Below are 115,343 nucleotides of genomic sequence, written 5' to 3'. Positions count from 1 at the left end.
TGAAGAAGCGGCTTGAAACGTATGAGTATGAGTTTGTTCTACCACAGAATGACCTTCTATTTTTAAAGCTAACCATTTATTAATGCACGTTGATCGTCATTGAGAAGGGTGATCTAGGTCTTCTTTTTTGATTTTCAGTACATTAAGTGTAAGGTTCGTTTGCCTATTGGCAAACAAAGAACTCTTCCAATTTATCAAGCTGTTCTTGCGTATTATCAATACGGTTAAACAGACTGCGAAATTGTGTTTTATCCGCTAACGTCTGCAGGTACCAACCAACGTGCTTGCGAGCAATACGCACGCCTAAATAATCACCATAAAATTGGTGTAAGGCGTTCACATGGTTAATAACAAGCTGTCTCACCTCAGATAAAGAAGGAGGTGCTAACAATTCGTTTGTTTCTAAATAGTGGTTTATTTCGCGAAAAATCCACGGTCTTCCTTGGGCGGCTCGGCCAATCATTATGCCGTCTGCTTTAGTGTAATCTTTCACGAACTTTGCTGACTGCGCGTCTTTAATGTCCCCATTCGCAAAAATAGGGATGCTCAAATGATGCTTAATCTCTGCAATTGTGTCGTATTCAACTTGTCCTTGGAATTTACATTCCCGTGTTCGTCCATGAATCGCTAGTGCTTGAATGCCAATATCCTCTGCCATTTTCGCAATCGCAAGACCATTTTTCTGATCAAGGCTCCATCCAGTGCGGATTTTTAGAGTAACCGGAACAGAAACACTATTTACAACAGACTCCAGTATTTCTCGAACAAGTGCTTCATCTTTAAGTAATGCAGAGCCTGCTGCTTTATTGCATACTTTTTTAGCGGGACAACCCATGTTTATATCAATGATTTGTGCGCCTAGCTCAACATTCTGTTGAGCGGCTTCTGCCATCATTTGAGGGTCACCGCCAGCAATTTGAACAGATCTCGGCGAGACTTCCGCGTCGTGAATTAAACGATGACGGCTTTTTGTCGAGTTCCACAGGCGAACATCAGAAGTGACCATTTCTGATACTACTAAACCTGCACCTTGATCATGACAAAGGCGGCGAAAAGGCAAATCTGTTACACCAGCCATAGGGGCAAGAATAACAGGCTTGTCAACGCAATATGGGCCAATAGCAAATGCCATGATGTTCCTGAATACTGGATTGAATGTTAAAGATCGTCGACAGTGTCGAGCGGGCGTGAATAATACCTATGCAATCGTTGTTTTTGAAGTCTTGACAGGCTAAAAATTGACTATTTTTTGTTCTTTTTTTAACCTTTGCACTAAAACAGTGAAAAGAGACCTTTGCACGAAGTCACGAGCGAAGCCAAGACGAGGCAAAAAAAGACGAGAAAGTGGAGTTTATGGGTTATAAATGAGCCCATGTTGTTAAATCCGTAAATAAACGAGTCTATTTTTAACAAAGTATTGGCGAGCACAGTAGTCGTGCAAAATTCTCAAAAATTAGTAAGAGCGAGTGTCTGCCGGAAAGGCTCTCAGCTGATGAGTGACCGCACGAGCACCCGGATCTTGTATAGGAATGACCAAGTGGATCGGCGTATTTGGTGGCATATAGGTGATATCAAGAAAGTCTTTATGTAAGTAATCACTTGGTGAAAAGAGTCGCGCAGCTACCGGTAGGCCGTTTAGGTCAAAAAATTCTAAGGCGATTTTTGGCATCGGTTGAGAGAAGTCACTGGTGTTGGTGATGATCGCATTCACTAACAGTGTATTTGGTATAGACGGATGACTTTGTATACGCACATGTTGAATGGTAATGGCGCTTACATCTTCAAACCCTGGTAGAGCACAGCCTGAGTAAGAGCAAATCGTTTTGTAGATGGCTCTAAAGTTAGATGAGCGACTGCCTTCTTCAAAAAAATGCGAGGCAATTTGTGCGGTCAATAGCGCAATTCCTAATAGAGAGGCAAAGAACCATAGCCAAGGATGTCCTTTTTTCTTATTTGTGAACGATTCACTTTCGCCCATTAGTGGGGCCAGGCTTTCTTGAGCGGACAGTTGTTCAAGAATTGTGTGTTGATTCTTTATGTCTGATGGGCGAGTTTGTTCCGCTGCTGTTTGTGCTAAAGAATGCAAGGCAACCATGTAGTCTGGTTCAGGTGTTGCAGGGCTTTTGGTTGGAACTGGTTTAGGTGAAGGTTTTTTCGCTATAGGAGCTTGCTGTGGTGTTGCCTTAAGAGCGGCTTCCACTTCAGCAAGTTCTAGTTCCCATGGCGCAGGTTCATCCTGTCGGGGTGTTTCGGTAGTGGATCTTTTTGCTTGCTCTTGTTTTCGGGCAGACTCTTGATAAGCGTTGTTTATTTCTGCCGTGTCGATTTCTTTGTGTGTGCTGTTATTTTCTGAACTTGTTGTGATTTCGCTTGGTGGCTGCAGATCTTCGTCATCAAATAGTGTGTGCAACCAATCGGGGTTAACAATTTCTTCTGCTGGGGAAAGTCTAGTATCAATGGTCTCGCTTGGCTTTTGCGCTTGGTGAGTCAAATCCGCCTGTATTTGTTTTTTTTGCTCGACCGATTCTGAAGCTAGATCAGTGTTTTTTTGTTGCGGTTGTTCTTTGCTGTTAGCAGGAGTTGTTTTGTTGTTTGCTGCGTCGCTGGCATTGAAAATATGGAAGCACTGACCACATCTGACTTTGCCCTTGGCCATGCTTAATACTTCATCGCTTACTCGAAATGCGGTTGAACATTTTGGGCAGCGGGTTATTAGGCTAGTGGCCGTAGGCATAGGGTTTTATCTTCCTGTGTAAAACTGTACTGGTAAATCGGTTATTATGCGTGCTTAGTGCCTACAATACGAACCCATTCTTCCTTTTCGGTAATGGAATCGATTGTAAACCATTCTTGATATGCCTCAATCACTTCCTGCGCTTGGTTGGCAAGAATGCCAGAAAGGGCTAATTGACCTTCTTTTTTAACTAGTGCGGAAATCGTTGGCGCCAAATGGGCAAGTGGCCCAGCAAGAATGTTCGCAACCACGATATCGGCTTGTAGATCAGATTCGTATGGTGGCAGTTTTACTTCTAAACGGCTTGGGTCGATCTTGTTGCGTTCCGCATTGGCTTCTGTTGCTTGTACAGCTTGCGGATCGATATCGATACCGACCATGTTATTTGCGCCAAGCAGCAAACCAGCAATGCCAAGAATGCCTGAGCCGCAACCGTAATCTATAATTGTTTTATTTTTGCAATCAATGCTGTCTAACCATTGTAGGCATAATGCGGTAGTAGGGTGGGTGCCTGTGCCAAATGCCAAGCCTGGGTCTAGCATCAGCGTAACCGCATTTGGATCGGGTACTTCGCGCCAGCTTGGACAAACCCAAAGACGTTCGCCAAATTGGATTGGATGATAATTATCCATCCATTCTCTTTCCCAATCTTTATCTTCGACTATCTCTATTTTCATATCGATATCGGTTTCACCAAGGGATTCGGCTTTATGTTCAATTACTGGGCGAATGTGTTCAATATCTGCGTCTGCTTCAAATAGACCAGTCACCTTGGTGTTTTTCCACAGTGGTGTTGTGTTTAGGTCTGGTTCGTATACAGGATCGTCATGTACGTCTTCAAAAGTGACAACCATGGCGCCGCAGTCAAGAAGAGTATCTTCGAAAGCTGGGACGTGATCGGGTGTGGTATGGATACGAATTTGAAGCCAAGGCATAAAGTGAAGTCCAACAAATAAAACAAACAGGAATAGAATAGCGAAGCTTGGAGCGAGAGGCGAGAGGAAAATGATAGCCCCTAGTGATTTATGACGTCACTAGGGGCAAAACTGCAGTCTTTACAGGCCGAGTTTTTTCTCCAAATAATGGATATTAACGCCACCAGCAATGAAATTTGAATCATTTACTAGGTCTTTTTGAAGCTCTATGTTGGTTTTAATACCATCGATGAAAGTTTCATCTAGAGCGCCAGAAAGGCGTTTTAGTGCAGCTGTACGATCCGGAGCATGGCAAATGATTTTAGCAATCATTGAATCATACGTTGGTGGTACTGTGTAGCCACTGTACAAATGAGAATCGACGCGAACACCCATACCGCCTGGTGCATGGAAGTATTCCACTTTACCTGGGCAAGGCATGAAGGTTTTAGAATCTTCTGCGTTGATACGTGATTCAACAGCATGGCCATTTAGCTTGATGTCTTCTTGTTTGAAAGACAATGGCAAGCCGCTAGCAATGCGAAGTTGCTCTTTAACGATGTCTACACCTGTTACCATTTCAGTAACTGGATGTTCTACTTGTACACGAGTGTTCATCTCGATGAAGTAGAAGTTGCCGTCTTCGTATAGAAATTCGAAAGTACCTGCGCCGCGGTAGTTGATCTTGATACAAGCATCAACACAAGCTTTTAAACAAGCTTGGCGAGATTCTTCGTTTAACATCGGTGCTGGTGCTTCTTCCAACACTTTTTGATGGCGACGCTGCAAAGAGCAATCGCGGTCGTATAGGTGGACAGCATTGCCTTGACCGTCAGCCAATACTTGAACTTCAACGTGACGTGGATTTTGTAGGAATTTTTCCATATAAACCGTGCTGTCACCGAAGTAAGAACCTGCTTCAGATTGCGTGATACTGATAGATTTTAGTAGGCTGCCTTCGTTGTGAACAACGCGCATACCACGACCACCGCCGCCCGCAGCTGCTTTAACGATAACCGGAAAGCCGATTTCATTAGCAACACGGATACACTCTTCAGGATCAGAAGGTACTGGACCGTTTGAGCCTGGAACGGTTGGTACGCCTGCTTCTTTCATCGCCTTAATAGCAGAAACTTTGTCGCCCATCAGGCGAATTGTTTCGGCTTTAGGTCCGATGAAAGTGAAGCCAGAACGTTCAACTTGCTCTGCGAAATCTGCATTTTCAGCAAGGAAACCGTAGCCTGGGTGGATCGCTGAAGTATCTGTTAATTCTGCAGCACTAATGATAGCTGGAATGTTCAAATAACTTTGAGCGGATGGGTTTGGCCCTATGCAGATAGATTCGTCTGCAAGGCGCACATGTAATAAGTCACGGTCAATCTTAGAGTGAACCGCAACGGTTTTGATACCGAGTTCTTTACACGCACGTAAAATACGTAGCGCGATTTCGCCTCGGTTAGCAATCAATACCTTATCGAGCATGATGAAACCTTTGCGTTGGATTAAATGATAGTAATAAGAGGCTGGTCAAATTCAACTGGCTCGCCGTCTTCAACAAGGATAGCGCCAATTGTACCAGACTTATCTGCTTCAATTTGGTTCATCATTTTCATTGCTTCAACGATACAGATAGTATCGCCAACATTTACTTTTTGGCCTACTTCGATGAAAGGCTTAGCACCTGGCGCAGAAGATTTGTAGTAAGTACCGACCATTGGAGAGTTTACAGTGTGACCAGCGATAGCTGCAGGAGCTTCTGGCGCTGCAGTAGAAGCAGCAACTGGTGCAGCAGCAGGAGCTGCCATCATTGGAGCAGCCATCATAGGTGCTTGAACTGGAGCACCGCCACGGCTAATACGAACAGCTTCTTCGCCTTCTTTGATTTCAATCTCATAGACGTTAGATTCTTCTAAAAGTTCGATTAGCTTTTTGATTTTACGAATGTCCATAATTACTCTCTTCTGTCTGTGTTGGTGTTTCAGTGGTTATGTTATCCACTGACTATTATGAATTCTGTGTACTGCTTGCGTTATCCAACAAACAGGGCTTTTATAAAAAAACGAATTGTAAAAGCTTGTAACGCGAAATTATCGATAAAAAGCGGGATATTGTCCAGTTTTGCGTTAAAAAAACCGAAAAACGTTTCTTGTGGTTTGTTTTTGATCAAAAGTAAACCTGTGTGCATTTTGGTGAATATTATTGGCCGATAGCACGATTTAAACGATCAATTAAAGTAAATTTGCTTGGTTCTCCCATCAAAGTAAGTGTTTTACGTTCTTCGCCTTTATTGTTTAAAAAAACCAGTGATGGCGGGCCAAATAAGTTGAATTTCTGCATCAAAGCTTGGTTTTTTACTGAGTTTTTTGTGACATCTACTCTAATCAGTTGAACCTTATCAAGTAGTGGTAGCACGTCGGGTGAAGCAAACATGTCTTCTAATATTTTGCAGCTGATACACCAATCCGCATAAAGATCTAGCATAATAGGACGAGAGTCTTGATTTGCTATAATCACATCAAGTTCATCTAAATTCGTGATTGTGGCGTCAAATATTGCTTTCTCCTCTTGTGTTGTTGAGGGTGAGGATAATTTTTTCAAGGGCTGTAGGGGACTGCTGCTACCTATTGTGCCACCAATAAACTCAACGCTGCCGATAAGGAAAAAGGCCAAGGCAAAAAACCAGCGAATAGGGTGTGAGGCGATTCGATAAGCTCGGTGGATAAAGTAGCTGCTTATTGCTATAGAAAGAAGGCTCCAAAGATATAAATGGCTACTTATTGGTAGCCAACGAGTAATTAGCCAAATTGCCATAGCAAGCAAGCCAAAGCCCATCAATACCTTAATGTCGTGTAGCCACTCGCCGCTTTTAGGTAATACTTTCGGGCCAAAAAGACCGACCAGTAACAGTGGAACCCCCATACCAAGCGCCATAACAAAAAGCATCATCGCGCCATACCACGCATCGCCTTGACTACTTATATAAAGCAGAGCACCAGCAAGCGGTGCAGACACACAAGGGGAGACAATTAGCGTAGACAAAACCCCAGCGATAAAAATGCTGGTTGTGGATTTCCAAGCCGAGCCTGTTGATTTGGTCGACACTTGAAGGCGTTGTTGCCATGAACTTGGCAGTCTTATTTCATAGACGCCGAACATTGCTAGGGCAAGTAGTACAAAGACAATTGCGCTACCAATTAATAAAATAGGATTTTGTAATTGAGCTTGTAAATTGAGTTGGGTGCCAAAAATACCAACCAATCCACCAATAGCGGCATAGGTTAGCGCCATGGCTAACACATAAACAAAGCTGTAATAAAATGCGCCTAACTTTGAATGACGAGTGCCAACCACAATCGCACTGACAATAGGAACCATTGGGAGCACGCAAGGGGTTAACGACAAAAGTAAACCCAAGCCAAAGACGGCAATAAGTGTTGTCCAAATGTTATCATTGCTAAGTAACTGACTGACGGATTGTGCTTCAGAAGGAGCAAGATCTGCGTTGGAAGATTGGGAGCTTTCTGCTCTAGGTTGTGATTCGGCTAAACGCTTTTCTGGAGACGATAAAGGTTCGGGAACCGTAAATTGAATCGGCATTTTCTGTGGAGCATAACATAGGCCTTTATCAGCACAGCCTTGGTAAGAAAGTATCGCATTTACTTCAGTGCCAGCCGCAAGTTTGATGTCGTAATAAATAGGCAGTGTCAATTTATCTCGATAAACGGTTACTTCACCATAATAAGGATCTTGTTTTGTTTCCCCGGCAGGAAAGGGTGAGAAATGCAGTTTATCCGCCTGTTCCCCAGACAAGATGAATTGTTCTTGATATAAATAGTAACCATCATTGATTTGCCATGTGGCCATTAATTTTCCGTCTTTAGGGGCGGAAATAGATAGCTGAAATGCTTGATCGACGGGTAAAAATTCTGGTTCTGAAAGGCTTGATGTAGGGCCAAACGTAAAAGCATGAGAAATGTTTTGAAAGATCAGCAAAAAAAGTAGAACGAATAGGCGCATAAGTATCTTCAATCAAATTGAGCGTATTGTGTAAATCCATATTTCACCACGCTGGATAGAAGGTGTAGACTATCAATCCACCTTTAAGTTGCCAATCGCAAGGAGACAAATTGAGTAAAAACCTAGTTTCTTTTCTAATTGCTGTAGTTTTCCTGACAGGCTGTCAGGGAAATGTGAAGTCAACAGAGAAAGATCAGCCTATACAGGACGTAGAAGTCAAAAAAGCTTTGCCTGCTAAGGCTTCTGTTAATCAATCAGTCGATATCGAAAAGCCCGCGACAAAAGCGTCGCAACCTAAAGTAATCAAAACTCCAACGGCTTTTGAGCGATTAACACAGCGTTTGATCGAGCAAGGCGAAATGGCATTGTCTGAAGAGCGATTTTTAACGCCAGTAGACGACAACGCTAACTTGTATTTTCAAGCAGCACTAGGGCGAGATCCTGGTAACTTTCGTGCAACTCAAGGCATTACTGCCATTGTTGATGTGTATACGCAATGGGCATGGCAAGCGGCTAGAAACGGTGATTATAAGAAGGCTGCAAAATATTTAGATTCTGCACGCTCCGTTAATCCAGAAGATCCTGCCACCATAGAAATGACCTCACGTGTAAGTGATTTAAAAGCAAAACGACAGCAGGCGGCTAAAGTTTCAAAAACAAAGCCAGAGCCAGAGCCGAAAGTGCTAAAGAAAGGTCAGTTTTTATTGCCCGAAACACTTTTTAGTCTAAGTGAAGAAGAGATAATCGCAAAAATTCAGCCTATTATAGATGCAGTGGCAAAAGCAGATCGCCCCGTCGCTATTTACTGGCCAAATGACAAACAAGCACGTTTGATTTATCAAATCATTAATAGCCGTGTTCCCGAATTTCGTGTGCGTGCGATGACATACCATCGTGCTGATTACATGGTCGAATTACAACAAGATTAAGGTAGGTCAACAATGTCGTGGTTAGCGAATAAGTTCCAAGGTTTAAAGCCAAGTATTAATTTCTCAAGTGTCGGGAAAGTCGTCGCATCTGCTGTGCTCATTGCCGCTGTACTGTTGAGCTTTTTGGGCATGTATTGGAGCAGCGAACCTGATCAGTTTGATGTTGTGGCTAGTGCAAAAGAACAAGCCACGGAACGCGGTTACTTAAATAACAGTAAAAAACTGGCTGTTGGCTACACGACTGCCAGCACATTGCACACCATAATGGCGACATTGCTGGATAAACCAGGTGGCTTCATTAGCAATGACATACTTCCTCCAGGTGTGTTTATGGACAACATGCCAGCATGGGAGTTTGGTGTATTGGTTCAGTCTCGCGATTTGGCTAGAGCGTTTCGTAAAGAGTTTAGCCGCTCTCAGTCCCAGTCCACAGAAGACGTGAATTTGAAAATCGCTGAGCCGCAATTCAACTTCGATAACAAAAGCTGGGCCTTGCCGTCTAGTGAAAGCGAATATCGTCGTGGCAATAAAGAGCTAATGGAATACCTTGATCGTTTAGCGGGTCAATCAAATAATAAAGCGCAATTCTACGCCCGTGCAGACAATCTTGCAGATTGGTTGTCAGACGTCAGCACTCGTCTTGGTAGCTTGTCTCAGCGCCTATCAGCAAGCGTAATAGAAGACAAACCTCAGCTAGAATCAGACGAAAATACCCGTTACGTGCGTACGCCTTGGTTAAAAGTGGACGATGTTTTCTACGAAGCTCGTGGTACAAGCTGGGCACTGATTCATATACTACGCGCAGTAGAGGTGGATTTTATTTATACCTTACAAGATAAAAACGCGCTGGTTAGCCTGCGTCAAATCATTCGTGAACTCGAAGCGACCCAAGCCAATGTGTGGTCACCATTCATCTTAAATGGCAGTGGCTTTGGCGTATTGGCGAACCATTCCTTGGTTATGGCTTCTTATATAGCACGTGCAAATACCGCGATTATCGACCTACGTCGTTTGCTTGAACAGGGCTAGCGAGTTAATGTCGCCCAGTCATAGCAGGGAAATTCGTCTAGCAGTATTAGACGATGCCCCTGCGATATTAGACATCTTTCAGCATTGCGACCTTTTTGCCAGCACAGGTCATCGACAAGACAATATAGGCTTGATCGACGTCATGGACTGGCTAGAAAGCGTCACCGATAACCACCCTTTGTTAGTCCTAGAAGAGCAGGGCAATGTGATTGCTTGGTGCTCTGTTGAACCTTTTTATGGCTTGCCAGCTTTTGATACTGCTTGCGAAATCAGCATCTATGTCTCGCCAAACAGGCAAGGAAAAGGAATTGGCACACAGCTATTTCAATACCTAGAAGCGAATAGACCAGAGCTTGGTTTCACTCATCTCGTTGCCTACATCTATGCCAGCAACCTTGATAGCCAAGGCTTCTTCACACGTCAAGGGTTTGATCAATGGGGACTATTACCGAATATTGCTCAGAATGAACAGATTAAAGAAGACGTGTTTTTGTTGGGAAGAGAGTTTTAGCTTTTTATTCCCTCCCCTTATGTCTTCCAAGGGGAGGGTTAGGGTGGGGTTATTCTTTAGGTCTTCAAGTCTGTTTGTTACTTCTCAGCGCTTCCTAGTTTGCAAGCTTGGTTCCGCTCTGCTGAGCGGGTAACTTTTGTCTAGCGACACAAAAGTAACCAAAAGGTCGCTTTATCGGGCTATCGCCCAAACGTCTCATTTGCTTTGTTTCACGCTACCTTTAGCAAGACGATTTTTGTCGTAAGGCATGGATTGTTTTTGCTGGTGGAGGAAGGGGATTTTTAACTGACTCTGAAACTCCATAAAGTCGCGCAACTTCGTCGCGTCGAAGCCGCTTTTTTAATTTATCTGGTTCCATTCAACAGCTTTGTATTCCCAACCTTTATTCCGCTCTGCTGAGTGGGTAACTTTTGTCCAGATCCACAAAAGTAACCAAAAGGTCTCTTTATCGGGCTTTCGCCCAAACGTCTCATTTACTTTGTTTAACATTGCGTTTAGCAAGACGATTTTTATCGTAAGGCATAGATTGGTTTTTTCTGTTCGAGAGACTTTGTCTGTTAATGACTCTGAAACTCCATAAAGTCGCGCAACTTCGTCGCGTCGAACTGACTTCTAGAGCGGAAAAAGATTAAGACAAGTCATTCCCGCGAAGGCGGGAATCAAGCACTTATGGTCTAGGGTAGGGCATCATAAGTGCAGTGACTCTTTAGTCAAAAAAATGCCGATGAAAGCGAAGCTTTTATTGTGGGTCGTGGCTTTAGCCTGACAATTAACGGATTCTGAGCTAATAAAGAAAATGTATTTTATGTCTGTATATACAGTCTATTTTTTGAATGGTCACTTTCTTGCGCGTTTTGTACTGGTAGAAAGTAAGAAAGTCTCTTAATATCAATGAATAAGAATCTACTGTGCAGAGATAACGCGCTATGGATAATTGAAATAACAGGCACGCTCGTTTTGCCAGTTTTAGCTTTTGTTGAAACCTTTATAAAACTTTTATTTTTCAAATGCTTATATGGTTACTTGGAAGTTTTTTAAATAGTCTAAACGCGCATGCGCACTATTAAACTGTTAGTGCACAAGGAGAAATACGTGGCTTCCAAATTTTGGACTTTTTTAAATTCACAAATATTCCTTTTAGTTGTGGGTTTCCTACTTACCGGAATGGTCGGCCACTACTTAACTACCAAGTATCAAGATGCGTCTTGGGAGCGTGATCGAAAATATGAAGTATTCAAACAAGAGATTGAAGAGGCCAAGAAAACCCTAGAAGAGGTCAATCTCCATATCTCAGATCGAACATATAGTCTCCAGAAAGTACACTGGAAACTTGAAAGTAGAGATTTAGATGGTGCCGTAGTTGAATATGGAAAATATATTGACATCAAAGACAACTGGAACAAAAAAATACGAATATATCGTAACAAGTTAAAACGACTGGTTGATCACGACTTGGCATTCCTATTACTGGATTCTGAAAATTCGGTCAATGTACCAAAAAAAGAAAGTGTCCATGCATATTTTGCCGACGCTCATACTAAAACACGATCTTGGCTTAAGTGCTTAAAATCAAATTGTGATGATATTTCGAAAAAGGAGAAGATGGCGTACGACTCTCTAAAAGAGCTATTTCAAACAACGGATTATTTTATTGATGAGTCCTATTCTATATTTCTAAGAAAATATAAGCATCTGCACGAATCACCTTCAAATTCAGCACTAACAAACGGCTCAAGTGCGACCGCTAACGCGTCGCCTTAGCCGGGCGTTAAGTTTTCAAGGAGAGATCGTGAGTAGTACCTTAAGCCCCACTTTTCAATGGAGTGAGTTTTTTTGGGAAGCAGAAGTAAATTTACCCGAATGGGCTGGATTCCAAGAGCGGAATGGGCCTTATGGAGCCTTATCATCAAGCGAACCTTCAGATGGAACGATCAAAATAGTTTTTGCTCCAGAGGGTCGTGATGAAGGGCCAATAACCACAGAAGAGATGGAGCTAATAAATTGGTTTCTTTCTAACCAAAGTGATGTCATCGGATCTATAGTAGGCACCTTGTTTTTGAACTACTCGTCTATCAGAGACAACTTCATTGAAGAGTGTGGCGAGGAGATGGCTGAGTATTTTCCACCTGTAAATTTAGCTGATGATATAAAAAGCGTTGTTGGCGTTGTATCAGTCAATATTCATCAAGTGGCTAAAAATGGTATCCCGTTTATCGGAGTTGAAATGGGGTGCAATTGGGAAGAAGAACACGGGCTGGGTTTTCTGCTATATGGCAATAAAATCGTTGAAGTTGGCGGTGCCGATACGGCAATTCTTTTGTGGTTAGCACGGCAGCACGCAAATGAAACTTAACAAGGCCGTCATGTGGGACCTCCGTTCTGCAGCTCGTTTTTTGTGGTCGACTACCACAAAAATGAAGCTGCTCCACTGCGGCCCCATACGGCGGCGTTAAGCCTCTAGGCGCACACATGAAGTACGTTTTAGGAATCCTAATAATGATTTGGAGTATTTTTTCTTCCGCCAAAGACTATCCAGCGGTAGTTGTTGGTGAAGAAGAAGATTTCGTTGACTTAGCCTTTACAATTTCAAGCACAAAGAAACTGGAATCTAGTTCATATGAAATTGTCGTCAAAGGCAACTTGAAAGGCGATAAGGTTGGTTTTGCAATCGAGCTACTGCCTTCGTGGAAACCACAAGAGGTAGAAGGTATTGAAGATGCTTTCTATTGGGGAGAGGCATTCTTCAGGAACACCGGTTCAGATTCAGAAACTTTTATAAAGTCACTGGCTAGTTTATACGGTGCAACCTTAAGTAATGCAACTGTTCCAGATAGGGTGCATGCCCAAGTAGTCGGGCTTGCCTGCAATCCCGAACAGCTTGAAGTATCGCCGTGCAAGATGAAGTTCTTTTTCAATCCCGACGGAGAGGAAGATCTGTATTCTGAAGTTTTTATAAACATTGATCTTGCTGCGAAGAGGCTTGAGTTTAACGAAAAGGACAATGGTTATCGTGCACCATTATTACGTTCGTTGTTGCAATAAAGGCTTAACAAACGGCTGCACTGGACAAATTTCCGCTGTCACCTTTTTTGCGTGGCAAAAAAGCCGCCATCAAAAATTTGCTCGGTGAGCCGGGCGTTATATGAAAAAATGATCCTACTCCAAAGCTCCTGTATACATAGCTGATTGAAAATGACAGAAACATATACCTTAAACGTTCGTCACAGGCCAAATGTTAATGATGATATCGGTGAAAGGCATAACCGATATCTTCAAAACCAAATTGGTATTGGCCAGCCCTGGGAGTTGTCTCCGGGGCCTGAAAATCAGTTTAAAGAGAAAGACATCGGCCCTGGTAATATTTCATCAAATTTGATGATGGGAAGAAGAATGGGCAAAGGTGTAAGTGGTAGTTTAAGTTATTCGTGTCGTGTTGAAAGCTACCTAGATGACAATGCCTCGAAAGATGACAGTATTATTCTGAAATTTAAATTGAGGAGTGTTGACTATGAAAAGCTTGTTCTCACTGATTTTCCATATTTCATTGAGGCTTTTGAAGCATATACAGCGGAAATCGTTGTGCGGGACTTCACTAGGCACGAATTTGAAGAGCGGCAGCACTTCAGTAATACAATTGGAAATCTACGTGAGGTTGTTTTCAGAATCGCTCCAGTAAGCTTCTATGATCGTTTACTTTGTCAGAGAGCTTTCAAATTAACTCCAGAAGAAATCGTAGAAAAGCTCCAAGATAAGGTTGAGAAAGTATATTGTCATTGTGATGGGGTGGTAATAATTTTTTCATCGAAGCCTGTGAGCGCTGAGGTTTATCTCAGCGTTAACGAAAAAATTAAATCTTTGCTCATGAAAAAGACGCGTCCATTCTTAGGTATTTTAAAGTGGTAATCCCATCATCTAACCAAGCGATCATAGGGACATTGTCTACTCCGCTACGCTCTGTGGTGGCTACGCCACTTTATCCCAAAGCTCCACTGAATAAACAATACGCCATATGGCGGCGTTATATTACTTAATCATGTATAAATTTAATCTGACAGAAAATGGAATGGGTTCAATACAGATAGATGACTTTATGGAGTCTTTTGAGTCTGATCTTTCTTATTGGTCTAAAGAAATGTATGAAGCACATTGGCTTAAAGCTTCTGAAGAATTGAGTGCAGGTAATTCGGTATCATTTATTACTTCTATCACCGAACCAGACAGTTCAAACTTTATTCGCTCATGGTCATGCTATTCAATAGACGGTGAACTAATTTTTCAAGAGCGTTTGCTTTTTTTAGACGATTTAGAAACGCCATTTAATCTAAAAGAGCCTCATAAAAATATATATAGCTATGAATCGATAAACGAGGATGGTGATAAAATATCGGAATGGCGTACTCGTGTATAGCTAGAAATATAAGGAATTATATTTGGGCGACGAAGTCGCGCGACTTTATGGCGTTTCAGAGTCAGTGTTTGAAGGTATATATATCCCATCAAATAGATAACCTATGCCTTTCGATATAAGTCGTCTTGTTAAGCGTTAAGTAAGCCAATGTGAATGAGACGTTTGGGCGATAGCCCGATAAAGAGACCTTTTGATTACTTTTGTACTTTCCTGAATTAAACAGCGGACAAAAATTACCCGCTCAGCAGAGCGGAAAAAAGGTCGGGGATACAAAGCGTTTGAATGTAATCTAAATTCCGCGTTGCCCTAAAGGACGACCTACCTTAGAAAATGAAAGCTTCGCTTTCAGCGGCAATTTCTTTAAAACCAAGAGTCGCTGCTCTAATAATGCCCTACGTCCTTTGTTTTCCATCACTGCAATCCCTAAGAAGTCAGTTCGACGCGACGAAGTTGCGCGACTTTATGGAGTTTCAGAGTCATTAACGGAAAGACTTTCTCGAACAATAAGCTCAATTTATGCCTTACGATAAAAATCGTGTTGCTAGATATGAACTTAACCAAAATAAATGAGACGTTTGGGCGATAGCCCGACAAAAGATTTTTTGCTTTCCTTTAGACTGAAGTTTTGCATCGTTTGGCAAGAGTTACCCGCTCAGCTTTTCCCTGAATTAAAGTGCGGAATAAAAGGTCGGGAATACAAAGCGTTTGAATGGCGTCTAAATTCCGCGTCGGGCTAAAGCCGCGACCTACCTTAGAAAATGAAAGCTTCGCTTTCAACGGCACATTACGCTGCGCTCATGTCGCCCTACGTCTTTGTTTTCCATCACTGCAACCCTGAAGAAGTCAGTTCGACGCAACGAAGTTGCGCGACTTTATGGCGTTTCAGAGTCAGTTAAAAATATCCTTTCTAAAAACATCAACAACAATCTATGCCTTTCGAAAAAAATCGTTTTGCCAAACTGATAATAAACAAAGCGAATGAGACGTTTGGGCGATAGTCCGATAAAGCGATTTTTTGCTTTCCTTTAGACTGAAGTTTTGCATCGATTGGCAAAAGTTACACGCTCAGCAGAGCGGAAAAAAGCTTAGGAATTCAAAGCGTTTGAATGGAACCAAAGCTTGCAACCCCTCCCTAACCCTCCCCTTGGAAAACAAAAGGGGAGGGGAAAAAACTACATTGGCTCAAACACCGAGCCTAAGCTCGGAACAAACAACTTATTGTACATGCGGCTGGCGTAGTCGTCGGTCATGGAGGCCATGTAGTCGCAGATGATGCGAAGTCCGTTTTCTCCGCGTTCTTGGCTTTTTTGCCATTCCTTAGCGATTTCTCTTGGCAGTAGTCGGCTTGGGTCGGCGGAGTAGGCTTCGAACATTTCCAATAACATTTGCTGGCCTTTGTAGACGAGCATTTGCACTTCTGGGCGTTGGATGATGTGTTGCATTTCGAATTGTTTTAACAAGTTTAAGGCTTGTCGTTGGCCTTCTGGTAAGCCGACTTGGAAGCGTAATAGCGGATGTTCAAATTGTGTTTTTTCGATCACTCGACAAGAGGTAATGAACCAGCTAACTAGGCTGCCGATGGCTTCTTTGCGAAGGTGGCTTTGGCGGCTGAACAGTTGGGTGCGAATGTCGTTTAGGTTTTCGGCTAAAAAGGGAGAAGCCAAGGCGGCGAGTTTGGGTTCTAGGTGTTCTAGCCACATGTCTTTGGTGACCATACCGAGGACGATGGCGTCTTCTAGGTCGTGAACGCCGTAGGCTATATCGTCAGCGAGGTCCATGATGCTGGTGTCGAAGCTGGCGTGTTTGGCTTTGGCGTGGCCGTCTGGATCGGTTCGGTTTACTTCTTGTAATAAGCATTTGTCGGCTTGGCTAAAAGGCTCGATGATCCAATTTAGTAAGTCTTGCTCTTCTTGATAGACGCATTTTGGTGGCGCCCAGTTAGAGGCTTTGAATTGGCGGAAGTTAGCCGGCTTTTCAGGGTATTTGCCAACCACGCTAGCGTGTAAAACGGGGTATTTTAAAATTCCTAATAGCGTACGACGGGTGACGTCCATTCCATAGGTTGGTGAGTAAGAGCCGCGCTTGCCTAGGATTCTTAATGATTGTGCGTTGCCTTCAAAACCGCCATAAGTTTGCATCATGTAGTTAAGGGCAACTTCTCCGCCGTGGCCAAATGGCGGATGGCCGATGTCGTGACTCAGGCAAACGGTTTCAATTAAAGCATCGTCGGCGAGCCAAGGTTGAAAGTCGGCATCTGCAGGTGAGCTGAATTTAAGTTGGTGAACAATGCCGTTGCCAATTTGGGCGACTTCTAGAGAGTGTGTTAAGCGTGTACGGCTGTAGTCGTTTTGTCGAATGGCAAGGATTTGCGTTTTGGATTGTAAGCGACGAAACGCGGCGCTGTGGATGATTCTAGCTCGATCGCGTTGGTAAGGTGTGCGGTAATCGTTGTCGCGGGATTCTTGATGACCAGATTGTCTTTCGTGCCAAGGTAGCATTGTGTCTTGTGCGGTTGTCATGCTCTTAATCCACTTAGGTTAATAACTTTGAGTCTTTCACGAAAACACGATATAGGTCAATGTTCGTAAAATTAGCATTGGGCATAATGGAATTAACTATAAGGAATCTTTATGCTTAATACACAACATCTCATTACCTTTAAGGCGTTGGTTGAAACGGGTAGTTTTACCAAAACCGCCAAGCAGTTGGGATTAACTCAGCCTGCGGTTAGCCAACATATTCAAAAATTAGAACGAGAAATGGGCGAGCCTTTGTTGATTCGACACGGTCGAACGACGGACATGACACCAGCGGGAGAAGTTTTGCTGCAACACATAAAAGAGCTGGAAGCGTGTTATGAAGGCTTTATGGAATCATGGCATGGTTATCTTGAAAGAAAGTCGAATGGTATTGTTACTGCAATCAAAAGTGCCTGACATTATCAGGCACTTTTGATCTTTTAATAGAAAGAGGCGTTTATTGTTGAGCGGTTGGTATGATATTACCAATATGCAGGCCACATTCTTTGTGTTCAGATTCTTCCCACCACCAGCGACCTTCGCGTTCGTGCTGATTTGGTAGAATAGGGCGAGTACAAGGCTCGCAGCCTATGCTGGTAAAACCTTTCAAATGCAACTCATTGTAAGGTACATCAAACATCTTGATGTAGTTCCAAACGTCTTCAGAAGACCAATTTGCCAATGGATTGAATTTAAACAAATCTTTTTCATCTGTGCTAAATGCGCTGTCTTTTTCGGCAAAAGCTAAGACATTTCGTGTACCTGGGCTTTGGTCTTTGCGTTGTCCGGTTATCCATGCATCTACAGTGGCAAGCTTGCGTTTAAGTGGCTGTACTTTGCGGATTCCACAGCACTCTTTGTGACCGTCTTCAAAAAAACTAAACAAGCCTTTTTCGCGGGTGAAGTTTTCTAGAGCTTCACGGTCTGGGGAAAGAATGTCTATATTGATCTTGTAGTGTTTACGGACTTGTTCGATAAAACGATAGGTTTCTGCATGTAGACGACCAGTGTCCAGTGAAAATACCTGAATGTCTTTTTTGGCTTTGACAGCCATATCAATTAGAACAACATCTTCTGCACCGCTAAAAGAGATGGCAATGTTGTCGAATTCTTTCATCGCGTTGTGGATGATTTTTTGTGCTTCGTCTTCTTTGTTGTTGGCAATGAAAGACGCTAAATCAAATGCTGACATAGGATGATTTACCATGATCTAGGTTACGATAGCTGTACCATAACAATTTGCGGCGCCGAAAGAAAAGACGAAAGAACACTAACCTTATAATGCTTGACCTATATGGCGTGCTAGCGTTTGGTAAAGTCCATATAAAATGCCCGCAGTTACACCCCAAATACGAATGTCTTCGTAATCGATTTCAAAATAACCACGAGACGTTGTATCGAGCACTTTCTTTTTAAAGCGGTAATTTTGTGGTGTAAGCAAGTAACGTAATGGTACCCAATGGACGGATTTTACTTCTTCTTCACACAGGCTTAATTCACTTCTACGAGTCATTTCAGCGACGATGGGTTTGATGCAGTAACCCGAGATGGTGCAGTATTCGCCAAGTTCGCCCAATAGGTCGAAACAGTCCGGTGATAGGCCGACTTCTTCTAATGTTTCCCGCAAAGCTGTGTATTGGATGCTGGCATCATCTGGATCATGTTTGCCACCGGGAAAAGCAATTTGGCCTGGGTGGTTGCGCATGTGAAGGGCGCGTTGGGTGAGAAGTACATACAATTCGCCATTTTCTGGTTCTCGCCAAATAGGGATAAGCACGGCAGCAGATCGATAATTCAAATCATAACCGCTGGGGAACATTTCCTCGTCTGGGTTATGGATTTGTTGCGCGTAAGGTTCTCTGTCTAATGCAGCGCGAATATCATCCAAGCTCAGATCAATGGGAGGAGCATTTAAAAACTGCTCAATGTCAGACATGATACGGCCTATTTCAAAAAGTCTTGTTCTAGAGTATGGGTTAATTTGCCCACTTTGGTAAAGGTTTCTTGGTATTCTTCCTGACATTTTGAATCTGCGACCAGTCCACCGCCGGCCCAACAATGCAAGTTGCCATGGTCTGCAACCAATGTGCGGATAGTGATACTGGAATCCATTTGACCGTTGGCACTGAAGTAGGCAATCGAACCGCAATAGGCTGAGCGTTCATGAGGTTCTAGTTCATCGATAATTTCCATCGAGCGAATCTTAGGTGCGCCAGTAATGGAGCCGCCTGGAAAGCTTTGATGAAAAACACGAATCGCTTGATCCGCCTGATCAATTCGACCTTCTACAGTGGAAACCAAATGATGGACGTTGGCATAACTTTCTAAAGTAAAAAGTTTTGGCACCTTGATGCTGCCGGTTAAGCAGGTGCGGCCTAAGTCGTTGCGCAGCAAATCGACAATCATTAAGTTTTCAGCGCGATCTTTTTCTGATGCAAGTAACCAATCGGCGTTTGCCTTGTCTTCTTCTGGTGTTTTGCCGCGAGCTACCGTGCCTTTGATTGGTTTGGATTCGACTCGACCTTGATCACACAAGAGGAAGCGTTCAGGTGAATGACTTAGTAAACTTTGCTCTGGCGAAAATTCCATGTAAGCGGAAAACGGTGTCGGGCAAACATCTCTTAATGCGTGATACGCCGTGAATGTATCGCCTTGGTAACGAGTGGAAAAACGCTGTGCCAAATTGACCTGATAACAATCACCGGACTGAATGTAATCTTGAACCGCCGCAAATTTTTGCGCGTATGCTTCTTCTGTCATGTTCGAGGTAAAGGGCGCTTTTAAAGTAAAAGGCCGTGCTTCATTTAAATCATGTTTTACCAGCACATCATCACAGGCACTGGTAAAGCGATTGATTAGATCGGCAACGTCTTCGGAAAGACACCAAGGTGAAATAATCAATTGAGTGGTTTTTTTCTTGTGACAAGTCACCACTGCCCAGCCATAAAGCCCAATGCTTAAGGTGTCTAGTTGAATGTCGTGCTCTACCGTGTCTGGCAATTGCTCGACAAAGTGACCACTTTCGTAACCGTAATAACCTAGTAAGCCGCCAACGAATGGCAAATCTTTTGGGGCAGATTTCGCCCAAGGTTCTTGGCAAATAAGGCTCATTAATTCATTCAACAGGGTCATTGGGTTGTCAGTATTGCTTAGTTCATAAAGCGGTGTGCTGTACCAAGTGATAGGCTGGCTATTTTTAGTTGGATGAATACGGGCAAGTGGATTGGCTACTAAAATGTCGAAGTTGGTATCGGGGAAATGTTCGTGATTGCTGTCGAGTAGAGCAGGATAAGGTAAGTCTCGAACAGCAGAAAAGAAGGGCAGTAACGACGCCTGATAAGGGAGATTTACTTTTTTGATTTCTGACATTTATTTTAATACCTAGTAATATGAGAACTACGCTTATCAATACTTTGTTAAAAATAGAATTGATTTCGCTCGCAATATAGTGAACAAGGTCTCAATGTATTCGTTTTGCTGATCACAGCATTGTATTCTTTTAATAAGGGTCCTCACAGGTTAATTACAAGTGTCTGACATTTTTTTTCTTTCTTTACCCAATGCTCGTATTGCTTACCGCCTTTACGAAAACCCACAGGCAGAAAGTGATCGTGCTTGTCTGTTATTGCATGGCGCAGGTGTTGCCGGTGAAATTACGTATTCTCCTATGTTGCCGTATTTTACCCAGTGGCGTTGGATGCTGGTGCCCGATCTAAAAGGCATGGGCGATTCTTTTCATCATCATGGTGAAGAGGGCGCTGTGTCGATTGCTGAATTGACCGACGAAGTCGAAGCGTTATTAGCTCATGTTAAATGGAACGATTTTGATCTTGTTGCCTATTCTCTTGGTGGTTTGGTTGCGTTGAACTTAAATTATCAGCGTAGCTTGCAAGGCAAAAAGAAAGTCAAAATGGCTTTGTTGGAACCTGCGTCTTTGGATCGTGAAGATTTATCTACCTTGATGGATGTTCGTCAAAAGTATCGGCATGCGTCAAAATTGATTCGTGATACCGGCGATGTGGAATTGGGCGTAGCGAGTTTTATGGATGGCGTGTCACCGAATCGACGCAAACATCCGGTTGCGGAAGCCACCACACAATCTCGTCTTGCTCATAGACCGTTTGGTTTTGCTTATGCGCTTGATGCGGTAACAGATCATGTGGAAAGTATGGTGAGCAAGCCGCATATTCGTCAGGCGATGATTGATGCATCCGAACATGTATTCTTGTTCTCTGGTGAATTAAGTCATGAAGCCTTGCGCCAACACTATGATTTGTTGAGCGAACAGAACGCGGCGTGGCAACATAAAACCATGAGCGCGTGTGATCATTCATTGCCCTTTCAAAAACCTAGACAAATCGCCAATCATATTAATAATTGGTTTGCAGCGCACTAATATCAAATAAGCACTAAGATCAAATAAGCATTAAGATAAAACAAGCGTTACTAAAAAGGGCTGGAAGCCCGTTAAATTTATGATTTTCTAGAAAGAAAATGTAAAAGAAAAAACAGGAAAACAAGGAGGTTTTCAATGAGCCGTCAACACGGTTTTTCTCTGCTGGAACTACTCTGTGTTCTAGCCATCTTGAGCATTTTAGCTTATGCGGGTTCTGCGCAGTTTCTTAGCGTCAGTCAAAAAACCAAAGATAAAAACACCTTAAAAAATGAAATGAAGCGGCTAGCCGATGCGCTCACTCAAGCGCGTCAATTGGCAGTAATCAGCGGTCAAACGAGCTTCTTGTGCGGTGGCCAAAACTGCAACGGTGGTTGGTCTTCAGGGTTTACACTTTATCAAATCGAGCCTAATAGCGGTGCTGAAAAACACTATCGTCAGATCGTTTTTGATCCTTCCTTGGTGGTATCTTGGCGAGGATTTCCTACCCAGAAAAATCAAATCGAATTTCGATCTAACGGTTTGTCTGGTTATCAAAATGGCACCTTTGAATTCTGTTTGGGAGCATGGCAAGCGGACCTGATACTCAATCAAAGTGGTCGCTTTTATCTCACTGATCCAAAAGGCTCTTATTCTCAGGGAACGAATGGAGGGCAATGCGGATGAATAAATATCGCTTAATGCAGCGATTGTCTAAGCCAAGACAAAAGGGTTGGATCATGCTCGAAGTGATTCTGTGCTTGGCATTATTTGCCGTGGTGTTGCATCTTGTGCAGCGTCAGAGCGAAGTGCAATGGCAATCGGTTCAGCAAGCAGAAGTACAACGTAAACTTGATGAAAATCATCAAAAGCAAGCGGCTATGGTGCAGTTAGTTGGATCGCTTACTTGGCTTGATATGCCGAAAAATTTATCCAATGAAGCTTATCCAGACTGTCAAAAATGTACAGGCAATGAGCTTAAAAACTGGTTCTATGCATCACAGCATTTTCTGCCAGAATCGTCGGTATTGAGCCTGAGTGAAGAGGGTGAAAAATGAATCAACGACAGAATATCAAAGGCAGTTTGTTGATCGAATTGCTGGTAGCGTGTGGTTTGATCGCCTTGTTTTTACCCTTTTTAGTGATCGCTATTGCGCGTATGCAGGAGCGCCATCTTTTGGCGCAAACTTACCAAGACCAACAGACTATAAAAGCCGCGATTGATCAACATTTAAAGGCACAATGGGCGCGGCTATTGCCAGCTAGTTGTGCGATAGATGAGTCGTTATTTTTGATAATTGAATCTGGCATGTCACCGCCGATCCGTTTGGCGACACGGCGTATCGACAAAGCCTCAGATTGGGTAAAGGGTGTGGATTATGGTTTGTGTCGTAGCTCAGTCACGGTTCGAAAAAATCCCATGGAAACAACCATGTCTTGCCATTGGAAAGTGGGGGACAGAGCGACTTTTTCGTCTTGCGAATCCCACTACAACGGCCATATTTTTAGTGAGTCTTCGAGTAAAAGCCTGATTCAGCTAGACGATAATTCCGCTATTGGTCAGTCTGGTATTATTCAAAGCGAAGATGGTTTTTATTGGTATGTATCTGAAGGCAAAGACGGCTGGAACGCTTTATGGCGTACGCCAGAGGAAAGCGGTAATTCATTAGAGCTTTGGAATGGTCTTGAGCGCTTTGCTGTTTTCCCTTTGTTGGATGACAGCCAAGATGGTTTGGTAGATACACTGGACACCCAATATGGACGCTTTCCGTTAAAAAATCTACGCGGCTTATGGGTGGAATATCAGTATCGGTTGAGTGATTGCAAAGCCGATCGTGATGCAGAATTTCTACAGGAATACGCTTCTATGCGAGGCGAAAAATGGCATTATTATTCACCTTGTCAGGGCGTGGGTAATCAAATTATTGTGCTGTAATCTGCGTGTTTTTTGACTCTCATGGATGAGATGAAAATCTTAAGGAATAGAGAAAATGAATGGGTTATTGTTTCGTACACAACAAGGTTGGGTGTCTTTGCCAATTATTGCTTTACTACTGGCGATGTCTAGCTTGTCGATGCATTTTCAGGAAAGGCTCATGGCATCCTATAAATGGCGTGGGCAAGTGAATGAAGTGGAAGCGAATCAGCAAATTTGGACAGATTTTCAGCAAGCTTTAGTCGTGTCTCCAAGTTTCGCATCGGCAACAGCGAGCGCATGTGTTGGCTTTTGTGAGTTAAGCCAACGCTCAAAAGAAAATGGATGGCAAAAAGACGATCAATTTATCTATTATCGCTGGGAAAGTTACGAGTCTCTGCCAGATGAATCTGAAAATACGGATGTTTCCTACCGACTCTGCGCCACACAAAACCAGCAACAATATCGCTGCTGGTGGTGGCGAGAGAGTAGGTTGCTTGCAAACGGTTCAGTTAGTGTTTCTGGTTAAAAGCTTTCAAATGCTCTGCACTGCAAAATGGACGTGCTTCTTGGTCATGAATAGCATGTGAGCGTGGCGTGAAGGTTTTGCATTCTTCACAGCGAACCATACTTTCTTGTGACTCGTCCTTTTTAGAGGAATCCTGCTTTTTTGCTTCCGCCGGCGATTGACTGCGTTTAAAAGCGACAAATTGGCGGTATAACCACCAACCAATAAAGAAAATAGCAACAAAAACGATCAAACGTACGATCATATACTTTACCTAGCTTAGGTTATTCCAGACAATAACGGGCATATTCTAACAGAGTTCACGAGATAGCAACTGTATGACATTACGAATTGCAATGGCCCAGCTGGATATGCTGGTCGGCGACATTACAAAAAACACCCAATCTGTCATCGAAGCGGCAAATAAAGCCCGTGATGAAGAGCGTGCAGATGTAGTGGTTTTCCCAGAATTGACTTTAACGGGCTACCCACCAGAAGACTTACTGCTACGTTCTAGCTTGGATACACGTATTGAATCTGCCTTGGCGAAATTATTAGCCGAGATTCGTGATATCTATGTAGTGGTTGGTTATCCACGTCGTATTGATGGCGAACTATTTAATTGCGCTGGCGTGATTTACCAAGGTAAATTATTGGTAGAGTATGCCAAGCAGAAACTGCCTAACTTCCTAGTTTTTGATGACAAACGCTACTTTAGCGAAGGCCGCGAAGCGGGCCTTGTGGATATCAAAGGCGTAAAAGTTGGTTTAAGTATTTGTGAAGATATTTGGCATCCAGAGCCGATTGCCCAAGCTAAAGCGGCTGGTGCAGAACTGATTCTGAACCTAAATGCCTCGCCTTATCATATTGAAAAAATGGGCGAGCGCGAAGAGCTACTTCATCAGCGTGCGACAGAAGTGACCTTACCTATTGTCTATGTGAACTACATGGGCGCGCAGGACGAATTAGTCTACGAAGGCGGCTCTTTTGTGGTCAACGCTAAAGGCGAGAAAATCATGCAAGCGCCTTGGTTTGAAGCTGGTCTGTACAGCATTGACATGATTGTCGATGAAAGCCAGCCTAATAAGGTTGAGCCAGTCGCTGGTGTTATTGCTCCAGCGCTAGGAGTGGAGGCTAGCGTCTATCAAGCCATGGTGCTTGGTTTACGTGACTACATCACCAAGAACCGTTTCAAAGGTATTGTGCTGGGCTTGAGTGGCGGTATTGACTCAGCCTTGTCTCTGGCTGTCGCAGTAGATGCCATCGGCGCAGACCGCGTTCAAGCCATCATGATGCCTTATACTTACACCTCTTCCATCAGCTTGCACGATGCTGAAGAAGAGGCAAAACTGCTTGGTGTGAAATACAGTGTCTTACCCATTGAATCTATGGTGTCAGCTTTTACCGATGTGCTAGCGCCAGAGTTTGAAGGCTACGCCAAAGACACCACAGAAGAAAACCTACAAGCCCGTACTCGTGGCGTCACCCTAATGGCGATTTCTAACAAGAAAGGCTACATGGTATTAACCACAGGCAACAAAAGCGAAATGGCTGTTGGTTATGCCACTCTATATGGCGACATGGTCGGCGGTTATTCCGTCCTAAAAGACGTCTTCAAAACCTTGGTCTTCAAGCTTTGCCGCTACCGCAATACCTTAGGCTACGTCATCCCTGAGCGAGTCATCACTCGACCACCTTCAGCGGAATTGGCGCCAGATCAAAAAGACGAAGACTCTTTGCCAAGCTACGATATCCTCGATGAAATCTTACGCATGTACATCGAAGAAGACCAAAGTGCCGAAGCTATTCTCGCGACCAAGAAATTCGACCGAGAAACCGTGTATCGTGTGCTTCGCCTTGTCGACGTGAACGAATACAAACGTCGCCAATCTCCGACTGGTGTTCGTATTACCGCTCGTGGTTTTGGACGAGATCGTCGTTACCCGATTACCAATGGTTGGCACATCGGCGAGTAGCGCTTTTAAAAAAGCGTTCAAAACTTGTCCTTTTCTCGCTCTGCTGAGCGGGGCTTAGTTCCTTCCCCTTTTGCCTTCCAAGGGGAAGGTTAGGATGGGGTTGTTTCTTTGGGCTTAAAGTGTGTTTGTTACTTCTCAATAGCTTTGTATTCCCAACCTTTATTCCGCTCTTTAATTCAGGAAAAAGCTGAGCGGGTAACTTTTGCCAAACGACGCAAAAGTAACCAAAAGGTCTCTTAGTCGGGCTATCGCCCAAACGTCTCATTTGCTTTGTTTGATGTTGCGTTTAGCAAGACGATTTAAACCGTAAGGCATAGATTGTTTTTTCGGTTCGAGAGATTCTTTCTGTTAATGACCCTGAAACTCCATAAAGTCGCGCAACTTCGTCGCGTCGAACTGACTTAATAGTGAATTCAATAATAGGCACCAAAGAATGTAGGTCTGATGAGACGAGGCACGAGGCGTGATCTGACGCTGAAAGCGAAGCTTTCACATGTAGATCGCGCCTTTAGGCCGACAATCAGCTGATTATGACTGTATATACAGTTTATTTTTGTAATGATCCCTTTTTTGCGCGTTTAGCCATTTTAAATAATCTAGTTGTGCGCATTTTGTACTAGCAGGAAGAAAGAAAGTCTTTTAATATCAATGAATAAGAATATCCGCAACAGAAATAACGCGCTGTGGATAAAAGGAATAACACGCATGCTCGTTTTTACAGTTTTAGCTTTTGTTGGTATCTCTATTAATGGCTTTATAGTCAGTGACTTATAGTAATATTAAGAAGGTTTTAAATATGTGTAAACGCGCATGCGCATTAACAAAATGTTAGAAATACCAATCAAGTAAGGAGTATATAATTGGCAAGACAACCTTATTTACCACAGTATAAAGGTAAGTCTTCGGCTATGGGAGCCGATATCATAGAGCGTATGCCAGGTGTTGCTGAACTAGTTGGCAGAATAACTATCAACTGGACACAAGTAGATCTTCAGTTATCACTTACTATGGGAAGTTTACTTGGGGTTGAAAATAAAGCTTCTGTGGCTGTATTTTTATCATTGCGAAATAACAGGGCTAAAAGAGATGCATTGGAAGCAGCATCCAATGTTAGTTTAGATAAAAGCTTACAAGATATATTTAAAAAAATACTCAAGGTTCATAGCCTATTTGATCGCCAAAGAAATGATATGGTTCATGGTGTTTGGGGCATATCTGAAGCAACCCCTGATGGTATTATTTGGTCTTCGCTACAAGACCATGCAAATATGTTAATAACTGATTATCATATGGAAAAAACAGGGACTCTCACTGCAACATCAAGAAACGATAATATGTTAAAAGACTATTATGTTATCCGTTTAAAAGACATGGATAAGTTAAACTCGAATATAATTTTATTAGCTCGTTTAATTGGTAGTTTTCACTCTCACCTCAGGTATAAAGGTGAGATTGCAGGTGATAATGCTCTAAAATCTGTGTTAAGCAATCCACTTTTAAATGCAGAGTAGTTAAGGTATTTCTAACAAGTCGTTTAAAAGGACAAAAAACAGTTGGCTTTTGCTCCTTCGTCGCTAATTTTAGCCAACTATTTTATAGCCTCTTAACGAGGCGTTAGCACCTCGGTTCGCCCACCGATTTAGAGGTATAGGAAATAATGAGAATTAAGAAACTCCAGCTAAAAAATGGTTACAAGAGGTTCCATGAGCTGACAATCGACTTAGGAGATGACCCTAAACGTATTGTCGCGTTAGTTGGGCCTAACGGTTGTGGAAAAAGCAGTGTATTAGATGGGATGCTATTTCATAATAACGCACACAATCGCATTGGAGATAAAGGCAAAAAGAATCATGAATATCATTCGATGAACCAAACGCCGAACTATAATTATCAGAACGTAGATATTGAGTTTGTTGATGGTAACTACCGAAAAATCCGAGAGGAAAAAGCAAGTACTGGAAAAGAAAATACTATTTTTTCATTCCGTAGCCCTTATAGGTACAACAGTAATTTGAAGGTTACGCAATCAAAGGCTACAAACGAGATTAGATTGAATGGCTACGGAGCTTCTTCAGCATCTGATCTTGATGATAAGATGGAGGAAAATTATCGGCGCTTATATGTAAAATTCAATAAATATTTACATGAAACGGACTGCAAGCCCAGTGAGGCAAAAACTAAAATAATCGGTGATTTAAACTCTTCAATATCAAAATGCCTCGACTTAGAAATATGCAGCATTGGCGATATTGAAGCTTCACAAGGAACTCTTTACTTTCAAAAAAAAGATCACCCTAACAGGTTTGAGTTTAATGTTCTTTCATCCGGAGAAAAAGAAGTCGTTGATATCCTTCTGGATCTATATCTGAGAAAGGATGAGTATAGCGATACCGTATTTTTATTGGACGAACCAGAACTACATATTAATACATCAATACAAAAAAACCTTCTATTAGAAATTAATCGATTGGTCGGCGATGACTGCCAAATATGGATAACCACGCACAGTATCGGTTTTTTGAGGACGCTCCAGGAAGAGCTAAAGAACGATTGTCAGGTTATCCAGTTTAAAAGTGAATACGATTTAGCCTCCAAGCCATACACCTTGACACCAATGAAAAGCTCAAAGGCTAGCTGGAAAGATATTTTCTCCATAGCTCTTGATGATTTAGCTAATCTTGTCTGCCCTAGACGAATTATATACTGCGAAGGAAGAGATAGCCCTGGAAGGAATGGTACTGAAAGAGGCTTGGATGCAAATGTATTCAATAATGTATTTTCTGAGCAGCATCCTGATGCCCTATTTGTTTCTAGTGGTGGTAATACTGAGCTAGACCAAAGAAGTGATATTGCCATAGCGATCCTTAGCAAAGTATTTTCAGATTTAGATATCTTTGTCTTAAAAGACAGAGACATGGCTTCAGGAAGAGATACTACTGAGAATGATCGGCAAGTATATCTACAGAACAACCCCAATAACCATAGAGTACTTAGGAGATGGGAAATTGAAAACTATTTATACGACAAAGAAGTATTAGCTAGCTACTGCAATGGAAACAATTTGACATTTAATGAACAGGCATATGATCAATTTGTAACGGATATAGTAAATCAAAATCTTAAGGATGAAACTGGAAGAATTAAAAACTTCTGCGGTATTACTTCAAGTATTAACGCTGAAAAGTTTAAAATCACGCTCTCAGAATATCTCACTGAAAATATGGCTGCTTATCAGGATCTTGCTTCATGTGTATTCGAGCGCGGATAGCAAGTGTGCTAACAAGTCAAAGCACTCGGACGCAGCGAAGCTGCGCCGGTGTTTGAGGCGTTAGGCCACGAAAAGGATTTATCGTACTACATGGATAATTCGGACTTTGTTTATCATGCAAATCCTCATAGCTGGTTTTTAGTTGCGGACGACTTGCACTCGCAAGCAGAAAAGATAATGAACTCATACGGTACAGGTAGCCTTTCCAGAAAAGACTACCGTACCGGACAGATTGAGAACTGGGATAACACAAGCCGATTTGCATTTTTACTAGCATCATTTGCACTAGAAAATATCATCAAAGCTTTTCTTATTTATGAGCCCACAGATTGGATATCCAACGGTACTCTTTCAAGAAAGCTAAGAACTCATAACCTTAAATCTCTGGCTGAAAATTCCAGTCTCTTGCCATACAAAGAGAGAAGTTTAAAAATACTCAGTGAGTTCAACGAGGGCAATGAGTATTGGGCACGTTATCCTTGCGGCTTGAATAAAGATAGTACAGCAGACCCTTCGAAAATGACTGAAAAACTTTGGTCTCGATACAGGTGGTTAATAGGATCTTTTGCAAAAAGATTGGTCAACCTGTTGCGAAAGTATTGGAAAGGCCCCTATGGTTTTCATGGGAAATTCGAAATAGGTGGCCGTTTTTTGGGTGTTGATTTTGACAATCTGGCCTAGCAAACTGTTTAAAGTGGACAATATTATGTTGGCTCGGTTTCGCTCCGCTTCACATTTTAGCCAATATATTATTTGTCTCTTAACGAGGCGTTTTATATTTCAGCATAGTCAGGAGTCACCATGCCCGATTTGGCGGTTATAGGATCTGTTTTATCAAGCGTAAAAACTGCTGCAGATCTTGCGAAATTAATAAAGAATAGTGATATATCACTAAGTAAAGCTGAAACAAAGTTACAAATAGCAGAGCTTATAAGTGCACTAGCTGACGTAAAAATTGAATTAGCTGACGTACAGCAACTTCTAATTGATAAAGATGAAGAAATCAAAAGCGTTAAGAGTCAGCTTGAAACAAAGCAGTCATTAAAATATGACGGTGTTTTATATCGGGCTGACGGAGATGATGTACCTTTTTGTCCTGTTTGCTTTGAGAAAGACAATTCAACTTTTCATCTTAGTTTTTATAAAGATGATGAGTATGGTTATGACAAACACTATTGTCGGGTATGCACAAACGATTTTTACAAGAAAAGAAATATATAACAAGTTACTCAAACGGACGCTAAACAGTTGGCTAGTGCTCGTTCCTCGCAATTTTAGCCAACAATTTCGCGCCGCTTAGTAAGTCGCTATATGAAAAGGAGAGTTTAGTGTTCGTAGTATCTCTAACCTACAAAGTAGAATTATCAGAAGTAGATAAACACATAAATGAGCATATTACGTATCTAGAAAAGTATTACGGGCAGGGGAATTTTATCGCTTCCGGCCGCAAAGTCCCAAGAACCGGAGGAGTGATACTTGCTCATGCAGAAAGTCGGGAAAAACTGAATGCTATATTGCAAGAAGATCCTTTTTACAAGGCTGATGTTGCAAGTTACGAAGTGACCGAGTTTGTTCCAAGTAAGGTAGGGCAAGATTTTGAATTGCTGGCAAAGCTCATATAACAATCAGCTGCTGCCGGACAGTCAAAGCTCCAGCCCAAAGCTGTCTCCTCTTTTGCCTACCACAGAGACAGGCGTTAGCATCAGCTCACGGAAATGGATGTCTATCGGATTGTCCTGATAGAGTTATGGACAAGTTAGGCACTTTAATTATGAATCTTACTAAAGGAAGTAAAGTGGTAGTTGTATTAGCGGTGCTTTCTATAGTGTTGTTTTTATACATGCTTTATTTTCGTGCTTTCATATATGCGGACATGTATATCGCTCCAGATGAACCCTACGGGATATCAGACATCATTGAGCTTTTGCTTGGCTCGGTGTTTATTCTATTATCACTCGTTTCGGGTGTTGTCTCTTTAGCTTTATTTATTCGTGGTGCAACACAATCCAAAGTTTGGGCTGTCGGTCTAGTTGTGACTCATGCAATTATGTATTTATCGTTTGTTTCAATGCATGCTCTGGCAGCAAGCTATGGTTCAGCGTAAGAAGATTAGCCAGCTTTGTCCCAGTAAAAAGTAGCGGTTGGCTTCGTTTCGCGTCGTCCTAAAGGCGCGACTTACAAAATGAAAGCTTCGCTTTCAGCGTCAGATCACGCCTCGTTCCTCGTCTAATCAGACCTACGTTCTTTGGTTTTCCAGCATCGGGTTTCCAAAGCTGTCCCTTCGACGCAATCCCGATTGCGCGACTTTATGGAGTTTCAGAGTCATTGTTTGACGGTCTATCTCCCACCAAATAAACAATCCATGCCTTACGATATAAATCGTCTTGCTAAACGTATCCTGAAACAAAGCAAATTAGACGTTTGGGCGAAAGCCCGGCAAAGAGACCTTTTGGTTACTTTTGCGTCGTTTGGCAAAAGTTACCCGCTCAGCAGAGCGGAATAAAGGTCGGGAATACAAAGTCATTGAGAAGAAACAAATATACCTGAAGAGCCAAAGAACAACCCCATCCTCCGCCTTCCCCTTGGAAACAAAAGGGGAAGGGACCTTAGCCCCGTTCAACAGAGCGGAATAAAGGCGCGACTTACAAGATGAAAGCTTCGCTTTCAGCGTCAGATTACGCCTCGTTCCTCGTCTCATCAGACCTACGGTCTTTGGTTCCCAAAAGGGTAGGACTGAATGTAATAACCCCTTAATACCTTTTCTCTTTCTCTAGCTGTTACAACATAGGACGTTTTAAACAATACAGGAGAAGGTGTCATGTCGAATAAAAAAATCTTAATGATCACGGGTGATTTTACGGAAGATTACGAAACTATGGTGCCGTTTCAGGCGTTGATGAGTGTCGGTCATACGGTGCATGCTGTGTGTCCAGATAAGAAGTCTGGCGATACGGTGGCGACGGCGATTCATGATTTTGAAGGTGATCAAACCTATACGGAAAAGCCGGGGCACCGTTTTGCGTTGAATGCGACCTTTGCTGATATCAAGGTTGAAGATTACGATGCTTTGGTGATTCCAGGTGGTCGAGCGCCTGAGTATCTTCGTTTGAATAAAGCCGTGGTTGCTATGGTAAAGCATTTCTTTGATAGCAATAAGCCGGTGGCGGCGGTGTGTCATGGTGCGCAGTTGCTTGCGGCTGCTGGAGTGTTGGAAGGCAGGAAGTGTTCTGCTTATCCTGCGTGTCAGCCCGAAGTGGAGCTTGCGAAAGGGGAATTTATGGATATTCCCGTGGATCAAGCGGTGACGGACGGTAATTTGGTTACAGCACCAGCATGGCCAGCTCATCCAGCTTGGCTTGCTCAGTTTTATGTTTTGCTAGATAAATAACAAGCTGAGAGTTGATGAGTCTATTAGGGCGAATTTGATTTTGTCATGAGACAGTAAAAGTTAAATTCGTCCGACTATTTTTTCGCATCTTCGGCTAGACTGTTTGCATTGAGTCATTTCATTCCAATAATAAAAAAAGTCATTTAGTAGGGAAAATACAATGTGTAAGCTCTTTGTGAATTCAGATCCTAGCCTATGGGAAAATGTCACTCGTTCTTTGCGTATTGATGGCATGGTCACCAGTATTCGATTAGAAAGTTTCTTTTGGTTTACTCTGGAAGAGATAGCTCAAAGAGACAAGTTGTCTCTGTCGCAGATGATCGCCAAGCTCAATCATGAAGCCTTGGATGCCGGTCATAACTTGGATAATTTCACGTCTTTTTTACGAGTTTGTGCGATGCGCTATTTGCATCTGCAAACCATTGGGATGTTGCCGCATTCCCATGAAGTGAGCATCGCGTCTCTTAATACAGATCGTATTCTTGAACAGGAGAAATGCTATCTAGAGACGCATCAGTGATCCTTTATCAGTAACCATTTATTGGTCGCTATTTCTGTCCCAGCATTTTTAGTAGTGTTCCGTCTTTTAATACGTATTGATGGAACAAAGCTGCTGCGGCATGCAGTAACACCATCGACATCATGATATTCATGGCGATTTCGTGTACATCTCCCATGATGTGAATGCCTATGTACCAAGCTGTCGCGCCAAAAACGGGCACTAAGAACATTAGTAGATATAAGAATTCATGGACTATGCGAGAGACTCGATCAAGTAAGCTTGCTGAGGCTGTTTTGGTTTTTTTAGACATCAAGCGTACGATGATACGTAGTACAACCAAAGCAATAACAGCCAAGCCAACATATACGTGTAGTGATGCCACTAAGTTGTAGCCTGTGTTGCTGTCGTCTAGGTGTTGGCGAAAAGCGCGTCCCATTCCATCGCTGACGAAATAATTGAAAATAATCAAAGCCGCAATAGCCCAATGTAATACGATTTGGGCTGTGTTGTAGGATCGTTCTTGGTTTTGCATTTACATCTCCATAGATAACCGATTGAGGTGGTGCCGCTGCTTTTACCAATCAATTCTAGCGAAGCAAGATTAAGACTTTCTTAACAGTTATACGATTATGGATATATTTCTGGTTTTCTGGCTATCTCTCCTAAAATGCACGCGGCGTTTCCTATATAATGAGCGCCATCTCGTTGTTGACGATTCATTCAGTTTAGGCTTTTTCTCAGCAAGAAAAGCTTTTTATTAGGTAAAACGGCACTTTATGTTTAACGCTTCATCTACTCGTTTAAATAAATACATCAGCGAAAGCGGTATCTGCTCTCGAAGAGACGCTGACCGCTTTATTGAACAAGGTAATGTGTTCATCAATGGCAAGCGCGCTTCGGTGGGTGATCAAGTGGTTGCCGGTGATACGGTGAGAGTGAACGGGCAGATTATTGAGCCACAAGACGCAGATGATTTTGTTTTTATCGTGTTAAACAAGCCAGTTGGTATTGTGAGTACAACAGAGAGCTCCGAGAAAAATAATATTGTTGATTTTGTTAGTCATGGGGTACGTATTTTTCCTATTGGTCGTTTGGACAAAGACTCTCAGGGTTTGATCTTTTTGACCAACAATGGCGATCTGGTTAATAAGGTCTTGCGAGCGGGCAATAATCACGAGAAAGAGTATTTGGTGACGGTGAATAAGCCCATTACGGATGATTTTATTGCGGGTTTGGCGGGCGGTGTGCCGATTTTGGGGACGATGACGAAGAAGTGCCCAGTTACTAAGGTTGCGCCCAATATGTTTAACATCACGTTAGTACAAGGTTTGAATCGTCAGATTCGCCGTATGTGCGAGCATTTTGGCTATGAAGTCATGAAGCTTGAACGTACGCGGATTATGAACGTGAGCCTAAAAGGCATTCCTGTTGGTGAGTGGCGAGATTTAACACAGAAAGAATTGTCTGTGTTGCTTAAGTCTATTGAAGATTCTTCTTCAGAAGCCAGTGCGCCAGCGAAGAAATCTCGCAATGCGACGCGAAAAAACACTCGTAGTGATGGTGCTTCAAAACCGAGAACATCCTCAAAACCAAAAGCGCCGTCTAAACCAACGGGAGCGACAAAAGGAAATACCAAACACCCTAAAGATGATTCTAGAAAACCTGCTGGTTCGAAGGGAAAGGATCGTCGACCTTTTGGTGATGGTAAGAAGCCTGCGGGCAACGGCGCTGGTGGTGGTAAACGACCAAATGGCAAATCGGGTGGATCGCCAAAAGGTAGTGGTAAACCTTCTGCCAATGGTAAGCGTCCATCAGCGGGCAGAGGCTCGCAAAAGTCCTCGCGTCCATAGTGATTGGTAATAAAAAAAGCCCTAATAATATTAGGGCTTAGATGACTCGAATTTAACGCCACCATGATATTATGGTGGCTAGCTGGAGGGATTAATTACCTAATACATTGGTTGGAGATTTTTTGGTCACCTTCGCTGCTTTCTTTTCTTTTGCCGTTAAAAGCGGTTTCTTTTTTGTCTCTTTTTTACTGTTTTGACCCTTGCTCATGATATTCACCATTAGTCATCACTGCATAACCTTTGTTGGTTCTCACCAACGTAAGGACTGTTGCTGCACACGGCTGTAGACGCCGTGAAAGTTGTTTTGCAGCCACTTGAGTATGTGCTTATTGCAGAGCAAGTAAAGGGATACTTGAGACGAAAATAGTATTTTTTTTGTCGCTCCATTTTGCTTGTTTGGTGTTCAAAAAAGTTATTATTGAGGAGCTATTGTAAGTTTGAAGCAGTCGTTTTTATTTTGTTTATAATGAGCGACAAACGGGCAAAGATGTATGGCTTTTTCTGTTTTTTAGCGTTTATCTTTTTTACTTTCGTGTATGTTGTTGAGAACAGAGTATGAACCCTATTGCGTTGAGTGTTTCCCTGCTTATTTGTAGCAATATTTTTATGACCTTTGCTTGGTATGCGCATTTGAAAGAGTTGAACAATAAGCCATGGATTATTGCGGCTCTGATTAGTTGGGGGATCGCTTTGTTTGAATATTTGTTGCAGGTTCCAGCCAATCGTATTGGCTATACTGCGCTGAATGTTGGACAGTTAAAAATTATGCAGGAAGTGATAACCCTGATGATTTTTGTACCGTTTTCAGTTTATTACTTAAAAGAGCCTTTGAAGCTCGATTACCTTTGGGCTGGCTTATGTTTAGTTGGTGCCGTTTATTTTGCATTTCGCAGTAAGTTTAGCGTGTAGTAGAAATTGTATTTAAGGATGGTTATGTACACAGACGAAGATTTAAATTTAGCAGTCAAGAAGGGTGTCTTTTCTGCCACGTCGGTGGAGGAATTTCGCCATCTTATGTCATTATCAAATGACTCTTCAGCGGTGGATGAAGAAAACTTTCGTTTAGTTGGCGGTTTTAACGATATTTTTATCGTGATTGCTTGCGCTTTATTGTTGTTTTCATCGCTTTGGGTGCTGATGTCGATTAACGACAGCTTGGGATATTTTGTGTTTGCTACTCTGTCTTGGGGGCTGGCTGAAATCTTTGTGAAGCGACGAAAAATGGCGTTGCCAGCCATTATGTTATTGCTGGCATTTGTTGGTGGCGTTTTTGGCTTAGCTAGTTCTCTATTTGGTGCAGAGTCTAGTTATGCGGTGATTTTTGCAACAGCGCTTTCAACACTGGCTGCCTATTTTCATTGGCGTCGCTTTAGTGTACCTATTACCGTTGCTGTTGGAACAGGAACTGGGTTGGCGTTATTAGGCTCTACTGTGCTGAGTGTTTTTCCTGATAGTGCAGGGCTTATTATGGTGACCTTGTTTATGTGCGGGTGTGTGGCATTTACCTTTGCTATGTATTGGGATGCGGGCGATACGAGCCGTACAACACGTAAGTCGGATGTGGCATTTTGGCTGCATTTGTTGTCAGCGCCTTTGATTATCCATCCTATTTTTTCAAGCCTTGGGGTGCTGGATGGTAATGAAAGCTTGGGTAATATGTTATTGATTGTTCTCCTGTATTTATTGATGACGATGGTGTCTATCTCGATAGATCGTCGTGCCTTTATGGTGTCGTCGTTGGTGTATGTGATTTACGCGTTGACGAGTCTGGTTGAAAATTACGGTGGTGTTGGTTATAGCTTTGCGATTACAGGAATTGTGATGGGGGCCTCTTTGCTATTGTTATCTATTTATTGGCATACAGTTCGATCCGTCTTTGTACAAAGGTTACCTGAGCGTATACAAGGGTATCTTCCTGTTATTAAAAAGGTATAGGGTATGTTTTTTCGTTTTATAGGTATGGCACTAATCGTGCTTTTGTCGGGTTGTAGTGCGTTGCAGAAGACCATGGATGTTCATAAACCTACGGCATCGGTAACAGGTGTTTCGATCGAAAGTCTATCGACCGAAGCGGTGACTTTATTGGTGGATGTTAAAGTAACAAACCCCAATGCGTTTGCCCTTAAAACAGCAGGATTTGATCTGGATTTGTTGGTCAATGAACATAATATAGCGCGGGTAAATCAGCCAGATGCCAAGTTATCCTTGTCTGCAAAAGGTAGTAACAGTATCCGTTTGCCTGTGACTTTGACGTTTGATCAAGTCATGAAAAGCGTAGGTGGGTTAGCAGATAAAACAGAATTGAATTATGCGGTTGAAGGTAGTGTCGCAATCAATTTGCCTGTATTAGGTGATTTCAATATGCCGGTTGATTTTGCAGGTGTGTTGCCTGTTCCTAAGAAGCCAGACGTTGTGTTTAAAAACTTGAATGTGGCTTCTATCGGGTTAAGTGGTGTTAAGCTTAGTGTCGATTTGGAGGTCACCAACCCGAATCGTTTTGATGTAAATTTGAGTGATGTACGCTATCAAGTTAAAACTGAGGGTAAGTCTCTGGGTGAAGGTAAGATACTGAATATCGATTTGTCAGAAGGTAAAACACAGCATATTTCAATACCGCTTTCGATTGCTATGGGGGATATGGGCGCCAGTTTGTATCGCCTTTTGACAAGTTCTGCACCAGTTGCGGTCGATTTGAGCATAGCTGCAGATGTGGATACGAATATCAGTGGTTGGAAATCTACTCCGTTATCGTTTGAGACTCAGCAAATGTTGAGTCGTTAAAAGTGGATAGGTGTAACTTAATGGCATATCTTAGATAGCTTGATTCTTGTCTGTGTCCTCGTGTTAGATAGGTTTTCTTGTAAGACAGTTTCTCTTGTTTGATGGTTTTTTGGGCGTATTTATTGGGGTTTTTATTAAGTCGTGGTTTTGATATGAGTCATTACGTGTTTCACGAGAATATAACGACTTGTGAAGAGTGCGATTTTGTTAACAGTATTCCGCCACTACAAAGTGGTGAACGTTTTCGATGCCAACATTGTGATCACGTTTTGGTCAGCGTTCATAAACATGCTTCAGCAAGAATTATGGGCGCAGGTTTGTCAGCCTTACTGATGCTGGCGCTGGCGATGAGTTTTCCTTTTCTTGGCTTTTCGACCAACGGTATTGAGCGTGGCGTAACTTTGTTTAATACGCTGAGTGTTTTACTCAGTCATGGTTATCTTGTGCTGGGCATTATTATTAGCTTGGCTTTATTTGTTTTTCCACTTGTTTATTTGTTTTCGGTTTTATTTCTAGTCTGGTCTTTTCAACATAAAGATGTACTGCGTTCTGCCCAGCGTTATTGTATTCGTTGGATTGTGGTTATTCAGCCTTGGTTGATGGTGGATGTTTTCTTAGTTGGCGTCTTGGTGGCATTGGTTAAGATGAGCAGCTTAGCTGATATTTCATTAGAACTGTCTTTTTGGGCATTTTGCGGTTATGTATTACTGTTGTCAAAAACCGTTATTTTGGTCGATAAACGCTGGTTTTGGAATCGAGTAGCAGGTAAGTCGGCCGATCATTCTGTGATGAACGCGACAGCTAAGCAGCAAGGGTTAATTGGTTGCCATTTTTGCGGTGCTACTTTGCTTGGCGATGCGAAGCACTGTGACCGTTGTGGTCATTCTGTTGATAGCCGCCGGCCGAAAAGTATCAGCATGACAGTTGCTTTGTTGATTGCTTCTTTAGTGATGTATATACCCGCGAATGTCTTTCCGATCATGCAAACCACATTTTTGGGTAGTACTGAGCCCTCGACTATTATGGGAGGCGTGTTATTACTTTGGTCGTTAGGATCTTATCCTGTTGCCTTGATCATATTGTTTGCGAGTGTTGTGATTCCTCTCGCTAAAGTATTCGCATTAAGCTGGTTATGTTGGCAAAGCTATTCCCCAAGTGGTAAGCAAACAGAGCAGAAAATGAAGCTGTATCGTATTACTGAATTGGTAGGACGTTGGTCGATGATCGATGTATTTGTGGTGGCTATTTTGACCAGTTTAGTTCAAATGGGAAATTTCATGTCTATTTTGCCAGGCCCTGCGGTGTTGTCTTTTACGGCCGTTATTGTTTTAACTATGTTGGCGGCAATGACATTTGATCCAAGATTATTATGGGATAAAGACGACGCACTTAGTGCCTCTTCTTTAGCAAGGAGAAAAGAGTGAGTGACCCGAACAAGCAAGTGGAAAGTATGCGACAAGTCCGATTTAATTCTATCTGGCTCGTGCCTTTAATTGCGCTTTTGGTTGCCGGTTGGATGCTCTATCAAAATTGGTCAAGCCAAGGTCCAGTCATTACTTTATTGGCTTCTAATGCGGAAGGATTAGAAATTGGTAAGACAAAACTTAAATCTCGCAACGTAGATGTGGGCAGAGTAATTGATATCCGTTTGAGTGAAGACTATGAAAACGCGATTATCAAAGTTCGTATGAATCACGGCACAGAACAGATGTTACGTGATGACGCAAGGTTTTGGGTGGTCAAGCCTCGAATTGGCAAAGAGGGAGTTAGTGGGCTTGGAACTCTATTGTCCGGTGCCTATATTGATATGACGCCAGGTGTAAAAGGACATCTAAAAACGGATTTCACACTCCTAAGCCAGCCTCCACTTTCTACTGAAAATGAAGGCGTCCGCCTTGTTTTATCCAGCACAGAAGGTTCTAAATTAGACGTTGGTGCTTTGGTGCATTTTCGTGGTTATGAAGTCGGTTATGTTGAAAAAGTCGGCTTTGACACAGAAAAAGGCGCTATTACTTATCGTGTTGTGATTCGTTCGCCTTATGATGCTTTGATAAACAGTGATGTACAGTTTTGGATGACTCCTGGTCTGTCATTTAAGAGTTCTGCTAGTGGTTTTGAAGTTCGTCTCGATTCATTGGAGACATTTTTAGCAGGTGGTATTTCCTTTGGTTTGCCCCCAGGGCGAACAGCTGGACATCCTGTTAAAGATATGGCCGCATTTCGTTTATATGGCTCTAAAGAAAGTGCTGCCAACAACATGTTCAGTGAATTTATCAATTATGTCTTTTTGTTTGAGAGCAATATCAGTGGTCTAACACCTGGTGCAGCCGTTGAGTTCCGTGGAGTACGAATTGGTACCGTTTTGGATGTGCCTTTTAATGGTATTCCAATGGATTCTTTGACGTCTCTTGATACCCCTTTGATCCCTGTGCGTGCCCGAATTGAGCCGCAACGATTGAATTCTTTAGATACTTCCGGTGCGATGTCATTACAGAAGTGGAATGAATTAATTGAGGATCGAATAAACAAAGGCGTTCGGGCTTCTTTAAAAATAGGCAACTATTTAAATGGCGCTAAAGTCATTAATATTGATTTTATGAAGAATCCACCACCGATAAAGCTGAAAGAGTTTGCGGGTTACAAAATATTTCCGACGGCACCTGATGCCTTTGGCAATATTGAAACAAAAGTGGTTACCATTTTGGATAATTTGTCGCAGATACCATTGAACAGTACGTTTGAGCAGCTAGGTCAAACTATGGGGCAGGCCAATGAGACATTGCATCAATTGCAAGAGCTTAGTAAAAGCGTAAAACAGCTCGTGGATAAATCTGAAACACAGCAACTTCCCGCTGATTTGGCCGCTACCATTAATGAGTTGAATTTAACGCTGGAAACCTATCAAGCAGATGGTCAAATAGGTCGCCCATTAAGAGAGAATATGGTGTCGTTAGGACGTGCATTAAATGAACTACAGCCCTTACTAAGACAGTTAAGAGAGAACCCAAACACCTTAATTTTTGATAGTAAACCGCGAGCAGATGTTGAGCCGAAAGCGGCGAAATAGCTCAAAGGAATAAAATGAATATGATGATTTACGGGCGTGTGTTTTTTCTTGCTTTGATAAGTTGGATGATGGCGGGTTGCGCTACACCAACGCCACCTAGCAATGAATATTTATTGATGGATACAGGGCTGAAAAATGTCCAAGCTCAGCCGAGTAAAAAAATGGCGGTTCAGCTTATGCCAATTGTCGTTGCTAACTATCTGGCGGGTAACGAGATTGTGCTAGTGACGAAAGAAGGGGAGGTTCATCGATCGCAGAGTAACTTGTGGGCAGAGTCTTTGTCTCCTCAGTTGACTCGTTTAACACAGCAGCGATTGGAAAAAACCTTGCCTAATATTACCTGGTTTGGTGGGCAGCGGTTGCCTTCTTATGCGATTGCTTTGTTAAATATCGAAGTGGACGACTTTTATGCTGACTTGGAAGGTATGGTGCATATCTCTGGGCGTTGGCAAGTGATTTCAGCAACGGGAGAGTTGGCCGCTTCGAGCACTTTTGACGTCAAAAGTGAATTGAAATCGGATGGATACTCAACCATGGTGCAAACTCTGTCTGCTAGTTGGTTTAATAAGGTAATTGATCCGATGGCAAAAGAAATAGCGCTTTCGTTTTAAAACTAAAAGTCATTCAAAAAATTGTAATAAAAAGGGACAGCGAATTGATTCGTTGTCCCTTTTTATTAGTGTAATTAAGGATACTTTCTAGTTCGTTTTATTGAACTCGTTCATGGCGGCAATGTGTTCAGGTCCAATTCCGCAACAACCGCCAATCAAGGTTGCACCGTCTGCAACCCATTGCTTAACCCAAGTTAGGTAGGCTGGTGGTGTTAGATCAGCGCGCAATTCATCTAAACCATCATTTGCCGTAGCATTTTTAGGTTGTGGTGGAAAAGCATTGGCGTAAGCTCCCACTTGGATGCTGCTAGCGTTCAAAGAAGACAATACTGTTTGAGTCACTCGAATCGCTTCTCCGATAATTTCAGGCTGGCTGCAATTAAATAAAATGGCATTGACGCCGATGGCTTGCATGGCTTTTATGGCTTCGACAACAGTTTCGCCAGAACGTAGCAAAGGTTCGGTCGTTGGCTCTGAATCTTCAAGCGTAAAAGAGACCCAGAAAGGTTTTTGATCGGTATCAATTTTATCGACAAGGGCTTTTACGCGAGTGACTTCGTCAATTAAGCTTTGTGTTTCGGATAACCAAAGATCCACGTATGGGTTTAGTGATTCAATTAGCGGTACTGCGAGTTCTTCAACCCGATTGGCTTGATACAGATCCGCTCGGTATGAACCAAACAAAGGAGCAAGAGAGCCTGCTACTTTGGTGTCTGTTTGGCTTTCATCAGCAGCCTCACGAGCGACTTTTCCTGAAAGTGTAGCAAGTGCGCGGCCTTGTTCTTTAAAGACGTCTTCACCTATGTGAAAAGGTACTAGGGCATAGCTATTTGTAGTGATGACGCGAGAGCCGTTTGCAATGTAAGACTGGTGTACTTCCTTCACAATGCTTGGCGCTTCCATCATGGCTAATGCAGACCATTCTGGCTGTTTAAAAGGTGCGCCGCGGCGTTCAAGTTCTCGGCCCATGCCGCCATCAAGAATGGTGAATGAAGTCATATAATGTCCTATAGTGTTTTGGTGTATGCGCGATTTTAGACAGATTTTTAAAGTATTCAATGGTCACGCAAATTATCCACGTGAAACTATAGATCTTTTGTATAGCGCTTGAGTATCTTCTTGGGTTTCAGGTACCATTTTTAAACACTCAAAGGGTGGCCATCATCTTTTAAAAAAGCCTGAATAGAATTGAGAACATGCATTGGGTGAGTCATATGCAAACAATGTCCATTGCCTTCTATTATTTCTAGTTTGGCATTTTGTAACTTACTCTGGGTATATTCACCCACACTAACGGCAACTAAAGCGTCGTTTGAGCTTTGTAGTATTAGGCATGGGTGAGATATTTCAGGTAACAAAGATCGGTAATCGGAAAAGAAAGTTGCTTCAGCGAAGGGCTTGGAATAGGTCACATCGGTAGCGCAAAAGCTGCTCAGTAATTCATGTACTAATGTGTCACTTTCCGACATTCCTGGGCCAATAGGCGATAAGTCGCTTCCCATCACCATGGGCGCTAGGTAGTTGCCCCAGCCGATATAGTCTTTATCCATCAACTGAATAAGCTCTTCTAGGTTTTGTTTCTCAAAACCACCTTGGTAATCTTCGTCTAAGTTTAAAAAACAAGGTGAGGGGCAAATAGCGATTATCTTAGAGAATAGATCAGGACGTTGTTTGGCGGCAAGCCATCCAATCGTGCTGCTTACTGAATGACCGACAAAAATAGTGTCTCTTAGCTCTAAAGCGTCGCATATTTCAATGATATCTAACGCATAACCTTCTAAGTGCTGGTAGCGATTTTCCTCATACGCTGAGAAGTCTGAGCTGCCACTACCAACATAATCAAACAGTAGAACTTGATACTCTTTTTCAAGAAAAGGCAGTATGAAGCGCCACATATTTTGGTTACAACCAAAGCCATGGGCTAAAATAATAGTTTGTTCACCTTTGCCTGATAGATTGACGTTATTGCGTTGCATAATGTTATTGGACTCGTACTTTCCGTGCTGTGTCTTAAACATCATGATTTCCCTTCTTCTTAATCGGAGCTTTTGTGTTAGCTACGTGTTCTATCATAGGTATAACGCCATTTTATAATACCTGTGTGATACGTTTAATGATCTATAGCAAGGTTTATTAAAGTGAAATAACAAAAACGCCAACAAAAATTGTTGGCGTTTTAAGTTCGAATAATGAGTCTTTCGATAGTTACACTATAAAAGGCTCTTATCAAAGGGATTAGCTTGTCGTTATTTCGCTTTGTTTTTTGCTGCTTCAATGCTTTTCTGAATCAGAGGCGAAATAGTTAGGCCTTGTACAATGATGGAGAAGATAACCACAACATAAGTAATAATGACGATGATGTCGTGTAAATCTAACCCTTCAATCATCATTTTATTGGTTGGAATCGCTGCGGCCATAGCAAGAGCCAAGCCACCGCGCAAACCACCCCAAGTCAAGATCTTTACAGAGTGTTTATCGTACTCGCGGTAGCGTTTGAAAATCAAATATGGGCTGCCAACACTGATAAAACGAGCCAGTAGCACAACAGGCACCATGACTAAACCTACACCTATTATTTCCCAGGTTAAAGGCATGGTAACGATCAACATACCTATGATTAGGAAAAGCAGAGCGTTTAAGAAGCTGTCTGTCGCATGCCAAAAATCTTTCACGTAGCGAGTGCCATCTGGACCGCTCTTCTTAGACGCTTTTGCCCGTGTGATGTTGCCAAGAAGAATGCCACTTGTCACCATCGCAAGTGCACCGGAAATCTCCCAAATATTAGCCAAGGCAAAGCCAGCGGAAGGAATGGTTAGAGTAACTAGCAGGCGTGTATTGATATCTTTGCAATTGATAATAACAAAGTGACCAACCAGAGCGATAACAAGACCAAATACAATGCCACCAATCGCGTCGACTAAAAATAGCTCAGCGACGTCTTGGAAGTTGGCTTCAGTACCATAAAATGCGACCGCAAAGATGGTGGTGAAAATAACCAAACCAACGCCATCGTTAAACAAGGATTCACCTTCTACTTGAATCGAAATGCCTTGTGGCGCATTCATTTGTTTGATGATGGCCAATACTGCAATCGGGTCAGTTGGGCTTATCAAAGCACCGAATAGTAAACAGTAGATAAAAGGTATTGGGAAGTTGAGAAGAGCAAATATGTAGTAACTTAAATAGCCAACTATAAAAGTCGAAGCGAGTGTGGAAAATAATACCAGAATGGTGATTTCCCAACGCTGTCTTCTTAATGCTGCAAGGTCGATTTCTAAAGCCCCAGCAAATAACAAAAAGCCTAGCATGCCTTTTAGTAGAAGCTGATTAAAGTCTATGCCAGAAACGACCTGAGTAATGAAAACCGCGGTTTCATCACCAAGCATTTTTACTGCAAGAATCAGTAGTAATGAAATTACGACAGAGCCTGTAGTAATGGCGATCGTAGTTTGCATTTTTAGTATGTATTGGTTGGTAAAAGCGATGAAAACCGCTAGTGCCGATAGAAAACAGATGAGATACCAAGCGTTCATTCGAGAACCTTAACATTATCAGTAAGAGTGAGAGTCATAAAAGGGTGCATGGGGGATGCTGGGGCAGTATGTTATCCCTAGAATTTGCCTCTGTCACTGTTTCGCTGTACAAAAAGTAGTCCTGAAGTGGGTGTTTTTTTATAAAACAGGAAATTTTATTTCAAAAAGCATCATTTTTGGACGATATTTCGCTTCTTATGTAGGAAAATTACAACGAAACTCAAATTCGGTTGTGCATTTTTCGAATAGTACGAGCAAAAAAATTATTCTTCTTTTGTGTATATCTCTTCTATTCTGTTGTTATGGAGAACAATTAAATAGCAAAACAATTAATAAAAAGAAAAATAAGGAAGCTTGCATGTCTCAGTCTTTATACAAATCAAACTTATACAAACCCAGTTTACTTGCCGTAGCTATTAGTAGCTTTGTTGCTTACAGCGGTATCACAAGTGCGGCGAATTCTTCGTCTATTCCTCAGTTAAGTGAAGCAAAAAGCTCTGTTCTTGCGACGAGCTGTGAAGGGCTTTCATCTCTTTTAACGGCTAGTAATACAGTAATAAATTCTGTTGAAACTGTGGCGAAAGGGACGTTAAAGTTAGGAAACAGTGATGTTGAGGAGCATTGTTTAGTTAAAGGAAAAATGCATGAGCGTATTGGCGATGTCGACGGTAAGTCTTATGCCATAGGTTTTGAGATGCGCTTACCTAAAAAGTGGAACGGACGTTTTCTTTATCAAGCAAATGGTGGTTTAGATGGCGCAGTGAGAACGGCTGAAGGCGCAATGGGCGGTGGTCCATTAACTGGTGCACTATTACAGGGTTTTGCTGTGATTAGCTCAGATGCTGGTCACGATAAGAGTATTCCGACCTTTGCTTATGACCCACAAGCGAGACTTGATTATGGTTATCAAGCTGTTGCTAAGTTAACGCCAATGGCGAAAACAGTTATTCATCAAGTCTATGGCAAAGGTCCTGATCGTAGTTATTTTGCAGGCTGCTCCAATGGTGGTCGCCATGCGATGGTAGCTGCGACTCGATACGCTAATGACTACGACGGATTTTTAGTTGGTGCACCAGGTTATCGTTTACCTCTTGCGGCGGTGGCAAGCATTGCTGGCGCTCAGGTTTATGCCTCTATTCCTAGGACAGATAAAACGGACTTGAAAACGGCTTTTACCTTGGCAGAGCGTACAACTGTGTCTAAAGCAATATTAGCAAAATGTGATGCCCTTGATGGTGTGAAAGATGACATGATTCAAGATTTTAAGTCTTGTCAGACGGCTTTTAGTATTCAAACCGATGTCGCAACCTGTAAGGCTGAGCGTGACGGTAGCTGCCTTACTCAGCCGCAGAAAAATGCAGTAGATAGTATTTTTAAAGGTGTAACTACGAGCAATGGAAAGCGTTTTTATTCCTCTTTCCCTTATGATGCAGGCATAAATAATAGTGATCAGATGATGTGGGAATATTCGGCACCGATTGAGCGAGACTCTGGTGCGGTAGCGATGATTTTTAATACACCACCAGTTGAACTTAAAGATTACAGTATTCGCAATTTCGATGGTGCTGACTTTGTTTGGAAAGCTAATATTGATGATCTAGTGGCAAAAGTGAATGCCGTATCGGGCGTTTATAAAGAGTCTGCTATGTCATTTATGGCGCCGCCTACACCACAAAACATGTCCACCTTACGTGATAACGGAGGAAAAATTATGGTGTACCATGGCGTGTCTGATGCGATTTTTTCTGTGCAGGATACTGAAGCTTGGTATCAAGCGTTAGACGCTGAAAATAACGGTCATGCAAACGATTTTGCTCAGTTTTATCCTGTTCCTGGTATGGGGCATTGTCGTGGCGGTCAAGCCACAGACCAATTTGATATGTTAACACCGTTAGTCGCTTGGGTAGAAAAAGGACAGAAGCCTAAACAGGTAATTGCTACGGCTCGTGGCGAAGGAAATCCTGGTGGCGTAAATGACGAGTTGCCAGCTTCTTGGAGTGTTAATCGTACTCGACCTCTTTGTCCTTATCCTAGTGTGGCAACTTACGATGGCAAAGGCGATGTAGAAAGAGCGCAAAGTTTTGCCTGTAAAGCTCCCCAAAGCATGTAAAGTGTTTTCTATGCCATTCTTTTTAGATACAGAAAGGCTTGCTTGTGAAAATAGGCAAGCCTTTCTGTATCTAAAGCCTCTCTTCAATGCGCCATGTACTGTTATCAATGGATGACAATAACATCCCTGATTTTTTCAAAGTTTGTAAATCCCTTTCATTTCCTGAGGTATTTTTGCTTTTTTGGCCGTAATTTACTTACAAAACCTAACCAATCGGTTTGTTACAGATGAAGCAAAGGTGTAACGGGAGTATAATCTGCGGCATTTACACTATGTGAGACCTTTGCGCGGTTACTTTGCTCGTCAATACTTAGTAAAAAACAAACTCGAATTACTCATTTATACCCTATTGAGTATGGCTTTTGCGTCCTGCGACGCCATATCACTTACATTCATGTAAGTGTCCGCTTTCTCGTTTATTTTTGCCTCGTTTTGGCTTCGTGCGTGACATTGTGAAAAGGTCTCTTTATGAAATTTAGTGACATCTTTTAGGAGTATATTTATGGCAACACCTTCCCAGCATGATTTGCGTAATGATTTTCGAGCATTATTAGCAAGTGGCAAGTGCTATTACACGGCTTCTACATTTGATCCTATGTCGGCTCGTATCGCTGCAGATCTTGGCTTTGAAGTAGGGATTTTAGGTGGCTCTGTTGCATCTTTACAGGTATTGGCTGCACCAGATTTTGCTTTGATTACTTTAAGTGAGTTTACTGAACAAGCGACTCGAATCGGTCGTGTTGCGCGTTTACCTATTATTGCTGATGCTGATCATGGTTACGGTAACGCATTGAATGTGATGCGTACCATCGTTGAACTTGAGCGTGCTGGTGTTGCAGCGTTAACGATTGAAGATACCTTGCTGCCAGCAAAATATGGCCATAAATCTACTGATTTGATTCCAGTAGAAGAAGCGGTTGGTAAATTAAAAGCGGCTTTAGAAGCGCGTATTGACCCTATTATGAGTATTATTGCTCGTACTAACGCAGGCCAGTTGACGACCGAAGAAACCATTTCACGTGTTAAAGCTTATCAAGCCGTTGGTGTAGATGGTATCTGTATGGTCGGTATTCGTGACTTCGCTCATCTAGAAGAGATTAGCCAGCATATTTCTATTCCGATTATGTTGGTGGCTTATGACAATCCAGAATTACGTGACCGTGAGCGTTTAGCGGCGAACGGTGTGCGTATTGTGGTGAATGGCCACGCAGCGTATTTTGCAGCAATTAAAGCCACATACGATTGTTTGCGCGAGCAGCGTGGTATTGCAGAAGGCACTTTAGATGCATCTGAATTGTCTACTCGTTACTCTACATTGGAAGAAAATCGTGTATGGGCGAACAAATATATGGATGTTCAAGAGTAATCTTCGATTGCTAATAGATATCTAAATGAGAAAAGCCAACATTATGGGGTCACTTCATATGTTGGCTTTTTTGTGTTGTTTTACTTGAAAGTATGGCAATTAGCCAAGTTGAGCTAATTGCTCGTAAGTGTTGCGTAGCCAGACCTTCATGCGCTGGCGTTCTGCAATATTCATGATGCCTTTGTCGTTTGCAACGGCCCAAAAACTGCTGTTATTAAAATCGATTTTTTGAGTCAACTTACTTTGTAATTTTGGTAGTTCAATGATTAAGGCTTCGCGGCTAACGGCTTTCTTAAAAGTGTCAGATTTTTGAAAGCGAGAAAAGTCAGTACCGCGACCTAGGTTTTGTACCACTACAAAATCAACTGATGGTTGAGTGTAGCGGTCAAGTAAATCATCTAGTAGCGCCACTGAATCAGCACCATCGTCCATGACATGCCATAGACAGACTTGGTAGCCCATTTCATCTAGTAAACCAAATACATCGGTTTCTTCAATCCATTTGCCCAACGGCTGAGATGCTTGAGCTGCTAGGTCAATAATTAAATCACGATCTGGATATTCTTCAATGGCCGCTAACATGCCATCTAAACTGTCTTCTTCACCAATTAAAATAGGAGAAGCGAATTCACTATAGAAACGTGAAAATGTACCGTGCGACGCATCACAGTCAAATCCTAAAAACGGTTGATCGTTATCAATATAGAATTGCGCTAGGACACGAGCAGTCATAGATTTCCCTACGCCACCTTTTTCACCGCCTACAAAATGTACCTTACCCATCTAGATTCCCTCATTGAAGATTAACTTGACCATGTTTTAAAGGCTTACTGAAAATATTTTTGTATGAAATACATGCTACCAACATTTTTTGAAAAAGCTTGGCGCTTTCATGACAAAATAACAGAAAAAAGAATAAATGGGTTAGTAGTATAGGGTATTAGGCGGCTTTTCTAGGTACTTAAACAAATAGGTGCTAGTCTGAATAACTGTAAATTACATAATATAAGGATCATTTTATGGAGATCTTAGCTTTTTTGTTTATTGGTGCCTTGGCGGGTTGGTTAGCTGGTCAGTTAGTAAAAGGTGGCGGCTTTGGTTTAATTGGTAATATCGTGATCGGCGTTGTTGGTTCTTTTGTCGGCGGATTTACGTTTCAACTACTTGGTTTGTATTCCGGTAGTTTCTTGGGTTCTCTTGTTACGGCAACTGTGGGGGCTATTATCCTACTTTATGTTGTACGGCTCGCTAAATCCTAGTTTTAGACTTTTTAATAAATCAGCCCGCTCTTAGATGCGGGCTTTTTTATGGGAAATGTTTCCAATATAAAACTTAAATAAGCTCTAACTCTTCCATGATACGTCGAATAGTGGCTTTTGTGCTGTCCTGTAGTGGCACCATAGGCAAACGGCATTCTTCAGTACAAAGTCCTAATAATGACATGGCGTATTTTGGCCCAGCTGGGTTTGGTTCAATAAAGAGCGCGTTATGTAGCGCAAATAATTTATCCTGCAATTGTGCAGCTTCTACGTATTTTCCTTCGCGACATAGACGTTGCAATTCCACAACTTGTTTTGGTGCTACGTTTGACGTAACCGAAATACAGCCATTACCACCACCAACGTTATAAGCCACCGTGGTGATATCGTCGCCACTTAAGAAATTGAAAGGTTTGTTAATTAAGGCGCGTTCACGAATAGGGCGCGTCAAGTCGCCTGTTGCATCTTTTACCCCAATTATTCTTGGTAATTCTGCAAGGCGAGCCATTGTCGCTACTTCTAAGCCAACAACAGAGCGAGGTGGGATGTTGTAAAGGATGATAGGTAGTTTGCTGTTGTCGTGTACGTATTTGAAATGTTCGTACAAACCCGTTTGATTTGGACGGTTGTAGTAACCAGCGACATGTAAGGTTGCATCCGCGCCAGCTTGATAAGCGTATTCAGAGTAATTTACCGCTTCAACAGGGTTATTAGAACCAGCACCAGCAAGCACAGGCACGGCCTTATTGGTTTCTTGTACGGTAATTTCGATAACACGTTTATGCTCGTGTTCGCTTAAGGTTGGGGATTCTCCAGTTGTACCAACAGGAACTAGGCCGTTGATACCTTGATCTATTTGCCAGCGAACGATTTTTCGCAAAGCGTCTTCGTCTAATTGGCCATTACGAAAGGGAGTGATTAGTGCCGTGATTGCGCCGTAGAACATACTTTTGCCTCATTTAGGCCGGTATGCATTCTGCTGAAAAGATAGATAGACCGTCAGCGAGAATGCTGCCGGGGAGTTGTTTAAATCTTAATTCCACACGTCAGCGCCGCAAAGCTTCTTAGCCTTACGTTTATCGCCGTTGCGTTTATTTAAGATATTGTTATTCATAGGGTAATAAAAATTTTCATCAAGTTTTGTATAGTTAGCTTTTCTATGCTGACGTTTTTTCTAAAAAAGGTCAATACGATGGAGGATTTTTATTTAGGAAGATGAAGTAGCGCGATGAGCTAGTTGGTTATGTTTGATTGGTGCGTTTTTGATACCTCTAACGATAATATCTCAGTTTTTGTGATTACGTTTTAGCGTACTTGAAAGCACTCACCCAATAATCAGGCAGCTAATTATTGGGTGAGGGCGAATCAAGATGTTTATTTTTGAAAAATAAAGCTCTCGGATTCAAGCAGCTTTTGTGTCCAAAGCTCATACGCTTTTGGGTTCAAGTGCAGTCTGTCGCCATCAAACAAGTTTTCTTTTATCTCACCATGTTTGTCGAGCAGGGTAGAGAACAAATCTACGTATTGAGTGTTAGGGCGTGTTTTGGCAAGACGAACCAATTGTTTATTGGTTTGCTCGATAATTTTGCGTACTTTCAATCGTGCAGGGCTGCATTTAATGCTGATTAGAGTGACTGGAATACCGGGTAGATGGCGATCTATTTTTTGTAGTAGCTCAATGTATAGATCAACTACCTTGTTGCTGTCACAATGGTTACCAATATCATTGTCGCCAGCATAAATAACTAATGAGCGTGGTTTGTGTGGCAATATGATACGTTCAAAATAATATACGCAAGCTTCTAATGTTGCTCCGCTAAAGCCTAAATTTATGCCGTCTTTGTCACGGAAATTATGGGCGAAATCATTCCATAAACGTACAGTAGACGAGCCATAAAACGCTACAGGCTGCTCTTTGTATTCTTGATAAGCTAGATGGAATTCTAGCTCTCGCACATCCGATTCGAATTCCACATCGATTTGATTCAAGCTCATTACATTGGAGCGATAGCCGTTTTTACCGCTAAATATAGGGTATTGGCGAATCTCTTTTGATAGCTCAACGGCTTCGTTAACGTAGCCTTTGTAGTCTTCCTGATAAGAAGCTAAGAATCGCACCAACGCTTTTTTATCTTTGTAATCAACTTTGCTGGATAGTTTAAACGCAGGCTTGATAATGACAGTATAAAGGTTGTGATCCGCGCGTTTATCAAAGTTCGCTACTACAATAGGAACGATCCAAGGCTCTTCGCTTCCCATGGAGCCAGCTAATTCAAAGGCGTGAGGTAGCAAGGCACCTGGAGATTGTTGTGTGCTAAAGCTTTGTCCTTCTGGTGAAATCATTAAAGGAAAGTTTTGACGTAGCGTTTCCTGAGACTGCTTGATAAATTCATCATGCTCTGGTGTATCTTTAGTCAGCTCTTCCCAGCTATTGATAAAGATATTGCCAAACTTGCCATAAAAGTCATCGCGCCAGAACTCACTTTCTTTACTGCGTCGTACGACGCGCTGACCAGAAATACCGTATTGCTTGTCGATGATCATGGCGCTAATAAATTGCGCGTCCATAGAAAAGCGGAAACCATTTGGTAAGCGGTTCGTTGGAGAACCCAGTAAATGGTTATAAATGAACAGAGAACCAGCTTTCTTTGGCAGGTTTTCTAGGCCCTTAATGACATAGGGAACTTGCTGAAAAGCCTGTTTAAATAGTTCTGTGCCTAACCGTCTAGCATCCAAAGCTGGTGTATCTTTAGGTAAGCTATTGATTGTGTCATAGACATTTTGCAAGTGACGATAAAAGGCATTTTCACGCTGTAAGTCTTTCAAAATGTCCAGGCACATACCGGAAATAGTGCGCTCTAATACACTGCCAAAGTGTAGGCATTTATAGAGTACGCCGAATGCTTCGTCGGTTGTGATGGCGCTTTTGAGTAATTCACTGACTTTATATAGAGGTGAACTGACTGGTAAAAGTGCCGCGTTTTGGTCTATTACGTTGCTGACCGCTAATGCTTCATCGTTTGCTATCTGTGAAAGGTAGCGCATTCTAGCAGCTAATAAATGCGCGCCAATCAGCCAAATGAGTCGATATAAGTATTTAACTGAAAATTTAGGGCTGTCTTTGAAAATCTCTAGCAAATCATCACGCTTTATAAACAAAACGCTGCTGTCTCTCGATGAAATGATTGAAGTGCGATTCTTCATTTCTTTATTTTGAGTGGCCCAAGCCAGTACGGTTCCTTTGCGAGAAATCGTTCGGGTGGTAATAATGTCCCCTGAGTCAGTTTGGTAGCTGATGACAACTTTCCCCTTGATTAGCAGGTATAAGCCGTCTGCAGGCTGGTCTTGTTGGCTTAATATGTCACCTTGATGGGCTAATAATATGGACGACTTTTTGGCTAATGTGTGTATTTCAGCTTGCGTAAAGGTCTCACAAAATGGCGCGTAGTTTAGAAGGCTAATGGCATCTTTCAGTGCATGAACTTGCGTTTCAGAATCGATTAATGGACGAGTCTCTTCAAAAGCTAACGACTCATTGGAAAAAAATGGGCGTGTTTGGTTTTGTACATTGGTTAGAACTGGTAAAGACTCTTGGTAAACAAACTGCAGAAATTGACTGGCGAAAAGTAAATTGGCATCGAGAATTTTTTGCAATTCAACAATCGGCCAATAGAGTAGTTTAGAAGACTTAGTCGCTGTAAATGTGGTTGCATAACGAGAAGGGTGACGGAAAGCTGACCAGCCGATTGGAGAAAGAAAGTTGCTGATTGTGCCGACGTTATAAGACTTGCCGGTATCTTGTAATGGAACCGAAATGGCGACTTCGCCTTCTAAGAGAAAATAGATGTTTTGGCCAATTTCAAATTGTTTAGCCAGAATGTCTCCCGCTTTTAGGTTTTTTATGCAGGCTAGATCGGTTAGAGATGACATTAATTCGGCATCAACATCTACCATGAAAGGAAACGTATTTATGTGTTTTGTTATATCCATCTTTTGTACCTCAAATCTGTCTTGCCCTAGTTAGGGACGTTTGATCGTCACTGTCTCACCTAAAAGTGCGTAGTCATCGCCACCTAGTCGTGAAAGAGGGTTCAGTTTTTTATTATCGATGAAAATCCGAGACTCTTCTTCGGTTACAAGGTCTTCATCAACGTATAAGTCGAGTATTTCCAAATACACCGCATTGAATGATGCGTTTCCTAATGTATGTATGTCGAACAGTTTGCAGTGAATAGCGACTTTAGCTTCTGCAATTCGCGGTAGTGTTTCTGTGAAATCAGTGAGTGATAATCTTGTTTTAGGTAATTCCGATTCCCCATAGGATAAAGTTGCCGAACTTTCGTTAACCGCGCTCACTAAAGCCCCACTGGGAATATGCAAAACACATTCCTTTTCGCGCAGTAGGTTGAATTTTGTATCTTTGGCGACATCGGTGGTTTTGTTACCAATAGAAACCATTAAGAGAGCTGGATCGGAAGAGATAGGTGCAAAATAAGAAAAAGGGGCGAGATTAAAAGTCTCGTTTTCATTCTTTGTCATGATCCACGCAATGGGGCGCGGTGTGATAGTTTGTGTGATCAGGTGATAGCGCTGATTGCCGCTTAGTTGATCAAACTGAAAACGCATAGACTTCCCCGTGTTTATGAAACATTACTTGTTAAATTACTACAAATACCAATCCGTTGTGAATCTTTGAGTGGAAACTTATGAAATTTATTGTAAAAAGCGGAGTTCAGGATAGTTGAAACAGGGGGGGGGGGGCGAGCCAACTCAATCGGTTATGAATTCTAGAAATTAGAAGGCAGAAGGCTCGTGATTTTTCGGTGTGTTTTATGTCTTTAGTTTAGTAGGCTTCAATGATGGCGTTAAAAGCAATGACCACACGATCTTTATCGCCAAAATACGGTAAAGCAGAGTGCTTTAAATAAGATGGGAAAATGATCACTTGGCCATCTGTCGGGGTAAAGTCCCAAACGCCATGACCTCCAAGGTAAGCAGTACCCGGATCCGCATAGTGTTCTGCGTTGACTCTTGGGTCATAAAAGCGATTTAGGCCACCATTGCCTTCGATATTGGCATCACCAGGTTCTAAATAGTAAATGCCGCACCAAGAGCAATTTGGGTGAGAGTGCGCGTCATGGTAGCCGCCTTTTTGCGTTACATGATACCAAGACTCGATAATATGGGCGTCAGCCTCCATATCTTCTGGCCAAAAAGCTTGATTTACTGATCCAGCAATCTCTAGAATCAACTCTTCTAACGCGCGCTTAGCTTCCATTACATTTGCATCGGCGAGATCTAAAAAATCCAAAGTGCTTTCGTGCAAAGCGTATTTTGCTTTTGGCGCAATTCGGCTTTCAATTGCTGTGGTTTGAGTCGATTTTTGTTGATAAACAGCAGCTAAAAGCGCTTCTTTTAGGAAGTCATGATCCGGCATTTGAGTAACAAACAAGGGGGTTGTCCAAACATTAATTTCTTCGATGATTGAGGAGTTTGTCATGTACGTTATGCCTGTAAAAAGGTTTGAGCGAATGGTGTATTTTCGTTATGCGGGAATGTCTAGTTCTGTCACAACAGGTTTGTAGCCACAAAACATCATCACTAGGTTGCGAAAGCCTGTTTCGCTGTCTGGGCCTTCTAATCCCTTGATGCTTTTATCAATCAAGGCTAAGTAGTTTTGCATGTAAGGCAGGGTGACTTTGTTGTGTCGCGACATAGCGCTTTCATAGAATGGCACGCGTTTGTCCCAAATTTTTTCACTTTGGCAGGCTTGCTTAAAGCTGGAGGATTGCATGCTTTGTAGTAGGTTCGATAAGGTTTGAATTTCGCGATTAAACAGCCAGAGAATAATACTGGACTCGACGCCTTCGCCTAACAATTGATGTAAACAGTGCATGGCGTCTTTTGTTTTGCCCATTAATAATCGATCGCTTAAGTCGTAAATAGAGTAACGACTGCTGTCAGCCACAGATTCGGCAACTTTTTCAGCATCAATTTGAACGCCTTGCCCATGTACTAGAGCAAGCTTTTCTAATTCTTGGGAAAGCGCTAAGAGGTTGCCTTCTCCGCGTTCGCAAATCATGCTGGCAGCGTCACGAGTCAGCGATAAATCGAGTGCTTGCGCTCTTTGCTGTACCCATGCCGGTAGGCGATTTGCGTCTATCGGCCAGATTTGCACAAAAACACCTTGTGACTCAAGCTGAGTGAACCACTTAGCTTTTTGGGTTCGAGCATCGATTTTAGGTAGCGTAAGCAAGATGATGTTGTCTTCGCTAAGCGACTGGCCTAATTGAGCCAGTGCTTTGCTATGCTTCTCGCCCATCTTATCTATTTGGATATCAAACATTCTACGCATAGAAAACAACGACAAACTTTGATTTTCATTAATGACGTCTTGCCAATCAAACTGAGCATCGGCGACGAAACGTAGTCGCTCATCAATATTATGCTGTTGGGCGGCCTTGCGAATGCTGTCTGCCGCTTCTTGGCACAATAAGACTTCGTCACCAGAAATAATATAAATAGGCGCTATGCTTTTTTTTAACTGTGCTGGTAACTGATCAGCTCTGACTTTCATTTTGAGACCTTTGCACTATTACTATGCTCTCCAATACTTTGTTAAAAACAAACTAAAAATGCTCATTTATAACCCCTAAAGGAGGTAGGTGGTGCAATTACAGTGGGGCATAACTTAAGTCATAAACTAATCGATTGGCTAGATCTTCATTCATGCTGTCTTCTTGCGCTTGGTTGTAAGAGATTTTAGCGCTTTCTTCTGCATTTTGATTAGTCAGTGTTTGTGTAGTACTAATGGTTCGAGGACCATAGACAGATTTGCCATCTGCTTGGCGAACAAAATAATGGCTGGTTAAGCGACGTTGTAATTGTGATAGATCATTATCCATGTCACGAGCAAGTTCAATATCAACCTTTGTGATGGGGTTAATTTTTAAGTTGAAAGTGTTTTTGTTTGCATTGGCCTTATCAATAATCACAACGCCAGCTTTGGTAAGTGCGATGCGCAATGATCTATCAAAGCTATCAGAACCACTTTCGGATGTCAGTGTTATCTTTTTAAGCTTTGCAGGCATATTAGCTTGGCCACGTAATTGGAAGCCACAGGCGACAATACTCATGGTCAGTAATGCTAATAAAAGTAGACGAGTTGTTTGTGTAAGAGTGGCTATCATATCCGTGATCTCTGTCTTGTTGTTAAGGAAAAAGGGATGGCTGAGCCATCCCTGATTGTGCCTGGCTTAGTTGGCAACAATGTTGACCAAACGACCTGGAACGACAATAACTTTTCGAACTGTTTTACCTTCAAGGAACTTGGTAACACTTGGATGCGCAAGCGCTTCGGCTTCAATCGTTTTGCTGTCAGCACTGGCGGAAACGGTCAATTCAGCACGCTTCTTGCCAAGAACTTGAACAACAATAGTCAGCTCGTCTTTTATTAACGCATCTTCATCCAATGTCGGCCATGGTGTATTAACGATATTATCGCTATGGCCTAGCTCGCTCCATAATTGGTGAGCAATGTGAGGCACGATTGGAGACAATAACAAGGTTGCTGCTTCTAGCGCTTCTTGTGCTACAGCAAGTCCCAATTCAGACATATCTTCAAACTTACTGATTTCGTTGCAAAGTTCCATTACGGCCGCAATAGCTGTATTGAAAGTTTGGCGACGCTCGATATCGTCTGATACTTTCTGAATAGTTTCATGTGTCTTGCGGCGTAACGCTTTTTGAGCACCATTCAATTCGGCAATGTTTAGTTCGCCAACTTTACCCGCATTGGTATGACGGTAAGACAAAGCCCATAAACGGCGTAGGAAGCGCGAAGCACCATCTACACCGGCGTCGTTCCATTCAAGTGATTGCTCTGGTGGTGCACTGAACATCATGAATAAACGAACAGTATCGGCACCATACTTCTCAATCATTTCTTGAGGGTCAACTGTATTGCCTTTGGACTTAGACATCTTGGTGCCGTCTTTGTTTACCATGCCTTGCGTCAAAAGACGTTTGAATGGTTCATTAGAGTTTACAAGACCTGCATCACGTAATAACTTATGGAAGAAGCGTGAGTATAATAGATGAAGAATCGCGTGCTCTACACCACCAACGTATTGGTCAACAGGAAGCCAGTAGTTGGCTTCTTCTGTCAGCATGGCATCGGTAGAGTCTGGGCAGCAGTAGCGAGCAAAGTACCAAGACGATTCCATGAAGGTATCGAAGGTATCTGTTTCGCGCTCTGCTTCTTCGCCATTAAACATAATGGAAGAGAAGTTCGGATTGTTTTTGATCGGTGAATTAACACCGTCCATGATCACATCTGTTGGCAGTTCAACAGGTAGTTGATCTTGTGGAACAGGAACGACCGAACCGTCTTTTAAGTTGATAGTAGGGATTGGTGTTCCCCAGTAACGCTGGCGGCTAACGCCCCAATCGCGTAGGCGATAGTTTACTTTTACTTCGCCTAGGTTACGTTCTACCATCCAAGCTGCAATAGCATCGAAGGCTTCTTTGAAGGCTAAACCGTCGAATTCGCCAGAATTGCATAGTACGCCTTTTTCAGTGAAAGCGGCTTTTTCTAGATTAATCATTTCGTCGCCAGCAGGCTGAACAACTTGCTTGATTGCTAAGTCGTATTTTTTCGCGAATTCAAAGTCGCGCTGATCGTGAGCTGGAACCGACATAACCGCGCCAGAACCGTAATCCATTAATACGAAGTTGGCGGCGTAAACAGGAACAGCTTCCCCAGTAATTGGGTGAATGGCCTTGAAGCCAGTATCCATGCCTTTTTTCTCAACCGTTGCCATATCCGCTTCAGTTGTTGACATTTTTTTGCTTTCTTCGATAAACGCCGCAAGATCTGCGTTATGCGCAGACGCTTCTAAAGAAAGAGGGTGCTGAGTTGCTACCGCAACATATGTCACACCCATGATAGTATCTGGACGTGTTGTGTAAACAGACAGACGTTCATCTTTGCCTTCGACCGCGAAGCTAAATTCTAGGCCTTCTGAACGACCAATCCAGTTACGTTGCATGGCTTTTACTTTTTCTGGCCAGCCATCTAATTGATCAAGATCGTTTAACAATTCTTCTGCGTAATCTGTGATGCGAATAAACCATTGAGAGATTTCTTTTTTCTCTACATTAGTACCACAACGCCAGCAGCAGCCATCTTCAACTTGCTCATTAGCTAATACTGTTTGGTCTTCAGGACACCAGTTAACGGCAGCGGTTTTTTTGTACGCCAAGCCTTTTTCAACCAATTGCGTGAAGAACCATTGTTCCCACTTGTAGTACTCAGGCGTACAGGTGGCAATCTCACGATCCCAGTCATATCCAAAACCAAGCTCTTTAAGCTGGCCTTTCATGTAAGCGATGTTTTCTGTGGTCCATTTTGCTGGTGCGGTTTTGTGTTTGATAGCCGCGTTTTCAGCAGGAAGACCAAAAGCATCCCAACCCATTGGTTGTAGGACGTTTTTGCCTTGCATGCGCTGGTAGCGCGAAATTACATCACCGATTGTGTAGTTACGAACGTGGCCCATATGCAGGCGGCCACTTGGGTAAGGGAACATCGAAAGACAGTAGAACTTCTCTTTGTTGGAATCAGCGACGGCTTTGAAGACTTTATTTTCGTCCCAAAAAGATTGAGCAGCTTGTTCGATTTGCTGCGGATTATATTGCTCTTGCATGATGTATTCTTATCCCGTGATCGACGTAAGGTTGGTAGACCTGTATTCTCTTTAATGAAAAGAGAGCCATTATAGCGACTTAGCGCAAGGTAATGGTGCAATGGCCAGCAGAGTTTGAAAATATCCGTTATTTTATAGAGATGGAGCCCTAATTAGAAGGTGCATAGAGGAGGAGTTATGAAATCTATGAAAAAAGATTCGTCAAAAAGCGCAATCGATTCCAATTTGGTTGAAGAAGCGCGTAAAACATTGATTGGAGCAAAAGATTGGTTCTTAGAAGACGTTGCTCTAATGACGGCTTATTGGCATGACAAAATGGGTTATACCGAAGCTTGGGTCGATGCGAATTGGCAGTATGTGCTTGATGAAAGTCATGAGTTGGTCGAAGAGCTTGATGAAAAAGAAGACACAGCTTTGTTATGGCTGATTAATCACGCCAACAATAATCCTGTGCCACTAGAAGAATGCCACGTGGTTGGTGCAGTGGTTGAACCTGGAAGCTATCATTGTATGTCTTGTGGCCATGATAATGTTATCGAGACAAAGCAAGCGTTAGCGCCATGTGAGATCTGTCACTATGGTTTGATGTCTACTCATGATCATCAGCAAAATAAAGCGCTTTAATGCGTTTTTAGTTTTTTATTAACACGGAATCGGTCGTAATGAAGCTTTTCTCAAATGTCGTTACGACCGATGTGTGTATTCTCTATTGATTTTTGCGCTTTAGAATCAACCCGTTGAAATAGGTGAAAACTAGGCAAAGTCCCAGTAGTAATAGGGTTGGCCAATACCCCCACTGTACATATGGCGTGATGCCAGTAAAGGCTTTGGCTTCGGCGGTTAGCGTTGTTCTTTCAAACTGTGGTGCTTGTGCGACCACTTCGCCTTTTTCATTAATAAATGCTGTGATGCCTGTATTGGTGGCGCGAATGACATAGCGACCAGCCTCTTTAGCTCTAAATTGTGCTATTTGCAGATGTTGCCAAGGGCCAAAGGAAGTGCCAAACCAACCGTCGTTACTAATCGTGATGAGAAAGTCACTGTCTCTTACCAAGCGCCTCACTTGGTCTGCATAGACAATTTCATAGCAAATAAATGGCGCGACACCCCATTCGCCAACTTGCAGGACTGGCTGGTTGTCATCACCGCGTTTAAAGCTAGACATAGGCATGCCGAATACATCAAGAATTGGGCCTATATATTCTGAAAACGGAATGTATTCACCAAAAGGAACTAGTCTGCGCTTGTAATAAAGGCCAAAGCCATCTCCTGTTGCCCAGATAGCATTGTAGTAATCTTTGTTGTCTTCGCTGACATCGGGAATGCCGGTGATGAGCGTGGTATTTGTATCTGCCAGCTCTTTGCTGAAGCCTGCAAAATAGGGTTTGATTCTTGGGTATGAATAAGTGATCGCCGTTTCAGGCCAGACAACTAATTCACTGTCTAAATGCTCAATGGTGGTTTGTTGATAATAAGCTAGAGATTTTGCCGCTGTTTCAGCCAGCCATTTTTCGTCTTGTTTAACATTGCCTTGTACCAAGGTGGTTTTTAGTGTGCCAGTTTGTTGTACCCATGAAATAGGGAAATAGCTTAAATAGGCGGAGCCTAACCAGACAATAATGAGTGTTGAAATTAGCATGAGCTGGTTACTTCGTTTTAATAACACACTAGCTATTACGCTAGAGGTTAATACAACACTGGCACTAGTAAGCCAAATGCCTCCTATGGGTAAAAGCTCAAATAGCCAGGTGTTTTCAATCGCGTAGCCAGGTAATAACCAAGGAAAGCCAGTAAAAAGCGTACTACGGGCGAACTCACCAAGCAATAAACCTAGAGTGATCCATAGGCTTGCGGGTATTTGTGGTATGCGCTGAATAAGTTTCCATGATGTCCATGCTGAAAATGCCCAAAAAACGCATAGCACTGCGACAAAGGCGAACGTAATGAGTGCAGCGATAATGATGCCTACTTGCCCATATTCAGCAATGCTGACATAGACCCAAGAAACGCCCGCACCAAAAAAGCCTAACGCGACAGAAGTTCCACGCCAGCAGGCAGATTTTGCTGTTTTGCTGCTTAAGATAAGTAGGCTGAATACTATTAGGCTAACGAAATAGCCAGGCCAAAAATGAAAAGGTGAAAAACTTGTTACACCTATGGCGCCAGCAATAACACCCATAAGGCCAATAAGTGCGGGAGGAAGTTTGGAGATTTTCGCTACCAAGAGAGGCTCCCACCCCGTCTTGGTATTGGTTAAGTCGGGGTGAGGCATGGTCATCTTAATCTGGAGTGTTATTGGTTGGTTTAGTGACTTGAATGGTTTTAATGCGGCGGCCATCCGATTTCACAATGCGGAAATGGAAGTCGCTAAAGAATAATTCTTCATCGCGCAGGGGAACGTGGCCAAATTGTTGAACCAGTATTCCGCCAATAGTGTCGAACTCTTCTTCGTTGAATTCAACTTTAAAGAACTCATTGAAGTCTTCAACAGGGCATAATGCAGGAACAAGATAAACACCAGGTTCTGTGGTTACCTGAATGCCTTCGTCATCAAGCTTGTCGGTTTCGTCTTCGATTTCACCAACGATCTGCTCGAGTACGTCTTCAATGGTAACCAAGCCAGAAACGCTACCATATTCGTCTAGGACTAATGCCATGTGATATCGCTTGGTGCGAAAGTCATTAAGAAGGACGTTTAAACGCTTGCTTTCTGGAATGAAGTTAGCAGGGCGTAAGCGCGCTAGAATATCTTCTATCGTTACAACGGTTTCTTTGAATAATAAAGGCAACAAATCTTTGGCAAGTAGCACACCGAGAATTTCATCGGAGTCTTCGCCAACGACAGGGAATCGTGAGTGAGAAGAATCTATTATTTTACGGATTGACGTTTTAGGGTCATCTTCGGACTTAATGACCACCATTTGGGAGGGTGGAATCATAATGTCACGTGCTTGAACTTCAGAAACTTCTAGTGCGCCTTCAACAATAGTGAAAGCGTCACGATCAATAACATCGGATTTCACTGCGGCTTCTAGAAGTTTAACAATGTCACCACGGCTGCGTGGTTCATCGTTGAATGCTTGGGTTAAACGTTCAAACCAAGATTTTTGTTGATCGTTGGATAAACTCGATCGGTCGTCACTCATTGGGGTGTTAGCTCACTCTTTAATCAAATAAGGGTCGGAAATAGATAGAGAAGCAAGTAGCTCCGTTTCTATCGATTCCATTTCATCTGCTTCTTCATCATTTATATGATCATAGCCGCGTAAATGCAAGATGCCATGAATAGTCATATGGGCCCAATGATGAAGTAATTCTTTATTTTGCTCTTCCGCTTCTTTACTCACAATTTGAGCACAGATGACCAAATCGCCCAATAATGGCAGTTCTAACCCGGGAGGTGCCTCGAATGGGAAAGATAGGACGTTGGTAGGTTTGTCTTTACCGCGATACTCGTGATTAAGTGCATGGCTTTCTTCTTCGTCGACGATGCGAATGGTAACTTCAAACTCTTCATCTACGTCTGGAAGGGCTTTTTCGACCCAAAGTCTAAAATCCGCTTCGCTTGGCAAATTTGCTGTTTCTTCGGTTGCGATTTGTAGATCAAGCTCTAAATACGCCATTATTTACTACCTGCAGACTGTTCTGCTTGTGCGGTTAGGCGAGCTTCTGTGCGCGCTTTCTTTTCCGCTTCTACTTCAACATCAAACTTGTCATAGGCTTCAACAATGCGCTGAACCAATGGGTGACGGACAACGTCAGAAGAACTAAATAAAGTCATGCTGATGCCGCTTACATCTTTCAAAACGTGCATAGCTTGCGCCAAACCAGATGTCGTACCACGAGGTAAATCGACCTGAGTGGTATCGCCAGTAATTACCGCGGTTGAGCCAAAACCAATACGCGTCAAGAACATTTTCATTTGTTCGCGTGTGGTGTTCTGGCTTTCATCAAGAATGATGAAGGCATTATTCAAAGTACGGCCACGCATGAAAGCAAGTGGCGCTATTTCGATAACATTTTTTTCAATCAACTTATCAACCAGCTCGAAACCAAGCATTTCGTACAAAGCATCATAAAGAGGGCGCAAGTACGGATCGATTTTTTGTGATAAATCACCTGGCAAAAAGCCTAGTTTTTCACCAGCTTCTACCGCTGGACGAACCAACATAATACGTTCAACACGATCAGCTTCTAGCGCTTCAACTGCACAGGCCACAGCTAAGTAAGTTTTGCCGGTACCCGCTGGCCCGATGCCAAAGTTAATGTCGTGTTTACGAATCTGTTTGACGTAACCTTGCTGGTTTTTGCCTTTTGGCTTGATGAAGGCTTTGCGAGTTTTAATCACTAGCTGGTCAGCTTTCTCTCTTTTGCTGCTAGTCAGCGATTCTATTGCCGACTCTTGCAGATAAAGATGAATCATTTCAGGTGTGATTTCAGTATTCACCAATGCTTCACGGTAGAGGTTTTCTAGCAGTGTTTTTGTCGCAGCTACGTGCTCAGAATCTTCACCGGAAATATCGAATAGCTCGCCACGGTACTTAATAGAAACATCAAGTCTCTTTTCTATTAACTTGATGTTCTCGTCGAGTTGACCGCATAGTCCAACCAAAGCATCGGCTTCGGCTGGGACTAAACGGATTTGTTGAGTTGTCTGTGTGATTTCCAAGATTTACCTTTGATTATTATTGCAGTACAAAGTCAGAGTCGAGTTCAGAGCCTACTAACTCTCCCAGCAGGGAGTTAGGGTAAGCATCGGTGATAACAACATCTGCGAATTTACCAATAAGTTGTGGATCGAACGCGCGGAAATTAACAATCCGATTATTTTCTGTTCGACCTTGAAGTTGTCCAGGATCTCGAGGTGAATAACCGCTTATCAAAATACGTTGCACTTCGCCAACCATGGACAAGCTAATGTCGTAGGCTTGTTGGCTGATACGACGTTGTAAAATGGCTAGGCGCTCTTTTTTCACTTCTTCTGGAGTGTCATCTTCTAGATTAGACGCTGGCGTACCTGGTCGTTGACTGTATACAAAACTGAACGAGTGATCAAAGCCGATTTCCTGAATTAGATTCATGGTATCAACAAAGTCGTCATCCGTTTCGCCTGGGAAGCCAATGATAAAGTCAGAAGACAAGCTAATTCCTGGGCGCGCTTCTTTAATACGATTGATCTTATCAATGTAATATTGGCGGTCATGACCGCGTTTCATTGCGCTCAAAATGTTATCTGCGCCGCTTTGTACTGGTAGATGTAAATGGCTAACCAGTTTGGGTTGTGTGCGGAACGCTTCTACCAAACTGTCGCTGAATTCCACAGGATGTGATGTAGTGAAACGAATCCGCTCAACACCATCGATTTGTGCAACTGCATGAATGATGTCTGCAAGATCTGCTTCGTCGCCTTCAGTGGTATCGCCTCGGTAAGCGTTAACGTTTTGACCCAATAAATGGATCTCACGCACGCCTTGCTCAGCAAGCTGTGCAACTTCTTTCAAAATGCTATCAAACGGACGGCTTACTTCTTCGCCGCGAGTGTAAGGCACAACACAGAAAGTACAGTATTTACTGCAGCCTTCCATGATAGAAACAAAGGCTTCAGCACCGTCAACGCGAGGAGCTGGCAAGTGATCAAATTTCTCGATCTCAGGGAAGGTGACGTCAGTGATAGGAATGTGTTTTCCGGCTGCGTTCACCATCTCTGGTAATTTATGCAGAGTTTGAGGCCCAAAAATCATATCTACATGTTTAGCACGTTTACGAATAGCGTCGCCTTCTTGGCTTGCTACGCAACCGCCCACACCGATAACTAGGTTAGGATTTTTCTGCTTAAGCTTTTTCCAACGACCTAGTTGGTGATAGACCTTATCTTGCGCTTTTTCACGAATAGAACACGTGTTAAGCAGTAGAACGTCTGCTTCTTCTGCATTGTCTGTGAGTTCCATTTCATGACTTTCGCCAAGTAAATCTGCCATACGAGATGAATCGTATTCGTTCATTTGACAGCCATGAGTCTGGATAAAAAGTTTTTTTGCCATGTAACGTATTAACCTAAAAATGTGTTCGTCTAATCGACTTTGGCGCTATTATATTGGGCTTTGCTTCCGAATCCCAGAGGTGTTCTGAATTCCGTGTAATTTAACGTAAAAAAGTGAGTTGAAATAGTCGTGTTTTCTTACTGGAGCTTTTGCAAAACATCAGTCACAATAATTGCACAATTTGTTTTACGAGTGTCTTTTTATTGAGAGAGTGTTTTGACCGTATTAGCCCGTATTTTGGTTTCATGTCTTGTTGTTAGTAGTGCTGCCCACGCAGAGAGAGAGCCACCCAACTTTGCTTTTGGTTTAGGTTATGGGCTTTTGGATGAAAAGTCTTTGATGAATATCGACTTTAAAGTGAATATTCCAATTAACGATTATTTATCCACTCAAGTACTGTTAAACAGTAATTATTTGATCACTGGTTCATCAAAAAGTAGCTTTGCACAATCTGAGTTCTCTTCTAATTGGTTTCTTCATAATGATTATGGTCGTTTGGGATTGGGAATTGGTGTCTCTGAACTAGAGCCAATGGATGAAGAGTTAGAAAGTGAACGAGATGTGATTGGGCAGTTTATCGGAGAGGCATTTTTAGGATCTTTCTCGTTGACGATGAACTATATTTCGACCGATACCACTTTGAGTAACGTAACAAGCTCACGTATTGGTGTGGGTTATTACTTCAACGATGATTTACGAACTTCTTTATATCGTGAAAAATACAATGTTGATGAAGTTGGCTGGCGTCTTGAAACCTATTTCCAACCGAAAAAATATCGTCAAATGGGCAGTGTTGGTGTGATTGCAAGAACAGGGAGTGACTACGATTATTTAGGTGCGGTTGTTCAGTATTACTTTGATTACAGAGTATCTCTTAAACAGCGGGATCGAGAGTTTCATTAAAACAGCAACTTAGTATTAACGCTTTCCAAATAGTTAAGACCTTTTCACGAAGTCGCGAGAGCATAGTCGTGCAAAGGTCTTCATTTATTTTTTTAATACAATCGTAATGTATTCCCATTCGCTTTGCGTGATCGGCATCACAGACAGGCGACTACCTTTTTGTGTTAGTAGCATATCAGTCAGCTCAGGGTTTTGCTTTAGTTCTGCAAGCGTCAGGATAGACGGCCATTTTTCAACAAATTCCACATCAACCATAAACCAACGCGGATTATCCGATGTTGATTTTGCATCAAAGTACGGGCTGTTTTTGTCCCAGCTGGTATGATCCGGATAGGCGGCTTTACAGACTTTAGCCGTGCCTACTATGCCTGCTGGAGAGCAACTGGAATGATAAAAAAATATCAAATCACCTTCACTCATTTCTTTCATAAAATTTCGGGCTTGGTAATTTCTGACGCCATCCCAAGGCGATTTTCTTAGGCGTTTTAAATCATCGATGGAAAACGCGTCCGGTTCAGACTTCATAAGCCAGTAGTTTGGCATGGATACCTCGTTTGCATAATGAAACACACTCTATGTGCACGCTTACAAATATTCTAACTACAATAGTAAACGTGGTATGAGATTACCGAATGACTTGATCAGCCTCAATGCTTTTAGGCTGTTAGCTCCTTGTGATGGAAGAGAAAAATGAGCCACTTTGCTTGTAAAGCGTTTTCAGCGTTGGAAAAAGAGCTCAAGGATGACTTGCTAGAATGCTATGTTGAGGCGCAACAAGAAATTGAAGAAAGTATTAATAGCATCGAAAGTGATGGTTTTTCCTTTGATAAATTAGACAAACTTTTCCGTTCGCTACACAGTATGAAAGGAAACTGCTCTGTTTGTTTTCTTGATCCTTTAGTTGGCGTGCTTCATAAGCTAGAAGAAATCGTTGATGGTATGCGTGGCGGGTATATTCAATATCACCCTTATTTGGGTGAACTGATCATTGTTGTTATTGAAAAAGTCTACGAGCTGCTACAGCAAATTTATCAATCCCATGTGGCTGAAATCGCAGTACGTGATCAATTACAGCGTGGCTTGGATGAAATTTATGCCGAAGAAGATGATAGTAAACGACCTGATATGGCAGCGGTTTTGCTGCGACAATGTAATCAAACGGCAGAAGAAGTAAAAGAAGAGCCCGCAGCGACGTCGCTAATTGTTAAAGTTGAATATACCGATGAGCAAAAAAATGACATTGAATTGTTTATTGGTTTTAGTCAAAAATTAAATCGATTACTGGGTTATTCATCAGAACGCAGCGAGCGTATTCTTAAACTTTGCCAGTTGATTAACACTGAATGTAAAAGTCCTGTCGATCCAGCTCAACTTAGTGCTGCGGCCTATATGCACAATATGGGCATGGCGCTGATTCTAAATTGCAAAGAGGATGAAGATGCAAAACGCCAGGCGGAACACAACCATCCAATGGTCGGTGCTAAACTGCTCTCAAAACATGAGGGTTGGGAAGATGCTGTTGCTATGGTGCAAGCTCATAAAGAGCGCTTTGATGGTACGGGGTTTCCTGAAGGTTTGGTAGGCTCTTTGATCCCGCAAGGTGCTTTTATTTTATCCATGGCTGTGATGTTTATCGACAGTGTCTGGGGGAAATCCGGTAGCGATTACAACAAAAGTGCTATGAGAGCCGTGCAAATGGTGAACTTTGAAAGTGGCAAAGGCTTCCCGCCACATCTTATTGAATTCTTTAACAGCGCGATACGAAAAGTCCTTGTTGCTAAAAGTAAATAACAGATATCGAATAGTAAAAGAAAGTAGCGCAACCTAAGCGACCCTTGTTAGCATGAAGCTCTTTCTAAAGGGTTAAGTTATCTGTTTTATGAATGCCGACTTGTTACCGCTCGTTTTTCACCCTCATTACAGTATTCCATTTCCTGCAGGGCATCGTTTTCCCATGCGAAAATTTGGCTTATTGGCCGAATCTTTAAGAGAGCAGGGGATTCTAACGGTGGAGAATGAATATGCGCCTGAGCCATTGTCGCTTACCTTGCTAATGTCGGCTCATCATAAAGAATACGTACAACGCTTTATTCGTGGTGAGCTGAGTAAAAAAGAAGAAAAAGAAATCGGCTTGCCTTGGTCTGAATGGCTAGTTGAACGAACTCTTCGTGCTGTCTCTGGCACCATACTCACCAGCGAACTTGCATTTCAACACGGTTTAGCTTGTCATCTTGCTGGTGGCACTCATCATGCTCATCCTTCTCACGGTTCTGGATTCTGCATCTTCAACGATCTTGCCGTTGCGGCACTTGCTATGATCGAATCGGGCAGGGTGAAGAAAATTCTCATCCTAGATTGCGACGTACACCAAGGTGACGGCACCATTGTCTTCTTTAAAGATAGAACCGACATCGTTCCCGTCTCATGGCATTGCGAAGAAAACTATCCGCAAATAAAACAAACTGCCGGCATCAACATCGCCATCCCCAAAGGCGCAAACGACCAAGAATACTTATCTATTTTACAAAATACCTTGCCTGCGATACTCGCCGAACACCAACCAGACTTTATCTTCTACGACGCGGGTGTCGACGTCCACCAAGATGACCGACTTGGCTACGTTAATTTAACCGACCAAGGCATTTTAGAACGGGATAAATACGTCATCGAAACTTGTGTTGCCCTCAAACTGCCCACCGCCTGCGTCATCGGTGGAGGCTATGACAGACAAGAAGAAAAAGTCGCATGGCGACATAGTTTGCTTCATCAAGCAGCGAATCAAGTTTGGCAGGAATATTTTTTGTAGGTTTTTAAGTGATTGGAGGCTTTTTATCAAGGGCTTGATGCCTTACGGTCAATCGATTTGAGCATTTAGACGGTAATCTTCAAGACTGGTGTTCTATTCTAGTAGAACATGAATTCTGTGTCGGGATAAATCCCGACCTACAAAATGAAAGCTTCGCTTTCAGCGTCGGATTACAGTCGTGCCTCCTTCATCCGACCTACGCTCTTTGGTGGCTTCCCGGAGAAGTTAGTTCGACGCGACGAAGTTGCGCGACTTTATGGAGTTTCAGAGTCATTCCAAAATATCCTTTCGCACATCAACAAAACCAATCTATGCTTCTCATCTGGCCTACGGTATTGGATTTAACTATTGGTAAGTCTATGTTCAATGCTTTTGGGATTCTGGCGATTATCTAATACGGCTAAGATCAAGACTTGATCGTCTATAACTTGGTAGTAGATTGAAAAAGGAAAGCTGCGGGCAAGAACTCGGAATCTGCCATTAATGTTAGGATGAATATCTGCGAAAAATCGCAACCGTTCAATATCACGATTTAAGCCTTTCTCGTACCTCTTCAAAACTACGCCATTTTTCAGTTTCGTTAAGCTCATGTGTGCGAGCTTCTAATTCTTGTAGGTGCCATTTGGGTGAGTCAAATTCAGCTTGGTTCTGAGCCAATGTACTCATTACGGCTTCCATTAATTCAATTTGACCATCGAATGGCAGTTCTGCGATTTTTTTCGTGTCAATCAACATACCAAGCTCCTTTGTTCAGTTTCGTGAAAATAAGTATACCTGTATTCACAAAATAATCATTTCCTCTTTTTCACTCGGTTCTTTCAGCTAAAAGCCATTGAGAGGAAATAAACACACTTGAAGACCCAAAGGGCAACCCCATCCTCCGCCTTCCCCTTGGAAAAGATAAAAGGGGAAGGGGCTTGGTAATCAGTAGTCGTTACCTTTTGCGCTTGAAAACCCGATAAAGTCAGTTCGACGCGACGAAGTTGCGCGACTTTATGGGGTTTCAGAGTCATTGTTTGATGGTCTATCTACCACCGCGTGAACAATCTATGCCTTACGATCTACACCGTCTTGCTAAAGATAATTTCAAACAGGATGAATGATACGTTTGAGCTGAAAGTCCGATAAAAGATTTTTTGGTAACTTTTTTATGGTTTGAAAAAAGTTACCCGTCCAGTGGGGCGGAATAAAGATTGGGAATACAAAGTGTTTGAATGGTATTTACATTCCTCGTCGGGCTTAAGCCGCGACCTACCGAGCTTGATTCCCGCTTTCGAGGCCGTCGCTAAAGGTAGCGAGCATGTTTTGTAGGCCTGATGAGGGAGGCACGACCGTAATCAGGCGTGCCGGATTACATCTTCGTTCCTTGATTCATCTGGCCTACATATCGGTGATGATCGGGCTTTAGTGACAGCCTCCTTCGCGGGAAGGACGTTGCTTGGATTCTAGGGGGTGGACGGGATCTAGAAAGGACAGGCCGCTACAAATGCCACCCATGCTTTGGTAAACGGATGCCGAAACTCCAGTCGATAGGCGTGCAACAACAACCGAGGGTCGTTCTGAAACTCTGCATCGTAGAATTCATCGCCAATTATCGAGTGCCCGAGGCTTTGCATGTGGACGCGGAGTTGGTGAGAACGACCAGTAAAGGGCACGAGTCGAACACGGGTGATGTTGCCTTCGTAGGCCATTTTTTCCCAGTAGGTGATGGAGTCTTTACTCCATTCGTCGGTGCAGATAATTTGTCTTGGGCGGTTTGGCCAGTCGCAGCGTAGTGGTTTTCGCACTTCGCCTTTTTCTCCTAAAAGATGACCGCGCAGTAGGGCGCTGTATTCTTTTTGCACTTCTCGTTCACGAAAATGCGCATACATGCGTTTTTGACATTCGTGGGTTTTCGCCACGAGGATTAAGCCTGAGGTGGCTTCATCAAGTCGATGTATAGCAAAGGCTTCGCCAAATAAACACTCTGCTCGATGCAAGATAGAATCGAGCTTATCTGGGCCACGTCCGGGCACAGATAAGCAGTTAGCAGGTTTGTTTATTACGGCAAACCATTCGTCTTCGTACAATATCTCTAAGCGAGATAGTTCTAAACTCGGCACGGCATCCTGCACAGGATGTTATTCCGGCTTGGTCGTTAAGATGATACGAATCGCATCCAAGCGGATTTGGTGCTCGTCGATACGAGTCAAACCTTCTTGCATGTTGGTTTCGAGGCGTTCTATGTCTTCATCACGAATGGTGTCATTGAAGGCTTTCAATTCCACTAAACGTTCGATTTCATTTTGGCAACGATGTTGGTAAGACGTTTTCGCTGCGTGAACGATCGGACGTGCTTGCTCTTGGGCATTTAGCTGGTGAGCTTGCAGCACTTCAATAAGGTTTTTGCGCAAGGCGGCAACCCATTGCTCCGCGACTCGGTTTGGCACGCCTTTCAGCTTTTCTGCCCATTTGTCGGCAGTAAATTGCTGATGGAGGAATTTGCCGTTTGAGTCAGACAATTGCCACATTGGTGTCATTGGTAGAGATTGCGCCAATTTCAAACGTGGGTGTGCCGTCGCTTCAATGACGAACATACTCTCCACCAATACTGTGCCTTCTGGCAATGCAGCGATAGGTAAAATAGCTGAGGTAAGTTTGCCAGAGTCAAAGCCTTGAACTTCGTCCATTAGCATGGTTATCAGTGGATGTTCCCATGTCGCGAATGCTACGTCTTCACGCTGGCTCGCTTGACGACGATCCAGCATGAGCATTTTACCTTCTTCTTCGATGCCTGGCAGTGCTTCGAGCATCATGTCGGTAGAAGGGCGCAAGAACCAAGCTGCGCGATCTGGATCATCATTGATGCAGTCTGCGTAGATGTTGAACGCGTGAGTAACTTGCTCAATGTAGTGATGCAGGCCTTTTGTCGCTTGGTTGTTAATCTGTTCGATTAACGCACGCGCTTGTTCTGGGCGGCATGAGCTCATTTCTAGTAAGCGGTTACGACCTTCTTCCATTTGTTTTAGTAGCGCTTCATGGTAAATGTTTGCTTCTTTTAGCAAATCAGTGTCGTCGTCTTGACCATGCAAGTACGCATGTAAGCTGTCGCCAAAAGCTTCTTCGACTTTATCGCCAGCACCTGTGGTTCGGCAAAATGCGTTTAGGGCGTGGTGATACCAGTTGAATAGGCGCTCTTGCACACTTTTCTTGATATAAGGTACGTGTATTTGCACGTCGTTTAGTTGTCCTAGACGATCAAGACGACCAATACGCTGTTCTAGTAAATCTGGGTGTTCTGGCAGATCGTACATGACGATATGATGGCTGAACTGGAAGTTACGGCCTTCACTGCCGATTTCAGAACACACTAAAATTTGCGCGCCGTCTTCGTCTGCGAAATAAGCGGCAGCGCGGTCACGGTGGATTAGTGGCATTTGTTCGTGGAAATCCGCACTTTGGAAGCCAGCAAAAGTCAGTTGATCATTTAGCCATTGCGCCATGTCGGCGGTATGACAGATGACGAGGACTTTGTCTGCTTGGCATTCTAGAAATTCTTTTAACCAAATCCAGCGCGGATCTTTTTCCCATAAGCCGTCAGACACTTCGGTTTCTGGTTGCACATGGCGATCAGCGGATTCAAAGTGTTCATTATTCTCCAACGGATAGGAATGAAGGTAACGATCCGGGAAACCACCAACAGCGGCACGAGTGTTACGGAACATTTCGCGTCCAGTCCCGTGGCGGTCGATCAACCAGCTAATGGCTTCTTTCGCGGCTGCGGTTTGTTCTGCACCTGATTTAGTTGTTAGTGCTTGGAACCAGTCTTTGGCGCTAACTTCTTGTAAGTAAGAGCCAAACGCCGCGTTCCAATCTAGTGCTTTTGGTGAGTTGTCTTCTTGACTGAACGGCAGCAGAGCTTCTGCTAATTCAGCGGCTTGTTTGAAAGCTTGTTGTTGTGCTTGGTAATGCTCGAAATCGTGATAATGATCGGCATCCAATAGTTGCAAGCGAGAGAAGTGCTCACGTTCGCCAGTTTGTTCTGGGGTTGCACTCAACAGTAATAACGATTCTGTTTTCGCGGCTAAACGTGCTACGACTTGATAGCCAATGCTTGGTGTTTCTGGGTGCCAAGCAAGGTGATGGGCTTCGTCGACAATCACCATGTCCCATTCCGCATCTAGCATATGCTGAGTGGCTTTCGGGTGTTGGCTTGCCCAATCGATTGGCGAGATAACAAAAGGTTGTTGTTCGAATGGGTTGTCGTCACCGTCCATAAAGTCTTCATACACGGATTCGTTGATCAGTGAGAATGGCTGGTGGAAGCGGCGTAACATTTCAACCAACCACTGATGTTGCAGGTTGGTAGGTGTCAAAATCAGTACGCGTTTGCAAAGACCGTTTAGTAAACGTTGATGCAAGATCAAGCCCGCTTCTAGGGTTTTACCCATACCCACTTCGTCACACAAAAGCGCGCGAGCTTTCGGGCGATTAGCAATCTCATGAGCCAGATAAATCTGGTGCGGTAGAAGCTCTGCTTTCAAGCCCATTAAGCCGCGCACTGGCGATGCCGCATTGGCCGCTTGGTGTTCAAGGGTATGACGACGCAAGTCGAACCACATACGGCGAGCGGGCGACAATGCCAATAATGAATCTAGCTCGTTTTTGTCATTGCGTGGGAATTGAATTATGGATTCTTCTAACCAATCATCGTCTTCGCTGATACGGTATTCGATTAGGTCATCAATTTCTTCTACTTCCAATATGGTGAAGGTCTCATCTTGGAAGTGCAGTTGATCGCCGACAGTTAAAGTGCGTCGAACAAGACTGGTCTGGTCATTTGAGTATTGACGATCCGCTTCCGCATCAGGGAAGTGCAAGGTAAAAGACTTGTTTTGTTTGTCTACTATCATGCCTACGCCGAGATCAGGCTCGTTGCGGCTACTCCATCTTTGTCCAGTTTGGTACATAGTTATTCGTTGTCCGGTTCAATTAAAGTTAAACTGCCTTGGCATAAATCCGTCAATACGATTTTATGTTCGGGCCAAGTACGTTCAATAACAGCAAGATCAATCACTATGCTGTCACTGTATGTTTTGTTGGTTATTTCTATATCGCTCTGCTCTAGCCAATATTCAACCTTACCCAGTAAAGAGTAGGCGATTTTTAGCTGAACGGGGCTGCGCGGGTACACATTTTCATATTCAGTTTGCGAAAGCGCTTCTTGTACGGCTTGGCTATAAGCTCTTACTAAGCCACCTGCACCGAGTTTTACACCACCAAAAAAGCGCGTCACGACGACTGTGGTTTCACCATAATCTGAATGCTGTAACACATTCAGCATGGGCTTTCCTGCCGTGCCTTTGGGTTCGCCATCGTCACTTTGATCCCATAAATGGGCATTATTTGGTATACCTGCAATAAACGCCCAACAATGATGGTTAGCATCTGGGTAACGCTGGCGTATTTCTTCGATAAAGGCCTTTGCTGCATCACGTCCGTTAGTACGGCAAACGGTGGTGATGAACTGGCTATTTTTTATTTCTAGATCAAAGCGTTGCGTGTGTGTTGGGCTTAGGTAGTAATCCATGTAAACTTATCGAAACCTTAGTGCGACGGCCTTGCGTGCCAATATCGTATTAAAACAGACATTTAAAATAGCGAGTTTAAATTTATATGACAGATTGGCTTTCGCAATCAGTTTGGGTGTTATCGGGCTTTTGTATCGGCGCGATTCTTCTATCTGGCATTGCTGGCGCTATTGTACAGGCTATGCGCCGTCAGTGGCAGCACACACAAGAAAAAATGCAGCAACAAAATGAGGAATTACAGCGTCTTTTAGAACAATCGAAAGATCAAGTTCATTATTTGGAGAAAGAGTCACTGACTTTGGAGCAACAATTCGCGGCAGCACAAAGTGTTTGGCAAGAAAAGGAAGCTTTTTATCGGGAGCAAAAAAAGCAAAACGAAACTGAATTTAAGCAAATGGCACATGAAATCATGAGTCAGCAAGGCCAGCAGTTGGCGAAAGAAAACGAGCGCCAGTTGGGTTCTTTATTAACGCCGCTTGGTTCGCAAATCCAAAAGTTTCAAGAGAGTGTAGAAAAGAGTTATCAAGAAGAGGCCCGCGAGCGTTTTTCTTTGGTGAAAGAAATTAAAGGTCTGCAGTTGCTGAATCAAAAAATCAGCGATGATGCAGTGAGTCTAACCCATGCATTGAAAGGTCAAAATAAACTGCAGGGTGGTTGGGGTGAAGTGATTCTGGAGCGAATTTTAGAGCGTTCAGGTTTGGAAAAAGGCCGTGAATATGAGACGCAAGCTTCTTATCAAACTGCAGAAGGTCGACGTTTACAGCCAGATGTAGTGATTCATTTGCCTGAAGGTAAACAAATCATTGTCGATTCCAAAATGGTGCTGATCAGTTATTTGGCTTATATGGAAGCCGAAACTGATGAAGACCGAAATCGAGCGTTAAAACAGCATTTGGATGCAGTACGACGCCATATGAAAGAGTTAAGCGCTAAGAATTACCATGATCTGCCGGGTGTGACGTCTCTGGACTTTGTGTTGTTGTTTATTCCTATCGAAGCGGCGTTTGGTTTGGCGTTACAGGGCGACAATGGTTTGTTTAGCGAAGCCTTCGAGCACAATATTATTATCGTCGGGCCGTCTAACTTATTGGCGACCTTGCGTACCATTCAGAATATTTGGCGCAATGAAAAACAAAGTCAGAACGCCATCGAAATTGCTCGTCAGGCTGGCGCTATGTATGACAAGTTTTCTGGCTTCGTACAGGATATGGATGATATTGGTAGTAAGCTTGATGCCGTGAGTCGTACTCATGATTCGGCCTTGAAGAAGCTAACCGCAGGGCGGGGTAATCTGGTTGCTAGAGCAGAGAAGCTCAAATTGATGGGGGCAAAGACGAGCAAGGCATTGCCAGTAGAGTACCTAAACGACGATACTCTCACTGACGAGTCTAGTGATTAGTTGATATTAAAGTGTGTAATGCCTGATTACGGTCGTACCTCCCTCATCAGGCCTACAAAAATCTTAGCAGATTCACTTTCTTTGTTATTCTGGGAAAACCCAAAACACAGTGGCCTTATTTATGTAGTTGGTGGTTTGCAGTTCCTGAAGAATTCTAGTGGTCAGTTTTTGCAAGTCAGTGCCTTCTGGAATCTTGGCTGAATTAGCGATGATCTCTAAATCAAGCAGGTTGTTTAAATAGTGCAAGCGAGAGTTAGGGATATCCACATAAGCGGTATGTTGGCGCAATAAAAAGCCTAAGTCCGCCAATATTTGATGACGTGCGGGCAGTTTTAAATGCGGTGGTTTGCCTGACTCGTGAATAAAGCTTTCCGTTTGAATCTTATCGTCTGTGTCAATATGAACCATGACATCTTGCACTTGCGAGTGAGCTTTTTTGATGGTGTAAGCGACCAAATCTCCAAGGTAATGACCTTCGCTGACACTGGCATGACTTGGTACATGGATGTGCATATCTAAATAGATTTTGCCTGCCATGGATCTTGCTCTGACATCATGAGGTGCCATAACGTGTTTTAGGCTGTTGGCCGTTTCTTTGATTTGTGCAATGAGTTTTGGGTCTGGTGCTGTGTCTACCAGTTCAGCTAAGTTTTCCCATACCATGCTGACGGCCATTTTGCCGATCAATAGGGCAACGACAATTGAAGCCACCATGTCTGCCCAGCCATAACCGAAGTAAACACCGATCAATCCAATCAACACAGCAACAGAGGAAAGTGCATCACTACGGCTATGCCACGCGTTAGCAACTAACATTTTGCTGCCAATTTCATCGCCTGCTTTTTTGGTGTAATGGAAAATTGCTTCTTTGATGACGATGGTCGCAACTAACGCCGCAAGGCCATACCAGGTGAATTGCGCTTGTGATGCAGATTCCGTAATCGATTCGTAGGCTATGCCGAGCGCGACGATAATAAGCACCATACCAAGAAATACGGTGGTTAATGTTTCAAAACGAAGGTGGCCGTAAGGATGATTTTCGTCAGGCCCTTGGCGGGAGTTGGCTGAGGCAAAATACACAAATACATCTGTGACTAAGTCAGATAAAGAGTGAATGCCATCCGCGATTAAAGCCTGAGACTGAGAGAAATATCCAGCAACTATTTTGGCTAAACCTAGTAGGGCATCCCACACAGCCCCTACAAGGGTGACTCTTATCGCTATGTCTTGTTCTTGCTTCAGTTTTGTCATTAGGTTTTTTGACCTGTTGTAGAATTTTTAAGTGTGAAGGCTATTTAACAAATTTCATCATACTTAACTTAGCTTAAGTTTTTATTAAGGGGGTAGGTTTAAGTAGGAATTAATATCGGATTAGAGCGGTATTTTTGTTAATTTTAGCATTACTAATAAGGGCTGATTATACCTGTTCAAATTGGTGCATTTTGAGGTTTGGTGGCAAGAGTGCCTTGTAGTCTAGCTTACCCAATGTTCTCCCCAAGTTTATCCACGATATCTGTGGAAAAGCTTGGGAAGCTAAGGAAATTAGCGGTGATGCTGAACTTTAATTTATTTCAAACCACAGGCAGTAAGATGCAAAAAACTCTCTCATAGTCAATGACATTAGGGAGAAGTTAGCGTCCATATCAGATAAACCGCCACCTTGAGAATCATTAAAAGCGGCTTCTTTTAGGGCGTCATCAAATTTAATTTTACGTAATGTTAGGTCGTCATGCAGAACGAAGCTCAATTTGTCAGTCCAACGAAGGCCAAGGTTTTTAACGGCCATACCCTGTTGTAAGTGGCGGGTCACGTCTTCAGATAAAGGTTCTAGCGACTTAAAACGAATGGTGGCTTTATCTTCAGAGCCATCTTGTATTTCACACTCGTCACCGGTTTCTAGGCTGGCTGGGACTTCATTTTTCACTAACCAATCTGTCATTAATGAAGAAGGAGAAACTTGTGCTTGCAATGGCGTCATTGGGAAGCTGCCAAGTGTGGTTTGCAAGTGTTTAAACAGTTGTTCTGTCATGCTGGCATTGGTGCTGTTGAGAACCAAAATTTTAGCTTGTAGATCAATGTATGCCCAAATGTCGGTACGCTTTGAAAAAGCTTTCGGACGAAGTGTGAAAACCAACTCGTCTTTCATGTCTGATTTTTCTTTACGACCAACTTTGCGACCTTCAATTAATTCGATCTCAGCCACTTTGGCTTCTAGTTCTTCGCGTACAACGGCAGAAGGCAATACTTTTTCTTCTTTACCAGCGCGGAATAGCAAACAACGATCACTGGCTAGACTCCACTGTTCACTGTTACGGATAAGAGGCAACCAGCCGAAAGAGAATTCTTCTTGAGAGCCACATTCTTTTAGTGGGAACTCAGGGATTTTGTCGATCAATTCATTAGTATCAAGTGATTCGGTGTCTTTTAGTTGGAAAATCTGGGCGTTCTTGAACCACATAATTAGTCTCTCACGGCTTCTTTAAAGTGTTTTCGGCAAACGGACAAGTAACGGTCGTTACCGCCTATTTCTACTTGTGCGCCTTCTTTAACAGGTATTCCTTGTGCATTGAGTCGAATGACCATAGTGGCTTTGCTGCCACAATGACACACGGTTTTTAATTCTATTAGTTTATCTGACCACGCTAGTAATGCTTTACTGCCTTCGAATAGTTCGCCTTGGAAATCAGTGCGAATACCAAAGGCCAGCACGGGAATGCGCATTTTATCAACGATTTCTGAAAGATCGTAAACTTGTTCTTTTGTTAAAAATTGCGCTTCATCAATCAATATACAACTCAACGCTTTCGGCTGATGCTCTGCTTTGACTAAAGAAATGAGGTCAGTATTGCTATCAAACAGGCTGGCTTCTGCCGATATACCAATCCGAGAAGCAATTTGTCCTGTTTCATATCGGTCGTCTATCGATGCTGTAAGGAGTAAAACCCGCATACCTCGCTCTTGATAGTTATGAGCGGATTGCAATAAAACGGTGGATTTTCCAGCGTTCATTGCCGAGTAGTAAAAGTACAGTTTGGCCATATTAAGTCTGTTTGCTAGCTTGCTAATTAATTTGGCTGGTGAGTATAGCAAATCAATATCGTGAATGGCCTTATTTTTTGGATCTTGTGTTTTTAGGTTTATCTAGGCTTTTGTTTATTTGCAGTGTTAGCCATTCTGCGCGCTTTAGGCCATTCATCTCACAAAGCTTATCTAGCTTGTCAATAATGTCTTGTTCAATGATGAGTTCTAAACGTTTTAGTCCTTGTGCTTTTTCTTTCTCTCGCTGTGCTCGTTTATTTATCTTGAGTTGGTCTTTACGAGTGAGAGGTTGTGTGCGCGGACGGCCTGGGGATTTGCCAAAGAGGTCGATTGTGTTCCGATCGGATGACGCTTTTGCCATGGTGTAATGTTCGTATCAATGGATTAATTAGTGAAATGACGTACAAAAAACAAGAACGAAAAACAGTGATTATTTGTTTTTCGTTCTTTAGGTTTTGCCTTTTATTTTTGCGCTGTTTTCTTTTCAGCTTGTTTTTCTGCCATTTGATTGGTGGCAATGAAGTCTAGTAGGATTTCAGACGCTTCTTTTGCGTAAGTGTCTTCTTCGATAGGTTTTATGTCCTCAACCGATTTCAGTAGTTCAAGTCCAAGTGCTTTACGGCGAGTATTTTCACGATCTAGCTCGCTCTTTTCATTGTTTTCTCTTTGTTGAATGCGTGTGCTTTCTTTCAAAGATACCGTTTTATAGGTCTCAACCTGTTTTTTGAACTCATCTATCTGTCCATTGATCGCAATGAAGTTAGGGTCTTTCGCCATTCTAGCTTCATGACGAGGTTCTAAAATAGGTAAGTAAGCAGGCATGTTCCAGTAAACTGGGTAGCGAGTTTCGTGGATTTTATCCCAAGGTAAAGGGTTGTCTAAGGCGCTTTCTCCGATAGTTTCTTTGTCTATCAAAGAAGGAAAGGCGATGTCTGGCATGACGCCTTTGTGCTGAGTACTTTCGCCAGATACACGGTAGAATTTAGCCTGAGTAACCTTAAGCTGCCCCTTGTCCATATCTTGCAAAACTTGAACTGTACCTTTACCAAAGGTTTGATCGCCAAGAATTAAGGCACGGCCGTAATCTTGTAAGGCGCCAGCTACGATCTCAGAGGCTGAGGCGCTCATGCGGTTTACCAGCACCGCCATTGGGCCACTGTAAACAATGGCAGGATCAGAATCGCCTAATGGTGTAACGCGTCCACTTTGATCGCGAATTTGTACCGTTGGGCCAGATGGAATAAATAATCCTGCCAGGGCATTTGCTTCTTGCAATGAGCCGCCACCGTTATTTCTTAGGTCAAGAATCAGTGCCGAAATGTCTTCTTTACGTAGTTCTTCTATAAGCTCTTTTGTATCTCGAGTGGAGCTTTTATAGTTTTTGTCACCCGCTTGGATTGCTGCGAAATCAGAATAAAAAGTTGGCAAGGTAATCACGCCTACTTTGTATTTTTCACCATCGCGTTCCACTTCCACGATTTCTTTTTTGGCAGACTGATCCTCAAGCTTCACTTTTTTACGCACAATGCTAATACGCTTGCTCGTCTGTGTGTCGCCTTTGCTTGGTGTTACTTCCAATATTACCTTGGTGTCTCGTTCGCCACGGATCATGTCGACAACATCGTCAAGACGCATACCAACGACATCGACCATAGGTTTGCCTTCTTGGCCGACAGCAATAATTCGATCATTAGGAGAAAGGTCACTTTGGGTTGCTGCTGGACCACCAGGAACTAAACGCACGACTTTGGTGTAGTCATCTTCCATTTGCAAAACAGCACCAATGCCTTCTAGAGATAGACTCATGTTGATGTTAAAGGCTTCGGATGCACGCGGTGCAAAGTAATTGGTGTGAGGATCTAATGCCGCAGTGATTGAGTTGGCAAAAATTTGATAAACATCGACAGAATTAGTTTGGTCGACTTGTTTGATTTGGTTTTTATAGCGACGCTCAAGCGTGGAGATTATTTTCTCCTCACTTTCACCATTGAGCTTCATGGTTAGCGCTCGATTTTTCAGGCGCTTGCGCCAGTAATCATCAAGTTCAGCTTCTGTTGTTGCCCATTTTTGAGTGTCTGGATCAGTATTGAGGTTTTCGTCGACGTTATAATCGAAGCCTTTGATCATCTCTGGTAAATGGTCTTGAAGACTTAGAAGTCGTTTTTCTAAACGCTTAAGATAAAGGTTGTAAATGGTATAAGCCACTTGAGTATCGCCATCTCTTAGGGCGTCATCAAAGCTGTTTCTATATTGCGATAGGTTGTCTATGTCGCTTTTTAGAAAAAAGCTTTTACTAGGGTCTAGAGCATCAATATAGAAATCAAAGGCTTTTTCTGAAATAGCGTCATCAATGTGAGGTCTGTTATAATGAATACCTTCTAGCATCTCAACGAGTTCTTTTGATACTTTGTCGTATTCATGAGGAGGCTGTAGCTCCTGATAAGCAGACGCAGGTGTTGAGGCAAAGGTATAGCCGGTTAAAAGGCAAAGCAAAAGGCGTTTATAGTTCATCCGGTATGGGCTCTCTCTGTCTATTTTATACGTCATTGGTAAAATCATATTAGACACTGGGCTTTAAGGCTAGCCAAAGTGTTAAAAAGTCACTTTTTTAAAGCATTCTGCTTATAGGACATTATGGAATTTTCAAATTTTAATGACTCTTTACTGTCATTTCTTAAATCTTCTCCTACACCTTTTCATGCAACGGCAAGTATGCGTAATGCTTTAACAGCGGAAGGCTTTGTTGAATTATTGGAAGAAGACGATTGGGTGATAGAGGAGGGCGGAAAGTATTTCGTCACACGCAATGAATCATCCTTAATCGCTTTTACCACACCACAGCTCAGTTTTAGCCAAAGTGGTTGGAGAATGGTGGGAGCTCATACTGACAGCCCTTGTTTGAAATTGAAACCCAATGCTCAAGTTGATCGCTTTGGTTACCATCAGTTAGGTGTTGAAGTTTACGGTGGAGTCTTGCTTCACACTTGGTTGGATAGAGATTTATCGATTGCGGGTCGTATAACGCTGAAAACGCAGAATGGTGATATTGTTAGCCGCTTGGTTGATTTTAAAGACCCAATCGCGGTGGTGCCTAACTTGGCAATTCATTTAAATCGCCAAGCGAATGAAGGTTTTTCTGTTAACCCTCAAGAGGAAATTTTGCCGATTTTGTGTGGCGCTGAAAACGAGTTTGATTTGCATGAATTGTTAAAATCCCAGCTTAAGAAGCAATATGCAGATTTGGCAATAGATACGATTTTAGACTTTGAATTGAGTTTATATGATACACAACCAGCGGCTTTGGTTGGTTTGCATAAAGAATATATCTGTTCAGCGCGCTTAGATAATTTGTTAAGTTGCTTTGTTGGTTTACGTGCTTTGTTGGATTCGGATCTGCAGCGCCCTAGCTTACTTATTTGTACCGATCATGAAGAGATTGGTAGTTTGTCTGCTTGTGGTGCGAATGGGCCGTTCTTGGACGATGTGCTGCGTCGTCTAACGCCAAATCCTGAGCAATATGTTCAGGCGATTCAGCGTTCCATGTTAGTTTCTGCTGATAATGCACATGCTTTGCATCCAAACTATGCTCATAAGCACGATAAGAATCACGCGCCTTCTATTAATAAAGGTGCAGTGATTAAAGTGAATGCAAATCAGCGCTATGCAACAAATAGTGAAACAGCCAGCGTGTATCGTGATATTGCTGCTGAAGAAAACTATGAGGTCCAGTGTTTTGTTGTGCGTAGTGATATGGCTTGTGGTAGTACGATAGGGCCAATTACATCTGGTGAAATAGGTGTACCGACTATTGATATCGGTTTGCCAACCTTTGGTATGCATTCTATTCGTGAATTGGCGGGAAGTCGTGATGCTTATGGGTTGTATAAAGTGCTAGCTCGTTTTACAAAACGTGATAGGTTGATTACTCGTTAATACCATTCGATAGTTTAATTAAAGTTAAAAAAGCCGTAAAACGATGTCTTACGGCTTTTTTGTGTTTGGTTATAGTGAGCTAAGGATTAGTTTTTAGCAACTAGCCACTTATCCAATTCTTTGATCTTGTCTTCATTAAGATCACCAGTGGCTTCTAATAGTTGTAGCTTTTTGACTACGAAGTCATATCTATATTGCTCATAAGCATCTTGGGCATCGTATAGATTTGATTGAGCATCAAGCAATTCAACTAGGTTACGCGTGCCAACATCATAGCCAGCTTGTGTCGCTTCTAGAGCACTTCTTCTAGAACGAATAAGTTGCTGCTGAGCTTCAATTTGAGCAACCGCTGTTTGCAGGTCTAGATAAATGCTACGAATATTCAGTTCAATTGTTTGCAGTGAGCTTGCTCTTTGTTCTGTTGCTGACTCGGCTTGTGCTACTGCTTGGCGGATGTTTGCATTGATTGCGCCACCTTGGTAAAGCGGAATCGTAACACCTAAGCCAATAGATGAAGTATTCGTTGCGCCGTCTTGCATGGACGCTGGAGCACCGCCGCCATAATCGTTATCTGTACGAGATAAAGATCCAGTGATTGATACTGTTGGCGTGCGCCCACTGGCTTTTTGGATGTTTATATTGTTTTCTGCACTTTTGACAGACAGATCCAATATACGCAATTCTTTGTTGTCACGATGTGCTTTTGCAATTAAAGAATCTACTGTCATGTTTGGATCTAGACTAATAGGATAGTCTTTAGACAGGTCAGGGATATTTAGTATTATTTGTCCAGTTCTTTGGTATAGGGCTTTTTGTGCATAAGACACGCTAGAGCGGGCACTTAGTTCGGTAACTCGAACTGAGTCATACTCTGCTTGTGCATCATGCAAATCAGTAATAGAGGCCAAACCTACTTCATATTGTTTTTTTGCGCGATCTAGCTGGCTTGCTGTGCTTTTAACCAAAGCCTGAGTTGTCTGTAGAGTTGATTGTGCAGTCAACAGGTTAAAGTATTCAGTTAAAGTCGTAAGTGCTAAGTCTTCTTCAGAGTTGCTAAAGCTAACACCTGCACTTTCAGAACTTATCTCTACCGCATCCACACCGTAGCTTAGAACAGGTGAGTAAATAGGGTAGTTTAAATCTAACGAAAGGCTGTTTGATGTGTTGTCGTAATCGGCAGAGGGGGAATCTATATCACTGTAGCCCAAATTGCCGTTAAAGCTGATATTAGGATACAAATTACCTTTTGCGGAGATTACACCTTCTTTCTGAGCTTGATAAGTTGATGCTGCAGCTCTTAAACCTGGATCGTGTTTTTTAGCCAGTTTATATACTTCGTAAAGGCTTTCTGCATGAGCAGCCGTACTACTTAGAACGGCTGCAGCGATGAGTGATGGTATAATATGCTTTTTCATAGATCTCTGTGGGCTCGTAGTATGAAATATAGTTATAATAGTACCTCAAGTTTTTCGCTTGTGGCAGTGTCATTCTTGCTATATCTATTATCACTATTGACCATATCATAACGAAATAGTTTAAATAGGTTTTTAATGTGGAAAGTTAATGCAAGAATGACATTTTTTTGATCATAATCTTCTTACTTTTTGCTGACTAGTTTTTCAGTGCGATTTTATAAGTAATGGTTTTTGTCGAGTTAGCTTCTATTTCACCAGAAACAAGTACGCTATTCGCCGTTATCGGAACCGCTTCTTTGCCTTCTAATACATCTACAATGCCATTCGTATTTTGCTCTATCTTATAGGTTTGCTTAGTATCTGAATGGTTAACGATAGTTGCTTCCCATACCTGTGTACTCGGCAGTTTTTGAGATGTTGCACTGACTAAAGTTAAATGTCCGCTTATGTCTTGGCTTTTATTTGTTGTAACGTTTACTGGGTAACCTTCCCGAACAGTGTCTAGACGTACTGTGTTTCCAGGAATGAGTAGATCGCCTCTTTTCCAAAATGTCTTATATTCACCGGGCAGGCCATTCTTAGGTAAAGAAAAGCTTAAGTCGTTATAAAAGTTTAAATCAGTTTTTCCAGCGTTGTTATTATAAGTGTGAAGGCTAGCTTTATTAGAGCTGCTGTCTATTTTAGTATTGCTACTAGGCAAAGGAATTAATGTATTTGAATATGGTGCAATTGATAGCTTACCACCACCAAGAGAATAACTAACCTCATTGTCTTGGTAATTCACGTTAGGGTTGTCTGCACTCATCATCATTACGCTGCGCTCTGCTTTAAAAAGCTGTGGAGCAGCCGTTCTAGAGTAATGAAGTAGGCTGTTTTGTATTTCGATAGAAGAGCTTGAGTTGTTATGAATCAAAGCCTGCTGATAAATAGAGACATTGTCGTTATCAAAAATCAAACTAAGTTGTGGCGTCCACGATAATTCATTTGTTTGATAGCTTATTTTTTGAGGCTGTGTGTTATTACCTTCAGTCTTTTCTACTTCTGGTTTTTTCTCTGCGGTACTTGTTGTCTCTAGCGGGATTAGATAGAAATCGTCCATGGGTAATGTCATAGAGTAGTCTTTGCTTTTAAGTATAAAAGAACGAGTATTTTTCTCTATGCGTGTCAATGTACCACTGTAACTCAAGTCTCTTTGTCTGTGGGTGACAGTAACTCGTTTGTTTATCTGGTTAAACCAATTAGCGTCTTGACTGCTCTCTAGGCGTGTCATCGGCGCAAAGTTGTCTTGGAGCGGTAGCAGCGATCCTGTATTTGGAGTAAGGCTCAGTTGCAAACTGTCTTCTACTATTTGACTGTTATCTAAACCAATAACGGCATTTATTGGGGCGGCAAGCGCTGATTGGCTCGCGGCTCCTACGAGAATGCTAAGGTATAAATAGGTAGGATATTTTTGCATGACCGAGTCCTTCTTGTTTATTGATATACCATCATACTAGTTGTCGTGATGAGTCTTCACACATGTTACCCTAATAAATTGATGTGATCGCAAGGCAATGTAGCAAAAATAAGGGTTTGCAGTGGACAAAAAATTACTAATTATTGACGGATTGAATTTGATTCGTCGGCTTTACGCCGCATTGGAGTCCGAGCAGGATTCAGCTAGACGAATTGAGAGAACCCAAAGTATTGCGATTGAAGCCTTAGCGAAGCTGACGCAGCAATTTGACCCTTCTTATGCCGTTGTTGTATTTGATTCAAATGGTAAAACATGGCGCCATCGAGTTTATCCAGAATATAAACTAGGTCGCGTTCCAATGGATGACGCCTTACTAGAATCTTTGCCAGAATTTGCGAAAGTGTTTCGTTTTAATCATTTGCCTTGTTTGAGAATAGATGGTTGGGAAGCAGATGATCTTATTGCCACGCTTGCCGTTAAAGCGGCAAGTAACAAGGTTAAATCCTACATTGTTTCAACGGATAAAGGTTTTACTCAGTTGTTGGGAGATGATCTTATTCTTCAATATGATTATTTTGCTAAGTTAGGTTATGACAAAATCTGGGTTCCTGGCAAATATGGTGTTGAGCCGCATCAGTTAAATGACTATTGGGCTTTAGTGGGTGATACCACCAATCGAATTCCTGGTGTCAAAGGTATTGGGCCGAAAACAGCCTTAAGTATTATTCGTCTGTTTCCCACCATCGAAGAAATTTATGCAAATCTACCGTCTTTTTCTGAGCGTATTCAGTCAATGCTGGCGGGTGGTTATGAGCAGTGTTTACTGTCTCGCTCATTAGTTGCCTTGAAAACAGACGTAGAAATAGGGGTTCGACTTTCTCAGCTTAGGTATATGGAAAGTAAAGTTGAGTGAATATCAAACTTCTAAGTAGAAAAGATAGGTTTAGCCCCTTACCCATATCTTATGAGACGCTTATAATAGCGGCATTTCAGGCAACGGATAAATGAGATTTTTATGTCAGAGGTAAGAACACGTATTGCGCCATCTCCAACAGGTGACCCGCATGTAGGAACAGCTTATATCGCCCTATTTAATATGGCTTTCGCACGTAAAATGGGTGGTAAGTTTATTTTACGTATTGAAGATACCGACCAAACTCGTAGTACGCCAGAATCTGAAAAAATGATTTTAGATGCGTTACGTTGGTTAGGGCTTGATTGGGCTGAAGGCCCAGATGTCGGCGGAGAATATGGTCCTTATCGTCAAAGTGAAAGGGGCGATATTTATGGTCAATACGCTCAAGAATTGATCGATAAAGGGCATGCATTCTATGCATTTGAGACAACTGAAGAGTTAGATCAAATGCGTAATGAGCAAAAAGAGCAAGGTTTGCCACAAAAGTACGATGGTCGTGCTCTTAATCTGACAGCAGAAGAGGTGCAGGCAAAATTAGATGCTGGCGTTCCTTATGTCATTCGTATGAAAATTCCTGAAGAGGGCGTTTGCGTTGTTCAGGATATGTTGCGTGGCACTATCGAAATCGATTGGGCGCAAGTGGATATGCAAGTACTACTAAAAGCTGATGGTATGCCGACTTACCATTTGGCTAACGTGGTTGATGACCATTTGATGAAAATCACTCACGTAATTCGTGGAGAAGAATGGATCAACTCAGCGCCAAAGCATATATTGTTGTACCAGTATTTTGGTTGGGATATGCCGACTTTATGTCACATGCCTTTGTTGCGTAACCCAGATAAATCTAAGTTATCAAAGCGCAAAAACCCAACAAGTATTCTGTATTATCAGCGTATGGGTTACATGTCTGAAGCGGTAATCAATTACCTTGGTCGCATGGGGTGGTCTATGCCTGACGAGCGTGAAAAGTTCTCGTTAGACGAAATGATTGAGCAATTTGATATTCAACGTGTTTCTTTGGGTGGTCCGGTTTTTGATGTTGAAAAACTGAGCTGGCTAAATGGCATGTGGATTCGTGAGAATTTAACGCCAGAAACCTTTGCACAGAAATATGTTGAATGGGCGCTTAACCCTGAATACTTGATGAAGATTTTACCACTGGTTATTCCTCGTGTTGAAACCTTTTCAGATGTTGCTGATGTGGCAGGTTTTTTCTTAAAAGGCATGTTGCCAATTACGAAAGAAGATTTCTCTACTATTAAAATGGAAGAAGAAACACTTCGTAAGGCTATGCAGTTTGCTTTATGGCGTTTGGAAGCATTGAATAAATGGGAAAAAGACGAAATCTTTAATGATATGAAATCATTAGCTCAAGCGATGGAAATTAAGCCGAAAGACTTTTTTGCCCCCTTGTTTGTTGCTATTTCAGGAACAACGGCATCTGTTTCTGTTTTTGATTCAATGGCGATTTTAGGTTCTGATATTTCTCGGGCTAGAATGCGTACTGCAGTAAATGTACTTGGTGGCCCTTCTAAGAAAGAAGCGAAACGTTGGGAAAAAGAATACGCTGACCTATAAACGGCTCGTATTTCTTATTAGCAACAAAAGCTAAAGAAAAGTTGAGTAAAAAAAACCGGCTATCAAAGCCGGTTTTTTTTATATCAGTCGTTTGCCTTTAAATTAACGAGTAGTAAAAACACTCGTCTTTTTATCTAAGCTGCTTACCTGATTATGTATATCACGGGTATTACCTTCAATGCTATTGATATAGCTATTGTCTCGTTGAAGTTGTTGGGCAATTTTGTCCATTTCTTCACTCATGTGTACTGCAGTTTTAGCAACTTCTTGGATAGAGCGGGCCATATCGATAGAAGAGGCTGAGCTGGTCTGAGCATTTCGCTCAATCTCTCGAATAGCCAATTCTGCTTTCTCGCTGAAAACTTCAATTGAGTGCAGGCTTTCTTGGCCACTGTGCATAGTTTCGATTGCTGTTTGTGTGGATGATTGGATAGTACTAACAATGTCGGTGATTTTAGCGGTTGCATCCACTGTTTTTTCAGCAAGTGAGCGTACTTCATCGGCAACAACGGAGAAGCCTCGACCCGCTTCGCCAGCACGCGCCGCTTCAATGGCTGCGTTTAGTGCTAGAAGGTTAGTCTGGTTTGCTAGGTCGTTGATCATGCCGATAACGTTGTCGATATCTTTTGATAATTGGCCAAGCTCATTAAGTTGTTCACTTGTTTTGTTAACAACACTAATAGTACTAGAAAGGTTTGATAGAGCGCTTTTAATGGTTTCTGCGCCTACTTTAGCAGATTCATAAGTATGTTGAGACTGACTACTTAAGTCTTCTGTAGTGCTGGAAATGCTAGAAATAGTTGTGGAAATCTCTTCTGTTGCCGCAGCAAGAGAATTTGTTTGTTCGCTAACGGAACGGTTACTCTGTGCGATGTTAGTAACTGAGGTGTTAAGTTCTGTGACCATGTTGTTGACACCTTGAGTGGTATCGACAACGTCTCCAATAACGGAGCTTAGTCCCGTAGTCATTTCATTTACAGAGCTACACAAAGAGTCAAATTCATCGTTGCGTTTTTTATTGACATGCAAGCGTGCTGTCAGGTCACCACCTTTTACTTTGCCTAAGTCTTTAATGATTTGGTTCAGGGTGCTGTTTACGCTGCTGCCGATCCCCATCATCATAAGTGCAGCAATAACAGCAACAACAATACTTACAATGATCAAACTAATGCTTGCTTGCTGAGAGCTTTCAGAAGCTTGTTTACGTGCTTCTAAAACCGCTTTTTGCATATAATCAACCGCAGCTAGGCGCGTTTGAGCAAAATCGGCTTTGCTGGCTATGAATTGTGACTGCAGCGTTTTTAGTTGTTGGTTTTCTTTGTCAAAATTTTCGACAGCGGCAAAATACTTATTAATGACTTCACCAAAGCGTTCTTCAAGACCGAAGTTAGTTACGCGTTTGTAGAATTTTTCATAGCGTTCCATGAAGGCCGCTTTATTCGCTGGAGCTGGCTCAAATATGAAGTTTTTTTCTGCTTCGCGAACGGGCAAAAATTCTTGTTTTACTAGGCTGAGGAACGATATCTCTTCTGTTACTTTTTCGCCTAATTGAGAGATCTCCCCTTTGAGGCCGGAAGAACCATTAAAGCCTACTTTTTGTCTCTGGTTAACTAATAACTTTAAGGCTTCACTGTAATTTGCTAAAGAGGCTGTGATGCTTGTGATGTTCTTTTTCGCTTCGGGATCTTGAAGAAGGTTCATGTCTTTTTCAAGAGTGGCCATGAAGCTTTCATGATTGACATTTAGCTGCTCTAGAAAACTTGCGTAGGTATCGTTATTGATACTAGAGAGAGACTCGTATTCTTCCATTAAGGTAATGATTAGAGAGGCTAGGTCTTTATCTACTGTGGTTAGACGTTCAAATTTTGAAGATGAACTTTCTTGAACATTCAATCCTTGTAAAGCAACTGCAGTTACAACAACGAATCCAAGAATAGCCGCAATCAGTAATGAGAGTAACTTGGTACGAAAACTAAGGTTAGCCAACATATTATATCCTGCACTTTTTATTATAGGTTTAACCGATAGGCATCAGGATAAGTGTAATAATCATTCTTATCATCTGGATTTTGCCTATCAAAGCATTACAAATATTTACTTAAGCATTCTATTTCTACTATGAACTTATTTGCAATTAATTGACATAAAAATATGAATTTATCTTGTGTGAATAATGTGTGCAAGTGTCGTTTTTTGTTGCAATTTATGAAGAGGATTGTTCAAAAATCATGCGGGCTTAGCCACACTTCTGTTTTTTTGTTGCCAAGATAGCTTATTTTTCCAGGATAGCGAGCTATGCCGCTAGAGCTGAATTCAAATTTGTAGGTTCTTTTTATTTTGATTGTTCCATGTTGCCATATTGGTTTCCATTCCTCACCACCAACACTATCCTCTAATAATTGTAAGTTAAGAGATTCACAATGTTTTTTTGCGCTGATTAGGGCTTGTTCTCGAATAGACGTGTTTTGCCACCATGCGTATAGAGCGGCAGCAATCAAAAGGAGTATGACAATATCGGAGAGTTGTAGGTTCATGTATGCCAAATAAATTTTAATAAAGTTTGAACATCATAACCAATAGTAGCGAGAAAAAAATAGTCGTTAGTAAAAGAAATACGTGGCTACCTCCAAGCAGGAGAGAAAGGAGAGGTAGCCACGGTCTTCACGCTATGTAGAGCAAGTCGTAAAATTATCTCATTAATAAAAAGCTAAATTTGGGCATTCGGGGCAGCGAATGTTTGGGTAAACCAAATTTGAGTCGTTAGCTTAAATATAATGGCCAGTCAGGCGATAATCTATGCGGCTTCTACTGCTCTCTCTGCGTAAAGTTGGATAACCCACTGCTCAATACGTTGATCAGTGAGTTCAAATTGTTGGTCTTCATCAATCGCTAAGCCGACAAAGAACTCTTTGCTATCTACACAAGCTCTAGAGGCTTCAAACTCATAACCTTCTGTTGACCATTGGCCAATGAAAGTGGCATTAGTTGGCAATAATTTTTCATATAGCCAACCAACAGCGTCGACAAAATAATCGCCGTAGCCAAATTGATCACCTAGCCCATATAGCGCTATGACACTATCTTCAAGTGCTAGTTCGGCTAAACTGTCTCCAATGTCTTCCCAATCAGATTGAATGCCACCAAAGTCCCAAGTAGGAATACCTAAAATCAGCATGGGGTATTGTTCAAGCTGACTAAGCTCAATATCTTTAATGTTGAATATGTCTACTTGTTCACCAAGTTCTTCCCATTGTTTGGCAATCTTGTGGCCAACCTCTTCTGTGTTGTTTGTGTCTGTGCCGTAGATAAGAGCGATTGTTGATTGAGCCATGCTATGCCTTTGCTTTCTGTAATTTAGTGAATTTGTCCATATTGGTGGCTGCTGACACCAAAGTGTTGAATAAAAGCGGCTTCGAATTGATCTTCTGAAAAACCACTTTGGGCCACAATATGTGATTTAGCTGTTGGGTCTTGTCTTAGTTGAGCTGCTGCAAATTTGATTCTGCTACGAGTACAGTAACTTTCAATGGACTGCCCAACAATAAGGTTGAAGCCAATAGCCAGAGCTTCGGTATTTAGCCCAACTTGTTGAGCTAGGTGCTTGATGTTTAATGCATCGTGCTCTGGTGTTTCGATTAGATTTTGCGCGTGGAAAAGTTTGCTTTGACAGCCTTCACATTGCGACAAATGACTCAGCATTTGTAGTTGTTCTATCAAGGTGAAGATAAGTGAATAAAGGTGTCCAGCAAGGCTGATTGAGTGACCTTTGTGCGCCAATATTGGTTCAATTAAAGTAAGGGTTCTTTCTGTAATTGGAAGCTGGATAATGGCGTTTTCATTGCCCAATTTTTCACGCATAGCCATAAAATGTTGGATGATTTGGTCTTCTGTTTCGCCAAGTACAGCAGCCAGATGTTCAGGACTAATACGAGCTTGCAGCAGACTATGTTCATCGCCTTTTGACATCAAGAAATGACCATCAATATTTTTCGGCTGATATGAAATTTGTACGGAATTTATATCTTTTGCTGTTTGTATTGGTCCCGTTCCTAAGAAAGAAAAATAGAGTCCTGATTGTGCTTCTTCATAAAGTGAGAGATCTGTATCGCTACTTAAGTGTTGGTTAAGCAATTGCAAATTTGGAAGCAAGGCGAGTAGTTGTTTATGGCCAGATAGCCATGGTGCCACTTCTTTTTTTATTCTTCCTGAATTGTCATACACATCGCGCATGTTTAGTTGCATCGTATGTTGCCTCAATCTGATAATGGTTATCATTAAAAGATCTTTTGGTTTTCAATGCAAGTGATTCTCATTAAATATTTTGTATGAGAATCACTTTATTAATATTTTTATCTGATGTGTGACTTGGAATAGGGAGGGTTAGTCTAAATAATCTGTGCGATTTAAGCCGTATTTTTGCATTTTTTGATTTAGTGTTCGGCGTGGCAGTTGAAGTTGTTCTAAGACAAGTTGAATGTTGCCTTTTTGCTGTCTGATACTGGCTTCAATTAAGCTGCGTTCAAATTCTTGCACCTTTACGCTCAGTGGTAGTGGTGTGATGGTGTCTATATCGTCTTGTGCTTGATAGCCAGCCAATATCTTTGCTACGCTTGTATTGGGTTCAAGAGCATAACGCAATGCAACGTTTCTAAGCTCGCGAACATTTCCAGGCCATCCATACAAAGTTAATGTTTCGTGGTCTATTGGACTTAGTTGTCTAAAATCTCCGCCTCGCTCTTTAACCGCCATTCGACAAAAGTGCTCAAAAAGTAATGAGATGTCGGATCCTCGATTACGTAAGTCTGGCAGATGTATTTGCGATACATTTAGTCGAAAGAATAAATCTTGTCGGAAGTGTTCTAATGTCTGTAGGTCACTTTTTGCGGCGGCAACCACTCTCAGGTCTATCTGGATCGTATTGTTACTACCGACTCGTTCAAGTTGATTTTCTTGTAGTACTCGTAGCAATTTAATTTGCATGGCCAGCGGCATGCTTTCTATTTCATCGAGAAATAACGTGCCACCACTTGCGTGTTCAAGCTTACCAATTCTTTGTTTGTTAGCACTGGTGAACGCGCCAGCTTCGTGCCCGAATAGCTCGCTTTCGAAAAGATCTGACGGAATTGCGGCGCAGTTTATAGCGACAAAGGGGTTAGTGCTTCTTGGGCTACAGTCATGCAAAGCTTTCGCAACGAGTTCTTTTCCGCAACCGGTTTTTCCGTAAACAATCACATGAGTGTCCATGCTAGCAAAGGTGCGGATTTGCTGCCTGACGCGAATTATTTGCTCATTCTTTCCAATAATGGTCTCTTCTAGACCATGTAAGTCGCCAAGATATTGTGATTGGTTGGCATGCTGTAGTTGGACTTTTCTCAGTTGAATGGCTTTTTCGACAGTTTGTAGCAATCGATTTGGATCAAAGGGCTTTTCAAGAAAGTCAAAAGCGCCATCTCGCAAAGCGTTGACTGCGGTGTCTATATCGCCATGGCCTGTTATAAGAATAAAGGGTAGCTCATGCTCTTTAGATAAGCAGTCACTCATTAGTGTTAAACCGTCTATTGGTGTCATGCGGATATCACTGACAATGATGCAGGGTAATCCAATATCAAATCGATCAATCAGCTCTTGAGCTTCGTGAAATTCTCTTACTACATAATTTGATAAGCGCAGCCATTGAGCCGTTGTTGAGCGAACAATATCGTCGTCGTCAAGGAGCCAGATTTCAATGTGATTGTTGGTGTTACTGTTTTCCATATTAGGCCTTTAACAGAGTTAAGCGGAATACGAGTTTTGAATCGCTGTCATGATACGCCTTTAGTGTTCCATTCATGTCTTTTGCTAGGTTTGCACTAATAGCAAGCCCTAGCCCTAGGCCTTTTCCAATTGGTTTTGTGGTGAAAAAAGGCTCAAAAATATGCGTAAGTTGGGACTTTTCTATTCCTGGTCCGTTGTCTTGATAGCTAATAGTGATCTGCTTGTCGTGTGTCTCTAACGATATTTTAATACTTGGTGTGACTTTCATTTCAGAGCAAGCCTGGACTGAATTACTGATCAAATTAGAAAAAATTCTCTCTAGTCGAGTCGGTTCAGCAATGACAGCATCTAGGTTATTAAGTTTTATTTCCCAGTGTATACCATGAACATCGTCTCCAAGGCTTTCTATGGCTCGCTCTATAGAGTGCTTGACTGAAGTGGGTGCAAGTTGCTCAGGTCTTCGATAAGCGAGTACTTTTAGCTCGCTGGTTAGTTTTTGCATCCGAACAACAAGCGATTCTAGATCGATAAGCGTTTTTAATGCTTGCTCTGAGTCTTGGCGTTTAAGCAGTAATTCTGCAGTATAGGCTAGTGTTCTTATACCTGTTAGTGGTTGGTTTAATTCATGAGCGATAGCGGTCGACATTTGTCCTATCGCAGCGAGTTTTTCTGTTCTTAATAGTTCTTTTTGCGCAGCTTCTAGTGCTTTTGTTCGTTCTAATACGCGTTCTTCAAGTCGGGAGTTTGCTTCTAGCAAATTGAGCTCTGCTTTTTTTCGTTTGCTGATGTCTAGCAAGGTGACCAAGTAACCTTGTGAATCACTCCACTTCAAGGATGATACTGATAGCAGTGCTGGAAAAACCTGACCGTTCTCTTTTTGCAGTACAACTTCTTGCTCTAGCAAGTTTGTTGCAAGTGTATTGCTTGCAACTTCTTTTGTTTGTAGGGATTTAATAAAGGTTAGTGCGGTTTGGTTCTCTGGGCAATCTGGTAGAAATTCATACAAATAGTGGCTGTTAAGTTCAATTCTTTGACCGAAATAACGCACACCCATAGGGTTAACAAAAGATATCTCACCGTGCTTGGTGAGTTGTAGTAATCCCACGTGAGTATTTTCGATCAGGACTCTTTGGCGCTGAGCGCTATTGGCAATAAGTAATTCATTTTCCAGTTTTGATGCGATTTTTAGTGAACGTTCTCGACGGTAAAGCCAGAAAAGGAATATCAGCGCAAAAATCCCTAGACTAATAAAGGCAATATTTTGAGCTTTTTTATGAATACCTTTTAAATTTGATAAGTAATGAATTTGCCACTTTAGGTCATCTAACGTGACATTTTGTAAAAGATAATTCTCATCATTAAGGTGGTAAATTTTAGAGCGAGTATTATTTAAAAATTGAACGTCAGTATGGTCATCTAGCCAATTACTCACTAAGAGCCTGTTTAATTTACTGGCTAAAAAGATAAGACTATTTTGATCAGTCATCACAACAAGATCATCGAACAAATTCCAGCGTTCGATTAAATCAGTCACGTTAATGCGAACCGCGACAGCACCAGCTAAGCCAGCTTTTGTATACACAGGAGCCAGTACTAGGTGGGCTGACTTGTATTGTTTTGGGTTGTAGCCAGAGACAAGAATATATTCTCCTTGTTGTTCTCTAAGCACATTGCTCAAGTCTTGTTTGCTAAAGTAGTCGTCTAAATTGAAATGAGGGGATTGTTCGCTGGATACCAAAAGATCCCCTTGCGCAGACAAAATAAACCAGTCTTGCGTTTTAGATACATGAGTTAGGTCTTCTAGTTGGCGTTGTAGGCGTTTTGTTAATACTGGATCTTTAGGGTTGTTCATAAAAGCCAGTAGTGTGGGGTTGTCAGCAAGGGCGTAAGGGAGGATGTGATAGTTTTTTAATTCATTACGTAACTCAATAACATAATCAAGTAGCTGATCTTGGCCTTCTGAGTGTTTGTCTATAATGAGTGCTTGATAAGCGATGGTGTTTACGCCAAAAAACAGTAGAGTAAGTAGAGTGCAACCGAAGGTAAGAAAAAAAAGACGATGCTTACGGAATTGTGAAATCAAAGAGAGTCTCGCGAGCCTTTATTATGTTTAGCCAGTTTTCAACGTTTAATCAGATTAAATTAAAACTGCGTAACAAAGTAACGCCAATGCTTGTACTAATCAAGGATGCTATGGTGGTTATAACGATGATGTTTGCTGCAAGGGTAGAATTTCCATTCATGGCGCGAACCATAATATAGCTGGCAGAGGCAGTTGGAGCTGAAGACATAAGGAATAGAACGCCAAGCTCCATGCCACGATAACCTAATAAATATCCTCCAAATGTTAGAATAAACGGGATAAATATCAGTTTTCCTGCGGATGCTATGATCGCTCCTAACATACCGTTTTTTAATGACTTAAAATTGAGTGATGCGCCAGCACATAATAGTGCTAAGGGAAGAGTCATCTGTGCAAAATAATCGCCCGCTTTATAAAGCGTTGAAGGTAATGAAAGCCCTGTTAGTGATGCAATAAAGGCTGCTAAAATAGCAATGATTAGAGGGTTCTTTGCTATGCCTTTCATTATGCCTTTTAGGCTAGCGTTTGCTCCGAGCGCACGATTTAAGCCAATTACGGATAATATATTGAATAATATGGTAACTCCGCCCAGATAGACTGATGCTACGGAGAACACTTCATTGCCGTAAGCATTAACACAGTAAGCTAAGCCAATAATGCCCATATTGGAGCGAAAGGCACCTTGTACCAACACTGCCCGTTCCGCTTTGTCCGGCTCCCAAATAGACATCAACAATTCTAATGCGATATAAGTGATAGTGACAGCTATCATTGCATATATAACCAATGATAAATCTGTATCTGAGCTTATGTCACTTTTGGAAATGCTGATGAAAAGTAGTGCAGGAAGAGTGACGTTGAACACCAGCTTAGAAGCAATATCAATAAAATTGTCATTGATAATCCGTATTCGGTATAGGATGACTCCTAATGCCAATATTAAAAATATTGGCATTGTTATGGAGAAAGAAAATACCAGTACATCTAAAAAGTTGTCCAACGCCATTCCTTAGAGGAGGGGATTATTGATCGTTGTTCTCGAAGCGATAGCCCGCACCATAAACTGAATGAATAACGTTTAGTTCAGGTGCTACAGCAGAAATTTTCTTACGAAGTTTTTTGATGTGGCTATCAATCGTACGATCACTCACTACACGGCTGTCGGCATAAATGCTTTTCATTATAAGATCGCGGCCGAAAACACGACCAGGTTCTTTGATGAGCAGTTGAAGCAACTGGAATTCAACCGTAGTTAAATCAATCAAATCGCCTTTGTAAGTTGCACGTAGACGGTCTACATCTAGATCGAAGCCATCAGTTCTTGGTGACTCAGCTTGGTCTAATTCAACTCGACGCAAGTTAGCTTTAACACGGGCAACAATTTCACGAGGGCTGAAAGGTTTACAAACGTAGTCATCAGCGCCCATTTCTAGACCAATCAAGCGATCAATCTCTTCCGCTTTTGCGGTAACCATAATAATAGGAACACCACTGAACTGACGAACTTGCTTACAAATTTCTACGCCATCTAATCCTGGTAGCATTAGATCTAGCAGAACAATATCAACTTGGTTGTTTTTAATGTAATTGACTGCGATATCACCGCGGTCAAGATGGTGATGTTCATAACCTGCTTGGTCTAAATAAGCAGCCATTAATTCAGCTAATTTTGGTTCGTCTTCAATAATCAGTACTTTGCTCATAATATTGTTGTTCCTGTTCGTTTAACGAGACTAGTTTAAAGGGAATTCTACTTTTATTCCTAAGCCACCATCTGGTGAGTGATAAGCACTGATTGTGCCTTGGTGTCCATCCACTATACTAGCGCAGATTGCGAGACCTAGGCCTCTCCCGCCAGTCGCTCTATTTCTTGAATTTTCGACACGAAAAAACTGTTCAAAAATTCGGTTTTTATCATCGTCGCTTACACCTGGGGCTGTGTCCTCAAAAAGAATAACGGCTTTCTTATTCTTTTTTGATAGTTTTACAGTGAGTTTTCCAGGAGCATTTGTATATTTTAATGAATTATTCATCAGATTCGAAAAGAGTTGATGTAATCTATCTGAATCGCCATTCATAACAATAGGGTTTTTCTGAGAATATTCAAACCCTAATTCTAATCCTGCTTCATTAAAAGGAAGTGTCATAGATTGAATCGTTTGTTCAATTATGTCGTTAAGTGAAACATCTTCCATTACATAACTTAAGTTGCCTACATCATGCATGGATAATTGATTTAAGTCATCAATTAGGCGTGCAATATGAAGCGTTTCTTGATGCAATGAGGATAAACTTTCAGGAGAAACTTTAATAATCCCATCCTGCATCGCTTCAATCTCACCTCTAAGTATCGCTACAGGGGTTCTTAGCTCATGGGCGGTATCAGCAACCCAGCGCTTACGAGCTTCTCTTGAATGTTCTAACGTACAAGCTAGATTGTTAAAGTGGCAGCTAAGACTGGCTAACTCGTCGCCTCCTTTTACCGTTATGCGTGTATCATATTTTCCTGCTGTCAATTTTTTCGTAGCTTTTTGCATGGAAATAATAGGGCGACTTAACCACTGAGCTAATGGCCATGTTAGGAGGGCCGCGATAGCAAGCATGAATGCGGATATGAGTAAGAAGGCTTCTCCTTGCTGGCGAACAAAGCGTAGTGTTTGATCCTGAACTAACTCTCTAATTGAGCGTAATCCTACGTAGCCGACTATTTTTTTATTTACAGTCACAGCGTATGTTTCGGCGTCTGTAAATCGCGTCTTACCAATGATGGGTTTTTGTTGGTCATCAAACAATAGAAAGCGTTGGCGATAGTATTGAGACGGATAAATTAAGTCTAAATTAGGCGTGCTCGGTGGTGGCACTAAATCTCGTAAGTTTTCGAGTTTAGCCTGATGCCACTCGCTTTCCATTCGACTCTCTTGGACAAGAAAATACCAATCATCATAATAGAGGTAGAGGTTAGCTGTTCGGTTTGCCATTTGTTCTAAAAAGTCACGATCACGTTCCGTCGCGTAGGAAACAAATCCTCTATCAAAGCTCCATTGAAATACTTGCCACATAGAAACAATGAGTAAAATATTACTCAAAACAAAAACTGCAAAAAGTTTATGTCGAATCTTTAAGCCTTTGGTCATTGCCATAGTGGAGTTTGAAATCCTATTGTGTGTCCTGTTAGGCGGTCTTTACAGGGGATTGATAATCATCGATACGAGATCACAGTGTCGTTGGTATCGAACTAGTTCGTTGGTTACTCTAATCGTCTGTTTACTATACAGTTTTATAGGGAAAGCTGGCTACTTGGTTGCAGTGTAAATAATGAGGATTTCCAATAAATCAATTCCTTTAGTATTATGCGTCAATTTTGTATTTTCTGGGTCTATTTATGTCGGTTTTATCTGCTGCAAAAGGTGCGGTCTCATTTATTTTGATTGTTGTAAATACCTTGTTGTGCTTCATTCCAGTGATGGTATTGGCACTATTTAAGTGTGTTTTTCCGTTTGCATCAGTGCGTGCGTTTCTGAATGTCATATTGGATAACATAGCGACGTTTTGGATCGGTGTAAATAATGTAAACCAGCGCGTATTGGGCAAATCTGTTCTTCATGTCTCTGGTGAGAATGATTTTGTATTAAAAGATTGGTATATGATTACGGCGAATCACCAGTCTTGGGTAGATATTCTTGTCTTGCAGCGTCTGTTCAATAGACGCATTCCTTTTATCAAGTTTTTTTTAAAGCGAGAGCTTATTTGGGTGCCTTTTATCGGTCTAGCTTGGTGGGCGTTAGAGTTTCCTTTTATGAAGCGTTACAGTTCTGCTCTGCTAAAAAAACGTCCTGAACTCAAAGGGAAAGATATTGAAGTGACGAAAAGGGCGTGCGATAAATTTCAGTACTTTCCTGTGTCTATTATGAATTTTCTTGAAGGGACGCGCTTTACACCTGAAAAGCACGATCAACAATCGAGTCAGTATAAGCATCTTCTCATGCCAAAAGCGGGCGGCTTGTCGTTTGCGTTAAATGCTATGGATGGGAAATTGCATCAATTGATTGATGTGACCATTGTTTACCCAGAGGGGATTCCGAATTTTTTCGACTACCTTTGTGGCAAAGTGCCAGAAATAAAAGTGCATCTCAGAGTGATGTCGATCGAAAACTCCTTGCTTGGTGATTATCAAAATGACGCAGATTATAGAGCGTATTTCCAGCAATGGGTGAATGAACTTTGGCAGCAAAAAGACCAGCAGTTCGAATGCTTACAACATGCTGAATTGAAAAATATTGAGCATTAAATAACACATTTTATTTCTGTATCCTCCAATAAATCGAGAATTGTATCTTTTCTATTTTTTTTAAATGTCTGACTCTGTTTCTTTATTCTTAAATTATCGAGGCGTTTGGTATGGATATATCTCATTTATTGACTTTACACTCGCGAAGCATGGAAGCTTCTTTGGTTCGTGAATTGCTTCATTATAGTCAACAGCCAGACGTTCTATCTTTAGCGGGCGGTTTGCCAGATGAAAATTTGATGCCAGCTTACCCAGAACTGAAGCAACTAATCGACAGTCGACAATATGGCCCTAGTGAAGGCGAAAAAGACCTGCGCGAATGTATTGTGTCGATTGTGGCGGATCGAGGTATTGAGGCATCTACTGATAATGTGCTGGTAACCAATGGCTCGCAGCAGGGGTTGGATATCGTTAGTCGCTTAATTTTGGACGAAAGCTCGACCATTTTAACTGAGCAGCCGACGTATCTTGCTGCTTGTCAGGTATTTAAATTACAAGGTGCAAAGGTTCAAGATGTCTTATCTGATGCTGAGGGTATGTCTGTTTCAGCTTTGCGTGATGCGATTGAAAAGCACCATCCGAAAGCGGTTTATTTGATTCCCAATTTTCAGAATCCAGCAGGGCATTGTTATAGCTTGCAGCGTCGACGCGAGATAGCTGCTTTACTTGACGAGAAAAACATATTGTTGATCGAAGATGATCCGTATCGTGATCTTTGTTATGACAATGTCGACCTTACGCCTATTTCAACTTTGATAAAACAAGCGCCTTGGCTTTACATGGGGAGTTTTTCTAAGGTTTTGTGGCCAGGATTGCGTACTGGTTATATCGTTTCCTGTGATGCTTTTTCTGGGTACTTGGTGAAAGTAAAGCAGGCTGTTGATCTTCATACCAACCGTCTTGGTCAGAGTATGATTACCCAATTCTTTAAATCTGGAGAATATCCAGATCACGTTATTAAGCTCCAAAAAGCCTATAAGGAAAAGCGAGATGTGATGGCTGAAGCTTTAAATGCAGAGCTTGGCGATCTCATTGAATTTTCGCTTCCAGCTGGTGGTATGTTCTTTTGGGTGAAGTTGCCCGCGGGTGTCTCATCACAATTAATACTGACTGAAGCGTTGAAGGATAAGGTGTTGGTTCTTCCAGGTACGCCATTTTTTCCGTGTAAAAGCCCACTTGATGATTCGTTTCTAAGATTGAGTTTTGCTCGTGTTTCTCCGGCGCAAATTCGTCAAGCAATCACGGTGCTTGCGAAAGTTATTCGACAGCTTGCTTAGTTACTTGTTACCTAGAGATTGCTGGTTGTATGTTTATATTGGCTAGGTTTCTTGTTCCATAGCATTTTTGTTGTGGTAAGGCTGGCTTTTTATTGTATTTATGCTTGGCTAGCAGTTCCTTCTTTTTGGGTGACACGTTAGAATCTTACTTTTAAGACTGTATAGAATAGGAATATGTAATGGGCAGAGCCTTTCAAAACCGCAAAGAGTCCATGGCAAAAACGTCTGACCAAAAAGCCAAGGTTTACAGTAAGTACGGCCGTGAGATTTATGTTTGCGCAAAATCCGGTGGTATCGACCCTAATGGTAATTTGGCACTTCGTTCTCTGATCGACCGAGCTAAAAAAGATCAGGTGCCAACTCACGTTATCGACAAAGCGATTGATAAGGCGAAAGGTGGCGGTGGAGAAGACTTTGATACGGCTCGCTATGAAGGTTTTGGTCCTGGCAATACGATGGTTATCGTCGATTGTTTGTCTGATAATCCAAACCGTACTTTTGGTGATGTGCGCACTTGCTTTAACAAAGTAAAATGTAAAATCGGTAGCCAAGGTAGTGTGAGTCATATGTTTGACCACAGTGCTATTTTTGTTTTTGCAGGTACTGATGAAGAAGCTGTATTAGAAGCTTTGATGATGGCCGATGTTGATGTAACAGATATTGAGCTAGAAGACGGTAAAGTGACTGTTTTTGCGCCACATACAGATTACAGCAAGGCCAAAACTGCATTAACAGATGCATTTGGTGAGATTGAGTTTGAAATTGATGAAATTCAATTTGTGGCTCAAAACATGACAGAAATTCAAGGTGAAGAAGTGGAACAGTTTGATCGCTTCTTGGATCTTTTGAATGATCTTGATGATGTGCAGCGTGTTTATCACAACGCTGAATATTAGAATTAGAAGCCTTGGTGATACTTCTCACTAAGGCTTTTTTATGTGTGTTGATTAAGTATGACTAAGCCAAAACCTCAGTTGAAATCGCCCTGTGTCAATGTCTGTCTTCTCAATGATGAGGATATTTGTGTTGGCTGTTATCGTACGGGTAAGGAAATTAGCCTGTGGGGAAGTATGAATAAGGCTTCGCAGCAGGCCGTTATGAAGAAGGTTCGTGAGCGAGAAGCCAAAAGCAATTTTGTTTCTGGCTAGTGTTTTTTGTTAGTGTTACTTCTCTTCATTTTTGTTTTTAAGTTCTATCCATTGCGACATGTATTGCGTGCTTTTAAGGCTGTGGTGTCGCAGCATTAACCCCAAGAAATGTTTTTTCCTCAGACTTTCCTTTAGTTGAACCTGTAGCTTCAATCGATTGATTAACTTTGGCTCCCATTCTTCTGCCTGATAGCGAGCTTGTAATATTCTATTGCCATTTTGCTGCATCAGTTGCCAGCTTTCTTTGTCTTCATAGAGAGACACTGACGCATCGACAAAGGTTTCAATGTCGTCTGTAATGACGCCATTCCAAGGTAGTTCGCCGTACATGGATTCTGCGCCAATCGTAGTGGTAATACTTGGGGTTCCCATTTGCATGGCTTCAACCAATTTGCCTTTAATGCCTGCGCCAAAACGTAATGGAGCTAAGCAAAGTCGAGCTTGTTGCATGACTTTTTGAGCATCTTCTGCCCAGCCTTTTACTAAAAAGCCTTCTTTGGCGTTATGTAATTGTGTAGCTTTTGGTGGTGGGTAAGCACCATAAATATGCATTTCTGCTTTTGGTAGGTGTTTGCGAATCTTTGGCCATATCTCTGTTTTTAATTGCAGAACAGCATCCCAATTTGGCGCGTGACGAAAATTACCAATGCTAATGAAGTGTTGGCGCTCTTCAAAGCTGGTTAGGGATTCAGTGTCTTGAGGTTTAGGGAGCATAAACGGCAGGTGAAAAACATGGGTTTCCGGTACATGAAACTCATCGATCAACAATTTGGTTTCTATTTCGGAAATCATCAAGGTTAAGTCACAGCGATGAATGGCGGCGATTTCACGAATACCGTGGTCGTTATAAAGATCTTCAATTACAAAAGATCTATTTTGTTTAAGTGCGTTGTGTCTGGCTTGTCTTAGTGAGTGAAGATCTTCCGTATTAAGGACTCGTAACGAGTCTGGGCTGAATTTTTCGACGCGCCAACCAAATTGTTCTTCCATCATGAAGCGATCAAATATCACAATGTCTGGTTTTTTATCTGCGATATAGGTATCGAATGAAGCGTCGTTAAGTTCGATGTGTTCAGCCTGTATATCTAGTTGAGATAGATCTGTCATATGCTCAGTTTGTTGAGCTGGGCTAGCAAAAGACAGCTGCCACTGCTCTTTGTGAAAGCAATTGAGCAGTTGCATCATTCGGCTACCAGCGGCAGATGAGTTGGGTTCTGGCCAGACGTAGCCGATGACAAGTAGGTGCACGGTATTCTCTCAATGTTTCAATGATTTTTGGTTCTGAATTTTTAGCAGAATCAGGACATATTCGTCTGGCTATTGTATCATGGCGGACAGATTTGTCTTGCCTGCCTCATTTGAAGGGATTGTCTGGTAAGATGTAAGCAAAACATGACGTTGAGAAGATATTATGATCATAAAACCAAAGATTCGCGGATTTATTTGTACAACAACACACCCAGTAGGTTGTGAGCAAAATGTAAGAGAGCAAATTGCTTTTACTAAAAGCAAAGGTGCTATTGAAAACGGCCCTAAAAAAGTACTCGTAATCGGTGCGTCAAGTGGTTATGGCTTGTCTTCTCGTATTGCTGCTGCGTTCGGTTCTGGCGCAGCAACCATTGGTGTTTTCTTTGAAAAACCAGGCACTGATAAGAAAACTGGCACAGCGGGTTGGTACAACTCTGCGGCATTCGATAAAGTTGCCAAAGAAGAAGGCTTGTACGCTAAAAGTATTAATGGCGATGCTTTCTCAAATGAAGCACGCGATACGGTTATTGATTTGATTAAGCAAGATCTTGGTCAAGTGGATATGGTGGTTTACTCTTTAGCTTCTCCTGTCCGTAAAATGCCAGAAACTGGTGAGGTTGTTCGTTCAGTTCTTAAGCCTATTGGCCAGCCTTACCGCTCAACTGCTATTGATACGAACAAAGATGTCATTATTGAGGCGGAAATTGAGCCAGCTACAGAAGAAGAAATTGAAGCGACTACAACCGTAATGGGCGGTCAAGATTGGGAGCTTTGGATGTCTGCTTTACAAGAAGCAGGTGTTTTGGCGGAAGGTGTTCGCACCGTAGCTTACTCTTATATTGGTTCTGACATTACTTGGCCGATCTATTGGCATGGCGCATTAGGTAAGGCGAAAGAAGATTTGGATCGTGCCTCTGCTGCTATTGATGCTCAGTTGTCTAAGATTGGTGGCGGCGCTAACGTGGCGGTATTGAAGTCTGTGGTGACGCAAGCGTCTTCCGCTATTCCAGTGATGCCTCTGTACTTGGCGATGGTCTTCAAAGTAATGCGTGAAAAAGGCATTCATGAAGGTTGTATGGATCAGATTTACCGTATGTTCTCTGAGCGTTTGTATAATAACCATAATCCAGCAGAGCTGACAGATGATAAAAATCGTTTGCGTTTGGATGATTGGGAATTACGTGAAGACGTGCAACAAGCTTGTCGTGAACTTTGGCCGCAAGTGAATGATGCGAATCTATTTTCAGAGACGGATTACCAACTTTACAAGGATGAGTTTTTGAAGTTGTTTGGTTTTGGGGTTGATGGCGTTGATTATGATGCTGAGGCAAACCCTGAAGCTGACTTTGAAGTGATTACACTTTAGTATTTACTTAAAGAGACAAAAAAAGGAGCTCAAGTGTCGCTTGAGCTCCTTTTTTTATGTCTTTTTATCTCTTATAGTGAATGGAGTCTTATCTTGGGGTGATTATGAAATATTCATTGGGGTTGTTCTGTGCGGTGTCCTTGTTTGCAAATGCTCAGACAGTCGAGCGCCAGCCGGTCGATATTATTTATGGTAATCAAGTAATTCACACCCAACATCAAGTTGTGATTAGCTCGCAGGAAGAAGTGGCTGTCATTCCGGCTGAAAAGGCAAAAATGACCTTGGGGCCAAATATTGTGATTACGGCTGATGGCAAAGGTATGTCTTATTTGGAAGAGAATGCCATCGCTGAACGCGAGCAAGCAATTTACGATGAGGTTAATAAGCGAACTGAAGAGGCGCCTTTTACGGTTTTGTTTACGGGCAATATACCTGAAGATATTCAAGCTAAGCGTCTGAGGATGATGCCAGAGATTGGTATTTTCGGTGATCAAGCAAAAGCAGAGGATGTACCTGCTGATAATGTGCAGCCCGACGTAGGCGATTTTTCCCCCATTGGAAAGGGTGTTGCTCCTGCTGCCAGTGGCGCTAAAGGTGCTCCAGCAACGGATCAAGAGAAGCTAGAGAAGCTTATTGGTGGCTGATCGTAGCTTTACTGTAGTTTGATTTTAAAGTTTGGGTGAACTAGGTGATGTTTCTTGCCATTCTTGTTGTTCAATAAGCTGTTTTGGAAATGCTTTGTTGTGAGTGATTATTTTAGTTGTGTCTGTTGATTGTAGTTTACGCTTAATGAATTCGATGAAGTCTTCTCGCTGAATTTTTTCTACGTTGTTTATCCATTCTTCTCTGGTAAGAAAATCTGGGTCAGGCTTAGCTATTTGATGCCATTCGTCTAATGCGTTGTCGCTTAGGTTTTTTGCGGTCATTTTTAGTTCGCTTAGTAGTGCGTTTTTGGCTTGAGAAAATTCTTTTTCGGATACGTTCGGTAGCCGACTTCTTTGTTCTTGTAGAAATTCCTCAATAGCGTTAATGATGGTAAACGTATCTTTATTGGGGGACTGTACTAATAGTCCTAAAATGGGTGTGTTGCGAATACTTAGATCTTGTGCCCCAACAATGTAACCTAGCTGTTGGTTGGTCCTTAGTTCTTGATAAAACGGGCTGCTGACTAGTTTTCTTAGTATCGAAAAATAGGCTTTTTCTGTAATGGCTTTTTTTGTTGACTGTGCGCTGGTGTCTATTAATGCGTACAAAACCACGTTGTCATCGCTCGTTGATTCGAACTGGTAGTGATATTTTTTCGGAGTGGTGAGGTTTTTTGTTTCGATTTCTAAGGGCTCTTTCGGGCTAAGGCGATCGCTAAAGCGTTGATAAATGGAGTCTGCAAGCTTTTCTGTTTGCTCTTTAGTTAGGTTGCCAGTGCTGTAGCCAACTATGTCGAAGTTCTCACGTGCCTTTTTTGTATATTCCTGAAGGTCTTCTAGGGTGAGTGTTCTTAATGCATCTTCTAGCTGTTTTGTGGTGAAGCTATTTTTAGTTATTAGTGTGCTTAATGCGCTATTGGCGTTGCTGTAGGCTTGTCTGCTTTTTTGATTGCTGAGATCTTTTGCGAGTTGTGTTTTAGCTTGCTCAAATCGTTCAGGCGTTGGGCGAAATAAGAATAGTTGGTCTATCAGCCAAGTGGTGTAGGTGTTTTGCTTGTCTGAGTATCCGCTAGTTCGTAAGGTCGCGCCGTTAGTGTGAGGGTAAAATGCATAGCCCAGTCCTGCGACATAAGGTGCGTAGGTTGATTCGCTTACACTGTCGTTGAAGAGTCGACTCCACAGCCTATTAAGTAGCGTGTGCTCAGGAGTGTCGGCGGCATTGGCAAAACGTATTGCCAGAAAATTCATTGCGGTGGGTTTGCCAAAGCTGGCGTCGGATTTATTCCAATAGGTGAAGCCTCTTTTTTGGAAAACGATTGATGGGGTTGCGTCCTTTTCATCTATTAAATCCAGAGACTCAGGAATAAAGGTGTTTTTTTCCGGTAGGCTTATTTGTGTGTCTTTTACTGATAGATTGACTAGATCTAAAAATAGTTTGCTGAAATGGTTGTTGCTGTATTCACTTTGATACCAAGGCTCTGTTTGCCATTCTGGTTTTTTTGCTGCCCAGTTGTCTGGAAATGTTTTGTTTGAGGATAGTTGTACTAACAGGTTTTCTGGGGAAAGCCGTTTTAGAAGTGCTCTAACCTGTTTTTCATCGGCTGCTTTTTCTAGACGAAAGCAGCTTAATATATCTTCTGGCGGTGTTTTTAGCATTCTTGCTGATAAGGAGCGAGCTAGGTTTTGGGGGTCAACATAACTTTGGTGGTTGAACATGAGTTGGCTAAGTTTAAGTCCCTCTTCAAGGTATAGCGGATTGATTGGTGATGATTTTAACGTGCTAATAGTGGCAAAAAAACGTTTTGCGACGGTATCTATTTTTGCTAAGCCTTCATTGGTGAGTTGGATTTTTACCATGAAGAGTGCGTTGTCACCATAGTCGGCGCTGGTGCTGGCTGATATGCCATTAATTAATCCTTCAGACTTAAGGGATGCATAAAGTGAGCCTTTGTTTTCATTGCCTAAAATGTAGGAAAGGTAGCGAGTTGGCTGGGTCTTGTAGTTTTTCTCTTGGGCGTCTATTTGGTAGTAGAAGTTTAATGTGCTGTTGTCTATTAGTGAACGAACAAATTGTAAGTGTGGTTTATCCGTTGGAGATATTAATGTTGGAAAGTGTGTCTTTTTGCGGATAGTGGGTTTGCTAGGAATGTCTGAGAAGTACTGACGAGCAAGTGTAGCCATTTGGTTGTAGGGTAGGTTTGCCACCATAACCAGTGCCATATTATCGCTAAAGTAGTTTTCTTTGTAGAGTTTGAGTAATTGCTCTCGTAACGGGTTGTTTGGTCGATCTTTGAGGGTGTCTAGGCTGCCGACCGCAAAGCGGCTGTAAGGATGCTTGGGGTTGAATAGGGTTTTTAGTGCTTGATTGTTTCGTCTGTTTTCATCTTTTAATTTGGCTTTATATTCCGAGTCAACTGCGTTCTTTTCTCTTTGTGTGAGAGCTTCGCTGAACAGCGGTGTGGTAAAAAACTGTGAGAATCTGTCTAGTGCGCCTTCGTACGCTGATGGTTTGATGTCGAAATAGAAATTTGTTACGTCTGTGCTTGTGTAGGCGTTGTGTGAGCCGCCGTGTGTGTTTATATAGGATTGATAGTTGCCAGCTTCTGGGTATTTTTTTGTGCCAAGAAAAAGCATGTGCTCTAGAAAGTGAGCTAAGCCTTGCTGGTTGTCAGGGTCTTGAAAGTTGCCGACGTCAACAGATAGTGATGCTGAAAAGCGTTCCGCTTGTGGGTCGCTTACCAATAGCACTTTTAAATTATTGGTAAGTGTTATGAAGTGGTAGTGGTTTTTATCGGTCAGGCTTTTGTTGGGTATGTTGGTGGTTTGATTGTTTATCGTTTCTATTGCGATTGTGCTGTCTTTAGTTTCTTGTAGGTCGGTGTGGGTGCCGTCTTGTATTGCTTTATTTGATGGGGCGTCTTGGTTCATGTTATTGCTTATTTTGGATGGTGTGTTGTTTTCGATAGGGTGAGGGGTGCCCGCTTGTATCGAAAAAGATGCAAGTGCAGTAAGTAGAAAGCAATAAGTGATGACTTTTCTTTTAATATTGATCATGGCTTCAGATTAACTGAAGCATGTGGTGTGATGCAATGGGCACATTCTTTGCCCATTGCATGTAAGGCGATTGTTTTATTGGGCATCCAGTGATTTGCCGTTGATGGCGAGGCTGTCTTGACCCATTAAATAGAGGTAAGCAGGCATTATATCTTCTGGTGTGGGGAGTGTTTTTGGGTCTTCATCTGGATAGGCGCTCGCTCGCATGCTGGTTCTTGTCGCACCTGGGTTGATGGCGTTTGCCCGAACATTAGGTGATAGGCTCTCTAGTTCGCTGGATAGTAATTGCATCATTGCTTCAGTGGCGAACTTTGATACTGCATAGGCCCCCCAATTGGCTTTCGCTTTTCTTCCTACTCCAGAGGATGTGAAGATGATGGAAGCGTATTCGGCTTTTTGCATTAGAGGGAGTAGGGCTTGATTTAGTAATAACTGGCTGGTGACGTTAACGCGCATAACCTGCTCAAACAGTGTTGGATCATAAGTGGCTATGCTAGTTCTTTCGCCCAGTAAGCTGGCATTGTGAAGAATGCCGTCAAGGTGACCAAATTCACTCTCAATAGTATTGGCTAGCTCTATATAGTCGTGTTCTGCAGCGCCATCTAGGTTTAAGGGGACAATAGCGGCTTGGGGATATTGTTGTTTTTCGATGTAATCGTAAACCGCTTCGAGTTTTTTTGTCGTGCGGCCTAAGAGTATGATGGTTGCACCATGCTTTGCGTAGGTGATGGCGGCAGTCTTTCCTATACCGTCGCCAGCTCCAGTAACAAGAATGACCTTGTCTTTAAGTAGTTGGCTTGGGGCTTGATAATCAAACATATCTCCTCCTTGTGCCTTAGTTAGGCTTCGATTTTTTGAGTGTGCATCATGTAATTGACAGACACATCTTTGTCGTTAAGTTTGTATACTTTGGTCAGAGGGTTGTAGGTCATTCCAGTCATGTGGGTGACTTCTAATCCAGCTAGTCTTGCGTAATTGTTTAGCTCGGCTGGTTGGATGAATTTAGCGTAATCGTGCGTTCCTTTTGGTAGCATTTTTAAGATATATTCCGCGCCAACGATGGCAAAAAGATACGCTTTGGGGTTTCTGTTGATGGTAGAGAAAAACACGTGACCACCAGGTTTTACTAATGTCATGCAGGCCTTTATTACAGAGGATGGATCAGGTACGTGCTCTAGCATTTCAAGACAGGTAACAACGTCATATTGACCTGCTTCTCGATGCGCTATTTCTTCGGCAGTGATTTTTTCGTAATCAATATCTAATTTAGATTCTTCTTTATGCAGTTTTGCGACGGCAAGAGGTGCTTCGCCCATATCAATGCCTTTAACATTTGCACCTAGCTTTGCCATTGCTTCTGATAGGATGCCGCCACCGCAGCCCACGTCGATGACTTTCTTTCCTTGTAAGCCATTGGCGCGTTCGCTTATATAGTTGGTACGTAGAGGGTTGATATCATGCAATGGTTTGAATTCGTTTTCAGTGTCCCACCAGCGGCTTGCAAGTGCTTCAAATTTCGCCACTTCATTTAGGTCTACATTGCTTTGTTGTGTGTTTGTCATGTTTTGGTTTCCATTTTTCAGTGTCGCTAAAAGTGGTGGAAGCGGTGTTCGTTGTACTGAACTGCTGGCTTATATTCTTTAATGTTTTTTCGTGTATTTAAAGTATTGGGGTTGAAGCGTGTTTTTTCTAGTGTCTCTCTAGTATAGCGTCAACCTAAGAGGTGACCAATAGCAAACTTACTTTGTCAAAGGGTGTGTGTGATGGGTGGTTTCTATAAATGCAATATAGAGCAACAAAACATGCTCCTTGAAGGGGTGTTATTTATTTCCTTATGTTACAATGCGGCGCTTATAAAAAGATATTAGGGAGTCTTTTTGACTCCGAGGCATAAGGATCGATTGTATCTATGGGTGAATTAGCCAAAGAAATTATTCCCGTCAGTATCGAAAATGAACTTAAGGGATCTTACCTAGATTACGCAATGAGCGTTATTGTAGGCCGAGCATTACCTGATGTACGAGACGGGTTAAAGCCTGTTCACCGTCGCGTTCTATTTGCGATGAATGAACTTAAAAATGATTGGAATAAACCGTACAAAAAATCGGCGCGTATCGTCGGTGATGTAATCGGTAAATATCACCCACATGGTGATTCTGCTGTATACGATACGATTGTTCGTATGGCGCAGCCTTTCTCAATGCGTTACACCTTGGTTGATGGTCAGGGTAACTTCGGTTCTGTCGATGGTGATAGTGCTGCGGCAATGCGTTATACCGAAATCCGTATGGCGAAAATTTCTCATCATCTTTTGATGGATTTAGAGAAAGAAACTGTCGACTTCGTGCCTAACTATGATGGCACGGAATTTATGCCAGAAGTATTGCCAGCGCGTGTGCCTGGACTGTTAGTAAACGGTTCGGCGGGTATTGCGGTAGGTATGGCAACTAATATCCCACCTCATAATCTTGGTGAGATTATCGATGGTTGTTTGGCGGTTATTGATAACGCTGATATTACTATTGATGAGCTTATCGATCATATACCGGGGCCAGACTTCCCAACTGGGGCGTTTATTAATGGTCGCGCAGGTATTATTGAAGCTTACAAAACTGGTCGCGGTCGTATTTACATGCGCGCTCGTCACCATTTTGAAGACATGGAAAAAGGCAATCGCCAATCCATCGTTTTTACTGAAATTCCTTATCAGTTAAACAAAGCGAAAGTGATTGAAAAAATCGCTGAGCTAGTTAAAGAGAAAAAACTGGAAGGTATCAGTGAGCTTCGTGATGAATCTGACAAAGACGGTATGCGTATCGTTATAGAGTTGCGTCGCGGTGAAAACCCTGATGTTGTTGTGAATAACATCTTCACGCAAACTCAATTGCAGTCAGTGTTTGGTATTAATATGGTGGCCTTGGTTGATGGTCGTCCTCAGTTACTTAATATCAAACAAATTCTTGAATGCTTTGTTAAACACCGTCGCGAAGTCGTTACTCGTCGTACTATTTACGAACTTCGTAAAGCGCGCGAACGTGGTCACATTCTTGAAGGCTTGGCTGTTTCCCTAGCGAACATTGATCGCGTAATTGAGCTAATCCGTACATCGCCAACGTCTGCAGAAGCAAAAGAGAAAATTGTTAGCGAGTCTTGGGAGCCAGGTAATGTGGTTGCCATGCTTGAGCGCGCTGGTGCGGATGCTTGTCGTCCTGACGATCTTGAAGCTGGATACGGCTTTGTTGATGGTGCATATCATTTGTCACCAGATCAAGCTCAAGCGATTTTGGACTTGCGTCTACATCGTTTAACAGGCTTGGAGCACGATAAATTACTGGGCGAATATAAGTCTCTGATTGAGCTTATTGGTGAGTTGTTGAACATTTTGTCTAACCCAGATCGTTTAATGGAAGTTATTCGTGAAGAGCTAGAAGAGGTTCGAGATACTTTTGGTGATGCTCGTCGTACTGAAATCTTAACTTCTCGTCAAGATTTGACTATTGCTGATTTGATCGATGAAGCGCCAATGGTGGTGACGATTTCGAATACAGGTTATGCGAAATCTCAGCCATTAGTTGAGTATCAAGCTCAGCGTCGTGGTGGTCGTGGTAAATCTTCTGCGAGCATGAAAGACGAAGATCACATTGAGCACCTATTGGTTACTAGTAGCCATGACACCATCATGCTATTTAGTAATTTTGGTAAAGTTTACTGGTTGCGTGTGTTTGAAATTCCAGTAGCTAGTCGAAGTGCGAAAGGTCGTCCTATTGTTAACTTGTTGCCGTTGAGAGAAGGCGAATCTATCTCTGCGCTATTACCTTTGCCGGTTGTTGAGGCGGTTGAAGCTGATTCGGAAGCGGATGATGAGGTTGCCGATGACGCTATCGTTGAGGCAAGCAGCTATATCTTTATGGCGACGGCAAACGGAACAGTTAAGAAAACAGCGATGCAGCATTTTGCTCGCCCTCGTTCAACTGGTTTGATTGCACTTAGCTTGGATGAAACAGATGAGCTGGTTGGTGTGTCTGTTACCAATGGTGAAAACGATATTATGTTGGTTTCATCTTCGGGCAAAACAATCCGCTTTAAAGAGTCTGATGTTCGTGCAATGGGACGTACTGCGGCAGGTGTTCGTGGTATTCGCTTGAATGAAGGCGCCAAGGTTGTTTCGCTTATCGTTCCTCAGGATGGCTCTGCTGTATTGATGGCTTGTGAAAATGGTTATGGTAAACGTACTTTAGTAGAAGACTTCCCAGTGTATGGTCGTGGTGGTCAAGGTGTTATCGGTATTCAAGTTTCTGAGCGTAACGGCCCTGTTGTTGGTGCTGCTCAGGTAGATGAAACGGATGAGATTATTTTGATTACCGATCAAGGTACCTTGGTTCGTACTCGTGTGACAGAAGTGTCATGTCAGGGGCGAAATACTCAAGGTGTTACTTTGATTCGTTTGACCAATGATGAGCATTTGGTTGGTATTGAACGTGTTGTTGAAGATGATGAAGAAGATATTGAGATCGATGAGGCAGGTGATGTCGTTGTTGATCAGGCGCCAAGTGATGGTGACGAATCTCCAGATATCCTTGATACTGACGCGGAATAGAAAATAAAGCGACGCACCTAGGTGCGTCGCTTTTGTTGTAGATCGTTCTTGTAAAGTAGTTCCTGAAAATACTAGAGGTAAATAAGCAGGATGAGCCGAGTATATAATTTTTGTTCTGGTCCAGCAGCGCTTCCAGAGGCGGTTTTGAAAAAAGCGCAGGCTGAAATGCTAGATTGGCATGGTGCTGGCGTTTCTGTAATGGAAATGAGTCACCGTAGTTCTGAGTTTATGTCCATTCTTGCATCTGCTAAGGCGCGTTTGTCGCGTTTGATGAATATTAGCGATGACTATGAAATTCTTTTTGTTCAAGGTGGAGCGTCTACTTTATTTGCTCAAATTCCGGCGAACTTGGTGAATGGTTTTGATTCTGCTTGCTTTTTAGATACAGGTGCTTGGTCTTCAAAAGCAATTAAAGAGGCCAAAAGATATACTAAAGTAAATGTGGTGGGATCTTCAAAAGAGCAGAACTACAGTACGGTTCCTGATTTTTCTACTCTAGAGTTGGATGAAAGTGCAGCATATTTGCATCTTTGTCCAAATGAAACTATTGGCGGTCTAGAGTTTTCTGGCTTGCCTGAAACGAATTTGCCTATCGTTGCAGATTTGTCTTCAACGATTTTGTCTCGCAAAATTGATGTGAGCAAATACGGTTTGATTTACGCTGGGGCGCAGAAGAATGTTGGTCCAGCGGGTGTGGTTATCTGCATTATTCGTAAGGATTTATTGGCGCGCAGCAGTGATGAGTTGCCATCAATTTGGAATTTTGCGAATTTAGCGGCAAATGACTCGATGATTAATACGCCGCCAACTTTTGCAATTTACTTGGCTGATTTAGTGTTTGAGTGGTTGGAGGAGCAGGGTGGTGTTGAGGCTATTGAGGCAATCAATATTCGTAAAGCACAGGCTTTATACGACTTCATCGACGCTAGCGATTTTTATTCAAACCCTGTTGATCCTGCTTATAGATCTCGCATGAACGTGCCATTTATTTTGGCGGATGAATCACTTGAATCCCTCTTTTTGCAGGAATCTGAAGCGGCTGGTCTGCGCACTTTAGCTGGCCATCGTTCTGTTGGTGGTATGCGAGCAAGTATATATAACGCCATGCCTATGGAAGGAATTGAAGCTTTAATTGATTTTATGCGTGGCTTTGAAAAACGTCACGGATAATACTTTTTAAAGACAGTAACCTCTACGGATAATAATTAGCATGTCAAATTCTAAACAAGCAGTGCCAGATACGCTGCCTTTATTGCGTGATCGTATTGATTCGATTGATTCGCAAATTCAAATGCTCATTAATGAGCGTGCATCCTGCGCTCAAAAAGTGGCTGAAGTTAAGCTTGCTGAGCAAGGTGGGGAAGCCGTTGTCTTTTATCGCCCTGAACGTGAGGCTCAGGTTCTGCGTAGGGTTATGGAGCGCAATGAAGGGCCTTTGGGGAATGAGGAAATGGCGAAGATATTTCGTCAGGTTATGTCTTCATGTCTCGCGCTTGAGAAGCCGATGCGCATTGCGTTTTTAGGGCCAGAGGGCACTTTTACGCAACAGGCAGC

104 protein-coding genes (2 of these 104 only partly in view) are annotated in these 115,343 nt (G+C 42.3%); 50 read left to right on the top strand and 54 right to left on the bottom strand.

The window, feature by feature from the left end; translation table 11 throughout:
• The 7 genes from fis to dsbD all read right to left on the bottom strand — a co-directional run.
• Positions 1-45, bottom strand: partial view of a DNA-binding transcriptional regulator Fis gene (gene fis / locus CYL31_RS14335; RefSeq protein WP_012070668.1) — the 5' end (the start) only. The gene continues 234 nt to the left of window position 1, outside the view; the window shows 45 of its 279 coding nt (coding positions 1-45); the start codon lies at positions 43-45; the stop codon falls past the left edge of the window.
• 118 nt (positions 46-163) lie between these two features.
• A complete protein-coding gene (gene dusB / locus CYL31_RS14330; protein WP_212915874.1) occupies positions 164-1,132 on the bottom strand; it encodes a tRNA dihydrouridine synthase DusB in 969 nt (322 codons plus the stop codon).
• A 321-nt stretch (positions 1,133-1,453) separates the two neighbouring features.
• Positions 1,454-2,734 (bottom strand): zinc-ribbon and DUF3426 domain-containing protein, encoded by a 1,281-nt coding sequence (locus tag CYL31_RS14325; protein ID WP_212915873.1) that lies wholly within the window; start codon positions 2,732-2,734, stop codon positions 1,454-1,456.
• 44 nt (positions 2,735-2,778) lie between these two features.
• Positions 2,779-3,669, bottom strand: coding sequence for a 50S ribosomal protein L11 methyltransferase (gene prmA, locus CYL31_RS14320; protein WP_212915872.1), 891 nt, complete (start codon positions 3,667-3,669; stop codon positions 2,779-2,781).
• Positions 3,670-3,789: 120 nt separating this feature from the next.
• The gene (accC, locus tag CYL31_RS14315; protein ID WP_212915871.1) at positions 3,790-5,130 is read right to left on the bottom strand and encodes an acetyl-CoA carboxylase biotin carboxylase subunit; all 1,341 of its coding nucleotides are present in this window, start codon (positions 5,128-5,130) and stop codon (positions 3,790-3,792) included.
• Positions 5,131-5,150: 20 nt separating this feature from the next.
• Positions 5,151-5,597, bottom strand: coding sequence for an acetyl-CoA carboxylase biotin carboxyl carrier protein (gene accB, locus CYL31_RS14310; RefSeq protein ID WP_212915870.1), 447 nt, complete (start codon positions 5,595-5,597; stop codon positions 5,151-5,153).
• A 247-nt stretch (positions 5,598-5,844) separates the two neighbouring features.
• On the bottom strand, positions 5,845-7,665 hold the full coding sequence (dsbD, locus tag CYL31_RS14305) for a protein-disulfide reductase DsbD (RefSeq protein WP_212915869.1): 1,821 nt from the start codon (positions 7,663-7,665) through the stop codon (positions 5,845-5,847).
• Positions 7,666-7,775: 110 nt separating this feature from the next.
• Here dsbD and CYL31_RS14300 point away from each other — a divergent pair, with 110 nt between their 5' ends.
• From CYL31_RS14300 to CYL31_RS14265, 8 genes are all read left to right on the top strand, one after another.
• Positions 7,776-8,594 carry a tetratricopeptide repeat protein gene (locus CYL31_RS14300; protein ID WP_212915868.1) on the top strand — a complete coding sequence of 273 codons (819 nt, stop codon included), beginning with the start codon at positions 7,776-7,778 and terminating at the stop codon, positions 8,592-8,594.
• A 12-nt stretch (positions 8,595-8,606) separates the two neighbouring features.
• Positions 8,607-9,623 carry a DUF2333 family protein gene (locus tag CYL31_RS14295; protein WP_212915867.1) on the top strand — a complete coding sequence of 339 codons (1,017 nt, stop codon included), beginning with the start codon at positions 8,607-8,609 and terminating at the stop codon, positions 9,621-9,623.
• Between the two features lie 7 nt (positions 9,624-9,630).
• Complete coding sequence (locus tag CYL31_RS14290) at positions 9,631-10,134, top strand: GNAT family N-acetyltransferase (RefSeq protein WP_212915866.1); 504 nt, start codon at positions 9,631-9,633, stop codon at positions 10,132-10,134.
• Positions 10,135-11,226: 1,092 nt separating this feature from the next.
• The gene (locus tag CYL31_RS14285) at positions 11,227-11,895 is read left to right on the top strand and encodes a hypothetical protein (protein ID WP_212915865.1); all 669 of its coding nucleotides are present in this window, start codon (positions 11,227-11,229) and stop codon (positions 11,893-11,895) included.
• 28 nt (positions 11,896-11,923) lie between these two features.
• Positions 11,924-12,487 (top strand): DUF6985 domain-containing protein, encoded by a 564-nt coding sequence (locus tag CYL31_RS14280; RefSeq protein WP_212915864.1) that lies wholly within the window; start codon positions 11,924-11,926, stop codon positions 12,485-12,487.
• 143 nt (positions 12,488-12,630) lie between these two features.
• Complete coding sequence (locus tag CYL31_RS14275) at positions 12,631-13,176, top strand: hypothetical protein (protein ID WP_212915863.1); 546 nt, start codon at positions 12,631-12,633, stop codon at positions 13,174-13,176.
• A gap of 150 nt (positions 13,177-13,326) precedes the next feature.
• Positions 13,327-14,037: a hypothetical protein gene (locus CYL31_RS14270; RefSeq protein WP_212915862.1), complete on the top strand. Its 711-nt coding sequence runs from the start codon at positions 13,327-13,329 to the stop codon at positions 14,035-14,037.
• Between the two features lie 160 nt (positions 14,038-14,197).
• A complete protein-coding gene (locus CYL31_RS14265; protein ID WP_212915861.1) occupies positions 14,198-14,542 on the top strand; it encodes a hypothetical protein in 345 nt (114 codons plus the stop codon).
• A 1,172-nt stretch (positions 14,543-15,714) separates the two neighbouring features.
• Here CYL31_RS14265 and CYL31_RS14260 read toward each other — a convergent pair.
• Positions 15,715-17,061, bottom strand: coding sequence for an anti-phage deoxyguanosine triphosphatase (locus tag CYL31_RS14260; protein ID WP_212915860.1), 1,347 nt, complete (start codon positions 17,059-17,061; stop codon positions 15,715-15,717).
• Positions 17,062-17,172: 111 nt separating this feature from the next.
• Here CYL31_RS14260 and CYL31_RS14255 point away from each other — a divergent pair, with 111 nt between their 5' ends.
• Entirely contained in the window at positions 17,173-17,478 is a 306-nt protein-coding gene (locus CYL31_RS14255) for a LysR family transcriptional regulator (protein WP_212915859.1), read from the top strand.
• Between the two features lie 40 nt (positions 17,479-17,518).
• Here CYL31_RS14255 and CYL31_RS14250 read toward each other — a convergent pair whose 3' ends face one another.
• The 3 genes from CYL31_RS14250 to pabB form a co-directional block, all read right to left on the bottom strand.
• Positions 17,519-18,253: a phosphoadenylyl-sulfate reductase gene (locus CYL31_RS14250; RefSeq protein WP_212915858.1), complete on the bottom strand. Its 735-nt coding sequence runs from the start codon at positions 18,251-18,253 to the stop codon at positions 17,519-17,521.
• Between the two features lie 84 nt (positions 18,254-18,337).
• A complete protein-coding gene (locus tag CYL31_RS14245) occupies positions 18,338-18,997 on the bottom strand; it encodes an NUDIX hydrolase (protein ID WP_212915857.1) in 660 nt (219 codons plus the stop codon).
• Between the two features lie 8 nt (positions 18,998-19,005).
• Positions 19,006-20,430 carry an aminodeoxychorismate synthase component I gene (gene pabB / locus CYL31_RS14240; RefSeq protein ID WP_212915856.1) on the bottom strand — a complete coding sequence of 475 codons (1,425 nt, stop codon included), beginning with the start codon at positions 20,428-20,430 and terminating at the stop codon, positions 19,006-19,008.
• 160 nt (positions 20,431-20,590) lie between these two features.
• Between pabB and CYL31_RS14235 the strand changes: the two genes are divergently transcribed.
• The 5 genes from CYL31_RS14235 (at position 20,591) to CYL31_RS14215 (ending at position 23,877) form a co-directional block, all read left to right on the top strand.
• Positions 20,591-21,457, top strand: a complete 867-nt coding sequence (locus CYL31_RS14235) for an alpha/beta fold hydrolase (RefSeq protein ID WP_212915855.1) — start codon at positions 20,591-20,593, stop codon at positions 21,455-21,457.
• A gap of 135 nt (positions 21,458-21,592) precedes the next feature.
• Entirely contained in the window at positions 21,593-22,120 is a 528-nt protein-coding gene (locus CYL31_RS14230) for a GspH/FimT family pseudopilin (RefSeq protein ID WP_212915854.1), read from the top strand.
• A complete protein-coding gene (locus CYL31_RS14225; RefSeq protein WP_212915853.1) occupies positions 22,117-22,491 on the top strand; it encodes a hypothetical protein in 375 nt (124 codons plus the stop codon). The genes CYL31_RS14230 and CYL31_RS14225 overlap by 4 nt, the downstream gene beginning before the upstream one ends.
• Complete coding sequence (locus CYL31_RS14220; RefSeq protein WP_212915852.1) at positions 22,488-23,369, top strand: type II secretion system protein; 882 nt, start codon at positions 22,488-22,490, stop codon at positions 23,367-23,369. The genes CYL31_RS14225 and CYL31_RS14220 overlap by 4 nt, the downstream gene beginning before the upstream one ends.
• A 55-nt stretch (positions 23,370-23,424) precedes the next feature.
• Positions 23,425-23,877 carry a hypothetical protein gene (locus CYL31_RS14215; RefSeq protein WP_212915851.1) on the top strand — a complete coding sequence of 151 codons (453 nt, stop codon included), beginning with the start codon at positions 23,425-23,427 and terminating at the stop codon, positions 23,875-23,877.
• Here the strand turns inward: CYL31_RS14215 and CYL31_RS14210 are convergent.
• Positions 23,861-24,121, bottom strand: coding sequence for a PP0621 family protein (locus tag CYL31_RS14210; protein WP_012070646.1), 261 nt, complete (start codon positions 24,119-24,121; stop codon positions 23,861-23,863). The two genes, CYL31_RS14215 and CYL31_RS14210, sit on opposite strands and share 17 nt — an antisense overlap.
• 73 nt (positions 24,122-24,194) lie before the next feature.
• Between CYL31_RS14210 and CYL31_RS14205 the strand changes: the two genes are divergently transcribed.
• The 9 genes from CYL31_RS14205 to CYL31_RS14165 all read left to right on the top strand — a co-directional run bounded on the left by CYL31_RS14205 (position 24,195) and on the right by CYL31_RS14165 (position 33,008).
• Positions 24,195-25,832: an NAD+ synthase gene (locus CYL31_RS14205; protein WP_212915850.1), complete on the top strand. Its 1,638-nt coding sequence runs from the start codon at positions 24,195-24,197 to the stop codon at positions 25,830-25,832.
• 860 nt (positions 25,833-26,692) lie between these two features.
• The gene (locus CYL31_RS14200) at positions 26,693-27,343 is read left to right on the top strand and encodes a hypothetical protein (RefSeq protein WP_212915849.1); all 651 of its coding nucleotides are present in this window, start codon (positions 26,693-26,695) and stop codon (positions 27,341-27,343) included.
• Between the two features lie 146 nt (positions 27,344-27,489).
• Positions 27,490-29,100, top strand: coding sequence for an AAA family ATPase (locus CYL31_RS14195; protein ID WP_212915848.1), 1,611 nt, complete (start codon positions 27,490-27,492; stop codon positions 29,098-29,100).
• Positions 29,101-29,190: 90 nt separating this feature from the next.
• Positions 29,191-29,781: a hypothetical protein gene (locus CYL31_RS14190; RefSeq protein ID WP_212915847.1), complete on the top strand. Its 591-nt coding sequence runs from the start codon at positions 29,191-29,193 to the stop codon at positions 29,779-29,781.
• 120 nt (positions 29,782-29,901) lie between these two features.
• Positions 29,902-30,321: an FYVE zinc finger domain-containing protein gene (locus CYL31_RS14185; protein WP_212915846.1), complete on the top strand. Its 420-nt coding sequence runs from the start codon at positions 29,902-29,904 to the stop codon at positions 30,319-30,321.
• Positions 30,322-30,428: 107 nt separating this feature from the next.
• Complete coding sequence (locus CYL31_RS14180) at positions 30,429-30,722, top strand: YciI family protein (protein WP_212915845.1); 294 nt, start codon at positions 30,429-30,431, stop codon at positions 30,720-30,722.
• A 149-nt stretch (positions 30,723-30,871) separates the two neighbouring features.
• The gene (locus CYL31_RS14175) at positions 30,872-31,204 is read left to right on the top strand and encodes a hypothetical protein (protein WP_212915844.1); all 333 of its coding nucleotides are present in this window, start codon (positions 30,872-30,874) and stop codon (positions 31,202-31,204) included.
• Between the two features lie 714 nt (positions 31,205-31,918).
• Complete coding sequence (locus CYL31_RS14170) at positions 31,919-32,488, top strand: DJ-1/PfpI family protein (RefSeq protein WP_205115016.1); 570 nt, start codon at positions 31,919-31,921, stop codon at positions 32,486-32,488.
• Between the two features lie 160 nt (positions 32,489-32,648).
• Positions 32,649-33,008: a ribbon-helix-helix domain-containing protein gene (locus CYL31_RS14165; RefSeq protein WP_212915843.1), complete on the top strand. Its 360-nt coding sequence runs from the start codon at positions 32,649-32,651 to the stop codon at positions 33,006-33,008.
• 28 nt (positions 33,009-33,036) lie between these two features.
• On the opposite strand, the gene CYL31_RS14160 is transcribed toward CYL31_RS14165, so the two are convergent.
• A complete protein-coding gene (locus CYL31_RS14160; protein ID WP_212915842.1) occupies positions 33,037-33,522 on the bottom strand; it encodes a cytochrome b in 486 nt (161 codons plus the stop codon).
• Positions 33,523-33,766: 244 nt separating this feature from the next.
• Between CYL31_RS14160 and rluF the strand changes: the two genes are divergently transcribed.
• The 7 genes from rluF (at position 33,767) to CYL31_RS14125 (ending at position 41,299) form a co-directional block, all read left to right on the top strand.
• Positions 33,767-34,840, top strand: coding sequence for a 23S rRNA pseudouridine(2604) synthase RluF (gene rluF / locus CYL31_RS14155; protein WP_212915841.1), 1,074 nt, complete (start codon positions 33,767-33,769; stop codon positions 34,838-34,840).
• A gap of 555 nt (positions 34,841-35,395) precedes the next feature.
• Entirely contained in the window at positions 35,396-35,749 is a 354-nt protein-coding gene (locus CYL31_RS14150; RefSeq protein WP_212915840.1) for a DMT family protein, read from the top strand.
• 24 nt (positions 35,750-35,773) lie between these two features.
• Positions 35,774-36,775, top strand: coding sequence for a hypothetical protein (locus tag CYL31_RS14145; RefSeq protein ID WP_212915839.1), 1,002 nt, complete (start codon positions 35,774-35,776; stop codon positions 36,773-36,775).
• A gap of 3 nt (positions 36,776-36,778) precedes the next feature.
• Positions 36,779-37,621 (top strand): LEA/WHy family protein, encoded by an 843-nt coding sequence (locus CYL31_RS14140; RefSeq protein WP_212915838.1) that lies wholly within the window; start codon positions 36,779-36,781, stop codon positions 37,619-37,621.
• 122 nt (positions 37,622-37,743) lie between these two features.
• Positions 37,744-39,045 (top strand): paraquat-inducible protein A, encoded by a 1,302-nt coding sequence (locus CYL31_RS14135; RefSeq protein WP_249411596.1) that lies wholly within the window; start codon positions 37,744-37,746, stop codon positions 39,043-39,045.
• Complete coding sequence (pqiB, locus tag CYL31_RS14130; protein WP_212915837.1) at positions 39,042-40,688, top strand: intermembrane transport protein PqiB; 1,647 nt, start codon at positions 39,042-39,044, stop codon at positions 40,686-40,688. Before CYL31_RS14135 ends, pqiB begins: the two co-directional genes overlap by 4 nt.
• A 14-nt stretch (positions 40,689-40,702) precedes the next feature.
• Positions 40,703-41,299 (top strand): PqiC family protein, encoded by a 597-nt coding sequence (locus tag CYL31_RS14125; protein WP_249411594.1) that lies wholly within the window; start codon positions 40,703-40,705, stop codon positions 41,297-41,299.
• A gap of 87 nt (positions 41,300-41,386) precedes the next feature.
• On the opposite strand, the gene CYL31_RS14120 is transcribed toward CYL31_RS14125, so the two are convergent.
• From CYL31_RS14120 to CYL31_RS14110, 3 genes are all read right to left on the bottom strand, one after another.
• On the bottom strand, positions 41,387-42,298 hold the full coding sequence (locus CYL31_RS14120) for a homocysteine S-methyltransferase family protein (protein WP_212915836.1): 912 nt from the start codon (positions 42,296-42,298) through the stop codon (positions 41,387-41,389).
• Positions 42,299-42,438: 140 nt separating this feature from the next.
• Positions 42,439-43,320 carry an alpha/beta fold hydrolase gene (locus CYL31_RS14115; protein ID WP_249411592.1) on the bottom strand — a complete coding sequence of 294 codons (882 nt, stop codon included), beginning with the start codon at positions 43,318-43,320 and terminating at the stop codon, positions 42,439-42,441.
• Positions 43,321-43,545: 225 nt separating this feature from the next.
• Entirely contained in the window at positions 43,546-44,832 is a 1,287-nt protein-coding gene (locus CYL31_RS14110) for a cation:proton antiporter (protein WP_212915835.1), read from the bottom strand.
• Between the two features lie 358 nt (positions 44,833-45,190).
• On the opposite strand from CYL31_RS14110, the gene CYL31_RS14105 reads away from it, so the two are divergent.
• Both CYL31_RS14105 and CYL31_RS14100 read left to right on the top strand, forming a co-directional pair.
• Positions 45,191-46,942, top strand: coding sequence for a tannase/feruloyl esterase family alpha/beta hydrolase (locus CYL31_RS14105; protein ID WP_212915834.1), 1,752 nt, complete (start codon positions 45,191-45,193; stop codon positions 46,940-46,942).
• A gap of 502 nt (positions 46,943-47,444) precedes the next feature.
• Entirely contained in the window at positions 47,445-48,308 is an 864-nt protein-coding gene (locus CYL31_RS14100; protein ID WP_072838115.1) for an oxaloacetate decarboxylase, read from the top strand.
• A 99-nt stretch (positions 48,309-48,407) separates the two neighbouring features.
• On the opposite strand, the gene CYL31_RS14095 is transcribed toward CYL31_RS14100, so the two are convergent.
• Positions 48,408-49,091, bottom strand: a complete 684-nt coding sequence (locus CYL31_RS14095) for a P-loop NTPase family protein (RefSeq protein WP_012070612.1) — start codon at positions 49,089-49,091, stop codon at positions 48,408-48,410.
• A gap of 236 nt (positions 49,092-49,327) precedes the next feature.
• On the opposite strand from CYL31_RS14095, the gene CYL31_RS14090 reads away from it, so the two are divergent.
• Positions 49,328-49,567, top strand: a complete 240-nt coding sequence (locus CYL31_RS14090) for a GlsB/YeaQ/YmgE family stress response membrane protein (RefSeq protein ID WP_012070611.1) — start codon at positions 49,328-49,330, stop codon at positions 49,565-49,567.
• A gap of 73 nt (positions 49,568-49,640) precedes the next feature.
• Here the strand turns inward: CYL31_RS14090 and dapA are convergent, their stop codons facing one another.
• The 7 genes from dapA to leuS form a co-directional block, all read right to left on the bottom strand.
• Positions 49,641-50,513 (bottom strand): 4-hydroxy-tetrahydrodipicolinate synthase, encoded by an 873-nt coding sequence (gene dapA / locus CYL31_RS14085; protein ID WP_212915833.1) that lies wholly within the window; start codon positions 50,511-50,513, stop codon positions 49,641-49,643.
• A 428-nt stretch (positions 50,514-50,941) separates the two neighbouring features.
• On the bottom strand, positions 50,942-53,557 hold the full coding sequence (locus tag CYL31_RS14080) for a cyclic nucleotide-binding domain-containing protein (RefSeq protein WP_212915832.1): 2,616 nt from the start codon (positions 53,555-53,557) through the stop codon (positions 50,942-50,944).
• Between the two features lie 30 nt (positions 53,558-53,587).
• Entirely contained in the window at positions 53,588-54,193 is a 606-nt protein-coding gene (locus CYL31_RS14075; RefSeq protein WP_212915831.1) for a flavin reductase family protein, read from the bottom strand.
• A gap of 217 nt (positions 54,194-54,410) precedes the next feature.
• Positions 54,411-55,067, bottom strand: a complete 657-nt coding sequence (locus tag CYL31_RS14070) for a putative 2OG-Fe(II) oxygenase (RefSeq protein WP_212915830.1) — start codon at positions 55,065-55,067, stop codon at positions 54,411-54,413.
• Positions 55,068-55,112: 45 nt separating this feature from the next.
• Positions 55,113-56,144 carry a DNA polymerase III subunit delta gene (gene holA, locus CYL31_RS14065; protein WP_212915829.1) on the bottom strand — a complete coding sequence of 344 codons (1,032 nt, stop codon included), beginning with the start codon at positions 56,142-56,144 and terminating at the stop codon, positions 55,113-55,115.
• A 97-nt stretch (positions 56,145-56,241) separates the two neighbouring features.
• Positions 56,242-56,757: an LPS-assembly lipoprotein LptE gene (locus CYL31_RS14060; RefSeq protein ID WP_212915828.1), complete on the bottom strand. Its 516-nt coding sequence runs from the start codon at positions 56,755-56,757 to the stop codon at positions 56,242-56,244.
• Positions 56,758-56,823: 66 nt separating this feature from the next.
• A complete protein-coding gene (leuS, locus tag CYL31_RS14055; RefSeq protein ID WP_212915827.1) occupies positions 56,824-59,271 on the bottom strand; it encodes a leucine--tRNA ligase in 2,448 nt (815 codons plus the stop codon).
• A gap of 177 nt (positions 59,272-59,448) precedes the next feature.
• On the opposite strand from leuS, the gene CYL31_RS14050 reads away from it, so the two are divergent.
• Positions 59,449-59,895 (top strand): hypothetical protein, encoded by a 447-nt coding sequence (locus CYL31_RS14050; protein WP_212915826.1) that lies wholly within the window; start codon positions 59,449-59,451, stop codon positions 59,893-59,895.
• An 82-nt stretch (positions 59,896-59,977) separates the two neighbouring features.
• Here CYL31_RS14050 and lnt read toward each other — a convergent pair whose 3' ends face one another.
• The 5 genes from lnt to miaB are packed head-to-tail and all read right to left on the bottom strand — an operon-like array spanning position 59,978 to position 65,312.
• Positions 59,978-61,543, bottom strand: a complete 1,566-nt coding sequence (gene lnt / locus CYL31_RS14045; protein WP_249411591.1) for an apolipoprotein N-acyltransferase — start codon at positions 61,541-61,543, stop codon at positions 59,978-59,980.
• Between the two features lie 7 nt (positions 61,544-61,550).
• Positions 61,551-62,417, bottom strand: a complete 867-nt coding sequence (locus CYL31_RS14040; protein WP_212915825.1) for a CorC family transporter — start codon at positions 62,415-62,417, stop codon at positions 61,551-61,553.
• A gap of 12 nt (positions 62,418-62,429) precedes the next feature.
• The gene (gene ybeY, locus CYL31_RS14035; protein WP_212915824.1) at positions 62,430-62,894 is read right to left on the bottom strand and encodes an rRNA maturation RNase YbeY; all 465 of its coding nucleotides are present in this window, start codon (positions 62,892-62,894) and stop codon (positions 62,430-62,432) included.
• Entirely contained in the window at positions 62,894-63,940 is a 1,047-nt protein-coding gene (locus tag CYL31_RS14030; RefSeq protein ID WP_212915823.1) for a PhoH family protein, read from the bottom strand. The genes ybeY and CYL31_RS14030 overlap by 1 nt, the downstream gene beginning before the upstream one ends.
• Before the next feature lie 16 nt (positions 63,941-63,956).
• Positions 63,957-65,312 (bottom strand): tRNA (N6-isopentenyl adenosine(37)-C2)-methylthiotransferase MiaB, encoded by a 1,356-nt coding sequence (miaB, locus tag CYL31_RS14025; RefSeq protein ID WP_212915822.1) that lies wholly within the window; start codon positions 65,310-65,312, stop codon positions 63,957-63,959.
• A 216-nt stretch (positions 65,313-65,528) separates the two neighbouring features.
• Here miaB and CYL31_RS14020 point away from each other — a divergent pair, with 216 nt between their 5' ends.
• Entirely contained in the window at positions 65,529-66,215 is a 687-nt protein-coding gene (locus CYL31_RS14020; RefSeq protein ID WP_212915821.1) for a hypothetical protein, read from the top strand.
• Positions 66,216-66,299: 84 nt separating this feature from the next.
• Here the strand turns inward: CYL31_RS14020 and CYL31_RS14015 are convergent, their stop codons facing one another.
• Positions 66,300-66,758 (bottom strand): EVE domain-containing protein, encoded by a 459-nt coding sequence (locus CYL31_RS14015; protein WP_212915820.1) that lies wholly within the window; start codon positions 66,756-66,758, stop codon positions 66,300-66,302.
• 147 nt (positions 66,759-66,905) lie between these two features.
• Between CYL31_RS14015 and CYL31_RS14010 the strand changes: the two genes are divergently transcribed.
• Positions 66,906-68,006 (top strand): HD domain-containing phosphohydrolase, encoded by a 1,101-nt coding sequence (locus CYL31_RS14010; protein ID WP_212915819.1) that lies wholly within the window; start codon positions 66,906-66,908, stop codon positions 68,004-68,006.
• 88 nt (positions 68,007-68,094) lie between these two features.
• Positions 68,095-69,021 carry a histone deacetylase family protein gene (locus CYL31_RS14005; RefSeq protein ID WP_212915818.1) on the top strand — a complete coding sequence of 309 codons (927 nt, stop codon included), beginning with the start codon at positions 68,095-68,097 and terminating at the stop codon, positions 69,019-69,021.
• A gap of 525 nt (positions 69,022-69,546) precedes the next feature.
• Here the strand turns inward: CYL31_RS14005 and CYL31_RS14000 are convergent.
• The 4 genes from CYL31_RS14000 to CYL31_RS13985 form a co-directional block, all read right to left on the bottom strand.
• Positions 69,547-69,756, bottom strand: coding sequence for an addiction module protein (locus CYL31_RS14000; protein WP_212915817.1), 210 nt, complete (start codon positions 69,754-69,756; stop codon positions 69,547-69,549).
• A gap of 728 nt (positions 69,757-70,484) precedes the next feature.
• Complete coding sequence (locus tag CYL31_RS13995) at positions 70,485-71,135, bottom strand: RluA family pseudouridine synthase (protein WP_249411589.1); 651 nt, start codon at positions 71,133-71,135, stop codon at positions 70,485-70,487.
• A 6-nt stretch (positions 71,136-71,141) separates the two neighbouring features.
• Complete coding sequence (gene rapA, locus CYL31_RS13990; protein WP_212915816.1) at positions 71,142-73,970, bottom strand: RNA polymerase-associated protein RapA; 2,829 nt, start codon at positions 73,968-73,970, stop codon at positions 71,142-71,144.
• A 2-nt stretch (positions 73,971-73,972) separates the two neighbouring features.
• Positions 73,973-74,590, bottom strand: coding sequence for a YigZ family protein (locus tag CYL31_RS13985; RefSeq protein WP_212915815.1), 618 nt, complete (start codon positions 74,588-74,590; stop codon positions 73,973-73,975).
• A gap of 86 nt (positions 74,591-74,676) precedes the next feature.
• On the opposite strand from CYL31_RS13985, the gene CYL31_RS13980 reads away from it, so the two are divergent.
• A complete protein-coding gene (locus CYL31_RS13980) occupies positions 74,677-75,990 on the top strand; it encodes a DNA recombination protein RmuC (protein ID WP_212915814.1) in 1,314 nt (437 codons plus the stop codon).
• Positions 75,991-76,074: 84 nt separating this feature from the next.
• On the opposite strand, the gene CYL31_RS13975 is transcribed toward CYL31_RS13980, so the two are convergent.
• From CYL31_RS13975 to CYL31_RS13955, 5 genes are all read right to left on the bottom strand, one after another.
• Positions 76,075-77,241 (bottom strand): cation diffusion facilitator family transporter, encoded by a 1,167-nt coding sequence (locus tag CYL31_RS13975; protein WP_212915813.1) that lies wholly within the window; start codon positions 77,239-77,241, stop codon positions 76,075-76,077.
• 310 nt (positions 77,242-77,551) lie between these two features.
• Positions 77,552-78,448: a recombination-associated protein RdgC gene (locus tag CYL31_RS13970; RefSeq protein WP_212915812.1), complete on the bottom strand. Its 897-nt coding sequence runs from the start codon at positions 78,446-78,448 to the stop codon at positions 77,552-77,554.
• 2 nt (positions 78,449-78,450) lie between these two features.
• On the bottom strand, positions 78,451-79,029 hold the full coding sequence (locus CYL31_RS13965) for a thymidine kinase (protein ID WP_212915811.1): 579 nt from the start codon (positions 79,027-79,029) through the stop codon (positions 78,451-78,453).
• 70 nt (positions 79,030-79,099) lie between these two features.
• A complete protein-coding gene (ybfE, locus tag CYL31_RS13960; protein WP_212915810.1) occupies positions 79,100-79,390 on the bottom strand; it encodes a LexA regulated protein in 291 nt (96 codons plus the stop codon).
• A 101-nt stretch (positions 79,391-79,491) separates the two neighbouring features.
• The gene (locus tag CYL31_RS13955; RefSeq protein WP_212915809.1) at positions 79,492-81,540 is read right to left on the bottom strand and encodes a carboxy terminal-processing peptidase; all 2,049 of its coding nucleotides are present in this window, start codon (positions 81,538-81,540) and stop codon (positions 79,492-79,494) included.
• Positions 81,541-81,663: 123 nt separating this feature from the next.
• Between CYL31_RS13955 and CYL31_RS13950 the strand changes: the two genes are divergently transcribed.
• Positions 81,664-82,962 carry a M18 family aminopeptidase gene (locus CYL31_RS13950; RefSeq protein ID WP_212915808.1) on the top strand — a complete coding sequence of 433 codons (1,299 nt, stop codon included), beginning with the start codon at positions 81,664-81,666 and terminating at the stop codon, positions 82,960-82,962.
• Positions 82,963-83,048: 86 nt separating this feature from the next.
• Here the strand turns inward: CYL31_RS13950 and CYL31_RS13945 are convergent, their stop codons facing one another.
• Together CYL31_RS13945 and CYL31_RS13940 are read right to left on the bottom strand one after the other, a co-directional pair.
• On the bottom strand, positions 83,049-84,377 hold the full coding sequence (locus tag CYL31_RS13945; protein ID WP_212915807.1) for a TolC family outer membrane protein: 1,329 nt from the start codon (positions 84,375-84,377) through the stop codon (positions 83,049-83,051).
• A gap of 196 nt (positions 84,378-84,573) precedes the next feature.
• Positions 84,574-85,833 (bottom strand): hypothetical protein, encoded by a 1,260-nt coding sequence (locus tag CYL31_RS13940; RefSeq protein WP_212915806.1) that lies wholly within the window; start codon positions 85,831-85,833, stop codon positions 84,574-84,576.
• Positions 85,834-85,954: 121 nt separating this feature from the next.
• Between CYL31_RS13940 and xni the strand changes: the two genes are divergently transcribed.
• Together xni and gltX are read left to right on the top strand one after the other, a co-directional pair.
• The gene (xni, locus tag CYL31_RS13935) at positions 85,955-86,746 is read left to right on the top strand and encodes a flap endonuclease Xni (RefSeq protein ID WP_212915805.1); all 792 of its coding nucleotides are present in this window, start codon (positions 85,955-85,957) and stop codon (positions 86,744-86,746) included.
• A 102-nt stretch (positions 86,747-86,848) separates the two neighbouring features.
• A complete protein-coding gene (gene gltX, locus CYL31_RS13930) occupies positions 86,849-88,330 on the top strand; it encodes a glutamate--tRNA ligase (protein ID WP_212915804.1) in 1,482 nt (493 codons plus the stop codon).
• Between the two features lie 102 nt (positions 88,331-88,432).
• On the opposite strand, the gene CYL31_RS13925 is transcribed toward gltX, so the two are convergent.
• The 9 genes from CYL31_RS13925 to CYL31_RS13885 all read right to left on the bottom strand — a co-directional run bounded on the left by CYL31_RS13925 (position 88,433) and on the right by CYL31_RS13885 (position 99,307).
• A complete protein-coding gene (locus CYL31_RS13925; protein WP_212915803.1) occupies positions 88,433-90,319 on the bottom strand; it encodes a methyl-accepting chemotaxis protein in 1,887 nt (628 codons plus the stop codon).
• Between the two features lie 230 nt (positions 90,320-90,549).
• Complete coding sequence (locus CYL31_RS13920; protein ID WP_212915802.1) at positions 90,550-90,864, bottom strand: DUF3301 domain-containing protein; 315 nt, start codon at positions 90,862-90,864, stop codon at positions 90,550-90,552.
• 260 nt (positions 90,865-91,124) lie between these two features.
• The gene (locus CYL31_RS13915; protein ID WP_212915801.1) at positions 91,125-91,661 is read right to left on the bottom strand and encodes a flavodoxin; all 537 of its coding nucleotides are present in this window, start codon (positions 91,659-91,661) and stop codon (positions 91,125-91,127) included.
• Positions 91,662-91,684: 23 nt separating this feature from the next.
• Complete coding sequence (locus tag CYL31_RS13910) at positions 91,685-92,572, bottom strand: helix-turn-helix transcriptional regulator (protein WP_212915800.1); 888 nt, start codon at positions 92,570-92,572, stop codon at positions 91,685-91,687.
• 138 nt (positions 92,573-92,710) lie between these two features.
• Entirely contained in the window at positions 92,711-94,084 is a 1,374-nt protein-coding gene (locus CYL31_RS13905) for a sigma-54-dependent transcriptional regulator (protein ID WP_212915799.1), read from the bottom strand.
• A 1-nt stretch (position 94,085) separates the two neighbouring features.
• Positions 94,086-96,167 (bottom strand): PAS domain-containing sensor histidine kinase, encoded by a 2,082-nt coding sequence (locus CYL31_RS13900; RefSeq protein WP_212915798.1) that lies wholly within the window; start codon positions 96,165-96,167, stop codon positions 94,086-94,088.
• Positions 96,168-96,216: 49 nt separating this feature from the next.
• Entirely contained in the window at positions 96,217-97,173 is a 957-nt protein-coding gene (locus CYL31_RS13895; protein ID WP_212915797.1) for an AEC family transporter, read from the bottom strand.
• Positions 97,174-97,189: 16 nt separating this feature from the next.
• Positions 97,190-97,870 (bottom strand): response regulator, encoded by a 681-nt coding sequence (locus CYL31_RS13890; RefSeq protein WP_212915796.1) that lies wholly within the window; start codon positions 97,868-97,870, stop codon positions 97,190-97,192.
• 30 nt (positions 97,871-97,900) lie between these two features.
• A complete protein-coding gene (locus CYL31_RS13885; RefSeq protein WP_212915795.1) occupies positions 97,901-99,307 on the bottom strand; it encodes an ATP-binding protein in 1,407 nt (468 codons plus the stop codon).
• Positions 99,308-99,549: 242 nt separating this feature from the next.
• On the opposite strand from CYL31_RS13885, the gene yihG reads away from it, so the two are divergent.
• From yihG to CYL31_RS13865, 4 genes are all read left to right on the top strand, one after another.
• A complete protein-coding gene (gene yihG, locus CYL31_RS13880; protein WP_212915794.1) occupies positions 99,550-100,455 on the top strand; it encodes a 1-acylglycerol-3-phosphate O-acyltransferase, YihG family in 906 nt (301 codons plus the stop codon).
• A gap of 110 nt (positions 100,456-100,565) precedes the next feature.
• Positions 100,566-101,732 (top strand): aminotransferase-like domain-containing protein, encoded by a 1,167-nt coding sequence (locus CYL31_RS13875; RefSeq protein ID WP_212915793.1) that lies wholly within the window; start codon positions 100,566-100,568, stop codon positions 101,730-101,732.
• Positions 101,733-101,911: 179 nt separating this feature from the next.
• The gene (locus CYL31_RS13870) at positions 101,912-102,628 is read left to right on the top strand and encodes a YebC/PmpR family DNA-binding transcriptional regulator (protein ID WP_212915792.1); all 717 of its coding nucleotides are present in this window, start codon (positions 101,912-101,914) and stop codon (positions 102,626-102,628) included.
• Positions 102,629-102,685: 57 nt separating this feature from the next.
• Positions 102,686-102,880 (top strand): DUF1289 domain-containing protein, encoded by a 195-nt coding sequence (locus CYL31_RS13865; RefSeq protein WP_212915791.1) that lies wholly within the window; start codon positions 102,686-102,688, stop codon positions 102,878-102,880.
• A gap of 15 nt (positions 102,881-102,895) precedes the next feature.
• Here CYL31_RS13865 and CYL31_RS13860 read toward each other — a convergent pair whose 3' ends face one another.
• Positions 102,896-104,128 (bottom strand): glycosyltransferase family 4 protein, encoded by a 1,233-nt coding sequence (locus CYL31_RS13860; protein ID WP_212915790.1) that lies wholly within the window; start codon positions 104,126-104,128, stop codon positions 102,896-102,898.
• 163 nt (positions 104,129-104,291) lie between these two features.
• On the opposite strand from CYL31_RS13860, the gene fabV reads away from it, so the two are divergent.
• The gene (gene fabV / locus CYL31_RS13855) at positions 104,292-105,494 is read left to right on the top strand and encodes an enoyl-ACP reductase FabV (protein ID WP_212915789.1); all 1,203 of its coding nucleotides are present in this window, start codon (positions 104,292-104,294) and stop codon (positions 105,492-105,494) included.
• A gap of 104 nt (positions 105,495-105,598) precedes the next feature.
• A complete protein-coding gene (locus CYL31_RS13850) occupies positions 105,599-106,138 on the top strand; it encodes a hypothetical protein (protein WP_212915788.1) in 540 nt (179 codons plus the stop codon).
• A gap of 24 nt (positions 106,139-106,162) precedes the next feature.
• On the opposite strand, the gene CYL31_RS13845 is transcribed toward CYL31_RS13850, so the two are convergent.
• The 3 genes from CYL31_RS13845 to ubiG all read right to left on the bottom strand — a co-directional run bounded on the left by CYL31_RS13845 (position 106,163) and on the right by ubiG (position 110,754).
• Positions 106,163-109,066, bottom strand: coding sequence for an insulinase family protein (locus tag CYL31_RS13845; protein WP_212915787.1), 2,904 nt, complete (start codon positions 109,064-109,066; stop codon positions 106,163-106,165).
• A gap of 201 nt (positions 109,067-109,267) precedes the next feature.
• Positions 109,268-110,011 (bottom strand): YciK family oxidoreductase, encoded by a 744-nt coding sequence (locus CYL31_RS13840; protein WP_212915786.1) that lies wholly within the window; start codon positions 110,009-110,011, stop codon positions 109,268-109,270.
• 20 nt (positions 110,012-110,031) lie between these two features.
• Positions 110,032-110,754, bottom strand: coding sequence for a bifunctional 2-polyprenyl-6-hydroxyphenol methylase/3-demethylubiquinol 3-O-methyltransferase UbiG (ubiG, locus tag CYL31_RS13835; RefSeq protein ID WP_212915785.1), 723 nt, complete (start codon positions 110,752-110,754; stop codon positions 110,032-110,034).
• A gap of 347 nt (positions 110,755-111,101) precedes the next feature.
• On the opposite strand from ubiG, the gene gyrA reads away from it, so the two are divergent.
• The 3 genes from gyrA to pheA all read left to right on the top strand — a co-directional run.
• Complete coding sequence (gene gyrA, locus CYL31_RS13830; RefSeq protein WP_212915784.1) at positions 111,102-113,789, top strand: DNA gyrase subunit A; 2,688 nt, start codon at positions 111,102-111,104, stop codon at positions 113,787-113,789.
• 90 nt (positions 113,790-113,879) lie between these two features.
• The gene (gene serC, locus CYL31_RS13825) at positions 113,880-114,959 is read left to right on the top strand and encodes a 3-phosphoserine/phosphohydroxythreonine transaminase (RefSeq protein WP_212915783.1); all 1,080 of its coding nucleotides are present in this window, start codon (positions 113,880-113,882) and stop codon (positions 114,957-114,959) included.
• 40 nt (positions 114,960-114,999) lie between these two features.
• A protein-coding gene (pheA, locus tag CYL31_RS13820) for a prephenate dehydratase (RefSeq protein WP_212915782.1) crosses the window boundary here: on the top strand, positions 115,000-115,343 show its 5' portion. The gene runs 778 nt beyond the window's last position; the window shows 344 of its 1,122 coding nt (coding positions 1-344); it begins with the start codon at positions 115,000-115,002; its stop codon lies off the right edge, out of view.

Origin of the sequence: Marinomonas sp. A3A (assembly GCF_018336955.1) — a bacterium.
GTDB lineage: Bacteria > Pseudomonadota > Gammaproteobacteria > Pseudomonadales > Marinomonadaceae > Marinomonas > Marinomonas lutimaris.
This window is presented reverse-complemented; position numbering and strand designations above follow the sequence as displayed.

Excerpts from the sequence above, each read along its gene's own strand:
- dusB (WP_212915874.1), bottom strand. The coding sequence starts at position 1,132 with ATGGCATTTGCTATTGGCCCATATTGCGTTGACAAGCCTGTTATTCTT.
- CYL31_RS14325 (WP_212915873.1), bottom strand. The coding sequence starts at position 2,734 with ATGCCTACGGCCACTAGCCTAATAACCCGCTGCCCAAAATGTTCAACC.
- prmA (WP_212915872.1), bottom strand. The coding sequence starts at position 3,669 with ATGCCTTGGCTTCAAATTCGTATCCATACCACACCCGATCACGTCCCA.
- accC (WP_212915871.1), bottom strand. The coding sequence starts at position 5,130 with ATGCTCGATAAGGTATTGATTGCTAACCGAGGCGAAATCGCGCTACGT.
- accB (WP_212915870.1), bottom strand. The coding sequence starts at position 5,597 with ATGGACATTCGTAAAATCAAAAAGCTAATCGAACTTTTAGAAGAATCT.
- dsbD (WP_212915869.1), bottom strand. The coding sequence starts at position 7,665 with ATGCGCCTATTCGTTCTACTTTTTTTGCTGATCTTTCAAAACATTTCT.
- CYL31_RS14295 (WP_212915867.1), top strand. The coding sequence starts at position 8,607 with ATGTCGTGGTTAGCGAATAAGTTCCAAGGTTTAAAGCCAAGTATTAAT.
- CYL31_RS14290 (WP_212915866.1), top strand. The coding sequence starts at position 9,631 with ATGTCGCCCAGTCATAGCAGGGAAATTCGTCTAGCAGTATTAGACGAT.
- CYL31_RS14275 (WP_212915863.1), top strand. The coding sequence starts at position 12,631 with ATGATTTGGAGTATTTTTTCTTCCGCCAAAGACTATCCAGCGGTAGTT.
- CYL31_RS14270 (WP_212915862.1), top strand. The coding sequence starts at position 13,327 with ATGACAGAAACATATACCTTAAACGTTCGTCACAGGCCAAATGTTAAT.
- CYL31_RS14265 (WP_212915861.1), top strand. The coding sequence starts at position 14,198 with ATGGGTTCAATACAGATAGATGACTTTATGGAGTCTTTTGAGTCTGAT.
- CYL31_RS14260 (WP_212915860.1), bottom strand. The coding sequence starts at position 17,061 with ATGACAACCGCACAAGACACAATGCTACCTTGGCACGAAAGACAATCT.
- CYL31_RS14255 (WP_212915859.1), top strand. The coding sequence starts at position 17,173 with ATGCTTAATACACAACATCTCATTACCTTTAAGGCGTTGGTTGAAACG.
- CYL31_RS14250 (WP_212915858.1), bottom strand. The coding sequence starts at position 18,253 with ATGTCAGCATTTGATTTAGCGTCTTTCATTGCCAACAACAAAGAAGAC.
- CYL31_RS14245 (WP_212915857.1), bottom strand. The coding sequence starts at position 18,997 with ATGTCTGACATTGAGCAGTTTTTAAATGCTCCTCCCATTGATCTGAGC.
- pabB (WP_212915856.1), bottom strand. The coding sequence starts at position 20,430 with ATGTCAGAAATCAAAAAAGTAAATCTCCCTTATCAGGCGTCGTTACTG.
- CYL31_RS14230 (WP_212915854.1), top strand. The coding sequence starts at position 21,593 with ATGAGCCGTCAACACGGTTTTTCTCTGCTGGAACTACTCTGTGTTCTA.
- CYL31_RS14225 (WP_212915853.1), top strand. The coding sequence starts at position 22,117 with ATGAATAAATATCGCTTAATGCAGCGATTGTCTAAGCCAAGACAAAAG.
- CYL31_RS14220 (WP_212915852.1), top strand. The coding sequence starts at position 22,488 with ATGAATCAACGACAGAATATCAAAGGCAGTTTGTTGATCGAATTGCTG.
- CYL31_RS14215 (WP_212915851.1), top strand. The coding sequence starts at position 23,425 with ATGAATGGGTTATTGTTTCGTACACAACAAGGTTGGGTGTCTTTGCCA.
- CYL31_RS14210 (WP_012070646.1), bottom strand. The coding sequence starts at position 24,121 with ATGATCGTACGTTTGATCGTTTTTGTTGCTATTTTCTTTATTGGTTGG.
- CYL31_RS14205 (WP_212915850.1), top strand. The coding sequence starts at position 24,195 with ATGACATTACGAATTGCAATGGCCCAGCTGGATATGCTGGTCGGCGAC.
- CYL31_RS14195 (WP_212915848.1), top strand. The coding sequence starts at position 27,490 with ATGAGAATTAAGAAACTCCAGCTAAAAAATGGTTACAAGAGGTTCCAT.
- CYL31_RS14190 (WP_212915847.1), top strand. The coding sequence starts at position 29,191 with ATGGATAATTCGGACTTTGTTTATCATGCAAATCCTCATAGCTGGTTT.
- CYL31_RS14185 (WP_212915846.1), top strand. The coding sequence starts at position 29,902 with ATGCCCGATTTGGCGGTTATAGGATCTGTTTTATCAAGCGTAAAAACT.
- CYL31_RS14175 (WP_212915844.1), top strand. The coding sequence starts at position 30,872 with ATGAATCTTACTAAAGGAAGTAAAGTGGTAGTTGTATTAGCGGTGCTT.
- CYL31_RS14170 (WP_205115016.1), top strand. The coding sequence starts at position 31,919 with ATGTCGAATAAAAAAATCTTAATGATCACGGGTGATTTTACGGAAGAT.
- CYL31_RS14165 (WP_212915843.1), top strand. The coding sequence starts at position 32,649 with ATGTGTAAGCTCTTTGTGAATTCAGATCCTAGCCTATGGGAAAATGTC.
- CYL31_RS14160 (WP_212915842.1), bottom strand. The coding sequence starts at position 33,522 with ATGCAAAACCAAGAACGATCCTACAACACAGCCCAAATCGTATTACAT.
- rluF (WP_212915841.1), top strand. The coding sequence starts at position 33,767 with ATGTTTAACGCTTCATCTACTCGTTTAAATAAATACATCAGCGAAAGC.
- CYL31_RS14150 (WP_212915840.1), top strand. The coding sequence starts at position 35,396 with ATGAACCCTATTGCGTTGAGTGTTTCCCTGCTTATTTGTAGCAATATT.
- CYL31_RS14145 (WP_212915839.1), top strand. The coding sequence starts at position 35,774 with ATGTACACAGACGAAGATTTAAATTTAGCAGTCAAGAAGGGTGTCTTT.
- CYL31_RS14140 (WP_212915838.1), top strand. The coding sequence starts at position 36,779 with ATGTTTTTTCGTTTTATAGGTATGGCACTAATCGTGCTTTTGTCGGGT.
- CYL31_RS14125 (WP_249411594.1), top strand. The coding sequence starts at position 40,703 with ATGAATATGATGATTTACGGGCGTGTGTTTTTTCTTGCTTTGATAAGT.
- CYL31_RS14120 (WP_212915836.1), bottom strand. The coding sequence starts at position 42,298 with ATGACTTCATTCACCATTCTTGATGGCGGCATGGGCCGAGAACTTGAA.
- CYL31_RS14115 (WP_249411592.1), bottom strand. The coding sequence starts at position 43,320 with ATGATGTTTAAGACACAGCACGGAAAGTACGAGTCCAATAACATTATG.
- CYL31_RS14110 (WP_212915835.1), bottom strand. The coding sequence starts at position 44,832 with ATGAACGCTTGGTATCTCATCTGTTTTCTATCGGCACTAGCGGTTTTC.
- CYL31_RS14105 (WP_212915834.1), top strand. The coding sequence starts at position 45,191 with ATGTCTCAGTCTTTATACAAATCAAACTTATACAAACCCAGTTTACTT.
- CYL31_RS14100 (WP_072838115.1), top strand. The coding sequence starts at position 47,445 with ATGGCAACACCTTCCCAGCATGATTTGCGTAATGATTTTCGAGCATTA.
- CYL31_RS14095 (WP_012070612.1), bottom strand. The coding sequence starts at position 49,091 with ATGGGTAAGGTACATTTTGTAGGCGGTGAAAAAGGTGGCGTAGGGAAA.
- CYL31_RS14090 (WP_012070611.1), top strand. The coding sequence starts at position 49,328 with ATGGAGATCTTAGCTTTTTTGTTTATTGGTGCCTTGGCGGGTTGGTTA.
- dapA (WP_212915833.1), bottom strand. The coding sequence starts at position 50,513 with ATGTTCTACGGCGCAATCACGGCACTAATCACTCCCTTTCGTAATGGC.
- CYL31_RS14080 (WP_212915832.1), bottom strand. The coding sequence starts at position 53,557 with ATGGATATAACAAAACACATAAATACGTTTCCTTTCATGGTAGATGTT.
- CYL31_RS14075 (WP_212915831.1), bottom strand. The coding sequence starts at position 54,193 with ATGCGTTTTCAGTTTGATCAACTAAGCGGCAATCAGCGCTATCACCTG.
- CYL31_RS14070 (WP_212915830.1), bottom strand. The coding sequence starts at position 55,067 with ATGACAAACTCCTCAATCATCGAAGAAATTAATGTTTGGACAACCCCC.
- holA (WP_212915829.1), bottom strand. The coding sequence starts at position 56,144 with ATGAAAGTCAGAGCTGATCAGTTACCAGCACAGTTAAAAAAAAGCATA.
- CYL31_RS14060 (WP_212915828.1), bottom strand. The coding sequence starts at position 56,757 with ATGATAGCCACTCTTACACAAACAACTCGTCTACTTTTATTAGCATTA.
- leuS (WP_212915827.1), bottom strand. The coding sequence starts at position 59,271 with ATGCAAGAGCAATATAATCCGCAGCAAATCGAACAAGCTGCTCAATCT.
- CYL31_RS14050 (WP_212915826.1), top strand. The coding sequence starts at position 59,449 with ATGAAATCTATGAAAAAAGATTCGTCAAAAAGCGCAATCGATTCCAAT.
- lnt (WP_249411591.1), bottom strand. The coding sequence starts at position 61,543 with ATGCCTCACCCCGACTTAACCAATACCAAGACGGGGTGGGAGCCTCTC.
- CYL31_RS14040 (WP_212915825.1), bottom strand. The coding sequence starts at position 62,417 with ATGAGTGACGACCGATCGAGTTTATCCAACGATCAACAAAAATCTTGG.
- ybeY (WP_212915824.1), bottom strand. The coding sequence starts at position 62,894 with ATGGCGTATTTAGAGCTTGATCTACAAATCGCAACCGAAGAAACAGCA.
- miaB (WP_212915822.1), bottom strand. The coding sequence starts at position 65,312 with ATGGCAAAAAAACTTTTTATCCAGACTCATGGCTGTCAAATGAACGAA.
- CYL31_RS14015 (WP_212915820.1), bottom strand. The coding sequence starts at position 66,758 with ATGCCAAACTACTGGCTTATGAAGTCTGAACCGGACGCGTTTTCCATC.
- CYL31_RS14010 (WP_212915819.1), top strand. The coding sequence starts at position 66,906 with ATGAGCCACTTTGCTTGTAAAGCGTTTTCAGCGTTGGAAAAAGAGCTC.
- CYL31_RS14005 (WP_212915818.1), top strand. The coding sequence starts at position 68,095 with ATGAATGCCGACTTGTTACCGCTCGTTTTTCACCCTCATTACAGTATT.
- CYL31_RS14000 (WP_212915817.1), bottom strand. The coding sequence starts at position 69,756 with ATGTTGATTGACACGAAAAAAATCGCAGAACTGCCATTCGATGGTCAA.
- rapA (WP_212915816.1), bottom strand. The coding sequence starts at position 73,970 with ATGTACCAAACTGGACAAAGATGGAGTAGCCGCAACGAGCCTGATCTC.
- CYL31_RS13985 (WP_212915815.1), bottom strand. The coding sequence starts at position 74,590 with ATGGATTACTACCTAAGCCCAACACACACGCAACGCTTTGATCTAGAA.
- CYL31_RS13980 (WP_212915814.1), top strand. The coding sequence starts at position 74,677 with ATGACAGATTGGCTTTCGCAATCAGTTTGGGTGTTATCGGGCTTTTGT.
- CYL31_RS13975 (WP_212915813.1), bottom strand. The coding sequence starts at position 77,241 with ATGACAAAACTGAAGCAAGAACAAGACATAGCGATAAGAGTCACCCTT.
- CYL31_RS13970 (WP_212915812.1), bottom strand. The coding sequence starts at position 78,448 with ATGTGGTTCAAGAACGCCCAGATTTTCCAACTAAAAGACACCGAATCA.
- CYL31_RS13965 (WP_212915811.1), bottom strand. The coding sequence starts at position 79,029 with ATGGCCAAACTGTACTTTTACTACTCGGCAATGAACGCTGGAAAATCC.
- ybfE (WP_212915810.1), bottom strand. The coding sequence starts at position 79,390 with ATGGCAAAAGCGTCATCCGATCGGAACACAATCGACCTCTTTGGCAAA.
- CYL31_RS13955 (WP_212915809.1), bottom strand. The coding sequence starts at position 81,540 with ATGAACTATAAACGCCTTTTGCTTTGCCTTTTAACCGGCTATACCTTT.
- CYL31_RS13950 (WP_212915808.1), top strand. The coding sequence starts at position 81,664 with ATGGAATTTTCAAATTTTAATGACTCTTTACTGTCATTTCTTAAATCT.
- CYL31_RS13945 (WP_212915807.1), bottom strand. The coding sequence starts at position 84,377 with ATGAAAAAGCATATTATACCATCACTCATCGCTGCAGCCGTTCTAAGT.
- CYL31_RS13940 (WP_212915806.1), bottom strand. The coding sequence starts at position 85,833 with ATGCAAAAATATCCTACCTATTTATACCTTAGCATTCTCGTAGGAGCC.
- gltX (WP_212915804.1), top strand. The coding sequence starts at position 86,849 with ATGTCAGAGGTAAGAACACGTATTGCGCCATCTCCAACAGGTGACCCG.
- CYL31_RS13925 (WP_212915803.1), bottom strand. The coding sequence starts at position 90,319 with ATGTTGGCTAACCTTAGTTTTCGTACCAAGTTACTCTCATTACTGATT.
- CYL31_RS13920 (WP_212915802.1), bottom strand. The coding sequence starts at position 90,864 with ATGAACCTACAACTCTCCGATATTGTCATACTCCTTTTGATTGCTGCC.
- CYL31_RS13915 (WP_212915801.1), bottom strand. The coding sequence starts at position 91,661 with ATGGCTCAATCAACAATCGCTCTTATCTACGGCACAGACACAAACAAC.
- CYL31_RS13910 (WP_212915800.1), bottom strand. The coding sequence starts at position 92,572 with ATGCAACTAAACATGCGCGATGTGTATGACAATTCAGGAAGAATAAAA.
- CYL31_RS13905 (WP_212915799.1), bottom strand. The coding sequence starts at position 94,084 with ATGGAAAACAGTAACACCAACAATCACATTGAAATCTGGCTCCTTGAC.
- CYL31_RS13895 (WP_212915797.1), bottom strand. The coding sequence starts at position 97,173 with ATGGCGTTGGACAACTTTTTAGATGTACTGGTATTTTCTTTCTCCATA.
- CYL31_RS13890 (WP_212915796.1), bottom strand. The coding sequence starts at position 97,870 with ATGAGCAAAGTACTGATTATTGAAGACGAACCAAAATTAGCTGAATTA.
- CYL31_RS13885 (WP_212915795.1), bottom strand. The coding sequence starts at position 99,307 with ATGGCAATGACCAAAGGCTTAAAGATTCGACATAAACTTTTTGCAGTT.
- yihG (WP_212915794.1), top strand. The coding sequence starts at position 99,550 with ATGTCGGTTTTATCTGCTGCAAAAGGTGCGGTCTCATTTATTTTGATT.
- CYL31_RS13875 (WP_212915793.1), top strand. The coding sequence starts at position 100,566 with ATGGATATATCTCATTTATTGACTTTACACTCGCGAAGCATGGAAGCT.
- CYL31_RS13870 (WP_212915792.1), top strand. The coding sequence starts at position 101,912 with ATGGGCAGAGCCTTTCAAAACCGCAAAGAGTCCATGGCAAAAACGTCT.
- CYL31_RS13865 (WP_212915791.1), top strand. The coding sequence starts at position 102,686 with ATGACTAAGCCAAAACCTCAGTTGAAATCGCCCTGTGTCAATGTCTGT.
- fabV (WP_212915789.1), top strand. The coding sequence starts at position 104,292 with ATGATCATAAAACCAAAGATTCGCGGATTTATTTGTACAACAACACAC.
- CYL31_RS13850 (WP_212915788.1), top strand. The coding sequence starts at position 105,599 with ATGAAATATTCATTGGGGTTGTTCTGTGCGGTGTCCTTGTTTGCAAAT.
- CYL31_RS13845 (WP_212915787.1), bottom strand. The coding sequence starts at position 109,066 with ATGAACCAAGACGCCCCATCAAATAAAGCAATACAAGACGGCACCCAC.
- CYL31_RS13840 (WP_212915786.1), bottom strand. The coding sequence starts at position 110,011 with ATGTTTGATTATCAAGCCCCAAGCCAACTACTTAAAGACAAGGTCATT.
- ubiG (WP_212915785.1), bottom strand. The coding sequence starts at position 110,754 with ATGACAAACACACAACAAAGCAATGTAGACCTAAATGAAGTGGCGAAA.
- gyrA (WP_212915784.1), top strand. The coding sequence starts at position 111,102 with ATGGGTGAATTAGCCAAAGAAATTATTCCCGTCAGTATCGAAAATGAA.
- serC (WP_212915783.1), top strand. The coding sequence starts at position 113,880 with ATGAGCCGAGTATATAATTTTTGTTCTGGTCCAGCAGCGCTTCCAGAG.